The sequence below is a fragment of the Mariprofundus micogutta genome (assembly GCF_001895085.1).
Classification (GTDB): Bacteria; Pseudomonadota; Zetaproteobacteria; order Mariprofundales; family Mariprofundaceae; genus Mariprofundus; species Mariprofundus micogutta.
The window spans coordinates 1-114464 of sequence record NZ_BDFD01000007.1 but is presented as its reverse complement, the minus strand read 5'-3'; the positions used below and the strand labels follow the sequence as shown (position 1 = coordinate 114464).

At 50.1% G+C, this 114464-nt stretch carries 111 protein-coding genes, 1 tRNA gene and 1 pseudogene; 73 read left to right on the top strand and 40 right to left on the bottom strand.

Annotated features, from left to right (window positions below; all coding sequences use genetic code 11):
- Positions 1 to 184 precede the first annotated feature (184 nt).
- The 6 genes from MMIC_RS05560 to MMIC_RS05535 are packed head-to-tail and all read right to left on the bottom strand — an operon-like array spanning position 185 to position 5763.
- Positions 185 to 1336 carry a bifunctional folylpolyglutamate synthase/dihydrofolate synthase gene (locus MMIC_RS05560; protein WP_072659460.1) on the bottom strand — a complete coding sequence of 384 codons (1152 nt, stop codon included), beginning with the start codon at positions 1334 to 1336 and terminating at the stop codon, positions 185 to 187.
- 31 nt (positions 1337 to 1367) lie between these two features.
- The gene (accD, locus tag MMIC_RS05555) at positions 1368 to 2237 is read right to left on the bottom strand and encodes an acetyl-CoA carboxylase, carboxyltransferase subunit beta (RefSeq protein WP_072659459.1); all 870 of its coding nucleotides are present in this window, start codon (positions 2235 to 2237) and stop codon (positions 1368 to 1370) included.
- A 22-nt stretch (positions 2238 to 2259) separates the two neighbouring features.
- Positions 2260 to 3045: a 3',5'-cyclic-nucleotide phosphodiesterase gene (locus tag MMIC_RS05550; protein ID WP_072659458.1), complete on the bottom strand. Its 786-nt coding sequence runs from the start codon at positions 3043 to 3045 to the stop codon at positions 2260 to 2262.
- Positions 3042 to 3854, bottom strand: a complete 813-nt coding sequence (trpA, locus tag MMIC_RS05545) for a tryptophan synthase subunit alpha (protein WP_072659457.1) — start codon at positions 3852 to 3854, stop codon at positions 3042 to 3044. Before trpA ends, MMIC_RS05550 begins: the two co-directional genes overlap by 4 nt.
- Positions 3851 to 5086: a tryptophan synthase subunit beta gene (gene trpB, locus MMIC_RS05540; protein WP_072659479.1), complete on the bottom strand. Its 1236-nt coding sequence runs from the start codon at positions 5084 to 5086 to the stop codon at positions 3851 to 3853. Before trpB ends, trpA begins: the two co-directional genes overlap by 4 nt.
- 32 nt (positions 5087 to 5118) lie before the next feature.
- Positions 5119 to 5763 (bottom strand): phosphoribosylanthranilate isomerase, encoded by a 645-nt coding sequence (locus tag MMIC_RS05535; RefSeq protein ID WP_072659456.1) that lies wholly within the window; start codon positions 5761 to 5763, stop codon positions 5119 to 5121.
- A gap of 168 nt (positions 5764 to 5931) precedes the next feature.
- Here MMIC_RS05535 and MMIC_RS05530 point away from each other — a divergent pair, with 168 nt between their 5' ends.
- The 26 genes from MMIC_RS05530 to MMIC_RS05410 all read left to right on the top strand — a co-directional run bounded on the left by MMIC_RS05530 (position 5932) and on the right by MMIC_RS05410 (position 30102).
- A complete protein-coding gene (locus MMIC_RS05530; RefSeq protein WP_072659455.1) occupies positions 5932 to 7092 on the top strand; it encodes an acetylornithine transaminase in 1161 nt (386 codons plus the stop codon).
- Positions 7089 to 7997 (top strand): ornithine carbamoyltransferase, encoded by a 909-nt coding sequence (argF, locus tag MMIC_RS05525; RefSeq protein WP_072659454.1) that lies wholly within the window; start codon positions 7089 to 7091, stop codon positions 7995 to 7997. The genes MMIC_RS05530 and argF overlap by 4 nt, the downstream gene beginning before the upstream one ends.
- Before the next feature lie 82 nt (positions 7998 to 8079).
- Positions 8080 to 9297, top strand: coding sequence for an argininosuccinate synthase (locus MMIC_RS05520; RefSeq protein WP_072659453.1), 1218 nt, complete (start codon positions 8080 to 8082; stop codon positions 9295 to 9297).
- A gap of 82 nt (positions 9298 to 9379) precedes the next feature.
- The gene (locus tag MMIC_RS05515) at positions 9380 to 9847 is read left to right on the top strand and encodes a universal stress protein (RefSeq protein ID WP_072659452.1); all 468 of its coding nucleotides are present in this window, start codon (positions 9380 to 9382) and stop codon (positions 9845 to 9847) included.
- A gap of 42 nt (positions 9848 to 9889) precedes the next feature.
- Entirely contained in the window at positions 9890 to 10207 is a 318-nt protein-coding gene (locus MMIC_RS05510; protein ID WP_072659451.1) for an ArsR/SmtB family transcription factor, read from the top strand.
- Positions 10208 to 10213: 6 nt separating this feature from the next.
- Positions 10214 to 10435, top strand: coding sequence for a GDCCVxC domain-containing (seleno)protein (locus MMIC_RS12930; protein ID WP_072659450.1), 222 nt, complete (start codon positions 10214 to 10216; stop codon positions 10433 to 10435).
- A 78-nt stretch (positions 10436 to 10513) separates the two neighbouring features.
- Positions 10514 to 11542 carry an ACR3 family arsenite efflux transporter gene (arsB, locus tag MMIC_RS05500; protein WP_072659478.1) on the top strand — a complete coding sequence of 343 codons (1029 nt, stop codon included), beginning with the start codon at positions 10514 to 10516 and terminating at the stop codon, positions 11540 to 11542.
- Positions 11543 to 11551: 9 nt separating this feature from the next.
- The gene (locus MMIC_RS05495; protein ID WP_072659449.1) at positions 11552 to 12550 is read left to right on the top strand and encodes an ArsJ-associated glyceraldehyde-3-phosphate dehydrogenase; all 999 of its coding nucleotides are present in this window, start codon (positions 11552 to 11554) and stop codon (positions 12548 to 12550) included.
- Positions 12550 to 13764: an organoarsenical effux MFS transporter ArsJ gene (gene arsJ / locus MMIC_RS05490; protein ID WP_072659448.1), complete on the top strand. Its 1215-nt coding sequence runs from the start codon at positions 12550 to 12552 to the stop codon at positions 13762 to 13764. Before MMIC_RS05495 ends, arsJ begins: the two co-directional genes overlap by 1 nt.
- A gap of 1 nt (position 13765) precedes the next feature.
- Positions 13766 to 14302: an RNA polymerase sigma factor SigZ gene (sigZ, locus tag MMIC_RS05485; protein ID WP_072659447.1), complete on the top strand. Its 537-nt coding sequence runs from the start codon at positions 13766 to 13768 to the stop codon at positions 14300 to 14302.
- Between the two features lie 70 nt (positions 14303 to 14372).
- Positions 14373 to 15683, top strand: coding sequence for an APC family permease (locus MMIC_RS05480; RefSeq protein ID WP_072659477.1), 1311 nt, complete (start codon positions 14373 to 14375; stop codon positions 15681 to 15683).
- 164 nt (positions 15684 to 15847) lie between these two features.
- Positions 15848 to 16894, top strand: coding sequence for a permease (locus MMIC_RS05475; RefSeq protein WP_072659446.1), 1047 nt, complete (start codon positions 15848 to 15850; stop codon positions 16892 to 16894).
- A gap of 56 nt (positions 16895 to 16950) precedes the next feature.
- Entirely contained in the window at positions 16951 to 17181 is a 231-nt protein-coding gene (locus MMIC_RS05470) for a thioredoxin family protein (RefSeq protein WP_072659445.1), read from the top strand.
- 74 nt (positions 17182 to 17255) lie between these two features.
- The gene (locus tag MMIC_RS05465; protein ID WP_072659476.1) at positions 17256 to 17606 is read left to right on the top strand and encodes a thioredoxin family protein; all 351 of its coding nucleotides are present in this window, start codon (positions 17256 to 17258) and stop codon (positions 17604 to 17606) included.
- Between the two features lie 3 nt (positions 17607 to 17609).
- Complete coding sequence (locus tag MMIC_RS05460; RefSeq protein ID WP_072659444.1) at positions 17610 to 18311, top strand: cytochrome c biogenesis CcdA family protein; 702 nt, start codon at positions 17610 to 17612, stop codon at positions 18309 to 18311.
- Between the two features lie 163 nt (positions 18312 to 18474).
- A complete protein-coding gene (locus MMIC_RS05455; RefSeq protein ID WP_072659443.1) occupies positions 18475 to 19302 on the top strand; it encodes a substrate-binding domain-containing protein in 828 nt (275 codons plus the stop codon).
- 140 nt (positions 19303 to 19442) lie between these two features.
- A complete protein-coding gene (gene arsC / locus MMIC_RS05450) occupies positions 19443 to 19856 on the top strand; it encodes an arsenate reductase (thioredoxin) (RefSeq protein ID WP_171966466.1) in 414 nt (137 codons plus the stop codon).
- Between the two features lie 500 nt (positions 19857 to 20356).
- Positions 20357 to 20818, top strand: a complete 462-nt coding sequence (locus MMIC_RS05445; RefSeq protein WP_072659442.1) for a CBS domain-containing protein — start codon at positions 20357 to 20359, stop codon at positions 20816 to 20818.
- Between the two features lie 66 nt (positions 20819 to 20884).
- Positions 20885 to 22087 (top strand): cation:proton antiporter, encoded by a 1203-nt coding sequence (locus MMIC_RS05440; RefSeq protein ID WP_227819379.1) that lies wholly within the window; start codon positions 20885 to 20887, stop codon positions 22085 to 22087.
- The gene (rquA, locus tag MMIC_RS05435) at positions 22080 to 22832 is read left to right on the top strand and encodes a rhodoquinone biosynthesis methyltransferase RquA (RefSeq protein ID WP_072659440.1); all 753 of its coding nucleotides are present in this window, start codon (positions 22080 to 22082) and stop codon (positions 22830 to 22832) included. The genes MMIC_RS05440 and rquA overlap by 8 nt, the downstream gene beginning before the upstream one ends.
- Positions 22832 to 23260 (top strand): PGPGW domain-containing protein, encoded by a 429-nt coding sequence (locus tag MMIC_RS05430; protein ID WP_072659439.1) that lies wholly within the window; start codon positions 22832 to 22834, stop codon positions 23258 to 23260. The genes rquA and MMIC_RS05430 overlap by 1 nt, the downstream gene beginning before the upstream one ends.
- A gap of 207 nt (positions 23261 to 23467) precedes the next feature.
- The gene (locus MMIC_RS05425; RefSeq protein ID WP_072659438.1) at positions 23468 to 24217 is read left to right on the top strand and encodes a TetR/AcrR family transcriptional regulator; all 750 of its coding nucleotides are present in this window, start codon (positions 23468 to 23470) and stop codon (positions 24215 to 24217) included.
- The gene (locus MMIC_RS05420) at positions 24214 to 25710 is read left to right on the top strand and encodes an efflux transporter outer membrane subunit (RefSeq protein ID WP_083530461.1); all 1497 of its coding nucleotides are present in this window, start codon (positions 24214 to 24216) and stop codon (positions 25708 to 25710) included. Before MMIC_RS05425 ends, MMIC_RS05420 begins: the two co-directional genes overlap by 4 nt.
- Positions 25707 to 26855 (top strand): efflux RND transporter periplasmic adaptor subunit, encoded by a 1149-nt coding sequence (locus MMIC_RS05415; RefSeq protein WP_072659437.1) that lies wholly within the window; start codon positions 25707 to 25709, stop codon positions 26853 to 26855. The genes MMIC_RS05420 and MMIC_RS05415 overlap by 4 nt, the downstream gene beginning before the upstream one ends.
- 2 nt (positions 26856 to 26857) lie before the next feature.
- The gene (locus MMIC_RS12690) at positions 26858 to 27025 is read left to right on the top strand and encodes a hypothetical protein (RefSeq protein WP_171966465.1); all 168 of its coding nucleotides are present in this window, start codon (positions 26858 to 26860) and stop codon (positions 27023 to 27025) included.
- Positions 27022 to 30102, top strand: coding sequence for an efflux RND transporter permease subunit (locus MMIC_RS05410; RefSeq protein ID WP_072659436.1), 3081 nt, complete (start codon positions 27022 to 27024; stop codon positions 30100 to 30102). Before MMIC_RS12690 ends, MMIC_RS05410 begins: the two co-directional genes overlap by 4 nt.
- On the opposite strand, the gene MMIC_RS05405 is transcribed toward MMIC_RS05410, so the two are convergent.
- The 9 genes from MMIC_RS05405 to feoB form a co-directional block, all read right to left on the bottom strand.
- Positions 30099 to 30386, bottom strand: coding sequence for a hypothetical protein (locus tag MMIC_RS05405; RefSeq protein ID WP_072659435.1), 288 nt, complete (start codon positions 30384 to 30386; stop codon positions 30099 to 30101). The genes MMIC_RS05410 and MMIC_RS05405 overlap by 4 nt on opposite strands.
- 208 nt (positions 30387 to 30594) lie before the next feature.
- The gene (locus MMIC_RS05400; protein WP_072659434.1) at positions 30595 to 33333 is read right to left on the bottom strand and encodes a PAS domain S-box protein; all 2739 of its coding nucleotides are present in this window, start codon (positions 33331 to 33333) and stop codon (positions 30595 to 30597) included.
- Positions 33334 to 33574: 241 nt separating this feature from the next.
- The gene (locus MMIC_RS05395; protein WP_171966464.1) at positions 33575 to 35218 is read right to left on the bottom strand and encodes a BatD family protein; all 1644 of its coding nucleotides are present in this window, start codon (positions 35216 to 35218) and stop codon (positions 33575 to 33577) included.
- 32 nt (positions 35219 to 35250) lie between these two features.
- Entirely contained in the window at positions 35251 to 37197 is a 1947-nt protein-coding gene (locus MMIC_RS05390) for a VWA domain-containing protein (protein ID WP_227819378.1), read from the bottom strand.
- Positions 37122 to 38141: a vWA domain-containing protein gene (locus tag MMIC_RS05385; RefSeq protein WP_072659431.1), complete on the bottom strand. Its 1020-nt coding sequence runs from the start codon at positions 38139 to 38141 to the stop codon at positions 37122 to 37124. Before MMIC_RS05385 ends, MMIC_RS05390 begins: the two co-directional genes overlap by 76 nt.
- Positions 38141 to 38671 carry a DUF4381 domain-containing protein gene (locus tag MMIC_RS05380; protein WP_227819377.1) on the bottom strand — a complete coding sequence of 177 codons (531 nt, stop codon included), beginning with the start codon at positions 38669 to 38671 and terminating at the stop codon, positions 38141 to 38143. The genes MMIC_RS05385 and MMIC_RS05380 overlap by 1 nt, the downstream gene beginning before the upstream one ends.
- Positions 38668 to 39603, bottom strand: coding sequence for a DUF58 domain-containing protein (locus MMIC_RS05375; RefSeq protein WP_227819376.1), 936 nt, complete (start codon positions 39601 to 39603; stop codon positions 38668 to 38670). Before MMIC_RS05375 ends, MMIC_RS05380 begins: the two co-directional genes overlap by 4 nt.
- Positions 39604 to 40554 (bottom strand): AAA family ATPase, encoded by a 951-nt coding sequence (locus MMIC_RS05370; protein ID WP_072659430.1) that lies wholly within the window; start codon positions 40552 to 40554, stop codon positions 39604 to 39606. It lies immediately after the preceding gene.
- A gap of 89 nt (positions 40555 to 40643) precedes the next feature.
- The gene (feoB, locus tag MMIC_RS05365) at positions 40644 to 42692 is read right to left on the bottom strand and encodes a ferrous iron transport protein B (RefSeq protein ID WP_083530460.1); all 2049 of its coding nucleotides are present in this window, start codon (positions 42690 to 42692) and stop codon (positions 40644 to 40646) included.
- Positions 42693 to 42810: 118 nt separating this feature from the next.
- Here feoB and MMIC_RS05360 point away from each other — a divergent pair, with 118 nt between their 5' ends.
- Positions 42811 to 44475, top strand: a complete 1665-nt coding sequence (locus MMIC_RS05360) for a cation:proton antiporter (RefSeq protein ID WP_072659429.1) — start codon at positions 42811 to 42813, stop codon at positions 44473 to 44475.
- Between the two features lie 13 nt (positions 44476 to 44488).
- Here the strand turns inward: MMIC_RS05360 and MMIC_RS05355 are convergent, their stop codons facing one another.
- Entirely contained in the window at positions 44489 to 45454 is a 966-nt protein-coding gene (locus MMIC_RS05355; protein WP_072659428.1) for a calcium/sodium antiporter, read from the bottom strand.
- A 108-nt stretch (positions 45455 to 45562) separates the two neighbouring features.
- Positions 45563 to 46444: a phosphoribosylaminoimidazolesuccinocarboxamide synthase gene (locus tag MMIC_RS05350; protein ID WP_072659427.1), complete on the bottom strand. Its 882-nt coding sequence runs from the start codon at positions 46442 to 46444 to the stop codon at positions 45563 to 45565.
- 344 nt (positions 46445 to 46788) lie between these two features.
- On the opposite strand from MMIC_RS05350, the gene MMIC_RS05345 reads away from it, so the two are divergent.
- The 19 genes from MMIC_RS05345 to MMIC_RS05255 all read left to right on the top strand — a co-directional run bounded on the left by MMIC_RS05345 (position 46789) and on the right by MMIC_RS05255 (position 62949).
- Positions 46789 to 47958: a cation:proton antiporter domain-containing protein gene (locus tag MMIC_RS05345; RefSeq protein ID WP_072659426.1), complete on the top strand. Its 1170-nt coding sequence runs from the start codon at positions 46789 to 46791 to the stop codon at positions 47956 to 47958.
- 9 nt (positions 47959 to 47967) lie between these two features.
- Positions 47968 to 48351 (top strand): lactoylglutathione lyase, encoded by a 384-nt coding sequence (gene gloA / locus MMIC_RS05340; RefSeq protein ID WP_072659425.1) that lies wholly within the window; start codon positions 47968 to 47970, stop codon positions 48349 to 48351.
- A gap of 175 nt (positions 48352 to 48526) precedes the next feature.
- The gene (rpmE, locus tag MMIC_RS05335; RefSeq protein WP_072659424.1) at positions 48527 to 48739 is read left to right on the top strand and encodes a 50S ribosomal protein L31; all 213 of its coding nucleotides are present in this window, start codon (positions 48527 to 48529) and stop codon (positions 48737 to 48739) included.
- Positions 48740 to 48754: 15 nt separating this feature from the next.
- A complete protein-coding gene (rplU, locus tag MMIC_RS05330) occupies positions 48755 to 49063 on the top strand; it encodes a 50S ribosomal protein L21 (RefSeq protein ID WP_072659423.1) in 309 nt (102 codons plus the stop codon).
- A gap of 4 nt (positions 49064 to 49067) precedes the next feature.
- Positions 49068 to 49316 carry a 50S ribosomal protein L27 gene (gene rpmA / locus MMIC_RS05325; RefSeq protein WP_072659422.1) on the top strand — a complete coding sequence of 83 codons (249 nt, stop codon included), beginning with the start codon at positions 49068 to 49070 and terminating at the stop codon, positions 49314 to 49316.
- 109 nt (positions 49317 to 49425) lie between these two features.
- The gene (gene obgE, locus MMIC_RS05320; RefSeq protein ID WP_072659421.1) at positions 49426 to 50481 is read left to right on the top strand and encodes a GTPase ObgE; all 1056 of its coding nucleotides are present in this window, start codon (positions 49426 to 49428) and stop codon (positions 50479 to 50481) included.
- Positions 50482 to 50483: 2 nt separating this feature from the next.
- The gene (gene proB, locus MMIC_RS05315; protein ID WP_072659420.1) at positions 50484 to 51617 is read left to right on the top strand and encodes a glutamate 5-kinase; all 1134 of its coding nucleotides are present in this window, start codon (positions 50484 to 50486) and stop codon (positions 51615 to 51617) included.
- 20 nt (positions 51618 to 51637) lie between these two features.
- On the top strand, positions 51638 to 52906 hold the full coding sequence (locus tag MMIC_RS05310; protein ID WP_072659419.1) for a glutamate-5-semialdehyde dehydrogenase: 1269 nt from the start codon (positions 51638 to 51640) through the stop codon (positions 52904 to 52906).
- A gap of 95 nt (positions 52907 to 53001) precedes the next feature.
- Positions 53002 to 53634, top strand: coding sequence for a nicotinate (nicotinamide) nucleotide adenylyltransferase (gene nadD, locus MMIC_RS05305; protein ID WP_072659418.1), 633 nt, complete (start codon positions 53002 to 53004; stop codon positions 53632 to 53634).
- Positions 53631 to 53990 (top strand): ribosome silencing factor, encoded by a 360-nt coding sequence (gene rsfS / locus MMIC_RS05300; protein ID WP_072659417.1) that lies wholly within the window; start codon positions 53631 to 53633, stop codon positions 53988 to 53990. The genes nadD and rsfS overlap by 4 nt, the downstream gene beginning before the upstream one ends.
- Positions 53991 to 53999: 9 nt before the next feature.
- Positions 54000 to 54449 carry a 23S rRNA (pseudouridine(1915)-N(3))-methyltransferase RlmH gene (locus tag MMIC_RS05295; RefSeq protein WP_072659416.1) on the top strand — a complete coding sequence of 150 codons (450 nt, stop codon included), beginning with the start codon at positions 54000 to 54002 and terminating at the stop codon, positions 54447 to 54449.
- Complete coding sequence (locus MMIC_RS05290) at positions 54446 to 55606, top strand: murein hydrolase activator EnvC family protein (protein ID WP_072659415.1); 1161 nt, start codon at positions 54446 to 54448, stop codon at positions 55604 to 55606. The genes MMIC_RS05295 and MMIC_RS05290 overlap by 4 nt, the downstream gene beginning before the upstream one ends.
- A gap of 112 nt (positions 55607 to 55718) precedes the next feature.
- Entirely contained in the window at positions 55719 to 57053 is a 1335-nt protein-coding gene (locus MMIC_RS05285; protein WP_072659414.1) for a S41 family peptidase, read from the top strand.
- A gap of 27 nt (positions 57054 to 57080) precedes the next feature.
- Complete coding sequence (locus MMIC_RS05280; RefSeq protein ID WP_227819375.1) at positions 57081 to 58025, top strand: divergent polysaccharide deacetylase family protein; 945 nt, start codon at positions 57081 to 57083, stop codon at positions 58023 to 58025.
- A 2-nt stretch (positions 58026 to 58027) separates the two neighbouring features.
- Complete coding sequence (locus MMIC_RS05275) at positions 58028 to 58639, top strand: DUF502 domain-containing protein (RefSeq protein WP_072659413.1); 612 nt, start codon at positions 58028 to 58030, stop codon at positions 58637 to 58639.
- 85 nt (positions 58640 to 58724) lie between these two features.
- Positions 58725 to 59681, top strand: a complete 957-nt coding sequence (locus tag MMIC_RS05270) for a tetratricopeptide repeat protein (RefSeq protein WP_171966463.1) — start codon at positions 58725 to 58727, stop codon at positions 59679 to 59681.
- Complete coding sequence (locus MMIC_RS05265; protein WP_072659412.1) at positions 59665 to 60945, top strand: L,D-transpeptidase family protein; 1281 nt, start codon at positions 59665 to 59667, stop codon at positions 60943 to 60945. The genes MMIC_RS05270 and MMIC_RS05265 overlap by 17 nt, the downstream gene beginning before the upstream one ends.
- Positions 60942 to 62063 carry a DUF484 family protein gene (locus MMIC_RS05260; RefSeq protein WP_072659411.1) on the top strand — a complete coding sequence of 374 codons (1122 nt, stop codon included), beginning with the start codon at positions 60942 to 60944 and terminating at the stop codon, positions 62061 to 62063. Before MMIC_RS05265 ends, MMIC_RS05260 begins: the two co-directional genes overlap by 4 nt.
- Positions 62053 to 62949, top strand: coding sequence for a tyrosine recombinase XerC (locus MMIC_RS05255; RefSeq protein ID WP_072659410.1), 897 nt, complete (start codon positions 62053 to 62055; stop codon positions 62947 to 62949). Before MMIC_RS05260 ends, MMIC_RS05255 begins: the two co-directional genes overlap by 11 nt.
- A gap of 108 nt (positions 62950 to 63057) precedes the next feature.
- Here the strand turns inward: MMIC_RS05255 and MMIC_RS05250 are convergent, their stop codons facing one another.
- The 6 genes from MMIC_RS05250 to MMIC_RS12685 form a co-directional block, all read right to left on the bottom strand.
- Positions 63058 to 63522: a response regulator gene (locus tag MMIC_RS05250; RefSeq protein ID WP_072659409.1), complete on the bottom strand. Its 465-nt coding sequence runs from the start codon at positions 63520 to 63522 to the stop codon at positions 63058 to 63060.
- 192 nt (positions 63523 to 63714) lie between these two features.
- A complete protein-coding gene (locus tag MMIC_RS05245) occupies positions 63715 to 64110 on the bottom strand; it encodes an NUDIX domain-containing protein (protein ID WP_072659408.1) in 396 nt (131 codons plus the stop codon).
- Between the two features lie 194 nt (positions 64111 to 64304).
- Positions 64305 to 65510, bottom strand: a complete 1206-nt coding sequence (gene argJ / locus MMIC_RS05240) for a bifunctional glutamate N-acetyltransferase/amino-acid acetyltransferase ArgJ (RefSeq protein ID WP_072659407.1) — start codon at positions 65508 to 65510, stop codon at positions 64305 to 64307.
- A complete protein-coding gene (gene secA, locus MMIC_RS05235; RefSeq protein ID WP_072659406.1) occupies positions 65510 to 68164 on the bottom strand; it encodes a preprotein translocase subunit SecA in 2655 nt (884 codons plus the stop codon). Before secA ends, argJ begins: the two co-directional genes overlap by 1 nt.
- A 178-nt stretch (positions 68165 to 68342) precedes the next feature.
- Entirely contained in the window at positions 68343 to 69491 is a 1149-nt protein-coding gene (locus MMIC_RS05230; protein ID WP_227819374.1) for an aminotransferase class I/II-fold pyridoxal phosphate-dependent enzyme, read from the bottom strand.
- Between the two features lie 75 nt (positions 69492 to 69566).
- Positions 69567 to 69743 (bottom strand): hypothetical protein, encoded by a 177-nt coding sequence (locus tag MMIC_RS12685; RefSeq protein ID WP_171966462.1) that lies wholly within the window; start codon positions 69741 to 69743, stop codon positions 69567 to 69569.
- Between the two features lie 177 nt (positions 69744 to 69920).
- Between MMIC_RS12685 and MMIC_RS05225 the strand changes: the two genes are divergently transcribed.
- Positions 69921 to 71108, top strand: coding sequence for a protoporphyrinogen/coproporphyrinogen oxidase (locus MMIC_RS05225; protein WP_072659404.1), 1188 nt, complete (start codon positions 69921 to 69923; stop codon positions 71106 to 71108).
- Positions 71108 to 71542, top strand: coding sequence for a hypothetical protein (locus MMIC_RS05220; protein WP_072659403.1), 435 nt, complete (start codon positions 71108 to 71110; stop codon positions 71540 to 71542). The genes MMIC_RS05225 and MMIC_RS05220 overlap by 1 nt, the downstream gene beginning before the upstream one ends.
- A 10-nt stretch (positions 71543 to 71552) precedes the next feature.
- On the opposite strand, the gene MMIC_RS05215 is transcribed toward MMIC_RS05220, so the two are convergent.
- The 6 genes from MMIC_RS05215 to folD form a co-directional block, all read right to left on the bottom strand.
- Positions 71553 to 71990, bottom strand: coding sequence for a hypothetical protein (locus MMIC_RS05215; protein WP_072659402.1), 438 nt, complete (start codon positions 71988 to 71990; stop codon positions 71553 to 71555).
- An 88-nt stretch (positions 71991 to 72078) separates the two neighbouring features.
- Positions 72079 to 73584 (bottom strand): aminomethyl-transferring glycine dehydrogenase subunit GcvPB, encoded by a 1506-nt coding sequence (gene gcvPB, locus MMIC_RS05210; RefSeq protein WP_227819373.1) that lies wholly within the window; start codon positions 73582 to 73584, stop codon positions 72079 to 72081.
- Entirely contained in the window at positions 73581 to 74888 is a 1308-nt protein-coding gene (gene gcvPA / locus MMIC_RS05205) for an aminomethyl-transferring glycine dehydrogenase subunit GcvPA (RefSeq protein ID WP_373855345.1), read from the bottom strand. Before gcvPA ends, gcvPB begins: the two co-directional genes overlap by 4 nt.
- A 135-nt stretch (positions 74889 to 75023) precedes the next feature.
- Positions 75024 to 75401 (bottom strand): glycine cleavage system protein GcvH, encoded by a 378-nt coding sequence (gene gcvH, locus MMIC_RS05200; protein WP_072659400.1) that lies wholly within the window; start codon positions 75399 to 75401, stop codon positions 75024 to 75026.
- Between the two features lie 30 nt (positions 75402 to 75431).
- On the bottom strand, positions 75432 to 76523 hold the full coding sequence (gene gcvT, locus MMIC_RS05195; RefSeq protein ID WP_072659399.1) for a glycine cleavage system aminomethyltransferase GcvT: 1092 nt from the start codon (positions 76521 to 76523) through the stop codon (positions 75432 to 75434).
- A 3-nt stretch (positions 76524 to 76526) separates the two neighbouring features.
- On the bottom strand, positions 76527 to 77393 hold the full coding sequence (gene folD / locus MMIC_RS05190; RefSeq protein ID WP_072659467.1) for a bifunctional methylenetetrahydrofolate dehydrogenase/methenyltetrahydrofolate cyclohydrolase FolD: 867 nt from the start codon (positions 77391 to 77393) through the stop codon (positions 76527 to 76529).
- Positions 77394 to 77443: 50 nt separating this feature from the next.
- Between folD and MMIC_RS05185 the strand changes: the two genes are divergently transcribed.
- The 3 genes from MMIC_RS05185 to MMIC_RS05175 all read left to right on the top strand — a co-directional run bounded on the left by MMIC_RS05185 (position 77444) and on the right by MMIC_RS05175 (position 79816).
- Positions 77444 to 78373 (top strand): ROK family protein, encoded by a 930-nt coding sequence (locus tag MMIC_RS05185; RefSeq protein ID WP_072659466.1) that lies wholly within the window; start codon positions 77444 to 77446, stop codon positions 78371 to 78373.
- Positions 78373 to 78729, top strand: coding sequence for a VOC family protein (locus MMIC_RS05180; protein WP_171966461.1), 357 nt, complete (start codon positions 78373 to 78375; stop codon positions 78727 to 78729). Before MMIC_RS05185 ends, MMIC_RS05180 begins: the two co-directional genes overlap by 1 nt.
- 142 nt (positions 78730 to 78871) lie before the next feature.
- Complete coding sequence (locus MMIC_RS05175) at positions 78872 to 79816, top strand: class I SAM-dependent methyltransferase (protein ID WP_072659397.1); 945 nt, start codon at positions 78872 to 78874, stop codon at positions 79814 to 79816.
- A 128-nt stretch (positions 79817 to 79944) separates the two neighbouring features.
- Here MMIC_RS05175 and MMIC_RS05170 read toward each other — a convergent pair whose 3' ends face one another.
- Positions 79945 to 81288 (bottom strand): glutamate--cysteine ligase, encoded by a 1344-nt coding sequence (locus MMIC_RS05170; RefSeq protein ID WP_072659396.1) that lies wholly within the window; start codon positions 81286 to 81288, stop codon positions 79945 to 79947.
- 61 nt (positions 81289 to 81349) lie between these two features.
- Complete coding sequence (locus tag MMIC_RS05165) at positions 81350 to 83053, bottom strand: tetratricopeptide repeat-containing sulfotransferase family protein (protein WP_072659395.1); 1704 nt, start codon at positions 83051 to 83053, stop codon at positions 81350 to 81352.
- A 179-nt stretch (positions 83054 to 83232) separates the two neighbouring features.
- Here MMIC_RS05165 and MMIC_RS05160 point away from each other — a divergent pair, with 179 nt between their 5' ends.
- Positions 83233 to 84186 carry an IS5 family transposase gene (locus MMIC_RS05160; protein ID WP_072659394.1) on the top strand — a complete coding sequence of 318 codons (954 nt, stop codon included), beginning with the start codon at positions 83233 to 83235 and terminating at the stop codon, positions 84184 to 84186.
- A 429-nt stretch (positions 84187 to 84615) separates the two neighbouring features.
- Here MMIC_RS05160 and MMIC_RS12565 read toward each other — a convergent pair.
- Positions 84616 to 85731 (bottom strand): annotated as a pseudogene (locus MMIC_RS12565) (IS3 family transposase).
- A 410-nt stretch (positions 85732 to 86141) separates the two neighbouring features.
- On the opposite strand from MMIC_RS12565, the gene MMIC_RS05145 reads away from it, so the two are divergent.
- From MMIC_RS05145 to MMIC_RS05135, 3 genes are all read left to right on the top strand, one after another.
- Positions 86142 to 87383: a hypothetical protein gene (locus MMIC_RS05145; RefSeq protein WP_072659392.1), complete on the top strand. Its 1242-nt coding sequence runs from the start codon at positions 86142 to 86144 to the stop codon at positions 87381 to 87383.
- 174 nt (positions 87384 to 87557) lie between these two features.
- Positions 87558 to 88271, top strand: coding sequence for a hypothetical protein (locus MMIC_RS05140; RefSeq protein ID WP_072659391.1), 714 nt, complete (start codon positions 87558 to 87560; stop codon positions 88269 to 88271).
- A gap of 71 nt (positions 88272 to 88342) precedes the next feature.
- Positions 88343 to 88930, top strand: coding sequence for a hypothetical protein (locus tag MMIC_RS05135; protein WP_143144885.1), 588 nt, complete (start codon positions 88343 to 88345; stop codon positions 88928 to 88930).
- A gap of 6 nt (positions 88931 to 88936) precedes the next feature.
- Here the strand turns inward: MMIC_RS05135 and trpC are convergent, their stop codons facing one another.
- From trpC to trpE, 5 genes are all read right to left on the bottom strand, one after another.
- Positions 88937 to 89722, bottom strand: a complete 786-nt coding sequence (gene trpC, locus MMIC_RS05130) for an indole-3-glycerol phosphate synthase TrpC (protein WP_072659389.1) — start codon at positions 89720 to 89722, stop codon at positions 88937 to 88939.
- Positions 89723 to 89817: 95 nt separating this feature from the next.
- A complete protein-coding gene (locus MMIC_RS05125; RefSeq protein WP_072659388.1) occupies positions 89818 to 90231 on the bottom strand; it encodes a GxxExxY protein in 414 nt (137 codons plus the stop codon).
- A complete protein-coding gene (gene trpD, locus MMIC_RS05120; protein WP_072659387.1) occupies positions 90228 to 91253 on the bottom strand; it encodes an anthranilate phosphoribosyltransferase in 1026 nt (341 codons plus the stop codon). Before trpD ends, MMIC_RS05125 begins: the two co-directional genes overlap by 4 nt.
- 163 nt (positions 91254 to 91416) lie before the next feature.
- Entirely contained in the window at positions 91417 to 91983 is a 567-nt protein-coding gene (locus tag MMIC_RS05115) for an anthranilate synthase component II (RefSeq protein WP_072659386.1), read from the bottom strand.
- 1 nt (position 91984) lies between these two features.
- Entirely contained in the window at positions 91985 to 93403 is a 1419-nt protein-coding gene (trpE, locus tag MMIC_RS05110) for an anthranilate synthase component I (protein WP_072659465.1), read from the bottom strand.
- 86 nt (positions 93404 to 93489) lie between these two features.
- On the opposite strand from trpE, the gene MMIC_RS05105 reads away from it, so the two are divergent.
- The 3 genes from MMIC_RS05105 to smc all read left to right on the top strand — a co-directional run bounded on the left by MMIC_RS05105 (position 93490) and on the right by smc (position 98067).
- Positions 93490 to 93565, top strand: a tRNA-Ala gene (locus tag MMIC_RS05105).
- Between the two features lie 212 nt (positions 93566 to 93777).
- Complete coding sequence (locus MMIC_RS05100; protein WP_072659385.1) at positions 93778 to 94467, top strand: ABC transporter permease; 690 nt, start codon at positions 93778 to 93780, stop codon at positions 94465 to 94467.
- 129 nt (positions 94468 to 94596) lie between these two features.
- Complete coding sequence (gene smc / locus MMIC_RS05095) at positions 94597 to 98067, top strand: chromosome segregation protein SMC (protein ID WP_072659384.1); 3471 nt, start codon at positions 94597 to 94599, stop codon at positions 98065 to 98067.
- A gap of 49 nt (positions 98068 to 98116) precedes the next feature.
- On the opposite strand, the gene MMIC_RS05090 is transcribed toward smc, so the two are convergent.
- Positions 98117 to 99313: an HDOD domain-containing protein gene (locus MMIC_RS05090; protein ID WP_171966460.1), complete on the bottom strand. Its 1197-nt coding sequence runs from the start codon at positions 99311 to 99313 to the stop codon at positions 98117 to 98119.
- 112 nt (positions 99314 to 99425) lie between these two features.
- On the opposite strand from MMIC_RS05090, the gene miaB reads away from it, so the two are divergent.
- The 13 genes from miaB to trhP all read left to right on the top strand — a co-directional run bounded on the left by miaB (position 99426) and on the right by trhP (position 110885).
- Positions 99426 to 100784: a tRNA (N6-isopentenyl adenosine(37)-C2)-methylthiotransferase MiaB gene (gene miaB / locus MMIC_RS05085; protein WP_072659464.1), complete on the top strand. Its 1359-nt coding sequence runs from the start codon at positions 99426 to 99428 to the stop codon at positions 100782 to 100784.
- An 18-nt stretch (positions 100785 to 100802) separates the two neighbouring features.
- The gene (locus MMIC_RS05080) at positions 100803 to 101756 is read left to right on the top strand and encodes a PhoH family protein (protein ID WP_072659382.1); all 954 of its coding nucleotides are present in this window, start codon (positions 100803 to 100805) and stop codon (positions 101754 to 101756) included.
- Positions 101725 to 102234 (top strand): rRNA maturation RNase YbeY, encoded by a 510-nt coding sequence (gene ybeY, locus MMIC_RS05075; protein WP_072659381.1) that lies wholly within the window; start codon positions 101725 to 101727, stop codon positions 102232 to 102234. Before MMIC_RS05080 ends, ybeY begins: the two co-directional genes overlap by 32 nt.
- The gene (locus tag MMIC_RS05070; RefSeq protein WP_072659380.1) at positions 102231 to 103061 is read left to right on the top strand and encodes a hemolysin family protein; all 831 of its coding nucleotides are present in this window, start codon (positions 102231 to 102233) and stop codon (positions 103059 to 103061) included. Before ybeY ends, MMIC_RS05070 begins: the two co-directional genes overlap by 4 nt.
- Positions 103062 to 104525 (top strand): apolipoprotein N-acyltransferase, encoded by a 1464-nt coding sequence (gene lnt / locus MMIC_RS05065; protein ID WP_227819370.1) that lies wholly within the window; start codon positions 103062 to 103064, stop codon positions 104523 to 104525. It begins immediately after the preceding gene.
- Positions 104518 to 105510, top strand: coding sequence for an NAD(P)H-dependent glycerol-3-phosphate dehydrogenase (locus MMIC_RS05060; RefSeq protein ID WP_072659379.1), 993 nt, complete (start codon positions 104518 to 104520; stop codon positions 105508 to 105510). Before lnt ends, MMIC_RS05060 begins: the two co-directional genes overlap by 8 nt.
- Before the next feature lie 3 nt (positions 105511 to 105513).
- On the top strand, positions 105514 to 106035 hold the full coding sequence (locus MMIC_RS05055) for a Smr/MutS family protein (protein ID WP_227819369.1): 522 nt from the start codon (positions 105514 to 105516) through the stop codon (positions 106033 to 106035).
- Between the two features lie 66 nt (positions 106036 to 106101).
- Positions 106102 to 106512, top strand: a complete 411-nt coding sequence (locus MMIC_RS05050) for a DUF2782 domain-containing protein (RefSeq protein ID WP_171966459.1) — start codon at positions 106102 to 106104, stop codon at positions 106510 to 106512.
- Between the two features lie 3 nt (positions 106513 to 106515).
- The gene (locus tag MMIC_RS05045; RefSeq protein WP_072659377.1) at positions 106516 to 107121 is read left to right on the top strand and encodes a thiamine phosphate synthase; all 606 of its coding nucleotides are present in this window, start codon (positions 106516 to 106518) and stop codon (positions 107119 to 107121) included.
- A 147-nt stretch (positions 107122 to 107268) separates the two neighbouring features.
- On the top strand, positions 107269 to 107670 hold the full coding sequence (locus MMIC_RS05040; RefSeq protein WP_072659376.1) for a hypothetical protein: 402 nt from the start codon (positions 107269 to 107271) through the stop codon (positions 107668 to 107670).
- Between the two features lie 15 nt (positions 107671 to 107685).
- Positions 107686 to 108177, top strand: a complete 492-nt coding sequence (locus MMIC_RS05035; RefSeq protein WP_072659375.1) for a SixA phosphatase family protein — start codon at positions 107686 to 107688, stop codon at positions 108175 to 108177.
- A 91-nt stretch (positions 108178 to 108268) separates the two neighbouring features.
- Positions 108269 to 109537, top strand: a complete 1269-nt coding sequence (locus tag MMIC_RS05030; protein WP_072659374.1) for a TAXI family TRAP transporter solute-binding subunit — start codon at positions 108269 to 108271, stop codon at positions 109535 to 109537.
- Positions 109530 to 110885 carry a prephenate-dependent tRNA uridine(34) hydroxylase TrhP gene (trhP, locus tag MMIC_RS05025; RefSeq protein ID WP_072659461.1) on the top strand — a complete coding sequence of 452 codons (1356 nt, stop codon included), beginning with the start codon at positions 109530 to 109532 and terminating at the stop codon, positions 110883 to 110885. The genes MMIC_RS05030 and trhP overlap by 8 nt, the downstream gene beginning before the upstream one ends.
- Here trhP and MMIC_RS05020 read toward each other — a convergent pair.
- The gene (locus MMIC_RS05020) at positions 110869 to 111435 is read right to left on the bottom strand and encodes a YdbT family protein (protein ID WP_072659373.1); all 567 of its coding nucleotides are present in this window, start codon (positions 111433 to 111435) and stop codon (positions 110869 to 110871) included. The two genes, trhP and MMIC_RS05020, sit on opposite strands and share 17 nt — an antisense overlap.
- A 181-nt stretch (positions 111436 to 111616) precedes the next feature.
- Between MMIC_RS05020 and MMIC_RS05015 the strand changes: the two genes are divergently transcribed.
- Entirely contained in the window at positions 111617 to 112678 is a 1062-nt protein-coding gene (locus MMIC_RS05015) for a 3-deoxy-7-phosphoheptulonate synthase (protein ID WP_072659372.1), read from the top strand.
- A 69-nt stretch (positions 112679 to 112747) separates the two neighbouring features.
- Here MMIC_RS05015 and MMIC_RS05010 read toward each other — a convergent pair whose 3' ends face one another.
- Positions 112748 to 113206, bottom strand: a complete 459-nt coding sequence (locus MMIC_RS05010; protein ID WP_072659371.1) for an RNA recognition motif domain-containing protein — start codon at positions 113204 to 113206, stop codon at positions 112748 to 112750.
- 160 nt (positions 113207 to 113366) lie between these two features.
- On the opposite strand from MMIC_RS05010, the gene lipA reads away from it, so the two are divergent.
- Entirely contained in the window at positions 113367 to 114293 is a 927-nt protein-coding gene (gene lipA / locus MMIC_RS05005; protein WP_072659370.1) for a lipoyl synthase, read from the top strand.
- Positions 114294 to 114464 lie beyond the last annotated feature (171 nt).

Below are 114464 nucleotides of genomic sequence, written 5' to 3'. Positions count from 1 at the left end.
AATGTGCTTCATGGCCTGAGTTCTCCGTTCTGTGAATTTGCTGTCTGGATAACTACAAATTTACCATAATCGTTGGGAATTCAGGCCTGTTTTCTTGCTGCTAATTCCTTAACCGGACAGCAGTGATAGATGGCATTTCTGTTCTTGTCAAAAAACTGGAATGTTTACCTGTGGATCCGGATTGTTATCGGGTTTGACGTTGAGCAAGATCGAGCAGTATTTCTGCAACAGTGATAAATGAGCCGAGAAGTAGAAAAGAACCATTTGGCTGAGCGGCTAGTTGTTGATGTAACAGGCTTATGGACTGCCCTTCACCTGCTGCGCCGCTTTTGTAGATAACTTGTTTGCCATAAGGCTCAAGCAGAGCGATTTCATCAGCCAGTGAACGATCTTCACGTGTGAATACCAGTATGGCATCGAAGGGATCAGCAAGCGATGCTAACGAGGGTAGAATTGCCTCAATAGCATGCCGGTTATGTGCTGCATCCAGCCATACACTGGCCTGGCCTATATTTATCTTTTCCAGTCTTCCGGGGACTTTGCAGTCAGCGATCGCTGCTTTGGCTTTATTCAGGTCACACGATATCAGGCCTGCCTGTCTCAGCGTTTTTACAGCTGCATAAGCCAGTGAGGCATTGATATGCTGGTGTTCGCCGGCTACAGCAAGATACGGCCAGTTCATGGTGTTTGCGGTGACGAGCTGAGGCTTAAATGTATCAAGTACCCGGCTGACTTCCGGCGACTGTTGGGCCGTGATAGAAAAGCGGCATCCCTGCATGACGAATGACTTTTCTTCTGCAATGGCAACTATCGAGTCACCCAACCAGGCCTGATGGTCCAGGCCTATTGGTGTAATCAGTGCCATATCAGCAGGTATGGCAGTGGTGGCATCAAGCCTGGCTCCTACACCAGCCTCAAGAATTTCAACATCTACCTTCTCTAGCGCAAACTGTTCCAGTGCCAGTGCTGTAGCCGTTTCGAAATACGAGGCGCCTGCGGCCAGTGCCTCGGGCATCAGTCTTTGCATGCTTTGCTGTAGTTTCTCTGTCTCTGCAGGAACGCCATTGATGCGGATGCGTTCATTGAACTCGAGAATATGCGGCGATGTGTACAGGCCGACCTTCAGGCCACAGGACTGCAGGGCCGCAGCCAGCATGGTGGATGTGGAACCTTTACCGTTAGTGCCGGCGATGCGTATGCGCAGCCCGGGTTGGTGATTATGGATATGCGATAACAACTGCCGGACACGTTCATGTCCGGGTTTATAGTCGCGGTCAGCAGACGGATTTCCGAGCTCAGTCAGCCATCTCTCAATACTGTGAGGTTTTTCTGTCACGCTGGCTGACTGCCCTGTTCTGTATCTGGCTCTAGGCGTTTTGGCGGTAGGAACGATCAGTCAGGTGATTCAGCAGTGTGCTCAGGTAGTCACGCAAGTCACCCCGACTGACCACATCATCAATCAGACCATGTTCAAGCAGAAAATCAGAGCGCTGGAAACCTTCGGGCAGTTTCTGTCCAACTGTTTCCTGAATCACACGTGGACCGGCAAAGCCGATCAGGGCACCCGGTTCAGCAAGGATAACATCACCCAGCCAGGCATGAGATGCGGATACACCACCCATGGTCGGGTCGGTAAGCAGGCAAATAAATGGTAGTTTGGCAGCATTGAGCTGATTGACTGTGGCAGAGGTTTTGGCCATCTGCATCAGTGAGAGTACGCCTTCCTGCATACGGGCTCCACCGGAAGCGGTGACCAGCAGATAGGGGCAGCCACGTTTCAGTGCATGTTCCATGCCGCGCACAATTTTTTCGCCGGCAACGGCACCCATGCTGCCGCCCATATAGGAAAATTCGAAAATCGATGCAGAAATGGTACGGCCATTGATATCACCGACATAGTTGCGAATGGAGTCTTCCGGACCGGATTTTTTGCCTGCATCCTTGATGCGGTCTTTGTATTTCTTTTTATCTTTGAAATTTAAAGGGTCCTGCGAGCGCAGTTCAGTGTCTTTCTCTTCAAAAGTGTCTGTATCAAACAGTAGTTCCGCCCGTTGCAGGGCAGACATGCGCATATGGTGATTGCACTTGCTGCAAACCATGCCATTGCGCAGAAGCTCCTTGTTATACAAGGCCTCTGAACAGCTCGGGCATTTAACCCATAGTCCTTCAGGTGATCCTGAATCATTTGATTTCAGAATATTTTTCGGTGTCTCAATCAGGCGTGTAAACCAGCTCATAGTGGTGACCTCAACCTCTTCCTTACAATAATAGTTCGTCGACTTGCGTCAGCATGCGCAGATGTGGCACATTCAGTTCTTCCACTTCCGCAGTCATAATATTCAGTGTTTCAGGTTTCATATGATACAGATAGACCGGAACCTTACCAACCGCATTAAACTTTTGCAGTTCCTTCATCACACCATTGGGGGTCAAATGACCACTGATATCGGCCAGATGCTGCATGGCGTTCGGAAATGAGCAATCCAGAATGATGGCTTTCAGGTTGGGCTGTGCATTGGCTATTTCCCATATGCGATCCGTGTTGCCTGTATCGGCTGTATAAATTACCTGCATACCGTTCTGCTCAAGCAGGAAGCCGGTACACGGGACCGGATGATTTACAGCGATAGGCGTGATGCGCACATCATCAATTTCAAATGCAGTTTCAGCCTGCAGATCAATTAATTTCAGGGTCGGGTTTGTGCGGTTTGGAATGGCGGTAAAATCCGGCCACACTTCACCGTTCAAAAAATGCCGGCGCAACGTCTCATTGTTTGCTGCCAGAGAGTGGATGGTAATGGTGGGGTTGTCACTGTTGCCATTCATGCATTTAAGCGAACGGTTATCAGCCAGGAAGGCAATATCCTTGATATGGTCCAGATGCGTATGAGACAGGCATATATGGCGGATATTATGCTGTTCTTCCAGCGACATGGCTTCAGTTGGTGAGCCGGCATCAAGTAGAATCGTATCATTGACCAGAAACGACGTCAGGCGGAAACCGAGAAGCTGGCCGCCATAACAGCCAAGGACCTTGATCCTCAAGTGGCAGCTCCGTGGATAGCCTCTTTCATGGCTGAGGCGGACGCCGAGAGAGCGGCACAAATGGCTTGCTCACCTGAGTTGGATGTAATCTGGGAAACGAAATGGCTGCCCACCACCACACCATCTGCAAACGCACCCACTGCAGCGGCTTGATCGGGTGTTTTGACTCCGAAACCAACACATACCGGCATATCAGTCATCGACTGGATATGAGCGGTTTTAGCCTGGATCTCACTCACATCACCCATATCTGCACCGGTAATGCCAGTGAGTGAGACATAATAGATAAACCCGCTACCGTTATCACAGGCCAGCTTGATACGTTCATCAGTGGATGTCGGGGAAAGCAGAAGAATGCGATCGAGTCCATGTGTGGCCAGAATGTCATCGCAGATGTGTCCCTCTTCAGGTGGTACATCCACAACCAACAGACCATCCGCGCCAACGTTGTTGGCTTGCTCTGCAAAGGTTTCAAAACCCATGGTGTACGGGATATTGGCATAGCCCATCAAAACGATGCCCAGTTCCGGGAATGCCTGGCGGACTGCTTGCGTAATTTCGAATACATCAGTGATTCTGGTGCCGGCTTCAAGGGCGCGTTCACTGGCTGCCTGAATGACGGGTCCATCTGCCATCGGGTCAGAGAAGGGCATACCGATTTCAAGGATATCGCACCGCTCAGCCATAGCGAGCATCAGTTTGAGACTGGTTTCAGGATCGGGGTCTCCAGCCGTCAGGTAACCGACCAGAGCTGCACGTCCTTCCGCTTTGCAGCGTTGAAATACGTTGGCGAGTCGCTGATTACTCATGCCTGATCGCCTCCGGTTTCCTTGTCTATATCATCACCCAATAGTTCGAATACGGTTCCCATATCTTTATCACCACGACCTGAGAGATTAATCAGTACGGTTTGTTCCGGTTTCATGTCGGCTGCAATACGAATACCGGCAGCGACGGCATGGCTCGATTCAAGGGCCGGGATAATACCTTCACAGCGGGTCAGGGTTTTGAATGCATCCAGCGCCTGATCATCTGTAGCGGCATCCAGCTGCAATCGCCCGTCTTCAAGCATGGCCGCCAGCTCAGGCCCTACGCCCGGGTAATCGAGGCCTGCGGAAATGCTGTGAGTGCCGTTGATCTGCCCCTCCGCATCTTCTAGCAGGTAACTGAGGCTGCCATGAATAATTCCGGGTTTTCCGGCGGCCAGAGATGCTGCGTGTTCATTGCCGTCCAGACCATGCCCGCCAGCTTCAACGGCAACCAGACGCACCTCACTATCATCATAAAACGGATGCAGCAGGCCAATTGCATTGGAGCCACCGCCAACGCAGGCAACCGCCACATCAGGCAGTCGACCGGTTTGATCCAGACATTGTGTGCGGGCTTCCTGGCCGATGACGGTATGGAACTGGCGCACCATCAGCGGGAAAGGATGCGGGCCTGCAGCTGTGCCGAAGATGTAATAGGTATCTTCGCAGCTAGCCACCCAGACTCTCAGGGCTTCATTCACCGCATCTTTCAATGTGGCTGTGCCGGAATCGACTGCAATAACGTTGGCACCAAGCAGTTTCATGCGAAATACATTCGGTGCCTGACGGCGGATGTCTTCACGGCCCATGTAGATGTTACATTCCATGTTAAACATGGCGGCAACCGTGGCTGTAGCGACGCCATGCTGACCGGCACCTGTTTCCGCGATGACTTTCTTTTTGCCCATGCGACGGGCAAGTAGCGCCTGACCGATGGTATTATTTACTTTATGTGCGCCTGTATGGTTCAGATCTTCACGTTTCAGATAAATCTGGGCACCGCCGACTTCAGCGGACAGATGTTTGGCGTGATACAGAGGCGTGGCACGCCCGACATAGTTTTTCAGCAGGTCAAGACGCTCCTCGTGAAAGGCCGGATCAGCCCAGGCCTCGTAAAATGCATCTTCAATCTCTTTTAATGGCTGCATCAGGGTTTCGGCGGCAAAGCGTCCGCCAAACTTTCCAAAATGGCCACCGCTATCGGGGCCATGTTTGATCTCCAGATCATACATGGAAGCAAAATCGAGGTTGTGCAGTGGGTGGCTCATGTTCCCTTACCTTTGTTGACCGTGTCGATGAAAACACGCATTTTCTCGGCATCTTTGATACCCGGGGAGATTTCGACGCCGGAGGATACATCCAGCGCAAACCATTGGCGAACTGACATGGCACTAGCAATATTGTCGGCATTCAGGCCGCCAGCCAGTGTCAGGGGGTAATCGTGCTCGAACCCGTCAAGCAGTGACCAGTCGAATGAAGTGCCGGTGCCGCCGTATACGCCGGCTGGAGCTTTGGCATCCAGCAGCAGCGGGCAGTCGAAACGTTTGGCGCGCTGCAGGTCTTCGGCAGTTGATATGGCAACGGCTTTCATGACGCGCCTGCGCTGCGCTTTGCAGAATTCCGGTGTTTCATCACCATGCAGTTGAATTACACCCAATGGTACTGCTTGCAGCACCTCGGCAATGAACTCCTGGGTGGGGTTTACGAACAGGCCGACCGCTGACACAAAGGGTGGCAGTTGACGAATAATGGCAGCGGCTTTTGCAGGCTCAATATAACGCGGTGATTTCTGGTAAAAGACGAAACCGACTGCATCGACGCCCAACTCTGATGCAATCAGCGCATCCTCCAGACGGGTGATGCCGCATACTTTGATGCGGGTGCGCACTGATGATGTCGAAATACTCATCGCGCCACTCTAGCTGGAATGCATGTCGAATTCATCCGCATTGTCATGGGTTTCATCGCACAAAGCTTAATGGTTTTTTCCTGTTGCGACAAAGCTTTGTACCTCTGGATTTGAGTTCTGTGCGAAGAAAGGATGCGTAACTCATAACTCTTCCCTAAACTGCGCATCATGAGCGCTGTAATGAATACATACGCCCGCTTTCCACTAACGCTGGTGAAAGGTAAGGGCACAAGAGTCTGGGATGATGCAGGTCATGCTTATCTCGATTTTATTTCCGGCATAGCCGTCAACACACTTGGGCATGGACATCAGGCTATGGTCGAGGCGTTGTCCGATCAGGCCGAAACGATGTTGCACTGCTCCAATCTGTTTCATATTCCCAAACAACAGCAGTTGGCGGAAAAGCTAGTGGCGCTGTCTGGTTTGGGCTCTGCCTTTTTCTGTAATTCTGGTGCCGAAGCCAATGAAGCGGCCATTAAGCTGGCGCGGAAGTTCCATTATGACCGGGACTCATCACGGCGCACAATTATCACTGCCACACAGTCATTTCACGGGCGCTTGCTTTCAACACTGACAGCTACCGGACAGGACAAAGTGAAAGTGGGTTTTGATCCGCTTCCCCCGGGTTTCACACATGTGCCGCTCAATGATATTCAAGCCCTGAAAGAGGCTGTGACATCGCAGACTGCAGCCATTTTACTGGAACCGCTGCAGGGCGAAGGCGGTGTCAATGTCGCCGATGCAACATACCTGCAGGCTGTGCGTCAGCTGTGTGATGAGCACGGTATCCTGCTCATGCTTGATGAGGTGCAGACCGGTATCGGACGTACAGGATCAATGTTTGCTTTCGAGCAGGCAGGCATCACTCCGGATATCCTTACGCTTGCCAAAGGGTTGGGGAGTGGCGTGCCGATCGGTGCCATGCTGGCCAGTGAAACGGTGGCGGCTTCATTCGGCCCGGGAACACATGGTTCAACCTTTGGTGGCAACCCATTGTCGTGCTCTGCGGCACTGACAGTGCTGGAAGTAATCGAATCGGAAGCACTATTGGATAATGTTGAAAAGCGTGGGGAGCAGCTGAAGTCGGGTTTGCTGGCATTACAGCAGCGCTTTCCGGTGATTCAGGATGTTCGCGGCCAGGGCCTGCTTGTTGGTGCAGAGTTATCTGTTGAGGCAGCTCCCTTTGTTATTGCCGCAAGAGATGAAGGGTTGATGGTTCTGCTTGCCGGGCCCAATGTGTTACGGTTCCTGCCGCCGTTGAACGTGAGTGAAGACGAAATCAATGAAGCTTTGGCGCTGCTTGCCAGTGCGATGGAGACATGCATATGAGACATTTTTTGACTCTGCTTGATGTGTCGGCTGATGAAACACGGCATATCCTCAAACGCGCTAAAAAAATCAAGCACAAGCTGAAAGAGGGCAAAGCTCATAGGCCGCTGGAAGGCAAAACACTGGGTATGATTTTTGACAAGGCGAGTACCCGTACCCGTGTTTCTTTTGAAACGGGTATGTTCCAGCTTGGTGGGCATGCGCTGTTTCTGCATTCCGGAACGACCCAGCTGGGGCGTGGTGAGCCGATAGAAGATTCGGCGCGTGTATTATCGAGTATGGTTGATGGCATCATGATCCGCACCTTTGGCCACGATATCTTGCAAAAATTTGCTGAGTATTCAAAGGTGCCTGTGATCAATGGCCTGACCGACCTTACACATCCATGTCAGATCCTTGCTGACGTCTTTACCTATGAAGAGCACCGCGGTTGTATTGAGGGTAAAACAGTAGCCTGGATTGGTGATGGCAATAATATGGCGCATTCGTGGGTGAATGGCGCGGTCTCTTTAGGTTATAAATTGAAGCTTGCCTGTCCGGAAGGGTACAGGCCGGATGAGAAATTGCTCGCTGCCGCCTGTGATCTGGGAGCAGATGTTTCTATTACTGATGATCCGAATGACGCTGCCGATGCTGCTGATCTGGTGACAACCGATGCCTGGGCATCCATGGGGCAGGAAGAGGAGCAGGCGCAGCGTGAAGTGGCTTTTGCTAATTTTCAGGTTGATGACCGGGTGATGGCCTTTGCCAATGCAGATGCACTGTTTATGCATTGTCTGCCAGCACATCGCGGCGAAGAGGTGTCTGCTTCAGTGATTGACGGGCCGCAGTCGGTTGTCTGGGATGAGGCTGAGAATCGTCTGCATGCCCAGAAAGCGCTGCTCGAATTTTTCTTGCGTGACTGAGTAGCACGCAGTCGCTGCTCGGTGTAGTCTGCGAACCCCTTCCGCCAGAGGGTGGAACTATTTCTGTAAATGAGGGCCTGAGATGTCTCAAACTAAAGTGAACAAAGCAGTATTAGCCTATTCTGGAGGCCTTGATACCTCCATTATCCTGAAGTGGCTGCAGGATACTTATGACTGCGAGGTGGTGACCTTTACCGCTGATCTCGGTCAGGGTGATGAGGTTGAAGATGCACGCAGCAAGGCCATTGCCGGTGGTGTGGAATCAATATATATCGAGGATCTTCGCGAAGAGTTTGTGCGCGACTACGTGTTTCCGATGTTCCGCGCCAATGCAATTTATGAAGGTGAATACCTGCTCGGCACTTCGATTGCACGACCGCTGATTTCCAAGCGCATGATTGAGATTGCCAATGCAGAAGGTGCTGATGCGGTGTCGCATGGTGCGACAGGCAAGGGCAACGACCAGGTGCGTTTCGAATTCGGTTTTTATGCACTTAAACCCGATGTAAAAGTGATTGCGCCATGGCGTGAATGGGATCTTGTGTCGCGTGAAGATATGCTGAACTTTGCCGAGAAACACGACATCCCGGTTGAGCGCAAACGTGAAGGCTCCAAGTCTCCATATTCAATGGATGCCAATCTGCTGCATATCTCTTATGAAGGTTATGATCTGGAAGATCCGTGGTGTGAACCGTCCGAGGAAATGTGGCGCTGGAGTGTTTCTCCCGAGTCAGCTCCGGACAGCCCTGAGTATATCGAACTGACCTATCAGGCTGGTGATATCATTGCCATTAACGGCGAAGCGATGACTCCGGCACAGGTGTTGACCGAACTGAACCGCCTGGGTGGTAAACATGGTATCGGCCGGATTGATATTGTGGAAAACCGTTTTGTTGGCATGAAATCTCGTGGCTGTTACGAAACACCGGGTGGTACCATTATGCTCAAAGCCCATCGTGCGATTGAATCGCTGACCCTGGACCGTGAAGCGGCACACCTGAAAGATGAACTGATGCCTCGTTATGCCAAGATGGTGTACAATGGTTTCTGGTTTGCACCTGAGCGAGTCATGTTGCAGGCAGCGATCGATGCATCGCAGGTCAATGTGAACGGAGATGTGCGCTTGAAGCTGTACAAGGGCAATGTTGATGTGGTTGGTCGTCGTTCCGAGCAGTCCATGTTTGATGAACGTCTATGCACATTTGAAGATGATGAAGGCGCCTATGACCAGAAGGATGCTGGCGGCTTTATCAAGCTGAATGCACTTCGTCTGCGTATGGCAAAGCTGGCAGGTAAATAGGTCGTAACGGGTTGGCAAAGCCGTGTTCTCGCTGCTAGTTTGAGCGTGGATTGGTCTGCAGTGCAGGCGTTGGGGGGAGACTATGATCAGACATAACAAGATTCTGGTTCCATATGATTTTTCCGAGCAGGCCACGGAAGCGGTCAGGCGTGCTGCAGTGCTGGCCGGGAAATTTGATGCCGAATTGCACCTGTTGCATGTATTGGAGCCCTCGGTTTATTTTGAAACAGATATGGTTTCCATTCCACCCATTGATGAGGTGAACCATGCAGCCCACGATGGGGCTGTGCATCGTATGCAGGCCTTGAGCGAGCAGTTTGATTTTGATGTGGAAACACATGTTGAAGAGTCAGCCGGAGATCCCTCCAGGTTTATTTGTGATTTTGCCGCCTCATTGCCTGCCGACCTGATTGTCATTGGTCGCCATGATGAAAAAGGCGTGATTGAACACATGTTGACAGGTTCGACAGCGGAGCGGGTTGTGGCTCATGCGCCCTGTTCGGTACTGGTGACCATGCCGCATGATCTTCTTGAAGATAAGCGGGAATAACGGTTTGTTTTTTTTCGATTCACGCATGGTTGAAACCTGTTGATGCAACTGGCTGAGTTCTTTAAGGCGCTCGGTGAACCCGTGCGCCTGCGCCTGTTTTCGCTGATTGCGACTTCAGGTGAGCAGTGTGTGTGTCATCTGACTGAAGCGCTGGAGCTGCCACAGAGCACAATTTCGCGGCACCTTGGTGTATTGCGTCATGCAGGCCTTGTGTATGCGCGCAGAGATGGAAAATGGATGTATTATCAACTTGCTGATGATGTTTCGCCGGAGCTGATTGCCATCGTACAGCAGTCGTATACAAGCGATGCTCAATTCACCCTTGATACAGAACGCCTGAGCAGTTCCCGCAACTGCTGAATACTGGTGAACAGTCATCCTGTTTTAATTTCTACACTTACCTGTCCGCATTGCCATGCCCAATCAAAAGAGCAAGTGCCAAGCGATGCCTGTCAGTGGTTTTATGAGTGCAGACATTGCCATGTGCTGCTGCGACCCAAGCCTGGCGATTGCTGTGTTTTCTGCTCCTACGGGGATGTGCCATGCCCGCCAATTCAATCGGGAGAGGCTTGCTGCAAGAGCAGCTGAGACTCGTTTAATTTACATATCCGCATAAGCAAATATAATAAGCCTCTTAAGGAGGCTGTTGTGTCTGATGCAAAACCGATGGGCCTGTTCGCTCGTTTTCTGACCCTCTGGGTATTTCTATGTATTGTGACAGGTATCGGCCTGGGTTACCTGTTCCCGTCACTGTTCCATGCTCTGGGCGGCATGGAGGTGGCGCATATCAACCTGCCGGTCGCCCTGCTGATCTGGGCGATGATTTTGCCCATGCTGTTGAAAATAGATTATTCGGCGCTGCACGAAGTCTGGGATCACCGGCGTGGCGTCGCTGTGACTGTGGGCATTAACTGGCTGGTCAAACCGTTTTCGATGGCGCTGCTTGGATTCCTGTTTCTGCGCATTCTGTTTGTCGACTGGCTCGACCCTGCACAAATCGACTCGTACATTGCAGGTCTGATCCTGCTGGCTGCGGCTCCCTGCACAGCAATGGTGTTTGTCTGGTCACGCCTGGTTGAAGGGCATCCGCAGTTCACGCTTTCGCAGGTCGCGCTCAATGATGTGATTATGATTTTCGCCTTCGCCCCGATTGTCGGACTGCTGCTTGGTGTGGCCTCGATTACCGTGCCGTGGGATACCCTGTTTCTATCGGTCATGCTGTACATCGTTATCCCGGTCATTCTTGCTTATTTCGGCCGCAAGATATTGCTCGCCAAAGGCACACTGGATGATGTCCTGCATATGATGGACCCCGTTTCAATGGGCGCTCTGCTGGTCACAGTGGTGTTGCTGTTCGGTTTTCAGGGCGAACAGATTCTCGCCCAGCCACTGGTGATTCTGCTGCTGGCCATTCCGATCACCATTCAGGTCTATTTCAATTCCATGCTGGCTTACTGGCTGAACCGCAAATTGGGCGTGGCACATTCTGTAGCAGGTCCATCAGCACTGATTGGTGCCTCCAATTTTTTTGAGCTGGCAGTGGCTGCGGCCATTGCCCTGTTCGGTTTCGAGTCCGGTGCAGCACTCGCCACCGTGGTTGGCGTGCTGGTTGAAGTGCCGGTGATGTTATCGGTCGTACATATCGTGAATCGCAGTAAGGGCTGGTATGAGCAGCCGAAAACATTAAATGGGTAGGGAAGTGATATGACAATCAAAGTAGGTATTAATGGATTTGGACGCATGGGAAGGCTGGGTTTGAGGGCCGGTTGGCATGCTGAGGCATTTGAAGTCACACAGATCAACGAAGTGGCCTGCGACGCAGCAGGTTCTGCACATCTGCTGAAATTCGATTCCGTACATGGAACCTGGGCCAATGCATGTGAAGCAGAAAATGGAGATATGGTTATTGATGGGCATTCGATCGCCTATTTCTCCAATGAGGCCATTGCTGAAACTGACTGGTCAGGCTGCGATATCGTCATTGAGTCTACCGGAGCATTTCGTAAACCTGAACAGTTGCAAGCCTACTTCGATCAGGGGGTGAAAAAGGTGATTGTGGCTGCTCCTGTCGAAGGTGCACTGAATATTGTGTATGGCATCAATGATCACCTTTATGACTCTGATAAGCACAACCTGTTGACCGCTGCCTCCTGCACCACCAACTGTCTGGCTCCTGTCGTGAAAGTGATGCATGAGGGCATCGGCATCAAACATGGGTGCATGACCACGATTCACGATATCACCAATACCCAGACCATCGTTGATAAAGGACATAAGGATTTACGCCGTGCGCGCGCCTGTGGCCAATCGCTGATTCCGACCTCGACAGGTTCAGCCAAGGCGATCACGAAAATTTTTCCGGAACTGACAGGCAAACTCAATGGTCATGCCGTGAGAGTACCCTTGCTCAATGCTTCGCTGACGGATTTTGTTTTTGAAGCTGAAAGACCAACCAGCGTGGAGGAAATCAACGCCCTGTTTCACGATGCGGCAGACAATGCTCTCAAGGGGATTCTGGGTTATGAAGAACGTCCTCTGGTCAGTGTTGATTATACCAATGACCCTCGTTCCTCGGTGATTGATGCGCCCAGCACCATGGTTGTGAATGGCACACAGGTGAAGTTATATATCTGGTACGATAATGAATGGGGTTATGTGAATCGCATGATGGAGCTCACAGGCAAGGTAGCTCTATCTCTTTAATGGATCAGGGCTTTCGCAACTATTTGACCGTCACCGGTGGTTATTGGGCTTTCACCATTACCGATGGTGCCATCCGCATGCTGGTGGTGCTCTATTTTCACGGGCTGGGATACAGCCCGCTGGAAATCGCCATGCTGTTTCTGTTTTACGAGTTTTTCGGCATTGTCACCAATCTGGTCGGTGGCTGGTTGGGTTCGCGTATAGGTCTGAACTTAACTATGCATATCGGCATGATCATGCAAATAGGCGCCTTGTTAATGCTAACTGTGCCGGACGCATGGTTGTCTGTGCCTTATGTGATGGCGGCACAAGCGTTCTCCGGTATAGCCAAGGACTTGAACAAGATGAGTGCAAAGGCGGGCGTAAAGCTGTTTGTGCCAGATCAGTCGGATGCCAAACTGTTCCGCTGGGTAGCCGTGCTGACCGGCTCCAAGAATGCACTGAAAGGTGCCGGATTCTTTATCGGTGGCGCACTACTGGCCTGGCTGGAGTTTAGAGGTGCCTTGTTTGCACTCTCGACCATGTTGCTTATTGCATTAGTCATTACCTGGATCCTGTTGCCAAATAATTTGGGGAAAACAAAAGCGAAAGCAAAATTCTCACAGGTCTTTTCCAAGGACCCGAAGATCAACTGGTTATCCGGTGCCCGCTTCTTTCTGTTCGGGGCACGGGATATCTGGTTTGTTGTCGGATTACCTGTATTTCTGCAGTCCGTACTGGGTTGGACATTCACGCAGGTGGGTGCATTTCTGGCATTGTGGGTGATTGGTTATGGTTTTATACAGGGGATAGCACCGAAAATAATCAAGCTGACCTCCGGCAATGAGGCTGGCGCAAAAACGCTGGTGATTTGGGCAGGCATACTATCGCTATTGCCTGTTGGAATTGCTGTGGCTTTACAGCAGGGCTGGGATGCCGGAATGGTTCTCATTGTCGGCCTAGCACTGTTTGGAATCGTTTTCGCGATGAACTCTGCAACCCACTCCTATCTGATCGTCTCCTGGTCTGATCATGACAGGGTCTCGATGAATGTCGGCTTTTATTACATGGCTAACGCTGGTGGCCGCTTAGCTGGAACAGTGCTTTCCGGCCTGGTCTATCAACAGCATGGCCTTGAAGGCTGCTTATACTGGTCTGCGGCATTTGTGCTGGCAGCAACGCTGACCTCGATTAAGCTGGAGCGTATGAATAGATCTCTAACAAAGGCTAAGTAAGTTGAGTCAATCAGATCATGGCTGCTTGATACGTGCCTGGCATCAGCATAGTGGCGAATTGCGTAGCTGGTTACTGAAACGGGTTGAGGATACGACTGAAGCAGAAGATCTGCTACAGGAGGTGTTTTTCAAAGCATTGCTACAAAAAGAACGTTTCTGTCGTGTTGAAAATGCGCGAGCATGGTTGTTCCGGGTAACCTCCAATGCTGTGATTGACCGCTACCGTTTACGTAAGGACCACGTTCCTCTGCCTGATGACATTGTTCAGCATGAGGAGGTTGGAGTTGCTGTGGATGATTTGTCACAATGTATACCGCGTGTTCTTTCAGAATTATCACAGCCGGATCGTGAAGCCATTACGCTGTGTGATCTGGATGGCATGAGTCAGCAACGATATGCAGAGATGAAAGGGATTACACTGGCTGCTGCCAAATCACGAGTCCAGCGCGCTCGAAAGAGGCTGCGTCAAACCCTTGAGATAAATTGTAAAGTTCAATTGAATGATGCTGGCAATGTGTGTTGCTTTGTTCCCAGGTGAGCACTTAAATAACAGCCACACTTTGAATATTCTGAAATTGAATCCAGGACTGGAGTCATAGGTGGTATTGATGAACCCCAACAACTCGTGTCACAGAAAGCGAGGCAAGAGTCTCGGTGTGCCCGAGTTAATTGCGATTGCTCTGGGTGGTATGGTTGGCGGTGGTATCTTCACCATACTGGGTATTTCGGTATCTATGATTGGTGTGTTTACGCCTCTGGCGATTATTGTTGGTGGCCTGATTGCAGCACTGGCGGCCTATTCATATATCAAGATGGGTGTTTATTATAAAGATGAAGGCGCGACCTACTCTTTTTATAAACTAACATTTCCAGACTCTCCCTTTGCGGCCTCCCTTGTCGGCTGGTGGGTAATATTCGGTTATATCAGCACGATAGCTCTATATGCCTATACCTTTGCATCGTATGCCATCAGTGGCTTTAGTTTTGCTGATTCCGAGTGGGCGAGAAAAGCGGTTGCCGGTGGCGTCATTCTTGTTTTTACCCTGATTAATATCTGGAGTGTTAAGGGCATGGGGAAAATAGAAGATATCATGGTTTATACCAAGTTGATTATCTTGCTTGTCATCTCAGTGGTCTTGATGAATAACAGCCAAACCAGTATTCCTGTTTTGCTGCACAGCAACAGTGATATAAACATGCTTGCTATCCTGATTGTCGCATCGCTGACCTTTGTAGCATATGAAGGTTTTCAACTTGTGATCAATGCTGTGAATGAAATGGATTGCCCGGAAAGAAATATTCCAAAAGCTATCTATTCAGCCCTGTTTCTTGCCGTGCTCATCTATGTGGTTATCGCATTTGGAGCGATATTAGCGATACCCTTTGAAGATATTATTCAAAACAAGGAATATGCTCTGGCCTCCGGAACCGGCAGTATTCTGGGCCATTGGGGTACTGATTTGGTGATAGCGGGGGCTCTGCTGGCAACCAGTAGTGCCATCAGTGGCACAGTGTTTGGTGCATCAAGACAAATGGCTGTGATTGCTCAGGATGGTTACTTTCCCGATAGCCTTGCCAAACGGATCAATCAGATACCGGTTTATTCTATTATCACTATGTCCGTACTGGCATTTTTCCTTGTGCTTATTGGCAGTCTGGAGCTTATCCTGGAATTTGGCAGCGTTACCTTTTTATTGGTGTCACTGTTAATGGCCTATGCGAATTATACAATCCGTGACGCAACCAACTCATCACCGGTGGTAACGGTGATCTCTATTCTGGGACTCCTGCTTGGAACCGTTCTGATTCTGTATTACGAGTTCGAGAATCAACCCGAACAGTTATATTTTATCTTTGGACTGTATGTCCTGTTAACAGTAGCAGCCTGGTTATATGCACGAGCTAAATCTCAAGTCTGAAGCTGTGTATAAAGACAGTTCGGCAGTAATAAGGACAAAGACTTTGTCACCGGGAGACAGCGACATATATTGATGCATAAATGCATCTTTTTGTGATCACGTTCGTCATACCTAATGAGACGCAGCCTTGAGAGGTTGGTGTTCTATCATTAGGAGGCTGTTTGATGAGACAAAGCATTATTAATTTCTCCAGAAACAACCCATACCTGTTTCTGGGGATAGCCGTGTTGCTTTGGTTTGGCCTGTATCAACAGCTGCTGCCATTTTCTGAAGCTTTGGTTTCAATCATTCCGGTAGAACCTCGCAGCCATTTAGGTGGTGCTCTGCAGTTTTTCTTTTATGACACGCCAAAGGTGCTCATGCTGTTGACGGGTATTGTGTTTGTGATGGGCATTATTCACACCTATGTTTCACCTGAGAAAACGCGAGCCATATTAGCCGGACGCAAGCTTGGTGTGGGCAATACGTTGGCTGCCACATTGGGTGTTTTTACACCGTTTTGCTCATGTTCTGCTGTTCCTTTATTCATCGGTTTTTTACAGGCGGGTGTTCCTCTCGGTATCACCTTCTCCTTTCTGATTGCCGCTCCTATGGTCAATGAAGTGGCTCTGGCGCTGCTGTTTGCCATGTTCGGCTGGAAGGTCGCAGGCTTGTATCTACTGCTGGGGCTTATGGTTGCAATCGTTTCCGGTCTTGTTATCGGCAAACTCGGGATGGAAAAACATCTGGAAGATTGGGTTCTTGCCATGCAGAACACTGCGGTATCTGACGCTATGGAACATCAACATATGAGTTGGGGGACACGCATTGATGAAGGTTTTAAGCATGTATCCGAGATCGTTGGCAAAGTCTGGCCCTACATCATCGGCGGTATTGCTCTGGGTGCAGCCATTCATGGTTACGTGCCGGAAGCGTTCATGGTTTCCATTATGGGTAAGGATGCTCCCTGGTGGTCGGTTCCTGCAGCAGTGGTTCTTGGTATTCCGATGTACACCAATGCTGCGGGTGTTATTCCTGTCATTGAGGCATTAATCGGCAAGGGCGCTGCACTTGGTACTGTGTTGGCCTTTATGATGAGTGTGATCGCACTGTCTGCTCCTGAAATGATTATTTTACGAAAGGTGCTCAAACCCACCCTGATTGCCAGTTTTGTTGGTGTGGTTGCCATTGGCATTGTGTTGGTGGGTTATCTGTTCAATGCACTGGTGTGACAGAGTTGCTTGGTTTTGTTTATTGAAAAGTTTTTTAATGATGAAGGAGAATGAAGATGAAAAATATCAAAGTACTCGGCACTGGATGTGCCAGCTGCAAGACTACCATGAAAATGATTGAAGATGTGGCAGAGGCAAAAGGCGTCGCTATCGCATTAGAAAAAATTGAGGAGCTTCAAGCCATTATGGGCTATGGCGTGATGAGTACTCCCGCTGTTGTGGTGGATGGAAAGCTTGTTCATGCAGGCGGCATTCCTTCGCGCAGTCAGATTGAGGCGTGGATTTAATGAGGACGAGTCGAACTATACTTAGTAGCGGCAGTACTGTGGTTCGTATTGTTGGTGCAGGGTTTATATTGCTGATGTTTTTGCATTCTGCTTTTGCTGGAGCGGAAGAACCCTTGCCAGTACTGCCAGCTAAAGGCCAGGTAACCATGATTGATCTGGGGGCGCATACATGTATTCCGTGTAAAATGATGGCTCCGGTACTGAGTAAGTTGAAACAGGATTATGCCGGGCGAGCGGTTATTGCCTTTATTGATGTACAGGAACAAAAGGGGCAGGCCTCCAAATACGGAGTTCGGGCTATTCCAACACAGATATTTTATAACCCTGATGGCAAAGAAGTTTTCCGACATTCAGGCTTTATGGCGGAAGAGGATATTGTTAAGCAACTGACCGACATGGGTGTTGGTCCCCCTGCTGTCGAATAATCCATGGATGAATTTTTACTGCAGATCAATGCATGGATGGTCAGTGGCACTCTTTTTGCAGCTTTAGGTTGTTTTTTATGGGGTATGGTGTCGGTGTTGATGAGCCCATGTCACCTCGCATCGATACCATTGATCGTTGGATATGTTGGAGGACAGCAGGAGCCGGTAAAAGGGCGTAGAGCTGCTCTTTTTGCAGTGCTGTTCAGTGTCGGTCTGTTCATCACCATTGCTGCTGTTGGCATGGTGTGTGCACTACTTGGCCGTATGCTTGGAGATATAAGTCCTTACTGGATGCTGTTGCCGGGATTGGTTCTGTTATGGGTGGCAGCTGATATGCTGGATATAGTTAAATGCTCTATGCCTAATGGTTCATTGTTATCAAAATTGCAGGTGAAAGGTGCTTCGGGTGCTTTTGTCATTGGCCTGGCGTATGGGGTGGTTTCAGGTTCCTGCACCTTTGGCTTTATTGCACCGATTCTAGCGATTATCACTGTTCAGCAGGAACTGGTTATTGGGGTCATGCTAATCTCGCTTTTTGCGTTGGGGCACTGCCTGCCAATAGCAGTGGCTGGTGGTTCAACCGCAAGAATACAACAGCTTCTAGCCAGCTCATCGTATGAACGTATCCATAAGGCATCAAGAAAGGTAGCAGCCGTGTTGATCGCTGGATTAGGGGGCTATTTTATAGTGACGTCCTTTAATTAGTTCAAATATCTGTCTTCTTGTTTAACTCAAGATGGGTGCTCGACTCGAGTTTCAGTCAGATGTATTACTATTGAATGTGAAATGTTTGTATTACATGATTATATTACTCAATATATGTATTGTGGAGAGACGATGCTTTTTCTATAAAAGGTGAAGGGGAAAAATGAAAACACTGAAGTACATACTGATCTTGACCATGATGTTGTTTGTTGCCCTTCAGTCAGCTTCGGCTGGTAACATTACCCTGGCAGGCTCGACCAGCGTGATGAATTATATTGAAGCCGCAGCTAAATTGTATTCTAAAACTCATCCTGATATCACTTTTTCCATTTCAGGTGGCGGATCACAAGTTGGATACTTGATGGCAAAGAACGGGCGGGTTCATATCGGCATGATGAGTAGAAACCTTAGCACGAAAGAGTTATCAGATATTGAGAAAATAAAGGTTGTTCCCTTTGCTTATGATGCCGTAATTCCAGTCATTTCTGACGCTGTTTTTCTCACTACAGGCCTTTTTAAAATTGATATCCGAGACCTGATAAATATCTATCAGGGAAAGATTACAAATTGGCAAGAGGTTGGTGGCCCCGACCGATTGATTTTGGCGATTCATTTGGGACATGGGCATGGTGGCCGATACATATTTGATCGTCATATTTTAAAGGGTGTCGAGGTTAAAAAAGATTTCAAACCAGTGACAGTAGGAAGTTACAAGCATGTTCAAACATTAATCAAAGCAAGTGATCAGGCTATTGCATATATTGGCTCGAATTATCCTAATGAGCAGGCTCATCGGGTACCATTGATGATCAATGGCAAACTTATCCATCCAACTCGAGAGTCAATTGTTAACGGAACTTATCCATTATCACGCAATCTCAATTTATTGTTAGCAGACGATGCTCCAGCCCATGTGCGGGATTTTGTTAACTTTGTGCTGTCGAACAAAGGTCAGAAATTAGTGGATCGTTTAGGCTATGTTCCTTTGTGATAAACAACTTGATTAGAACACACAATGGTATGATTAAAGATCTCCTGCGGCTTTGTGCTTATTATTGATGGTGTTCAGTAAGAAGTAGTAAGAAATCTTACCCCTTGTCGACCTACTCGCATCATTCATCGGGGGTGATTATGAATCAAAGAGTATTGTTTCTCTGTACAGGAAATTCGTGTCGTTCTCAGATGGCTGAGGGTTGGTTAAAAGCACTCGGTGGTCATGACTTTGAAGTCTATTCCGCCGGCATTGAGGCGCATGGTAAAAATCCGAGGGCGCTTGCCGTAATGCAGGAGGCCGGCGTGGATATTACCAGGCAGGAATCAGAAATACTGGATCCCGGATTGTTTCATCAGCTCGATCTGCTGGTCACTGTTTGTGGTCATGCTGATACGTTTTGCCCTGAACTTCCTGTGACATGCAAAAAAGAGCACTGGCCATTCGATGACCCTGCGCAAGCAGATGGCACAGAAGCAGAGGTTATGGCTGAATTTCGCAGAGTCCGCGACCAGATACGCGTCCGTATAGAAGGTTTTGTGAATCAGGCATGAGTCAGTCAGAACAAAGAAAAACGGCGCCTGGATAAATCCAGACGCCGTACATGGAAGCCCCGGGATGGGGGGGTGAGGGCCTCCAGGATTAGATAGACAGGCTGCGGTGGTAAATCATGACCTGGGCTGCTGAAACCGGCAGCAGCGCTTCAGAAGATGAAGCTGTAACAACATTCGTGCTGGAAACAGTGGTTTCAGAAGTCTCAGTCTGAGCATTAGATACCTGCACAGCTGCTAAAAATGACAAACTCAAAATGGCACACATTGCTATATATCGCATAAATATTCCCTCAATTGTTATTGGGGAATGTGACTTCCCCTCCCTGATGGAGCGAATGTTAAGGTGCCGGTTTTCTGCGTATGTGATGTTGGTCACTAAGTTTAATAGTGCGGCTGCTTTGAGTTGGTATGGCGCTGAAAAACTTGCAGCGTCGCAGGCTTTATGATGTGCTCTACAAGTGTTATAGTCAGTGTAAGCTTGAACAGTACAGGAGATGCCAATGCTTGCTAAAAATGTAATGAGCACCGATTTAGTCAGTCTCCAGTTGGGGGCAACGGTAAGAGATGCGATTGCTCTGTTTCAGGAATCTAGCCTGCATGATTTTCCTGTGATTGATGATCAGGGAAAACCTGTCGGTATCGTTACCTCCCGCTCCATTTTGCACTGTGCAGTGCCCCGCTATGCATCTGATGAACTGCTGGCTGTGATGAAAGCAGGCCCGGATATTGAATCGGTATACAATAATCTGGCTGCCGAGCTGGATCGTCAGGTCAGTGATGTGCTTGAGCGGAATTTCGATGAGGTGAAAGGCGATATGCCGACCAGTGCGGTTGCTGCCATGTTGACTCACTTGAAGGGTGACTCTCGTAATATTCTTGTGGTGGATGAGGCCGGGAGGCTGATCGGTATCATTTCAGCACGTGATATCATCTGCAGGTTGCCGGAAAAAACAGAAGTCTAGTTTATGATACTCATAACAGGCATATAGGGGTTAGCGCTGGAAGCCGGAGCAATATTCCTGTCGCTGGTGCTTATTTTGCTGTTTGCACGAGTTCTGGGCGAGACGGCAGCATGGCTGAAAGTGCCGCCGGTTATGGGCGAAATGCTTGCCGGTATTATTCTGGGTCCGAGCCTGCTTGGTTGGGTTGAACTCAACGATATTATCCAGACGCTGGCCGAAATAGGCCTTATTTTTCTGCTATTTGAAGTTGGACTTGATACGAATCTTTCCAGACTGGTGAAAACTGGTCACAAGGCTTCGCTAGTCGCCATCGGTGGTTTTGTTGCACCATTTGTTGGCGGTTTTGCCTTAAGTTACTGGTTGTTTGATTTGCCGCTGCTGCTGTCGCTGTTTGCCGGTGGGACGCTTACGGCAACCAGTATTGGTGTGACGGTGCGCGTATTGCGTGATCTGAAGCGTCACAAGTCACCCGAAGCACAGGTCGTTCTTGGTGCTGCCGTTCTGGATGATGTGCTTGGTGTAGTTCTGCTAGCCGTACTGTATGAATTCTCAGTGTACGGTGGAATCAGCCTGACCAATATCAGTAAGGTGCTGATCTTTATTGCAATATTTATGATTCTTGCCCCTATAGTCGCCAAGCTGATGGCGGAAACCATTGGTCGCTATGATAAAAAGAGCAAAATTTCCGGACTTATTCCCACGACTATTGTGACGCTGGTGCTATTTTTCGCATGGCTGGCACATCTGGTGGGTGCACCGGCCCTGCTGGGCGGTTTTGCTGCCGGCCTGGCTCTTTCCCGTCGTTTTTTCCTGCCTTTCGGTGCTGCTCTGATGCAATCAGATGGAAAATTTGTACGCAGGATTGGCCACTCGATGCGTCCGATTATTCAACTATTCACGCCGATATTCTTTGTTGTAGTTGGTCTGTCGCTGAACCTTCAGGAGGTGGACTGGAGCTCGGCGTCTATATTGATGATGAGCTTCCTGTTTATCGTCTGGGCCATGCTGAGTAAATTAGCCGGTGCTGCGATGCTTAAAGAGTCGAACCCGTTTCGCTGGGCGGTAGGACTTGCGATGATACCGCGTGCAGAAGTGGGCCTGATCTTTGCCGAACTTGGTCGGGTATCGGGCGTGTTTGACAATGATATGTATGCAGTGATGATCATTACCATTGCCGCTACAACTGTATTGCCGCCATTTATACTGAAGTGGTTTTATGGTCGTTATGGTCATCTTGTGCCGGATAAGGATTCGATCTCGGGTGTTTAAGCTTTATCGTCATTTTATGGATGGCAAACCGCTATATCTGGTGCGCTATTACTGGTGGGCATATCTATGGCCGAGATCGGTCTGGTTTTTTGATCATCAGCCGATTATCAATGCCATTCTCTTCGGGCAGTACAACAGGCTGATGTCTGCGACACTTGAGTGCATGAAGAAAGCGCCACTGCAAAGGGTATTGCAGCTCACCTGTGTGTACGGCTCCCTGACGCCGAATCTGATCAGGCAAGTATTGCCTGCACCGCTTCACATCACGGATGTAGCCGAAGTGCAGCTGGAGTTGGCTGCAAGCAAGGTGGAAGCTGGTCAGAAATTATGTGCAACGCGAATGAATGCCGAACAGTTGGCTTACAGGGAAGACAGTTTTTCCACCATTGTGCTGTTTTTCCTGCTGCATGAAATGCCACACGAGGCTCGCTGCAACACGCTTTCGGAAGTCATGCGCACACTTCAGGTCGGCGGCTCATTGATCCTGACCGAGTACGGCACACTACCCAGCAGACACTGGCTGTATCGTTTTCCTCTGACTCGCTGGATCACCACTAGCCTGGAGCCGTTCCTCTACAGTTTCTGGCATGAAGATATTGAAGCGCTGTTCAATGAGCTGGGCCGGCCCTTTAATAAAAGCGTTGAAATCGTCTCACATCAAAGCATCTTTGCCTCATTCTATCGCGTCACCGAATTCAGGGTGCGCAATTTATCGATGGATGAACAAGGGATAGAAACACAGTGATGGAATCCATCTGGATGTTTATTTCGGAATTTTTCGATGCTTGGGGCTGGTGGGTTGCCGTGGGTTCTGTTGCCATGTTTGTCATCAGCCTTGCTGCCATGCCATTTATTGTTGCACGCATTCCGGTGGACTATTTCACCCATCACGGCCGTCATCGCATGAGTCAGAGTTCCCGGCATCCAATCTTTGAGTTGCTGCTGCTCGTGTTGAAAAACATCCTCGGCGCAGTGTTGCTGCTTGCCGGTATCATTATGTTATTCACACCGGGGCAGGGACTGTTAAGTATTCTGTTCGGTCTGATGATTATGAACTATCCGGGTAAATACAGACTGGAGTGCTGGATTATCCGCAAACCTCTTATTTTCAGCAGCGTAAACAGTATGCGCAAAAAACAGGGGCAGCCTCCGCTGGCTGAGCCGGAAGCTTGAATAGCGGGCACCTGCATAAGCGCTTGTAATTATCCAAGCTGCCTCTGACAACGCGTCCACCTGTGGCGGCAGGTTATCTCCAGAAATTTTTGTCTTCTCAGGCGCCGTGCAATAGTAATTCACTACCTCTGATGTAATGCATAAAAAGATAATGGTTGATTTTTTGAGCATTGTTCGAATATTATTCGTTTTTTTGATGAGGTGAATATGCTGCGACGAGAGAAGCGGGAGTTACGTGAGAAAGAGATTATTGAAAGGACAATCGAGTTGTTGTCTGAGCGTGGTTTTCTTGCGTTGCGCATGGCTGATGTTGCCAAAGAGACCAAGTATTCAATGGGTACCATCTACTCACACTTTGAGAGCAAAGAGGATCTTCTGGTGGCCTGTGCTCAGGCACTGGTTCAGGAGCATCAGGTACTGTTTAACGCCATTGCCACGCAGCCCATACCCGCCATTGAAAAAATCATTACTGTGGCCCAGTGCAGTTGGCAGCTTTCAAGAAATCATCCCGATCTGATCGAGATCGATAACCTCTCACTGATGTCGTCAGTCTGGCGCAGGGCAACCAAGCAGCGCGCACATGAATTGAACGAGTTACACGTTGAGTTGGCGAATATGTTTCTGGATATTGTGCTGGAAGCGATTGAGAAGAGTCTGGATGGATATGAGAAGCTGAATCATGCCCAGACTGAACAGTTAGCGCATCACCTGACCCACGGCATGTGGGGCCTGTGCGTGGGACTGTCCAGTACCGCGCAATCCGGTTATGCCAGCACTCTCTGCCCTGAGAGTGGTGATGAGAGTTATATCCACTTTGCCACCAACTACAGCAATTTTCTTAAAGGTTATGGCTGGCAGGAAGTACATCCGGATGCTGTATTTGAACGCTGCAAAACTGTTGCACAGCAGTGCATCAATCAAACGACATGGTTTGCTAACGGAGAAAAGAGCTTATGAGTATGCCAAAGCGTAATGCGGCCTTGCCATTGTTGTCTGTTCTGATGATCGCCGGCTGTGCGGTAGGCCCCGACTTCCAGTCACCTCAGGCAAGTTCAGTGAAACAGTATTCCAGTGAGCAAGCAGCATTGAAACTCGACGTTGCTCCGGATCAACCGAAACTGGTTCAGAGTGATACTGTTCCTGCATTGTGGTGGCAGTTGTTTGAATCTAAAGATCTGGAGCAGTTAGTGACGCTGGGGCTGCAAGAGAGCCCCACACTGGCAGCAGCCAGGGCCAGATTGAAAGCTGCTGAAGAGTCATTCAGCGCCGACCACTCATCCATTCTTTTTCCTTCTGTAGATGCAAGCCTGAGCAGTTCTAGACAGAAGATATCCGGCGCTGCATTTGGTAACCCGGGCAATGGCAGCCAGTTTGCGGTGCACACTGCTTCAGTGGATATCAGTTACAGCATTGATCTGTTTGGCGGGGGTCAGCGCTATCTGGAAGCAGGTCTGGCACAGGTTGAATTTGAGCGCTTTCAGCTGCAGGCGGCTCAGATCACATTGACCACCAATATCGTGACCACTGCTATCAATGAAGCTTCTTTGCGCGAGCAGATCACTGCTATGCAGGAGATTATCACTGCAGAAGCCGAGAACCTGAAGGTCGCAGAATTGCAGTTCGAGATTGGCGTGATGGCTAAAGCGGATCTATTGAGTCAGCGCACATCTCTGGCGCAAAGACGTACGCAGTTACCTGCACTACAAAAAGCCCTGGCTCAAACCAGACATCAGCTGGCAACACTGGTCGGAAAGATGCCGGGTGACATGAACCTGCCGAAATTTGCATTCGATACATTGAACCAGCCGCAACAAATTCCGGTGACACTTCCTTCAACCCTGACACGTCAGCGGGCTGATGTGAGGGCTGCAGAAGCACTCCTGCATCAGGCCAGTGCACAAGTCGGTATCGCTACCGCAAACCTCTATCCCAATATCGGCCTGTCGGGCAGTTATGGTACAGAAGCGGTGAAGCTTGCCGACCTGTTCAGTGCCGGCACAGCTATATGGGGTTTGGGAGCAGGTATTTTGCAGCCGTTGTTCAGGGCTGGAGAACTGCATGCCAGAAAACGTGCCGCGATAGCCGGATTTGAACAGGTCGCAGCCGAGTACCGGAGCAGTGTTCTGCTCGCCTTTCAGGACGTGGCGGATGCACTGTTAGCACTACAGGTGGATGGGCGGCAGCTGGAACTGGAAAAACAGTCAGAGCAGATGGCATCTGAGACGCTGGAACTGGTGAACCTTCAGCATGAGCAGGGGGCGGTGAGCTTGCTGACACTGCTCAATGCCCAGCAACAGTATCAGGAATCAAAAATCAGCCTGATTAAGGCACGCGCAGCCCTTTATACGGATACCGCTGCACTGATGTATGCGCTTGGTGGTGGCTGGTGGAATCAGGGTGCTGTCCAGACAGTTCAGGATGATGAAACGAATACGGAGAAACAACTATGAAAAAACCTATGCGTAAACGGATGACCATTATGTTGGCCATCGTCGGCTTCGTGTTTGCTGCGATCATCGGCTATCAGATGTTTGTAGCCAGTATGATGAAACAGTTTCTCTCTTCTAATGCTCAGCCACCGGCTACGGTCACAGCCATGCAGGTCACTGAACAAGAGTGGCAACCTCAACTCAGCGCTGTCGGTAGCCTGCGAGCCGTTCAGGGTGTGGAGATCAGTGCTGAAATTGCCGGAATTGTAAAAAAAGTGCATTTCAAATCGGGTGAGGTGGTCAAAAAAGGTGATCTGTTATTAGAACTGAATAGTGCTGAAGAACTGGCGCAGCTGGAATCACTGCGTGCAAGCCGCAAGCTGGCCGAGATCAATTTCAAGCGGGATCAGAGACAGTTTAAAGTGCATGCGATCAGCAAGGCTCAGCTGGATGCCTCTGAAGCGGAATTAACCAGTAAACGGGCACAGCAGGCACAGCAGCAGGCCATTATCGATAAAAAACGGATTCTTGCCCCTTTTGCCGGACGTCTTGGTGTCAGTACATTGAATCCGGGTCAGTATCTCAATCCGGCAGACAAGATTGTGTCGTTGCAGAATATCAGAGCGCTGTACGTAGATTTTAATATGCCGCAGAAGCATGTTGAGAAGCTGAAGCAGGGGCAGAATATCAATATTCTGCTGCAACAGTCCGGGGCAGATCCGGTAGCCGGGAAAATCACCACGATCAACAATATTGTCGATCAGAGCACACGAAATGTAAGGGTTGAAGGGCTCATCGATAATGCTGACGGCATATTGCTGCCGGGCATGTTCGTGAATGTTAAGATTGAAACGGGATCTCCTGAAAAATTACTAACGCTGCCACAGACAGCGATCAGCTTTAATGCCTATGGTTCAACGCTGTTTGTAGCCAGGGAAGTCGAGGCTGCAGCTGATACGGAAGAGAAAGCTTTGCCCGTAGCACAGCAGTTGTTTGTGAAAACCGGGGACAAGCGCGGCGATCAGGTTGCGATTCTTGATGGGCTCAAGCCGGGTGAGTTGGTTGTGACCTCCGGGCAAATGAAATTGAAGAACGGCACGCCTCTGATTATTAATAATGAGGTGCTGCCGGCAAATGATGCAGCACCCAAACCACAGGAACAGTAAAGATGATATTCTTTCAGGAGCAAGCAGTGGTGCTCTCACTTCACGATAGCGGAATTGCCAAAGCTACACGCACTATTGCGCGCTCGCAGAGTGTTGCACAAAAAGGCAGGACTGCCGTTTGGACGGGCAAAGCTCGCAATGATGGTGAGGAGCATGGAGGTGCGGCATGAATAATTATACAGACATCTTTATCCGCAAGCCTGTACTGGCAACTACCATCAGTTTACTGCTGCTGGTGCTGGGGCTTCAGGCGATGATGAATATGCCGATTCGCCAGTATCCTGAAACACAGAATGCCGTGGTGACGGTGAGCACAGTCTATTATGGAGCCGATGCCGAAACGATTTCAGGCTTTATTACCCAGCCGCTGGAGACTGCTATTGCTCAGGCTGAAGGTATCGATTATCTATCCTCGGTCAGCGTTAGCGGTGCTTCTACCATCAGTGCAACATTAAGGCTGAACTACGATTCAAACAGGGCACTTACGGATATCAATGCCAAAGTGAATGCGGTGCTTAACCAGTTGCCGGCAGAAGCGCAGCAGCCTGTGCTCACTGTGCAGGTGGGTGAAACGATTGATTCCATGTATATGGGATTTTTCAGCGATGTACTGGCCAATAACAATGTCACCGATTATCTGTTAAGGGTGGTCAAACCCCAGCTCGATGGTATTGAGGGCGTTCAGCGGGCTGAGATTATCGGTGCACGTCAGTTTGCCTTGCGTGCCTGGCTTGATCCTGCGCGTATGGCTGCCTACGGTATTTCTGCCTCTGAGGTATACTCAGCCCTGGCCGCAAATAACTATCTGGCCGCTCTGGGTAGCAGTAAGGGACAGATGGTCAGTGTTGATCTGAATGCTGCAACCAATCTGCACTCTGTTGATGAGTTCAAACGACTGGCTATTCGGGAAAAAGATGGTGCGATTGTGCGTCTGGAAGACATCGCCAATGTGGTGCTCGGTGCAGAAGATTACAATCTGGCTACGGCGTTTGATGGTGATAAATCTGTATTTATTGGTATCAAAGTGGCTCCGGAGGCTAATGTGCTGGAGGTTGTCCAGCGCGTACGTGATGCCTTTCCTTCAATTCAGGGGCAGATGCCTAACGGCCTGAGTGGCAAAATCGTTTATGACGGCACCAAATTTATCCAGAGCTCGATCGATGAGGTGGTCAAAACACTCTTTGAGGCTTTGCTGATCGTGGCTCTTGTAGTGTTTGTTTTCCTTGGTAACTGGCGGGCGGTTATTGTGCCGCTGGTGGCGATTCCGTTATCACTGATTGGTGCATTTTTCATGATGCAGGCGCTGGGCTATACCATCAACCTGCTCACACTTTTATCACTGGTATTGGCAATCGGCCTGGTGGTCGATGATGCGATTATTGTTGTGGAGAATGTTGACAGGCATATGCATGATGAGGGTAAAAGCCCGTTTGAAGCAGCGCTACTTGCTGCGCGCGAACTGGGCGGTCCGATTATTGCCATGACGGTCGTGCTGATTGCTGCCTATGTGCCGATCGGTTTTCAGGGTGGTTTGACCGGGGCACTGTTTACCGAGTTTGCATTTACGCTGGCCGGAGCAGTAACGATTTCAGGGATAGTGGCGTTAACACTCTCGCCAATGATGACCTCTAAGTTGTTCAAGCCCAAACAGCAGGAATCCGGACTGGTTGAATTTATCAATCGTCAGTTCTCACGCCTGCACGGTGGCTACCAGAGTCGACTCACAGGCACATTGGAAACCTGGCCGGTGATGGTAGTGATGGGGGCGCTGTTGCTGGTTGGTGTGGTTTATCTCTTTGCTACTTCCAAAGCGGAACTGGCACCGGAAGAAGATCAGGGTATTGTGATGGCACATGTGGTGGGAGCACCCAACGCCACTGCTCAGCAGATGGCTGCCTATGCTGATCAGGCATACCAGCTTGCACGTGATCTGCCTGAATATGACCAGATGTTCCAGCTGACCGGTATCCCGACAACGAATCAGGGCATGGGTGGTGTGCTGTTTAAACCCTGGGAAGAGAGGGACCGTAGTGCAGCAGAGATGCAGCAGGAGCTGCAGGCAAAATGGAGCACCATTGCCGGCGCTCGCGTTGCTGCATTCCAGTTTCCGGCCCTGCCGGGTTCCGGTGGTCTGCCACTGCAGTTTGTGATCAAAACGACAGAGTCATTTGAGAACCTGAATGAGATAGTGGGCAAGGTGCTGGGCAAGGCTCAGGCCAGCGGCATGTTCTTTTTCATCGATTCAGATCTTAAGATTGATAAGCCACAAAGTACCCTGGTGGTGGATCGCGATATGGCCACGAGTCTGGGGCTTACCCAGCAGGGGATCGGTGCAGCGCTCGGTGCAGCACTCGGTGGCGGTTATGTGAACTACTTCTCGATAGGCGGTCGCTCTTATCGGGTGATGCCGCAGGTGGCACAGGAGCACAGACTTAATCCTGAGCAGGTGCTGGATTACCAGGTTCGCACACCATCGGGTGAAATGATCAGTGCATCTACGTTTGCCTCCATCACGCATGAAGTGGTGCCGGAGTCGATTAACCGTTTCCAACAACTGAATTCGGCTACGATTTCCGGTGTATATGCACCGGGTGTATCACAGCAGCAGGTGCTGGATTTCATGCAGCAGGCACTGAATGAAGCAGCACCGGCCGGTTATAATCCGGATTATGCTGGCCCGTCACGCCAGTATATGCAGGAATCCGGCGGATTCGTTTTCACTATGCTGTTTGCCATCGTGATTGTTTTCCTGGCATTGTCTATCCAGTTTAACAGTTTTCGTGATCCTCTGGTGATTCTGGTTTCTGTGCCGCTTGCACTATTGGGTGCACTGCTGTTTATCAATGTCGGTCTTGCTTCGATCAATATTTATACGCAGGTGGGACTGGTCACCCTGATGGGGCTGATCAGTAAACATGGCATATTGATGGTGCAGTTTGCCAATGAGTTGCAATTGCAGGGCAGATCAAAGCTGGATGCGATTATTGAGGCTTCATCTGTGCGTCTGCGTCCCATTTTGATGACAACGGCTGCCATGGTGCTGGGCGTATTGCCACTGGTGCTGGCCAGTGGCGCGGGCGCGGCAGGCCGCTACTCGATGGGGCTGGTTATTTTCACAGGCCTGTCGATTGGTACACTGTTTACCTTGTTTGTGGTGCCGGCTGTTTACATCCTGCTGGCCAAAGATCGTGCCAGCGAAGTGGTTAACAGCGAGCAGGAATTGGAATTGGCTGAAAAGTTGGCTTAACTTTTCAGCTCTTCAGCCATTTCACGGGTGGCGTGCCACCCCTGCTGCGCTTTTTCGCCGGTCCACTCGGCTGCTTCACTTGCCGCTTTGCTGGTTGTATGCCATGCCGAGCGGGAGTGTTGCACAGTCCAGTCAGCAGCCTCAGATGCCAATGCCTTCGTGTTTTCCCATGCGGAATGGGCACTGAGCTTGGCTTCCTGCCACAAGTTCTCTTCAGCTGTTGCCAGTTGTGGCGCATTCATCAGGCCAAAGATCATCAAGGAAATGATCATCACTTTTTTCATGGTTCGACCTCCAGGTAGATGGTGAACCCCGATTTCTAGATGGGTGCTGATGTGCTGTCAGTGCCTTTCATCACAAAAACAACGAATCAAATGAAGGCTTGCATTAGGTCGTTGCTGATTTAGACGTTCAACATTGGTAGCCAGAGATACTGTGTAAATCTGCGCATCCTGAATACGCCAATAGTTAGCTCAAACCAGTCATTGAACTTTAATCATCAAGCAATTCGTTTTTGATGATTTCACTCAGCTCGGATATTTTGAATGGTTTACTGACAATGGGACAATTTTTTACTGCGGGCGGAATTTTATTGCCGATCTGTTCAGTCGAATATCCCGAAACAAAGATCACCTTGGTTTCCGGCCTAAGCTTTTTGATTCTTCTGGCCATTTCAATGCCGCCCATTTTAGGCATGACAATATCACTAACCACAAGGGCTATTTCATTTCGATGTTTTTCAAAAGTTTCAAAACCCATGATGCCATCGTCAGCAGTTATTACTTTATAATTCAGAGACTTCAACATGTCTCCAGTTGTCTGTAAGATAACATGCTGATCATCTACAAGTAGTATTAATTCACCATTTCCTCGAAAGAGTTTGCGAATTTTCGCAGGGTGAGTTTCAGTTTTTTCTTCCAGCATTGGTAAATATAAAGAGCATGTGGTTCCCTGATTTACCACTGAATCAATATCAATAAAGCCATGGTGAGACGTTATCATTCCATAAACCATGGATAGCCCCAGGCCGGAACCGCTTCCCTCTGGTTTGGTGGTGTAAAATGGGTCAAATACAAAGGGCATATCTCTTTCTTCAATGCCATTACCATTATCAGATACCGATATTTTTATATAAAAGCGTTCTGTTGCCTCTTGTTGCCTTAAAAAGCGTTCACTTTTATCCACTATACAAGCGTTGATCGTCACTCTGGGTTCACTATCGCTGGCATGAGCAGCTGCATATACCGCATTGTTTACGACATTATTTAAAGCCTGCTGGAAAAGGTTTACATCGACCATAGCTTGTTCTTCATCAAGGTTGAAACTGAGTGAGAGCGATATGTTTTCAGGTAATAAAGTTTCATAGAATTTTTCGAATTCTTTCAGAAAGGGCAAAATAGAGGTTTCTGAACTTTCACCCATCCCTTTACGAGAAAATGAAAGTAATTGACGGATGATGGATGCTGAGTGATCTACAGACTGTTGAATGACATCCAACCGTGAGTGTACAGCCTCATGATCGTGCAGAATTTGCTGTGCCAGAAATACATTACCACTAATTGCTGCCAATGAGTTATTAAAATCATGAGCAATTCCACCAACAAGGGTACCAAGGGCCTCCATTTTTTGTGCCTGATGAAACTGTTCTTCCAGTTTTTCCTGTTGGCTCATATCCTGCTGGATACCGATATAGTTCACTGTATCCCCTGACTTGTTTTTCACTGCCGCAATAGTCAGTAGTGCTGGGTAAAATGAACCATCTTTTTTACGGTTTGTAATTCGCCCCTGCCACTTGGAGTTTAGCAGAAGGTCTTCCCACATCTTTTCATAGTAATCATCCCCCTGATTGCCGCTTTTTAGAATTCGCGGGTTTTGCCCTATGGCCTCATCACTGGAATAACCCGTAATTTCAGTAAATGCATGATTAATAAATTCAATGCTTCCATTCGGGGAGGTGATCACAATCGCCTCAGCCGATTTATCGATCGCAGTTAAAAGTTTGTTGCGTTCACGTTCTGCAGCTTTTGCAACCGTGACATCCTGAATAGAGCAATGCACTTCATTTTGTGAACGATGCAGGACTCTCCCATCAATAATCACATCCAGAATCTTCTCGCTTTTGGTGATGAGTGTACAAGGGCAGTGTTTGATTTGTTTCTCGCGTATAAATTTATCGAATTTTGATGTAAACGCGTCAAGCTCAAACTCTGGAATCAGGTCCTTGAAATATAACCCAACAATTTGATTTTCTGGCCATTCCAGAAGATCTAGCCAGGCTTTATTAACCAGCAGAATCTTCCCATGCATATCCATGGTGCAAAACGGGATTGGCGAATCGTTATAGAGGGAGCGGTATCTTTTGTTAGTGATTGCGAGCTGACGGGTTCTTTTTGATAGCAGTTGTTTCAGAATGATGACTATGATGAGTACACATATAAGGATGCTCAAAAAGAAAATAATGCTTGGCTTGTGATCATGCCAGATGGATGGTTTCTCCATCAACCATTTTTGTTTTAAAACGTCGATAGCGCTTGATTGCTCCAGAAGTATCAATCCTCGGTTTATTTCAGATATAAGCTTGCTGCGCCCCTTTTTGGCAGCAAAGGCAAAAGGCTGTTCGAATAGCCCCCCAGCCGATTTTTCGATCAGAAAGTGATTAAAACCATGTTCTGTAATGTGAGTTGATCCTGCTTTATCTGCTGCGAAAAAACCGGCAATTACTCCTTTTTGTAAAAGTGTAAAACCTTCTTCCTTGCTGGAGACAATGACTTTCTCTATGTCATTACGATGACGGAAATGTAACAGGGAAATATCATTTTTCTGAAATGCGATTTTGTGACCAGCAAGGTCCTCAAGGCCGGTCAGGGAAGAAACCCTGTTGATGAATAATGCCTGATAAATTTTGCTGTGAGGATTTGAAAATTCGTAAAGATGTTTTCTTTCAGGCGCAGCAATCATGCTCACCAGATCAACGCTACCTGATTCAAGTGATTTGACAGCACTTGGCCATGCCATTGGCATGAATTGGAATGTCACATGCAGTATTGGCTCAAGTGCTAACAGGACATCATGATTATAACCGTGCACTTGCCCGTTCTCTGAAATAAATTCATAGGGAGGGTATTCTGCATCGATGGCCACTTTTAATATTTTTCCAGCTCCGACTGCAGCAAGGGCAGGGCTGGAACATGCCATTATGATGAACAGAAAAAGCCATGATCTGAGCTTCATCAATACTCCCTAGCACAATATGATGTGTGAAACAGCTGCATCACTTTGCTTCAAACAAAGCCATAGATATATATCGGTGATTTATCCTGATCCTTTAATCGATGTTCACTCGCACCGGCGATTATCCTTGTCCGGATTCACGTAGATGTTTGCTGCAATGTGCAGGATCAGGTGTTTGAGTGTGCCTGTTTCCACAGCCTTGAAGAAGCCAGGCAGTGGCTATGAGTGAGGCTGCTGTCGGTTAATCCGGATAGAGTCCCGGCAGCGCTTTCTGCTTATCCCCGTTTATTTCAGGCTCTTTAATAAAACGTCCTTCTTTTATGGTCTGCAACAGGGTTTTGCCATCCCAGTCTGTTTGGATGTTTGCATAGATTGCTTTTTCAAGCGCCAGCACGTCTTGAGCTGCCTCGCTGTGACACTGTTTAACCAGTGATGAGAGTGATTTCGGTGGCGAGGAAGAGTTCTGCGCTTCAGCAAGCTGTAATAAAGCCATTTCACAAGCTTTGAGATCATGACTTTGAACGGCTTGTTCAACTGCCTTGAGGGCCTCATTCCTGCTCAAAGTGCGGTTCTTCTCTGCATCAGGCGTTGTGCCTGCATGCTTTCTTCGGGAACGCCACAGCCAGGCCAGTGTTAACAGCCAGCCTGTGCTGGAAAATGTTGCCAGCCACCGCCACCAGGATGAGTCATGCTGACCATTCTGAGCAGGAGGAAGTGGCGGGTTCGTTTCAGTGCTGTTTGATGATTCAGGAGCTTTCGGGGTGACTGCAGGCATATTGGCCGCTTTATCTGCAATAACCTTGAAGCTGCGTGCCGGGATAATCACTTCTTCAACCTGGTCTGTTTCACTATTCCACCAGTGCAGGCCTATTTCGGGCAGAATATAAGTGCCGGGTCTGGTTGGCATGATGGCAATTTTCTCCTGTCGCACGCCCGTAATGCCGTTTTTCTGTTTATCATCGCTCAGCGCAGGTTTGTCAGGATATGCTTTTAGATGATCAGGCAACTCACTGGCAAGAGCCGGTAGCTGGCTGGATGTCACGCCATCAGCAGATATACGCAAAGTTCGGGTGATCGGTTCTCCTACAATGTATTCAGAAGATTGTGGCCATGATTCTTCCAGCTTGAGCTGTTTAGCCGGTAACCATTCACGATGGGCCCAGGCATCAGGTATCCCTTCCACATTCAGGCTCAGGGAATTTGAGCGAATGCGTATGGGTTTGGTCGACTGGTAGAAGCCGGAGCCAATCAATATGGAACCATCAAGCTGCAGCGGTTCAATTTCCATTAAGCCGCTTTGCTGAGGAAACAGGGCATAACTGCGCTCAGTGACATGCCAGTTGCGACTGTTTTTTGTGACCTGATAGGTGGCGTCTTCACCGAGCCTCTCAATAATGGCATGTGTGGGTTTCGGCTCGCTCAGCTGCCCTTGATTCAACGATACAGCCTGATAAATACGAACCGTGATGATAGCCTGCTGCTGCACTTTCACCTGCTTCGGCTCTATCTCCATATCCATCCAGATATCGCCGCTTGGCTGCTCTCCGGTAGCGCTGCGCGTTTTTTCTTTGCTGACCTGAATGGAAATCGTGCGGGTAGTGGCAGATCCGACTTTCATGGCTGGAATGATCAATGTGCCGTTTCGTTTGGGGCGTAATACAATATTCCAGCTTGCTTTCCTGTTCATTGAACCATTGATCAGGCTGTATGAGGTGCTCTGATTATTTGCAAGGATGTCGAAATCTTTCTGCAGCACATCTGTCTGCGGTTCACCACTGTCATCACTACTGATTTCAATGCTCAGGTTCACCGTTTCATTTTCGCTGATGTTGAAGCGATCTACTTGCACCGTGACAGCAGCCACGGCCTGGCCGCACCACATCATAAGCACCAATAAACAACATTTGTACGCCATCTTCACCATGTCTGTGTCCCCTTATTTCCGGACTGTTCTCCCTGCTGCCTGTACTGATACTGAAATTTACGTTTCAGCAATCCCCCCGGATCATCCGGGATTCGCCTTAACCATTGCTGGCTGGCTTTCATCTCTTCGCTTTGCTGCTCATCAGCTTGCTCTGTCTGTGCCGCCTGTTCGGACTGCTCTTCTTCCTTATCACCAGACTCTGCCTGCGACTGCTGGCTGGATTGCTCTTTCTGTTCATCACCGGCCTGGTTCTGCTCAGGTTGCGGCTTGTCATCTTGCTGGTTGTTTTCCTGTTGCTCATTGTTATCCGCAGCACTCTGCTCCGGCTGAGCATCCTGTTCAGACTGATTGCCGGATTTATCTTGCCGATCGCCACTATCCGATTGACTGGATGATTGCTCCTGCTTTTCATTGCTCTGCTGCTGATCACCTTGTTCATCAGACGGTTGCCCGTCACCCGACTGATTCTGATCAGACTGCTGTTGTTCAGATTTCTGTTGGGCTTTTTTCACCAGTTCAAGATTAAACTGCGCATCTTCATGCGCTGCATCTTTCGCCAGAGCCTGTTCATAGGCCTTTGCAGCACCCTTCAAATCACCTGCTTTTGCCAAAGCATTACCGCGATTATACCAGCCATCCGCATGTTCGGTGCTTGTTAGCGTATCAGCGGACTCCTTGTATTTGCCTGCACGGTACTGGGCGGCGGCTTTCCAGTCCGGGTTTTCAAAGCGGCTGGCGGCGTCGTCGGCATCCTGTTGTATCAGAGCCTGTCCCTGCTGGTCTCTTGTCTGCCACCAGTCCTGCCACGCCATGGCATAAGCACTGTCGGAAAAACCGAATGGCAGCACCAGTAAAAGCAACAGCAGGCCACGCCTGAAGGCCAGACTCAATAAAGGCAGTAGCAATACCAGCAGTAACCACGGCCCTTCCTCACGCCAGCGGTCGGTCTGCATGCTCTCTTTCCTGCTTTCGGCGGCCTGTGAAGGAATCAGATCCGGCAGGCTGTTTATATCCGAATCATCAAAACGGATGGCGCGATAGATACCACCTCCAGTATCTGCCAGTAAGGATAATTCCGCCTGATTCAAGCGCGGGATGATGATGTTTCCGGCACCATCCTTGAGAAAGCCACCTTGCTCGTTGCTGCCTGAGACAGGTATCGGTGCCCCGTCTTCTGTACCCACGCCGAACACACTGACCCGGTGTCCGGCTTGTTGCAGGCGCTCTGCGCTTGCACTGGCGGCTGCATCCACACCATCGGTCAGCAGCAATACATGGCCATTTGAGATTGCTCCACGCTTGAACATCGCATAGGCATGTTCAAGGGCTGCTGACGCCTTGCTACCCTGAGCGGGCATCATCGAGGGATGAAGGGAATCCAGCATGGCAAGAATCGCCCGGTTATCCGTGGTCAACGGCACCACATCAAAAGCTGAACCGGCAAATACGATCAGTCCCGTCTGTCCCTCTCTGCGCAGAGCCAGGATATCCTGTAACTTCTGTTTGGCGCGAGCGAGCCTGTTGGGTTTCAAATCCTCAGCCAGCATGGAGCGGGACAAATCCAGCCCGATCACCATGGCAGACTGGCTCTGGAACAACGGCTGTGGCAATTGCTGAAATACAGGGCCTGCCAGCGCAGTACAAGCCAGTACCCCTCCAGTCATCAGAGCAATCAGGACTGCTTTTGGGCGCTGTTGTGAGACAGTTTCCCCAACCAGATACTTCAGCATCACCGGATCACACAGTGCCGCCCAGCCGTTGTTACTGCTGCAGGTGCGCCAGACATACGCAGCCAGCCACAGCCACAATGGAATAAGCAGCAACCACCATGGGCGCAGAAAATGGAAATCAGCCAGCAATTCCATCAACGCCGCCTCACTACGGGTGTCATCGAAAGCAGCAATCCGGCTGTCAGCATTAGCGCCAATCCAAGCGGCCACATGAACAGGGCATGACGGGGTCGGAACATCTGCGCATCTTTTTCCACCGGCTCAAGTTTATCAATGATGCGATAGATCTGTTGCAATGCTTCGGTATCACGAGCTCTGAAATATTTGCCGCCGGTCAGTTCGGCAATTTGAGTCAGTGTTTTTTCATCCAGTTGAGCTGAGGGGTTCACTTGCCGGTTACCGAAAAAGGAGCGTACGATCATGGCATCTGCACCAATACCGATGGTGTAGATGGTCAGACCTGCTTTGACGGCCAACTCCGCCGCCTGATCGGGAGAGACTACACCGGCGGTATTCACCCCGTCGGTTAACAGGATCAATACCTGATCGGTACTCGCAGCTGTTTCCCCCTGCTTTAATCGTTTTACAGCCAGACCAATGGCATCACCAATAGCCGTTTCCTCACCCGCCAGACCGATCACGGCTTCATTCATCAGTATGCTCACGGTATCACGGTCAAACGTCAGTGGCGTCTGCACATAGGCTTTGGAGCCGAACAGAATCAGGCCGATACGATCACCCTCTCTTCTTTTGATAAAGGCATTGGCAACGGCTTTGGTGGCAGTCAGCCGGTCGGTCTGGCGTCCGGATAACACGAAATCCTGTGTCTGCATGGAACCGGAAATATCCACAGCTAGTAACAGGTCCCGGCCGCTGACTGGCAATTCCACCGCATCGCCTTGCCATTCAGGGCGCGCTGCCGCCAGCACCAGTAATAACCAGGTGATCACTGCTAAAGCCAGCCGCAAACTGCTGCCAGATGTTGGTTTCGTGCCGTCTCCTGCTTCCAGTTCACTCGCAAACGGTACCCATGCCACATTGCCGGACTGTGATACAGGGGGCATCCAGAAGCGCACCAGCAACGGCAATGGCAGCAGCAACAGGGCCCAGAGAAATTCCAGAGAAATCGATGTCAGAGATAGGGAGGTGGCCATCAGCGTTGCGCCTCCAGCCACTGGCGGGTGATATCGTACAGTCTCCGGCTATCCTGCATTGAATATGGCCGGTAAGGCGCATCGAGAAGTAATCGTCCTTCACCAAGACAGAAACTATCCTGCTGCCATTGTGAATCCAGCCAGTTTAACCAGGCCTCTCCGCTTAATCCTGCTACAAGCTGCTGCTCTTTCTCGTCAGCCAGCTGCATGGCAATACGGCGCAACAGGGCCGAAAGATCAGCAACAACAGTGTTGTCATCGACGCCCGTTGCGGGTTCAAGTCTGTTTAACTCCTGCATGGCAGCCGCTAAAACCTGATCCCGTGAATAGCTCACTATCAGCGGTTGATTGCGGGCAGCATCATGCTTGCGCCACCACCAGATCACTAGCCCTGTAAGCAATATCGTACAAATGAACAGCAGCCACCAGCCGGGAGCGGGAGGCCACCACGATACGGGATCAGGCATGTGAATATCACGCAGTTCGGCAAGCGGATCAGTTGCGTTGTTCGTAACGGGCATGCCATTCATCGGCTAATCCCCAGTCTGGTCTGCAGAGCAGTGTACGGATCATCCGTAGTGGCACATTCGATCAGGAAAAAACCGGGCAGCATATCCAGTCTTTGCAGGGCATCGCGCCGTTCGGCAAAGCGCTCACTATGCTTATTGCGTACAGCACGGCTCGCGGTATCAGCCTGTTTTACTGTATATCCATCGGAAGCCTGCAAGAGACCGACATCGGTCATCTCCGCCTCAAACTGATCGTACACCAGTACAAACACAATATTGTGATGCTTCAGCAACTGCCTGAGTAATATGACACAGGCCTCATCAATGCCTCTGCCATCACTGACTATCATCAGCATGCTGCCGGTTAGCGCTGCATGCGAAGCTTTCTGTAATGCGGAAAACAGTGATGCACCTTGCCCATTCGTTCGCTGTTGCCACTGGGGATGATTGACGATATTGCCAAGCAGACGCATCACGGATCGCTTGCCACGGCCAGGCCGAATCAGAGCGGATGTTTTTGCAGCACTTGCATCGAATAACATGCTGCCGACCCGATCCCCATGATGCATGATACTCCATGCCAGCAGAGTGGCGCATTCGGCAGCAATCACAGCCTTCAATGCGCCTCGCGTGGCAAAAAACATGGCCGGTCGCATATCCAGCAATAATAGCGCCGGTCGTTCGCGCTCTTCCCTGAACAGCTTGGTGTGCGGTTTGCCGGTTCGTGCGGTGACCCGCCAGTCCATGCTACGAATATCATCTCCCGGCTGATATGGGCGTACTTCATCAAATTCGATGCCGCGCCCCTGAAAGCGGGAGAGGTGACCTCCTGCCATCAGGGCGCGTGGATAACCTTCCCGAAGCTGCAGCGTTGCGGCGGGGCGTTGCAGGCGAATCAGATATTCCAGTTCGGGCTGCAGCGGGTTTGGCCGCTGCATGGTCAATGGTTTCATTTACGGGACAGCGACACGTCCGAGCAGTTCGGTTATCACATCATCGCTGCTGATGCCGGCTGCTTCCGCTTCGAAACTCAGCAGCAGACGGTGGCGTAACACATCCGGAGCAATGGCCTGGATATCTTCCGGACTTACATAATCGCGACCGCTTAACCATGCATGTGCACGTGAGCAGCGATCCAGTGCAATCGTGGCCCGCGGACTGGCGGCATATTGAATCCAGTCGGCCAACTGCTTGCTGTATTTTTCCGGTTGGCGCGTCGCCATGACCAGGTGGACAATATAATCCTCCAGCGATTCAGCCATATGCATACCTATGACCTCTTTTCGCGCAGCAAATAGATCGGCCTGAGTGACACACTGCTCAATCACAACCTGCTGATTAAACTCACCTCTGGCCAGTCGCAGAATCGCCTTCTCGGTTTCAGCGTCCGGATAGTCGATAGTGACATGCATAAGGAAACGGTCCAGCTGCGCTTCCGGCAGTGGATAGGTGCCTTCCTGTTCAATCGGGTTCTGTGTCGCCATAACCAGAAACAGTTCTGGCAGAGTATGGGTGACTTTGCCGACTGTAATCTGGCGCTCGGCCATCGCTTCGAGCAGAGCTGCCTGTACCTTGGCCGGTGAACGGTTAATCTCATCAGCCAGAATCAGGTTGTGAAACAGAGGGCCTGCCTGGAAATGAAAAGAGGCATCCTGTGGCCGGTACACTTCTGTGCCGGTCAGATCCGATGGCAGCAGATCGGGGGTGAACTGGACACGATGGAAATCGCCTTCGATACCATCAGATAACACCTTGATCGCTTTTGTTTTGGCCAGGCCGGGAGCACCTTCAACCAGCAGATGTCCGTCAGCCAGCAGGGCGATCAGCATGCGATTGATCAGCTTCTCTTGTCCCAGAATACGCTGGCCGATCTGTTCATTCAATTGATGAATGGGATTTGACATGTGCTTCTCCTCTGAGCCTTTCTCCAGGCTGGCGGAATCTTAACAAATGGACTGGTTTCTTTTCCAGTTGTAGTTGCTGTGAACAGGCCCTAGGTCAGTCCATGCATGCCGGTCAGGAAAAAGCGGGTGATCAGGGCAACAATCAACGCCACGCCGATGGAGAGGGCAATAGAGAAGAATGCCTCCTTGCGGCCGATCACTTTCAGCATCACGGCAAAGGTGGAGACGCAGGGAATGTAGAAGAGCAGGAAAACGAGGAAAGTGGTGATCTGAATACTGTCCAGTACCTGCCCGACTTCAAAGGTCCCCAGTGCCTGATATATCATCACCAAAGACAGCTCTTTCCTTAATACACCGAACAGAATAGGTACACCGAGCACAGCTGGCAGACCCAGCGCCCAGACAGTAACCGGGGCCAGAGCGGTATTGATGATCTGATCGGCGCCTGCAAATTGCAGCAGGGCAAGAATCACACTGCCGCCTACCAGCAGTGGCGTAACAATCGTGAGAATGTCACGGGTACGGCTCCAGGTGGATGACAGTAGCGGCTGCATCTTCGGCCAACCGTAAGCCGGGATTTCCTGAATCATGCCAGGGCTTATTTCCGGATAGCGGTGTGATAACAGGCGGCCAAGAATCGCAATGACCAGCAAACTCAGTGTGAACAGCAGGAATACACCCATGACACCGAGATATTTGGCCCCCAGCGCTAATACAATGGCTGAGCGGGCCGAGCAGGGCACAAAGGTAATCAAGAGTGATGACACCACACGGTCACGGCCGCTGGATAATCCTTTTGTTGCAGCAATGGCGGGCACGTTGCAGCCAAGCCCCAGCAGGAACGGCACTGCCACCTTGCCGTGCAGGCCAATGGCATGGAAAAAACGGTCTACGACAAAAGCGATGCGGTGCATGATGCCACTCTCTTCCAGAGCCACCAGCATCAGTACCAGCGGTAGCATATAAGGTACGACAATGCCGATCAGGCCAATCAGGCCATCAACTACAGCGCGACCAATCACACCGGTCGCGGTATCCGGCTGCCAGCCTGAAACCATATCTGCTAGCCGGGCTGCAGACATGGCATCCAGCGCTGTACTGACCTCAAAGACCATGAACAGCACAGCCGCAAAAACACTGAGTGAGCCGATCAGTCCCCAGCTTGGATGCAGGAATAACATGTCGAGGCGATCTTCCCAGCTTATTTTTGGTTTATGAACCAGTCTGGCTACGTCTTCAAACAGGACGACAGAGCGGTGGTGGCGATCAGCATGGACCTCATCGGTCAACGGTCGCGGCAGGGTTTTATCGGCTTCGCTATGCAGCGCCCTGATGGCAGGCAAGGTTTCCGGGAAGTGACTTTCAAACTCTGAGAGAAAATAGGCATCTTTTTCCAGCAGGTTCATCGTCAGCATACTGCCGGGCATGGCGAAGGCTTCATTGATTTCAGGCTGGTCAATCGCCTCATGAAGCTTTTTTGCCCATGCCTGGATATGCGGGCTGGCAGGCTGTGGTAGCGGGCAGACCGGTTTCCTGCCGGTTTTTAAAATCTGCTGAAACAGCTCGGTCAGGCCGTGCCCTTTCAGGGCAACCGTTGGGATGACCGGCACTCCCAGCTTTTCAGAAAGCAGATCTTTATCAATCTCCACACCTTTCCGGTGAGCTTCATCCATCATGTTTAAGGCAATTACGACAGGCAGACCCAGCTCAGGCAGTTCAAGGGCCAGTTCGAGGCTCTGCTGCAGGGAACTTGCATCAATCACATAAACAAGCACATCGGGGCGTGAAAATGGTGCGGGAGGTTCAGAGCGCTCATGGCGTGAGATCAGCGGACGTGCATCTCCCCAGAGCAGATATTTCAATGCTTCCAGATCATCACCCTGCAGATCGCGCAGTGATTGCAGGTCGGGAAGATCAACCAGGTGTACTTCATCCGCGCCGATCTGAACCGGGCATTCCGCATATGGTTTGTGCGTACCTGTCAGTTTACCTGTGCGATAACTGGTACTTGCGACGGCGTGAAAGATGGTGCTTTTGCCGCTGTTATGCTGGCCAACCAGTGCCACGCGCAGACGATTTTCGCCGCGGTAGATGTGTTCATGCCATGTCAGCGGCTGAATTGTGTCGGATTCCTGCATAAGCGCGGCAGAATTTACTCTGATTCCGGGCCGCGGCAAGTCGACACCTGTCGCATCGATACAATTTCTGCAATACTTGAGTGAAACGCTTTATCAGGCTATGGCTCCAGGAGGTGTGATGGAAATCAGCTATTTAAACGACGCACTGGTTATTCTTGTTGCAACCGTGACTGTCGTTGTGCTGTTTCTGCGCATGGGGCTGCCGCCTATTCTGGGTTATCTGGCTGTTGGTGTGGCCATCGGTCCTTACGCCTTGGGCTGGGTGTACGATGTTGAACACATTCGAACATTTGCGGAATTCGGTGTTGTATTTCTGCTGTTCACCATCGGTCTGGAGTTCTCTACCTCTGTGTTGATGCGCATGAAAGCATCCGTGTTGGGGCTTGGCAGTGCGCAGGTATTACTGACTGCGGGACTGACGAGTGCCGTGGCGATTGTTTTAGGTTTGAGTCTGGAGAGTGCACTGGTGATTGGTGGCGTGGTGGCGATGTCATCGACTGCACTGGTCACCAAGCAGTTGGCTGATCAGGTTGAACTGCATACGCGGCATGGTCGCAACAGTATTGGCATCCTGCTGTTTCAGGATCTGATGGTGGTGCCATTTCTGATTCTGGTTGCAAGCCTGAGTGATACAGCAAAGCAGGCATCCACACTCACTGTGCTCACCGCATTGCTGCAAGGTATATTGGCACTGCTGCTTATCTTTGCCTTCGGGCGCTGGGTACTCAGGCCCTTGTTCAAAGAAGTGGCCCGCTTCCGCTCCGCCGAGCTGTTTACCCTGACAGTATTGTTAGTGGTGCTCTGTTCAGCATGGTTAACCGGATATATCGGACTTACGTTTGCATTGGGTGCTTTCCTTGCCGGAGTCATGCTCAGCGAAACAGAATACCGGCATCAGGTTGAGTCTGAAATCCGCCCGTTCAGGGATGTGTTGCTGGGTCTGTTTTTTATTACCGTGGGTATGATGCTGGATATTTCGGTGTTGCCGGAAACATGGCCTCTGGTGCTGGCTCTGTTTGCAGCTCTGTTACTGTGTAAATTACTGCTGATTGCAGGCTTTTGTCGCATGGGGGGCTGGAATGGGGCTGTGTCCATGCGTACCGGGCTTATTTTGGCACATGGCGGCGAATTCGGTTTTGCCATTCTGATTCTGGCTATGGATGGCGAAGTCCTTCGTCCGGATGAAGGACAGATTCTGCTGGCAGCCATGCTGTTCAGTATGGCGCTGGCACCAATCATTATTCGCTACAATGGCGAAATTACATCCCGGTTATTACCCCGCTCTGTCGAAAAAAGCCGACAGGAGATCAAGGATCAAATAGAGGGCAGATCTCATTCGCTGAACCATCACGTGATTGTTTGTGGTTTTGGCAGGGTAGGCCAGCACTCTGTGGATTATTTATCCGAGCATCATATTCCATGTATGGCCATAGATCTGGATTCGGAACTGGTGCAAAAAGGCATGGCTGAGAAACAGCCTGTATCTTATGGTGATGCAGGTTCTCTGGAGCTGTTACATGCCTGTGGTCTGGGGCGTGCGTCGGCGCTGGTGGTCAGCATGATTGATTTCAATACGGTCACGAAAATTATTTCACGTGTGCGCGCTGTTTACCCTGAAATACCGATATTTGTCAGGACACGCAAAGAGATTCACCTGTATCAACTCTATCAGGCAGGCGCAACGGAAGTGGTGGCCGACACTTTTGGCAGCGACCAGATGCTTAACTCTGATATGCTGAAAAGATATCATCTGGGTAGCCCGGCAGGGGAGTATTCGATTTAGGGCCTGTTATAATTCAGACGGATTGCAGATAGAGCAGGTACAAATAACCGGCAAAGCCGGAGACAAGCAGACCACCTTCAAAGCGGTTGATGACGCCACCCTCCTTGCGCAGTCCGAAGGAGACAACAAACAGCGCAATGGTAAAGCCCAGCATGATGGGAAAATCGCGCATCAAGGCATCCTGAGCGAATGCGCCCGGATGAATCAGTGCAGGCATGGCAAGTACGGCCAGCAGATTGAACATATTGGATCCGATGACATTACCGATTGCCAGATCCGCTTCATCTTTCAATGCCCCGGCAATGGATGCCACCAGTTCCGGCAGGCTCGTGCCAATGGCGACAATGGTCAGGCCTATGATCAGATCGCTGACACCGAAATATTGGGCAATTTCAACCGCACCCCAAACTACCATGCGTGAACTGATAATGAGCAGGACAAGGCCTACGATAAACCACATCACCGACTGCCCCATAGTCATGGCCTCCGGCAGTGATTCGGTGAACTCCTCAACCAGCGGGTCATGCCTGTCTTTCAGGCCAATGCTGGTAATCCAGATGAGCAGTAGAATCAGACTGATTGCCAGAATGATGCCATCCATAAAATTCAGCTCGCCATCGGACATCAGGGCAAAGGCAAGGAAGGTGATCATAAACAATACCGGCATTTCACGGCGTAATGTCATGGATTTTACAGCGAGCGGAATGATCAGGGCCGTGATGCCCAGTACCAGGGCGATGTTGGCGATATTGGAGCCGATCACATTGCCGATGCCGAGGTTTCTGTTGCCATCCAGTGCAGCCATGGCTGCGACAATCATTTCAGGTAGGCTGGTGCCGAGGCTTACAATGGTCAGGCCGATCACCAGAGGTGGCACGCGCAGGTTTCTGGCTACTGAAGCGGCCCCGTCTACGAAACGGTCAGCACCCCATACCAATAAAGCGACACCAACGATAACTGCGGCGATTGCCAGTAACATAGTCGATTTTCTCCCTGTCCTGTTTCAAGATATATCTTATCCCTTTATGGCCTGCACTGCACTCACATGATGCGCATTGCCGGGGTTAGCCAGCCCCTATCTATCGGGTTAACACGTCAGTGTCTTTAATGCTTCAAGGTATTTTTCAGAGGTTTTATTTTTAATCTCATCCGGGATCATCGGACCCGGGGCCGTTTTGTCCCAGTCCAGTGTTTCCAGCCAGTCACGTACAATCTGCTTGTCAAAGCTCGGCGGGCTCATGCCCGGTTTATATTCGGACACTGGCCAGAAACGGGATGAGTCCGGTGTCAGAACCTCATCGATCAGTGCCAGATTGCCATGCTGATCAAGACCGAATTCGAACTTCGTATCGGCAATGATAATGCCTTTTTCAAGCGCAAAGATGGCTGCTTCTTTATACAGTTGCAGGCTGATATCGCGCACCTGTGTGGCCAGATCCTGGCCGATAATCCCGCACATGCTTTCAAAGTCGATGTTTTCATCATGATCGCCAACCGCAGCTTTGGTGGAAGGGGTAAAGATGGGTTCAGGTAGCTGGTCGGCCAGAATCAGTCCCTCAGGCAGCTCAATGCCGCAAACCGAACCCTGTTTCTGGTACTCTTTCCAGCCGGAACCAATCAGGTAACCACGCACAATGGCTTCAATCGGCAGGGGCTTCAGACGTTTTACCACAATGGCATGGTTTTTCACGCGCTCACGTTCTTCGGCATCGGGAATCGCCTGTTCAAGACTCATATCGGAAACATGATTGGGCACAATGTGTGACAGTTTGTTGAACCAGAAGTCTGATACGGCATTAAGCACGTGGCCCTTGCCCGGGATCGGGGTAGGCATAATCACATCGAAAGCTGACAGACGATCAGTTGTGACAATAAGGAGATGATTGTCATCAATCTCATACATATCACGCACTTTGCCGCTGTGCAGCAGTTTCAGGCTTTTAATATCGGCATTTAACAAGGCATCCATTGGGCACTCCGAAAAGAGATGATAATTTGTGCAAGCGGCGAAAATTGCCTGAAGCCAGCGTTTCTCTCAAGTGATATCTGCGTTGCCGCTTCTGGATTGTCATGTTCAGGCCTGCTTTATCGTCAATAATGACCGATGCTTAGCCCCTTCATGTCTGACGGATTGGATGTGGTTCGTTGATGGGTGAAAGGGATTAATTATGAGAGGGTTTCTTAAAAGATTCACTCGGCTATTATATAAAACTGTGTTTCTCCACGATTAGCATGAAACTTGCTTATAGGAGCAGACATGGATGTGAATGGGCTGCAATGAACGGCAGCAACTAACAAACAAGGAAAGAATATATGCATTTGGACCCTATGATGATGAACATCACGATTGTCCTGTCGCTGGCTCTGGCAATCGCTTACCTCGCTGTGCGCTTGGGGCTACCCATTGTCGTCGCCTATATTCTGACCGGCATTATGATGGGGCCGTCTGTTCTGGGTATTATTGATGACCAGCAAACGGTTACCCGTGTCGGCGAAATTGGCGTGGTGATGCTGCTTTTCTTTGTTGGTATGGAAGTGTCCATTCCCAAGTTGATGGAGCGCTGGCGCATTGCAGTGATTGGCACTGCGGTACAGATCGCAGTCAGTGTCGGGGCCTGCGTTGCATTGGTGTGGGCTTTTGAGATGCCGGTCAGTCTGGGCATTTTGTTCGGTTTTGTGATTTCCCTGTCCAGCACAGCCGTGGTGTTAAAAGAGCTACAGGATTCCGGAGAGATGGAAGAGCCCTTTGGGCAGAACGCGATAGGTGTTCTGCTGGTGCAGGACATGGCGATTGTGCCGATGATGATTGTACTGAGTTTGATGGGGGATGCTGAAATGCATGCCTCCGATCTGATCAAACAGATCGTGGGCGGGATTGGCATTCTGATTCTTGTGGTTTATCTGATGAAGACTGGTGTGTTACATATCCCTGCTTTTCTCAAGGGTAGTTTGGAGAAACGTGTGCTGCTGGGGCTGCTGTTATGTCTGGGTGCAGCTACGTTCACTTCCTGGCTGGGCCTTTCGCCGGGTCTGGGAGCATTTCTGGCTGGTATGGTTCTGGCATCGAGTGATCAGTCGGACTGGGTGCATGAGCATCTGGAATCGGTATACGTGATCTTTGTTATGATCTTTTTCCTTTCTGTTGGCATGATGGTGAATGTCGATTATCTACAGCAGCATCTGTGGCTGGTTATTGGCGCAACCATGCTGGTGTTCCTGTTTAACTCAGGTGTGAATGTGTTTGTGATGCGGGCTTTGGGAGAGGATTGGGAGCAGGCCCTGATTACCGGTGGTTTACTCAGCCAGATCGGAGAGTTCTCTTTCCTGCTGGCGGCAGTGGGTGCATTTGCAGGTATTCTTTCAGATGACTTGCATGAGTTAACTGTGATCGTGATTGCCATGACACTTCTGTTTAGTCCGATATGGATGATGATGACCAAACGCATAGCCAGACGCGATGGTGTGTTGCCAGGTCATGAATAGGGAGGCTGGATGCGTTTGTTGCATACTATGATTCGCGTTGCAGATCTGAACCGTTCCATTGATTTCTATACTCAGGTACTGGGTATGCAGCTGCTGCGCCGCAAGGATTATCCGGAGGGTAAGTTCACGCTCGCTTTTGTCGGTTACGGTGATGAGGCCGATTCGACAGTGGTTGAGCTGACCCACAATTGGGAAACGGGCAGCTATGATATAGGCAATGGTTTTGGCCACCTGGCAATTGGTGTGGATGATATATATAAAGTATGTGATGAGATTCGCGGCTCCGGGTGTGATATCGTTCGTCAACCGGGGCCGATGAAACATGGCAGTACAGTCATCGCCTTTGTAAAAGATCCTGATGGTTATGCGATTGAGCTGATAGAGGGCCGGTAAGGGCATTTCAGCAGCTCTTGGCCATACGAATTCAGATGAAATTTGCCGACATGAAGAAAAACTGCGTATTAGTGCTTGATTAACTGGCATGAGGACGCTAGAAATCGCGCCCCTTTAACGGGCCTGACTTTTTGGCTCATTGAAGTATGGTTTAATTATTAGACGGAGAGATGACGTGAAAGCAGACATTCATCCAGAATATCTCGCATCCAAGGTAACTTGTTCTTGCGGAAACACATTTGAGACGCGTTCAACCAAAGGCGATATCCACGTGGAAATCTGTTCTTCTTGTCACCCGTTTTACACAGGCAAGCAGAAAGTCATGGATACAGAAGGCCGTGTTGAGCGCTTCTATAAGAAATACGGCAAGCCTGCGAAAGCTGCGTAAGGCTCGGAGATTTATATGTACGCTGTAATCAAAACTGGTGGTAAACAGTATCGAGTTCAGGAAGGTGATGTCCTGCGCGTTGAGAAACTGGATGCTGAGACCGGCAAAGAAATTAAATTTGACGATGTTCTGATGGTTGGCGAAGGCGATTCCATCAAAGCTGGTGCTGATGCTGCTAAAGCATCTGTAACCGGCGTAGTAACTGAGTCTGGCCGTGGACAGAAGATTGTTGTCTTCAAGAAGCGTCGCCGTAAAAACTATCGTTTGACCCAGGGTCATCGCCAGAGCTTCACCTCTGTGCGTATCGAAAAGATCAAGGAGTAAACCAATGGCACATAAAAAAGCTGGTGGTTCGAGTCGTAACGGACGCGATTCCAATTCCAAACGCCTAGGCGTGAAAAAATATGGCGGCGAAGCTGTCATCGCTGGTAATATCATTGTACGTCAGCGCGGTACTAAAATCCGCCCGGGTGACAACGTAGGCTGTGGTCGCGACTACACCCTGTTCGCACTCACTGATGGCAAAGTTGAATATTACAAGAGTGCCGGTCGTACAACTGTTCGCATTACTGAATAACAGTTGAGACTCGAGTCAGAATCATGGGGGTGCGCTTGTCGCACCCCTTTTTTGTTTGTGCAAACAGACTCAGGCTTTCAGCCGGAAAGAATAGATGGTGTAATACAGCATGCGTTTTATTGATGAAGTAAAAATTGAAGTCCGTGCAGGAAATGGTGGCGGCGGTTGCACATCCTTCCGGCGAGAGAAATATATTCCCAAGGGTGGTCCGGATGGTGGCGATGGCGGCCGTGGCGGGCACGTCATTTTTGAGGCATCAAGGGACAAAAACACCCTGCAGGAACTCTATTTGCGCAAGCGTCTGATTGCCAAAAATGGTGAGTCCGGCAAAGGCTCGGATTGCCATGGAAAAAATGGTGAAGATATCATCATTCAGGTACCGATCGGTACGATTGTGAAAGATGAAGATGGCCACACCCTGGTAGACATGTCGGTTGAGGGTGGACGCTATTATGTTGCACGTGGCGGTGAAGGCGGCATGGGTAATGCACGTTTTGCCACCAGTACCAACCGTGCGCCACGTTATTCTCAGCCAGGCATTGAAGGCGAGCAGGGCATACGTTTTCTAGAGTTGAAACTGATGGCCGATGTTGGTCTGGTTGGCTTGCCCAATGCCGGGAAATCCACACTGCTTTCACATATTTCCAATGCGCGTCCTAAGATCGCCGATTACCCGTTTACCACCATCAAACCGATGTTGGGTCAGGTGTTTATGGATGATGGCGATGGCTTTGTTGTGGCAGATATTCCGGGTCTGATTGAAGGTGCTCACGAAGGGCGGGGGCTTGGACACCGTTTTCTCAAACATATTGAGCGCACCGCTGTCTTGCTGCATCTGGTTGATGCAGCTTGTGAAGATGGCAAGCCGGTACCGGAACAGATCGAAGAGATTAACGGCGAACTCGAAGGTTATGGTGACACGTTGCTTGAAAAGCCGCGTGTGCTGGTGTTCAATAAATCTGATGCGCTGCTCGATGAAGAGCGCGAAGCGATTGAAGAGGCGATAGCCGGCACAGCGTTCAAGGTATTCTTTATTTCAGCAGTTACAGGTGAAGGTATCAAACCGTTGTTATGGGATATCTATGATCAGGTGCTGAAAATGCGCAAAAAAGCAGCCGCGGCTGCAAGACAGGATGATACTGAAGAGAGGTCTTTCGGAGACTAACGATGATTCGGTCCAGAACTGATTTGAGCCGCGCAAAGCGGGTAGTGGTAAAAATCGGCAGCTCTTTGCTGGCTGATGAGAGTGCGGGTATCTGCCAGGATGTGATTGATCGTCTGGTGGATGAGATGGCCGGTTTCATGGCTGAAGGGCTGGAAGTGGTGGTGGTTACTTCCGGTTCTGTGGCACTGGGTCGTGTTGATCAGGGGTGGCTGGACCGCGAGTTGTCTGTGCACGAGAAACAGGCCGCTGCAGCTATCGGTCAGCCCAAGTTGATGAGTGCTTATGCCGATGCATTTGCCCGCCATGATCGCAGTGTCGCCCAGATGTTGCTGACCAAGGATGATCTGCGTCACCGCCGCCGCTACCTCAATGCCAGCAATACCAGCGAAACCCTGTTTTCTGCCGGTGTGGTTCCTATCGTCAATGAGAATGACACGGTTGTGGTGGCTGAGATTAAATTTGGTGATAACGACTCACTTGGCGCGCTGGTCAGTCTGGTTGTTGATGCTGATCTGCTGGTTATGCTGACGGATGTGGAAGGTCTATTTGACAAAAACCCGGCCAGGCATAGCGATGCAAGCCGGATTGGCATTATTGAACATATCAACGAAGCACACATCGCTATGGCCGGAGATGCCGGATCTTCATTTGGCACTGGCGGCATGGCAAGCAAACTGATGGCAGCACGTGTAGCGACCAAAAGCGGTGTTGCAGCAGCAATTATCAGTGGCAGTAAAGTCGGAGCATTGCGCAAGCTTCTGGCCGGCCAGGACGAGGGTACGCTGTTTTTATGCGGTATAGACCGACAGACAAAACGTAAGCACTGGATTACTGAAGTATTGCATCCTGCGGGTGAGATTCGTGTGGATGCTGGTGCTGCGAAAGCTCTGCTGAAGCAGGGCAGCAGTCTTCTGCCGGTAGGTGTGATTGCAGTTGATGGCGTGTTCGATAAGGGTGATTGTATCGAGATTGTCGGGCCGAATGGCATCATTGCGCGCGGCTTGTGCAATTATACTGCTGAAGAAATGCGCCGCATTATGGGCCATGCCAGTGGAGATATTGAATCGATACTTGGTTTTCACGATTTCACTTCGGTGATTCATCGCGATAACCTTGTACTGACTTCAGATAATTAGTCAGAGCGCGGAGAGATAAGATGGAAACAGATGCAGTAACGATTATGAAGGCGCTTGGAGAGCATGCGAAGGATGCGGCCAAAGCGATGCGTATGGCAGATACTCAAGCCAAGAATGAGGCCTTGGTTCTTGCTGCAGCAGTGATTCGCAGAGAGAGCAGCGAGATTATTTCAGCCAATGCTCTGGATATGAAAGCCGCTGATGAGAATGGTCTGGATGATGCGATGAAAGATCGCTTGCTGCTCAATGCTGATCGCATTGAAGCAATGGCTGAAGGACTTGAGCAGATTGCTGTTCTGCCTGATCCGGTCGGGGCGATAGATCATTTGCGTTACCGTCCGTCCGGCATTCAGGTCGGACATATGCGTGTGCCACTCGGCGTGATTGGTATTATTTATGAGTCGCGTCCGAATGTGACTGCTGATGCGGCCGGTCTCTGCCTGAAATCCGGCAATGCTGCAATTCTGCGAGGTGGTTCTGAAGCGATTCACTCCAATCGGGCTGTCGCAGCATGCCTGCGTCGTGCGCTGGTGGATTCCGGCTTGCCACAGAATGCTGTACAGCTGGTGGATTCAACTGATCGTGCGCTGGTTGGTGCGCTACTGAAAAGTGAGCACTACGTTGATGTAATCATTCCGCGTGGGGGTAAATCGCTGATTGAACGCGTGTCTGCGGAATCACGCGTGCCGGTGATCAAACATCTCGATGGTATCTGTCACGTGTATATCGATGCCTCAGCAAAGGCGGCTATGGCACTGAATATTGCCGTGAATGCCAAAACGCATCGCTATGGCGTTTGCAATGCCATGGAAACACTGCTGATTCATCAGGATGTAAATGCTGATGTGTGCTCAGCCATTATTCAGGCGATGATCGATAAAGGTGTTGAGGTGCGTGGTTGTGAAAAAACACGCATGCTTTGTGAAGACTTGGATGTAAAAGTAGCGACGGATGAAGACTGGGCAACGGAATATCTGTCGCCAGTTCTATCGGTGCGTATTGTGGAGAGTCTGGATACGGCAGTTGAGCATATTGCACAATTCGGATCCGGCCACACCGAAAGCATCGTCACGGAAGATTATGAGGCAGGTCAGCGTTTCTTGCGGGAAGTGGATTCATCATCTGTGATGTGGAATGCCAGCACTCGTTTTGCCGATGGGTTTGAATATGGCCTGGGTGCCGAGATCGGCATTTCTACAGATCGCCTGCATGTGCGTGGTCCGGTCGGCCTGGAAGGGCTGACAACCCAGAAATGGATTGTGCTGGGTAGTGGCCAGATTCGTCAGTGATTCATGAATTGACCACAGAGGGTGCAGAGGACTCAGGGATTCAGTATGGACTCTCTTTAGCTTCTGCATCGCCTGTGGTGAGTCGGTGACCGGATTTGAAACAGATCGGACTATTCGGCGGCTCATTTGATCCACCGCATTTAGGCCATCTGGCTCTGGTTCAGGCCGGGCTGGATTCGGGGCTGGATGAGGTTTGGGTGATTCCGGCATACCCTGTTCACCGAGAGCTTTCAGGCCTTGCTGATGGTGGCGTGCGTTTGATGTGGTTAGAGAAGATTTTTGCGGGTCATAGTCGCGTGAAAGTGCTCGATTGGGAAGTCAGTCAGCAGCAGCCAACCCCGGCAGTAGATACATTGCGCCGGTTCAGTGCAGAGTATCCGGGTATTACACCATGGCTGATGCTGGGCGCGGATGCCTGGGCAGGATTTGAATCCTGGCGTGAATACCCTGCTCACCGGCTATTGTGTAATGTTGCAGTCTTTGCCCGGCAGGGTATAGATAAACAGGCAGTGCTCAGTCATAGCGGCTGGCAGAAAATGGATCCGGAACAGCTGTCTGAATGTGATAAACCGGGACATTGGTGTTTTGTAGAGCTTGAACTGCCGGATATTTCGGCAACATTGATACGTGAGTATGCAGCGCAGGGCAGATCGCTGGCCGACCTGGTTCCGGCGGCGGTTTGCGCAGATATTGAAAAAAACTATACAGTCATGAAGGAGAATATGTGACACAGGTAGTCGTAAGAAACGAAAATTTTGAAAAAATCACGGATGAGATCATTGAGGCGCTGGAAGATAAGAAGGCGCAGGATGTACTGGTCATTGATGTGCGTGGACGCTGTGATTTTACAGACCGCTTTATCATTGCCAGCGGCCGCTCTGACAGGCAGCTGAAAGCATTGTCGCAATCGGTATCTGAAGTAGCTCATCGCTATGATCTGGTGGCAAAAGTTGAAGGGCTTGAAGCCATGGAATGGCTTATTGTTGATTTGGGAGATGTTGTTGTGCACCTGTTCCTGCCGGAGGCTCGAGAAAGCTTTCAGCTCGAAAGGCTATGGAGTGCTCCCCGGGCATCAGAAGATTAAGGGCCTGATTTGAAACTACGCTTACTGGTTGTCGGGCGTGGCTCAAAAGAGCTGGCCGATTTTGAAGCCCGATTTATCGAGCGGCTCAAGCCATTCGCGCAATGTTCGGTGATTGAATTGCCGGAGGGACGCGGCAAGCAGGTTTCCCAACGTAAACAGGAAGAGGCCAAGACTATTTTCAAGCAGGCGGTAAAAGGCTTTGTCATATTTGATGAGCGTGGCTCTTTGCATGATAGCAAGAAATGGGCGGCATATATCGAACGAATGCCGGCTGATGCACAGCTCGATTTTGTCATCGGTGGGGCAGACGGGCTGCATGATGATGTGCGTGCTGCAGCTGCAGCCTGCTGGAGCCTGTCAAAGCTCACACTGCCACATCAGCTGGTTCGTGCTGTGGTTCTGGAACAGTTTTACCGTGCATTCACCATTATTCAGGGTCACCCGTACCACCGCGTATGAAAGCCCTGTTTCGCATTCTGAGTGTTTTTCTCATGCTCGCGTGGATACCATGCACGGCAGATCTCGCGGCCGCGGCTGGTCTTTCGACTGAGCAGAAAATCGAACGCATTAAACAGGAACGAAAAAAGCTGGCGAAAGTGAAGCGAAAGCTGGAAAACCAGCTGGGAAGTGTCGGCAAAGAAATGCGTACACTTGATGCGGCTCTCATCAAAGCCCGCAAATCCAGTCGCGCAGCACGAGACAAAGTGCGGGCGACGGATAAAAAGCTGGCCGGTTTAAAACATAAGTCCAAACAGCTGCAGAAGCGCATTGTTGAGTTGAAGCAGGCGATGTTGAATCAGGCTGTGGCGGCATGGAAACGCAGCTCGCGAACTTCTGAATGGATGGGGCTCTTTACCGGCGTATCAGTTAGTGACATTCCGCACAGGCGGTATCTGCTCAATGGCGTGATGTCTTCCCAGGCAGATGATCGGCGCCTGTACACAGAATCGATAGCTGAACTTGCGACTGTTAAAGCAGAGTTGCAACAACAGCGCGTCGCCCTTGATAAGCTTCGCATAGAGAAGAAAAAAGCAGCCTTCGAACTCTCCAAACGTGTTGATGATAAACGCAAGGTACTCAATCGTGTGCGCAAAGAGATGTCTGCCAAAAAGAGCAAAGACAAACATCTGGCACGAGAAGAGAAGGCCCTGCTGCGACTGCTCGATGGCATGAGTCAGGAACTGTTGAGCATGGATAAGCAGGACGGACTTGTGAAAAAGGTGCGTAAACGTAAAGGCAGACTTGCATGGCCATTGCCGGGGCGGATCGTGGCCAGTTTCCACTCGCGTCCGAAATCCACCATGCCGCGCTTGCAGGGCGTACAACTCAAGCCCAAAAGCAGAGTGAAAGCAGTCAAGGCTATGGCATCAGGACAGGTGCGCTATGCAGACTGGTTTGGTGGTTATGGTCTGATGACCATCGTTGATTATGGAGAAGGTGTGCTGGGCGTTTATGCGCATAATGATGTGTTGTATAAACAGCTTGGAGACTGGGTTGAAGAAGGTGAAATGATTGCTGATGCCGGCAGTACAGGCTGGGTGAACAAAGTAACGGTTTACTTTGAAATTCGGGACCGTGGCAAAGCGGTGAACCCAAAACGCTGGTGTAGGCGTTAACAGGCTGGCATCCTGCATGCTGAAAATCGAAAAGCTACAGCATGCTTGTGCGGTCAAATAATTTTTTGAGCAGTGTAGTCCGCTGTATGTTCAGTTTTTAAATGGAGAAATTATGTCTTTGAAGTTACGTCGAGCGCTATTGGCCATAGCTGCAGTCGCAGTGCTTACAGCAGGTGTGCTGGTCTGGCAGCCGGGGAACGGCTACAGGCAGGCGAATGCCGCGACCGATTATCAGCAGCTACAGAAGTTTTCACATGTGATGGACATCGTCAGGCGTGCCTATGTTGAAAAAGTGAGTGATGAGAAGCTGATTGAAGGTGCCTTGTCAGGCATGCTCTCAAGTCTTGATCCGCATTCGACCTATCTGAATAAAGAGATGTACAAGCAGATGACAGTAGATACTAAAGGCGAGTTTGGTGGTCTGGGTATAGAAATTTCAGCGGCAGAAGGTGGTATTCGCATTGTTTCTCCTATCGAAGATACACCTGCTGATCGGGCCGGTGTAAAAGCCGGTGATCTGATTATTAAAATTGATGATCAGCTGGCCCGCGATATCTCTTTGGCAGAAGGGGTGAAGTTGATGCGCGGCAAACCGGGCACAAGTATTGTGCTGACTATTTTCCGTGAAGGCGAAAATCAGCCGCTGGAAGTGAAAATTGTTCGGGCGATCATTAAAGTAAAATCTGTGAAAAGTGACATATTGGCACCGGGATACGCCTACCTGCGTGTGACCCAGTTTCAGGAGCGTACTGGCAAGCTGTTAAAGGGTCAGATTAGTGATTTGAAGAAACGTTCAGGTGGCTCGCTTGCGGGTGCTGTGCTTGATCTGCGAAATAATCCCGGCGGCTTGTTGAATCAGGCTGTTGAGGTCTCAGATCTGTTTCTTGAAAAGGGTAACATTGTCAGCACCAAGTCGCGGGCAGGCAAAAGTCTGACATTTGACGCACGTGCGGGTGATGCGCTCAGTGGCCTGCCTCTGATTGTGTTGATTAATAATGGTTCTGCATCGGCATCTGAAATTGTAGCCGGAGCATTGCAGGATCATCACCGCGCAGTACTGCTTGGTACCAAGAGTTTTGGTAAAGGTTCTGTGCAGTCAGTGATTCCGCTTCAGGGCGGTACCGCCATTAAAGTGACTACGGCGCTGTATTATACACCTAGCGGACGTTCAATTCAGGCCACTGGCATTGACCCTGACATTCAGGTTGAACAGGTGATCAACAAACCTGCGGAACAGGCGAAGAGTAAAATCCCATCGGTTTCAGAACGGGATCTGAAAGGCCACCTATCCAATGGCAATAAAAAGACCAGGCTGAAAAAGGCCAAAAAGGTCGAAATAAAGGGTGCTGGTGCCAGTGCGGCCATGCAGGAGCGTTTGCAGATGGATACCCAGCTGCAGCGTGCTCTGGATCTTCTGCGAGGCTTGCATGCCCTTCACGCGGGGTGATTAACTCCGGTCTGTTGAGGGCTGTTCATGTCGCGTAAAAGGAAGCTGCCTTTGTGGCTGGTTATCTTATTGTCGCTGCTGCTTGCAGTATTGCTGGCCGTGTTTGTCCTGGGGCCCGGCAATGAGAGCAGAAAAGATGTCCAACATATTGCGATACCCGATGAACAGGAACCTGTTGCAGAAGAGATTGAGAAAGTCATCGCGGAAGACCAAACATCGATAGAACCTCAGTCGTTGCAGCTTGTGCCACCTGCCGAGCGAGGTATTGCCCTGATTCTTGATGATGTTGGTTATGATGTGCCAGCGTTGAAGCGAATGTTGAGGCTGTCGGTTCCCGTAGCCATATCAGTGATTCCGGATGCTCCTTATGCCGGTAAATCAGCTGAACTGGCACATGAGGCAGGCCAGGTGGTCATGCTGCATCTGCCGATGGAACCGAGCACACAGAAATACCGTGACAGGATGAGCGCCGCATTTCTGCATGAGAAGATGAGCCGGGATGCACTGCGTCAGACATTTCTCAACGACCTGGCTATGGTCCCGCATGTTGAAGGTGTAAACAATCATATGGGGTCGCACCTAACCCAGTTTGAGGAGCCGATGCGTGGTGTTATGCAATTGTGCCATGAGCGGGGGCTGTTTTTTGTAGATTCAAAAACCAGTTCGAAAAGCGTTGCTGCGAAAATAGCGGAAGAGGTTGGTATATCCTGGGCCTCGAGGCAGATTTTTCTCGATCATGATATTAATGAGCAGGCAATGCTGGGGGCATGGCAGCGGGCACGCCGCTGTGTGGAGAAAAATATGCGTTGTGTGGTGATTGCGCATCCACATGCTGAAACCGTAAATTTTCTGGAAAAACATTTGAGCCCTGATGATGCGAGTAATATGGTCTCGGTAAAACGTGTGCTTGCTCCTGCGCTTACAGCACAGCGGCAGCTCAAGCAGTCTGAAGCCAGTAAGGAAAAACTGTAGCCATGGCCGCACTGCGTAAATATCTGCTGGCAGGCATCGTTGCGCTAACACCGATTCTGGTCACGGTGGCATTAATTGACTGGCTGATCGGAATTTCAGATCAGGCCGTGGCGCTGTTGCCAAAGCAGTATCAACCCGAAGTACTGCTTGGCATCAATGTTCCGGGCCTGGGTATCATTCTCGCACTGCTTGCCATCATCGTGATTGGTGCGGTAACCACCCATTTTATCGGCAACTGGGTGATTCGACTGATTGATCGTATCATGGGCCGCATTCCACTGGTTCGAACTGTATACAATGCCACAAGGCAGCTGCTGGAATCCATATTCAGTGATCATGCTGCCGCATTTAGGGATGTTGTGATGGTGCCATTCCCCAATCCTGAGAGCATGGTCATTGGCTTTGTCACTGGAGAGGGGCCTATGCCGGTGCAGGGAGACGATGAGTCCCGCTTGTCTGTGTTTATTCCATCCACGCCGATTCCGACCACTGGCTGGTTGCTATTTGTTAAAGCATCGGATGTACAATTTCTGGATATGAGTGTTGAGGAAGGCATGAAGCTGGTGCTTTCCGGTGGCATGCTGCCCGCGAGTACTGGAGGTAAAGATGAATAGTGAATCAAAGCTGAGGTCTTGTTCCTTTTTTCAGGGCCGCTACGATAGTTCCATGCTAAGAAATATATTATGCCTGTTATTCATTATGAGTTTCTCCACAGCTGTTGCACATGCCAACAGTCAGGCCAACTCGCTTGCTGCTGCAGAAACCCTGATTGCCAAGGGTGATGATCAGGGAGCAATCGCAGCCTTGAGCAAGGTGGTCAAAAACAGTCCCGATGATTATCAGGCCTGGTTTGTACTCGGTGTGACACAGGCCAGGAGCCGTCAGTTTGATGATGCGATCAGCTCTTTTCATCAGGTGATAAAATTACAGCCGGAACTCGCCGAACCACATAATAATCTGGCCGTTATTTATAATGAAAAGGGAGAGTTGCGTGCGGCCATTAAAGAGCTGGAAGCATCGCTAGAATTGAATCCGTCCTATGTGACAGCGCATGAAAATATTGGTGATCTGTATGTGAAACTTGCAGCTGAGTCCTATAAAAAAGCGCTGGCAGGCAATGATAATGCGGCTTTGAGCCAGCGCTATGAGAGATTGTTGAATATCCGCAGTAGCGAAACGCCTGCGCGTGCAACAGCCAGTCAGGGTCAGCCAGCCATGCCTGCAGCAGATAAGAAGCCAGCGAGGATGGAAATCGATGCCAGTGCCACTGCAGCGGAAACCGGAAGTTATGCCTCAAGCTCTGATCGCTTAAGTCAGAAACGGGAAGCCCTGGCTGCCGTTGAGAACTGGCGTGCGGCATGGAGTGCGAGAGATACCGAAGCTTATTTTGCCGCCTATGATGAAAGTTTTGGCCCCGGTGCCCGCTTCAAGAGCCGTAAATCCTGGAAGAAATACAAAACGGGTGCGATAAGGAATAAGAAGTTCATTACAGTTGAGCTGGAAAACATCGTGGTATCAGCGCAGTCGAACGGAAATATGAAAGTTACCATGATGCAGCATTTCAGATCCAACAGTTATAAAAGTGATGATCTCAAAGAGTTGATTCTGACACCTGCAGGTGCCGGTTGGAAAATTATTCATGAAAAAGCCCTGTAACATCATGCGCGCATCTTTTGTCGTTCTGCTCCTGCTGCTTATGTCAGCGCAGGCCTTTGCCGATGAGCAGATGAACTATGTTTCGCAGGTATTGAAAGATGGCAACCATGAGGTAGTGCGCAGTATGCACGCACAGGAGCGCACGATTTTGCGTGCAACAGCGGCATTGAAATCTGACCGGCCGGGACAGGCTCTGGCCCTGCTGGCATCGGCTAAGGAACAGGACCCTCTGGTCGCATTGTTGCAGGCAGAAGCGCACCGGATTCAGGCAGTCGATGCCATGAAACAGGCCGGATCATATAGTGATGATACGAACAAGCAGGGGCAGCTGCTTGCCTCAGCCGATCTTGGTTTGGGCGAGGCCAATGCCAGACTCTATTCATTCATTGATAAGCTGAATCAGGATGCGGGAGATCCGGTGGACATTCTTCTGCCCGGTACAGGTGTCGCCAACGTATTCATGTTTGATAAGGCGCGTAATCGCATGTTTCTTTATGAATCCGATGGCAATGGCGGCTTGAGAAAGATCGCCGATGAATATGTGGTGACCGGTTCGGAGCAGGGCGACAAGAAGGTGCAGGGCGATGGTAAAACACCCAATGGTATTTACCGCTTTATCAGCAAGCTGGATGGCCATGAACTGGCTCCGCGTTACGGTCCGGTAGCATTTCCGATCGATTATCCCAATGAGCTGGATCAGCTGCATAACAAGACCGGCAATGGCATCTGGTTACATGGTTATCCGCTCGATGTATTGCGTCGTCCCCCGCAGGATACGCGAGGTTGTTTCTCTATCTCGAATAATCGTCTGGTTGAGGTGGCGAATCATGTGAAGTTGAAGCGCAGTTGGGTGATCGTCGGTGAAAATTTTGAATTTGATCAGCAGGATAAAAAGCGTGCACTGCTTGAATCCGTACGTAAAGCGATTGAAACGTGGCGCTCGGACTGGACCTCATTGAACAGCACATCATACCTGTCTCATTATCATGCTAAATTCCGTTCAGGTGAGCGTGATCTGGCAGCATGGAAGCATTACAAACGCCGCGTGAATGCCAATAAATCTTTCATAGAAGTCAGGTTTGATAATATGACAGTGATGCATGATCCGAATCGCTGGTCAGAGGGTGAAATGGTAGTGGCTGAATTTGATCAACAATATCGATCCAGCAACTATGCCGATCAGGGGCGTAAGCGCCTGTATCTGGCACGAGATTCTGAAAGCCAGCCATGGAAAATTCTTCTTGAAGAGACATTGAACCAGTGAGTGAAAAAAAAGAAGTAAGCAACATCGAAGGTTTTTCATCGCGCCGTTTTCAGAAGCTGACCGAAGAAAATCGTGAATTGAAAGCCTATGTGGCTGAGGTGATGCAGCGTCTTCGCCAGAATGAACGTCTGTTCTCTCGCATGTTCGAGCTCGAATCCCAGGTGCTCAAATCAACCGATCCGGAAGATCTCTGCTTTACGCTGTTGCGGGGTCTGCGTTCCGGCTTTGAACTTGATTTTGTACGTTTCTGGCTGGATCGCTCCAGCTTCATGGGCGGACATAAACTCGATGCGCTTTCTGAACGGGATCTGGTTTGGGTAGAGAAAGGTGAGATCAAGCAGATGGGGCTGTCGCGCAAGCGTGCATGGCTGGTTCAGCTATCTGCTGAATCGTCATTTGAATGGCTTGATGCACAGGATCAGCATCTGGGATCTATTGCTCTGCTGACATTGGGTGATCTGGATAAACCTTTCGGTGTGCTCGGTGTCGGTTCAGTAGACCGGGATCGTTTCGCACCTGATCAGAGCAGTGATTTTCTTCAGCATCTGTCACAGGTCGTTGGTATGACCCTGGAACATGCGGTTGCGCGTGAACATCTGGCCAGGCTTTCCGTCACGGACACTTTAACCGGCAGTCACAATCGTCGTTTTCTGCAGCCGCACAGTCATCAGCCTTTGTCGCAGTGGTTTGGTAAAACCAAAGTTGCTTGCCTGTATGCCGATGTGGATCAGTTCAAGTTGCTGAATGACAGGCTGGGCCATGAAGCAGGGGATGAGATACTGGCTGCAGTCAGTAAAGCATTGCGCGCACATGTGCGTTCCAATGATCCCCTGATTCGTATGGGTGGAGATGAGTTTGTTCTGCTCTTGCCCGGCTGTTCCGAAGAGAAGGCAAGAGAGATTGCGGAACAGACAGTGCAGGCAGTTGCCGGTGAAGAGCTGAAAGATGGAGAAAAAACCAGTATCAGCGTCGGTGTGGCATTCTCAGCAGTCGATAAAGATATGGCAGTCAAAGCATTGATTGCGGTGGCCGATCAGGCGATGTATGTCGCCAAGGCACTGGGTGGCAATCGTTTTGAGATTGCCGAATCAGATTCCGGCAGTGGAGATGAAAGCTGATCCCTGCCTCAAAGAGGCCGTAACATCCTTCCTGCATGAGTTGGCCGATGTGCGCTTGGCAAGCAAACATACTGTAAGTGCATATCGCCGTGATCTTTCCCGTTTTACCGAACATTGTGGTGAGGAACGTGTCCTGAAGACAATCACCCGCATGCAGGTTCAGGACTGGCTGGTGCATTGCCACGCATCCGGCCTTGCTGCCTCTACACTGGCTCGTCGTTTGTCTGCAGTGTCCAGTTTCTTCGATGCGGCAGTGCATGCAGGCTGGTGCGAAACCAATGTCGCAGCAGGTGTGCGTCCTCCCAAGCAGCCAAAACGGTTGCCGCGAACCCTGCCGCCTGAACAGACGCAGGCTTTGATGCACCAAACGGACCGGGCCAGTGATTGTCGGGACCTTGCTTTGCTTGCAGTTATGTATGGTTGCGGGCTGCGTGTATCGGAAGTGGTTGGCCTGAATCTTCATGATATCGATATGCATCAGTTTGAATTGCGTGTGTTTGGTAAGGGGCGAAAGGAACGCATCGTGCCGCTACCACAGGGGGCTATTCAATATTTACAGGCTTATCTTGCTGAACGTATTGCACCCGCAGAAGAGCAGGCTGTTTTTCTCAACAAATACAGCAAGCGATTATCTGTGCGTAGCGTGCAACGCATGCTTAAAGACCGGGCTTTGACTACCGGCGCGGATATATCTGTCACCCCGCACCGCCTGCGTCATTCTTTTGCCACCCACCTGTTGGCCGGAGGTGTAGATCTGCGCGCTATTCAGGAGCTTCTCGGTCACGCATCGCTGGCGACCACTGAACGATACACCCACCTCGACATCACTAAACTCACCGAGGTTTATGACCAGACACACCCAAGAGCTAAAAAGAGAACCGGTTGACTATCGGAAAGCTGAAAACTCTGACGATTCGTTGCTTACGTTTGAGTCGACAGATCCGGCATACATGCCGCTAAGTTTGGAATGGGAGAAAAGCTATAAAGAAAGTTGTTAGTGCTTTGACTTCATGCAGGCTAGTTTTGGACACACGCAATCCAATACACCAAACTCTTCTCTGTCTCCAAATGAAGCACACCCTATTTCGGTAGATGCTCCTTCAACTTTACAGCGACTGAATTTATTTAACATCTCTTGAATTGCCTCAGGATGAAATGGCTTTGCCAAGTACATGCATGCCAAACCTTTGTTTCGACTTGATATCGTCGGTTCTCCACTGATAACAGCAAAATTAATGTCAGGGAAACGCTCCAATACTATGCCCATCATTTCATATCCGCTCATGTTTGGCATGTGAACGTCAGTAATTACAGCAGTTGGTTTAATGTATGCGCCGGAATCAATATAATTGAGATAATCGACCGGAGATGCAAACTCCATCGTTTCACTTCCGCAATCTTGAATTATCGCAGCTAAAAATTCCCTTATATACGTATTATCTTCAATCAGGTGGAACATAATCCCCCCAGAGCATCCCTAACGTACAGAAGCCAGCGCTATCATTATACTCCTGAAGATAAATTCCTCAATACATATTATGACTGTCGGTCGGCTGTATTATTGAGAGCCTCAACTGCCTTTCTGGTTACCTTTGGCCACGACTGGACAAAACAGTGGTAATGGGTCAACAGTCATCGCGTAAATATTTCGTTAGTTGTTGGACTCTGTGTAGAGCATATTGAGAAGTTCCACATTGGCTTCAGGCATGGGGAGCTCGAGCAGGTTATCAAGCGTGAGCCAAGCATGTTCGGATTCGCAGGCTAGCGAATCGAGTTTATCACAGGAACAGGTAAAGAGCAGGAAGCTTAGCTTGCGATCCGGGTATTCAAAGTCGTGCATGCCGAGCAGTTTCCAGTCGGAACCGGTCAGTCCGGTCTCTTCCATTAGTTCGCGCTTGGCAGCTGATTTCGGGGTTTCACCGCTTTCAATCTTGCCGCCGGGGAAAGACCACAGGCCACCGCAATGTTGGTTGGAATCCCTTTTCAAAAGCAGCACATTCCCTTTGTCATCAAAGGGGGCAATCAGTGCAATGGTACGTGTGCGCATTAGTACATTCCGCCATGGATGGCGGTCAAATCCGCAGGAACTTGTGAGCAGAAGCAAGTCCGCGCACTTGTTTCTGCGCTAATGAGCAAAAGATAAGACAAAAAGGTAGGATATCCGTTTGGACGGCGAATAGCCGCCCGCAAGGCGAAGGCCATGGATGGCCTGAGGCAATGCCTTTTGCGGTTTAAGCAAAATCAGGTCCGATACTCTGCATTGATGGTGATGTATTCATGCGTCAGATCACCTGTCCAGATGGTGGCAGATGCCTCTCCCATACCCAGATTCAGTGTGATAGAAAATTCAGGCTGGGCAAAGACAAGCATGCCTGCTTCATCAGAATAATCCGGATGAAGGCTGCCATCTTCCATCATCACAACATCATCACAGCACAGGGAAATTTTATCGGGATCAAAGTTTATGCCTGCATTGCCGGCAGCAGCAACAATACGCCCCCAGTTGGCATCAGAACCGGCAAAGGCGGTTTTTACCAGCGGGGAGATGGCAATCGTACGTCCGACATGGCGTGCCTCTTCTTCAGATGCGGCGCCTTCAATGTTGATCGTTACAAATTTGCTCACGCCTTCTCCATCGCGCACGATCATCTGGGCAAGCTCGATGCATAGTTCAGTTAATGCGGCTTCAAAAGCGTCCGTATCTGCCAGTTGCCCATGACCCAAAGCCAAGCCGCTGGAGAGCAGATAAACGGTATCATTGGTGGAGGTGTCGCCATCCACGGAGATAGAGTTGAAGGATTTGCCGATAGCCCGTTTCAATATGGGCTGCAGCTGTTTTTGAGAAAGTGGTGCATCGGTAGCAATGAACCCGAGCATGGTAGCCATATTCGGATGAATCATGCCGCTGCCTTTACAGATACCCGTAATCGTGAAATCGCCAACACGTTTGGAGCCCCACTTGGCATAGGTATCAGTGGTGCGAATCGCATGTGCAGCTTCCTGCCAGCCTGACGCACAGGCGGAGGCCTCACCGATGCCTTCAACAATACGTTCAATGGGGAAGGGTGTGCCGATAACGCCGGTTGAAGCGGAAAGTACGCTATTGCTGTTGATGCCGAGGGAATCAGCAGCAGTCGCAATCATCATTTGTGCCCATTCTTCTTCACGGATACCGGTTCCGGCATTGGCATTGCCACTATTGGCTACGATGGCTCGAATGTTTGAACCATTGTCAGTGATGGCTTGTTCCCCGAGATCAACACAGGCTGCACGCAGGCGATTCTGCGTGAACGTGCCTGCGGCATGGCAGTTTACATCGGCAGCAATGATAGTGAGATCGGTACGTTTACCCTTTAAGTCCGCAGACTTTACACCGCAGGATGCTGTGCCGACTTTGAAACCGGGAACATCCAGCGCAGGTAACAGCTCAGGCTGGTTTACAGGCATTAAGCGTGTTTACCGTGACACTGTTTGTATTTTTTGCCTGAACCACATGGGCATGGTTCATTGCGGCCAACTTTCGGGTGTTCACGTTTGTAGGTGTGCGACTCTTCTTCCGGCGCGTCATCGCCATGACTATAGTTTACAGGACCAACATCTTGTTGTTCAGCTGTCTGTTCTACAATCGGAGCTTCCTGCTCGACCTGCACACGATGAAGGGCGGTCATGGTCTCTTCACGTACCTTGTCGAGCATGCCTTCAAACAGCTCAAATGATTCACGTTTATATTCTTGAATCGGCTGTTTCTGCGCATAACCGCGCAGGCCAACACTCTGGCGCAGGTGATCCATCGCCAGTAGATGTTCTTTCCAGTGGTGATCGAGAATCTGCAGTACGAGATATTTCTCGAAGCCGCGCATCTGTTCAGCCCCGGTGATTTCTTCCTTGGCCGCCATGTGTGCCTTCAGGCACTCAGCCAGTTTGATGGTCATATCACCGGCAGTTTCCACCTCATCACTTTCCAGCCAGGATTTCGGGTCGGATTCGACAGAAAGACGCTCTTTCAACGCTTCCTGCAGTTCGTCCAGGCGCCATTCTTCAATGTGACCATCAAGGAACTCGTCTTCCAGGCGGCCTGCATAATCAGCCTGCATATCTTCGATGACATCATGCACATCATCCACTTGCAGCAGTTCGCGGCGCTGGGAGTAGGTCACATCACGCTGCTGATTCATCACATCGTCATATTCCAGCAGGTTTTTACGTACATCAAAGTTACGCCCTTCAACTTTCTTCTGAGAATTCTCAATCGCTTTGGTTACCCATGGGTGTTCAATCGCTTCACCCTTTTCAAAGCCCATCTTGGTCAGCATGGACTGCATCTTTTCGCCACCGAAGATGCGCATCAGATCATCTTCAAGCGACAGGTAGAAGCGGGTTGTACCCGGGTCACCCTGACGGCCGGAACGACCACGCAGCTGATTATCGATACGGCGTGACTCATGGCGTTCGGTGCCTAGAATATGCAGTCCACCGAGTTCTACTACTTCGATATGTTCAGCAGCACATGCAGTGCGGATCTCTTCAGCTTTGGCTTCACGGTCAGCTTCGGAGAGTTTGGCCGGAAGTTGGGCAATCAGCATGTCCGGGTTACCACCGAGCATGATATCGGTACCACGACCGGCCATATTGGTAGCGATGGTGACTGCACCCTTTCGGCCTGCCTGTGAAACGATCTCCGCTTCGCGCTCATGATGTTTGGCATTGAGAACTTCATGTTTGATGCCTTTCTTCTTCAGCATCTCGGAAAGCAGTTCAGACTTGTCAATAGAGGTGGTGCCAACCAGCAGCGGTGCGCCCTCTTGATGTACAACTTCGATATCACTCACAATGGCTTCAAATTTATCTGCTGCATCGCGGTAGATAACATCGGCGACATCGTTACGGATCATATCCCTGTTGGTTGGTACGATCACAACTTCCAGTTTGTAGATTTTCTGGAACTCTTCGGCTTCGGTATCGGCTGTACCGGTCATACCTGCCAGTTTGTCATACATGCGGAAGAAGTTCTGGAAGGTGATTGAGGCCAGTGTCTGGTTTTCAGGCTGAACCGTTACGCCTTCTTTGGCTTCCAGTGCCTGATGCAGACCATCGGAATAACGGCGACCCGGCATCATGCGGCCGGTAAACTCATCAATGATGATTACTTCATCATTACGAACGATATAATCACTTTCACGCGCAAACAGCGTGTTGGCACGCAGTGCCTGAGTCGCAGCATGCATCAGATTAACATTTTCAGGGTCATACAGGCTGCCGTTGGTCAGCAGACCTGCATCACGGAATAGTTTTTCTACGTTATCGTTACCGGTTTCGGTGTAGGAGACAGCACGATCCTTCTCATCCTTCTCATAATCCGATTCAGCAAGTTGCTTGATCAGGCCATCTGCCTGTACATATAACTCGGTGGCCTGTTCGGCAGGGCCGGAAATGATCAACGGCGTGCGGGATTCATCAATCAGGATTGAATCCACCTCATCGACGATGGCAAAGTGGTGACCGCGCTGGACAAGTTCATCGGATGAGAAGGCCATATTATCGCGCAGATAATCAAAACCGAATTCATTGTTGGTGCCGTAAGTGATATCGCTGGCATATGCATCGCGACGTTCATCATTGGTGATGCCATGCACGATCACGCCGGTGGAGAGGCCGAGGAAACCGTATAGTTTGCCCATTTGTTCAGCATCACGACTGGCCAGGTAATCATTGACGGTGACAACATGCGAGCCTTTGCCTGACAGCGCATTGAGGTAGACGGCCAGGGTTGCAGTCAGGGTTTTACCTTCACCTGTTTTCATTTCGGCAATTTTACCCTGATGCAGGATGATGCCGCCGATGATCTGAGCATCGAAATGACGCATGCCAAGTACACGGTGTGATGCTTCGCGTACGACAGCAAAGGCTTCAGGCAGCAGTTCATCGGTTGTCGCCCCATCACTCAGGCGTTGGCGGAACTCAACAGTTTTAGCGGCCAGTTCTTCATCAGAAAGGTCCTGCACATCGGCTTCCAGTGCGGAGACCTGCTTGGCGATGGGCCATAGTTCTTTGAGAAGGCGATCATTTCGGCTACCGAACAGCTTGGTGAGGATGTTTAACATGATGGTGGCTCCACTAGGGTATTCTGAAAATCAAACGGTCTGACTTTCTATTTTTGGCATTTATGCCGTTGCCGCCAAGGCTCGGACAGCTAAAGGCTGCGCAGGTTACCACTGAAGGAGGCAAAGGCGAAGCTTGTAAGTGGGGTTGTTTTTTCGGTTTTTCAACCCCTGAACGCATTTAACGGCAATCGCCTACTGTATTTTTCAGGCGCTGAATGCCTTCGCGGATATTTTCGAGACTCGTGGCATAGGAGAAACGCACATGCCGGTCTGACTGGAATTGTCCGAAATCTTCTCCAGGCGTGATGGCTACTCCTGTTTTTTCAAGTATATCCCAGCAGAATACTTTTGAATCATCGGTGATGTTTTCTACATTGGCATAGATGTAAAATGCCCCCTGTGGTTGCACGACAATATCGAAGCCCAGCTTTGCCAGCTCGGCAAGCAGATATTGTCTGCGTTCATCATAAGCCGTGCGCATGGCCTCGCAGGTTTCTTGCTCTTTCAATGCCGCAATGGCCGCATATTGGGAGAGGGTGGGGGCGGCGATAAAAATATTCTGCATTACACGCCTGCAGGCATCGATCAGCTCTTCAGGCACAATAATCCAGCCCACACGCCAGCCTGTCATAGCCCAGCGTTTCGAGAAGCCGTTTACGACAATGGCATGCTCATCAAATTCGAGCGCACAGCGAGCTTTGATGCCATAAGTCAGGCCGTGGTAAATCTCATCTGAAATCAGATAACCACCTGACTTCCTGCATGTTTGTGCAATATGTTGTAGCTCATCAGCGTCAATCAGAGTGCCGGTAGGATTGGATGGATTGATCACCACGGCAGCGCGCGTGCCGGTTTTCCAGTGTTGTTTTACCAGTTCTGCAGAGAGGTGGTATCGTGTATCAGGACCAACCGGGATATTGATTGGCTCGGCGCCTGCCAGGCGGATAAAATTACGCTGGCATGGGTAACCCGGATCAGGGAGGAGGATCGATTCCCCGGCCTCAAGCAGGGCTGCGTAAATCAGACTGAAAGCACCCGAAGTTCCCGGTGTGATCAGAATGCGTTCAGGTGATACATCAACGTTATATTCATCTTTATACCAGTTGGAGAGAGCCTGTTGCAGGGCTGGGTTTCCGGTTGATGGGGTATAAAACAAATCGCCGCTATCGAGCGCCATTTTAGCGGCATCGATGATTGAAGTAGGTGTGGAGAAGTCAGGCTCGCCGATTTCCATATGGATGATTTTACGCCCTTCGGCTTCAAGTTCTTTGGCACGTTCCAGCAGTTGCATGACCCGGAAAGGCTCAATCTGATCGATTCTTCGCATGCAGATAGTTTAACTGTGCCCGTCCATGAACACCATGAGGTCGATTGAACAGGCCCTGGTCTGCTGGCAGGTATATTATGGGATCATCAGGCTGACCAGCGTACATATTCCAATAGATGCGCTAATAGATGTTAAAATCGCAGCATCACTTACCTCTGAGATATTGCCCAACTCAGTGTATTCATCATAGATCGGATCAATCTTATAGCCATATACTGATTTATATTCTGATTCTGGTAACGCTGAAGCCATGTTTTATCCTCCATGGTATCTGATTTAACCCTTTCCCTCCGTGGAGGTTGGAATCATGGCAGGGATAACCTGTCCGGGTATCCGGAGTAATACGGTAATGGTGAGTCGGTGATTGACATACAGTGGAAGAGGTCGTGATCTGTTTGCGGGATATGGAAATTGACCTAGAGTCGTCGCATGAGTAAACGATACGATATGATTGTCATTGGAGCCGGTATATCCGGCCTGGCCATGGCATTTGAAGCAAAACAGGCAGGCTTGAATGTGCTGGTGCTGGAAAAAGAAGGCAGAGCTGGCGGTTGCTTTGATTCAGTCGTAGCAGAGCAGGATAAGTCGTTCTGGCTGGAGATGGGCACGCACACCTGCTTTAACTCTTATGGACGCTTGCTGAAAATACTTGATCAGTTGGGTTTGATGGATCAGCTGACGGCGCGTGAAAAACTGCGCTATCGCATGTATGCAGACAACAAGCTGTGCTCGATCCCTGCCAGACTCTCTTTTGTGGAGCTGATGTTGAATGCATGGCGCATTTTCAGGCTGAAGAAAGATGGTTTATCTATTGCCACTTACTACCGCGCTATTGTCGGGCCGAAAAATTATGCGAATGTGTTCCGGCATGCTTTCAGTGCTGTGATTTGCCAGCAGGCGGATGATGCGCCTGCCGATATGCTGTTTCGTAAACGGCCGCGTGATAAATCGGTGATGAGAAGTTTCACCTTTCCCGAAGGTCTTGCCCGCATTATCACTGAACTGGAGCAGCAGTTAGAGGTCAGGAAAGGGCAGCTCATTGATGACATCCGCTATGATGAGGATGGTTTTGAAGTCGATGTTGAAGGTGCCACTTATGCGGCTGAAAAGCTTGTTTGTGCCACCCAGGTTATGGCGGCATCGCGTTTGCTGAAAGAATCTTTTCCGGATATTTCCGAACAACTGTCCCGGGTCAATGAAGTCGAGATTGAATCGCTGGGCATCGTAGTCAAAAAGGGTGACCTGCCACTGGAGCCTGTAGCAGGTATTATCGCAGCAGACGGCGACTTTTATTCTGCTGTCGCAAGAGATTATGTGGATCACCCCCAGCTGCGCGGCTTCGCCTTCCATTTCAAACCCGGCCTGCTAGATGAAGATCAGAAGATAAATCACGTGTGTGAACTCTTGAAGGTCGAGAAATCAAAGTTTGTGCAGTGCTTCCACAAAACCAACCGTTTGCCGGCTCCCGATATGGGGCATCATCAGCTTATAGCAGGAGTGGATAATCTGCTTGCAAATAAACCTTTAAGCCTGATCGGCAACTATTTTGCCGGTGTCGCAGTTGAAGATTGTCTGGAGCGCGTTGAACAAGAGTTTTCAAGGTTATCTTCACAGTGATGAGAAAGCTTTGGCTCTGTGGAATATTGCTGATCAGCGGTTGCGGCAGCAGTGAAAAAGTGGATGTGATGTTTGAATGCGTATCACCATCGGGCAGCAATATCGCGACCCTTTACCGGGTATCCACAGGTAGCCGGACTGGAGATCAGGAGATGAAAATCAACGTGCGCCCTGCGAGCAGCGGATTTGATGATTCCATGCACAGTTTTTCGTTCAGGCATGGTTATGATGCAATTGTTCAGTGGAAGTCAGATGATGATATGCGCATTGAGTATCCGATGGATTCAGAAATCACCCATCAGGAGATGGTGATTTTCGGAACCAGCCAGACCTTCAGTTCAACAGATCAGATCAGGGTGGACTATCAGGAGAGGTCATCCACTCATGGCTATTTTGTCGTCGAAAAAAGGTGTTTTACAAGGCATTCTTTATGAGCTGTGAGGCTTACTGGAGATGTTCCAGTTGTTCGATTTTGGACCTGATTTCATCTGAATAAGCGTTGATTCCGAGCCATTCTATGGCGTGATCCAGATCGTCTTCACGTAGCACACGGGTTTCATCCAATCCATCAAGTTCAGTGGCGACACAGTAGACTTTTGCCAGTCCGTAACCGACTCGGTTTTTGGCAAGAATGGCCAATTTCCCATCCTTGCGGAATTTGGCCTGTCGCATTTTCCTTCCTTCCGAAAAGATAGTCTTGTATGACAGGCCGGAAGCAGAGGCATGTTTACAGATTACGGATAGCCCCCGCTTACCGGGGCTGCTGTGCTCATCCTTTAGTGCCTCGAGCGTATGGGCTTTTAAATCCTCATCAATGACCGCACCATAAAAAATGGTCAGCATGAAATTACTGTCAGGAAAGCTTTCGAAATAAATACCCATGTGTCACCTATGCCATGATTAGTGAGATTCACTATTAATAGCAGGAAATGAAGGCTTTGCTATAAGTTTGATATTAGCTTGCGCCTTTTTACTCCGGCCAGACCAGCACGGGTTTGCGAGCGGCCTGTGTTTCATCAAGTCTGCGACGGAACGGCTTGAGTGGAGCCTCATGCAAGGCTTCAGTATCACCAGCTTCGCAGGCATCGGCGATCTCCAGCATGGCATCACAGAAAGCATCCAGTGTTTCACGAGACTCAGTTTCAGTCGGTTCGATTAACATTGCACCATGCACAATCAGAGGGAAATAGACTGTCATCGGATGGAAGCCGAGATCGATCAGGCGTTTGGCAATATCGAGTGTTTTCACACCATGCTTATTCTGAATTTCATCGGTAAGCAGGCACTCATGTTTACACAGGCCTTCAAACGGCACGTGATAACGGTCTTTCAGACGATGCAATACATAGTTGGCATTGAGTACTGCATCTTCAGCAATTTTGTGCAGATGCTGGCGTCCGAAGGCCGAAATATAGGCGTTGGCCCGTATATAGACACCAATCTGCCCGGGTGTTCCGAGCACCGGCCCGACTGATGTGTCACAGGCATTGACCAGCGTGAGCGTATCGCCATGTTTTTCGATGCGCGGTACTGGCAGATAGGGTGCCAGCGTATCATTCACCGCTACCGGGCCACCACCCGGGCCACCGCCACCATGCGGGGTGGAGAAGGTTTTATGCACATTGATATGCAGGCAGTCGATACCCATATCCCCTGGCCGTGCAACGCCCACCAGGGCATTGAGATTCGCGCCATCACCGTAAACCAGTCCGCCGGCATCATGTACCAGCTGACAGATTTCCTTGATGTCGGATTCGAAGGCACCGGCCGTATTCGGGTTGGTCATCATCAGGGCTGCTGTTTCATCATCAAGATGTGCTTTCAACTCGTCCAGATCAATGCGTCCATCCGCACCGGATTTCAATTCAACCGTATGCATGCCACACAGAGCGGCAGAGGCCGGATTGGTTCCATGTGCCGAGTCAGGAACCAACACTTTACGGCGCTGTGATTGACCGCGTGCATCGAGCGCGGCTTTAATCATCATCAGGCCAGCCAGTTCACCATGCGCACCGGCTGCAGGCTGCAGTGTTACATGCGGCAGGCCCGAGACTTCTCCGAGCCAATCCTGCAATTCATACATGAGCTCCAGCACACCCTGGGCTGTATCTTCAGGCTGATCCGGATGAATATGTGCGAGTCCCGGCAGTCGTACCACCTGTTCATTCACCCGCGGGTTATATTTCATGGTGCATGAACCCAGCGGATAAAAACCGGTTTCAATGCCGTGGTTCCACTGTGACAGGCGTACAAAGTGACGTACCGTTTCAGGCTCGGACAGTCCCGGAATGTTAGCAGCCTGTTTGCGAGAGAAAGCACTTAACTCAGCTGAGATTTCTCCGTCTACACCAGGCAGATTGATCGATTCGGGTGCTTCATGTGCATGCTCAAACAGCAGTGGTTCTTCGTGCTGCATGCCTACGGTGCCTGAATATTTGAAAGTGGTATCTGCTCTGTTCATATCAGACATGCTCATTTCGCCACCTCCAATATTGCCAGATAGTCGTTGATGTCTGCTTCCTCAACCATTTCAGTCGTCGCGACCAGAAGGTGTCTGCCATCAGCGGCAGTTTCAATCTGTTCCAGCGGAATGCCGGCAAATATATCAGACTCCTGTGCAGCCTTAAGGAAACGGTCTCGAGCCTGCTGGTCTGCAAAGCTCAGTACTGTCTCGTTGTAATGTGCGCCATGCGCGGCTGTGACATGACCCGGCAGTTGCGATACAAGCGAGTGCAGAGCTGCCGCTGAGTGGCGGGCAACCGTACCAAGGCCTGCATCACCCATCTGCGTCATATAGGTAGCAGCTGCTGTACACATCAGACCTTGATTGGAGCAGATGTTGGAGGTGGCTTTTTCACGGCGGATATGTTGCTCACGGGTAGAGAGGGTGAGTACAAAACCGCGTTTACCATCGGCATCGGAGGTCAGGCCACACACGCGCCCCGGCATTTGACGCAGGTATTTTTGCTTGCAGGTAAACAGACCCAGATGCGGGCCGCCGAAACCCATTGGAATACCGAGCGACTGGCCTGAGCCAACAGCAATATCGGCACCCATGGCTCCGGGTGATTCAATCAGGGCAAAGGCGGAAATGTCGGAGAAGGCGACAACCATCAGACAACGAGCGGCATCACAGGCTGCGCGCAGTGGTGCCAGATCATAAACTGAACCATAAAAATCGGGATACTGTACAATGACGCAGGCGGTCTTTTCATCAATGGCTGCAATGACCTTGTCCAGATCAGTGCCGTGCCGGCCCATATCTACTTCGGCATATTCGCCATCCAGCCGTGAAAGATAATTGGCGGTTACACTGCGATAACGCGGATTCACTGAACCAGCCATCACAACACGGCTTTTGCGCGTGACGCGGCGGGCCATCAGGGCAGCTTCAGCCGTTGCTGTTGCAGCTTCATACATTGATGCATTGGATACATCCATACCGGTCAGGCGGGCAATCATGGTCTGAAATTCGAACAGTGCCTGCAGAGTACCCTGTGATATTTCCGGCTGGTAAGGGGTATAAGCTGTGAGAAATTCACCGCGCGAAATAATATAATCGACGACTGCCGGAACAAAGTGGTGATAGGTGCCGCCACCTAGAAAATAACGGCTGTTGGTAGCATTGCGGTTTTTTTCCGAAGCCTTGGTGAATTTGCGAACGATTCCGGCTTCTGACAGTGCATCAGCGATTTCGAGCGAGCCTTTTTCAATATGGAATTCGCCAGGAATGTCGGAAAACAGCTCTGCCATGTTCGAGACGCCTATCGTCTCAAGCATGGCTGTTCTGTCTGTGTCAGTGTGGGGAAGAAACCGCATGTATGTGTCCTTTTAACCGCAAAGGACGCAAAGTTTCGCTAAGAAATTCTACAGAAAAAACTTTGCGAAACTTTGCGCCCTCAGCGGTGAATATTTTTACTCTTCGAGAAAGGTGGTGTACTCGTCGTCGCTCATCAGCTCGACAGCTTCATCACTGGTGATTTTCACTTTGGCAATCCAGCCAGCACCGTATGCATCGGTATTGACCTTTTCCGGTTCGCCTTCCAGCTCTTCATTGATCTCAATGACCTCACCGGCAACAGGTGCATACACATCGGATACGGCCTTTACCGATTCAACAACAGCATAAGCTTCACCCGCATTCACTTCACGACCGATCTCCGGCAGTTCAACGAATACGATGTCGCCAAGCGCTTCCTGCGCATGATCAGAAATACCGAATGTGGCGATATCGCCTTCAATGCGTACCCATTCGTGATCTTTGGTATATTTTAATTCAGCAGGAATTGTCATGGTGTCTCCTCACTTTTTGGTGCCCTAAATTTAGCGTCGCACGTTGCTGCGCACAAACGGTAAAGTGGTGCGCTCAGCAGCAACAGCCTTGCCGCGGATTTCAACACTCAATTCGCCAGAAGTGGCATGATCCGGTTTCACGTAGGCCAGTGCTACTCCGCCAGCCATAGGGCTGTGCATGCCTGATGTCACTTCTCCGGTTTCTGCACCGTCAGCAAATACCTTATAGTGCTCACGTGGAATGCCGCGTCCGGTCAGTTTCAGTGCAATCAATCGCTGCCTGGGCCCTTCAGCCTTGCGCGCTTCAACCGCTGCTTTGCCGATAAAATCACCTTTATCGAGCTTGGTGATCCACATCAGTTTGGCTTCAACCGGTGTCACTGCATCGGAAATTTCATGGCCGTACAGTGCATAACCCATTTCAGTCCGCAGCATATCACGTGCAGCAAGACCGATTGGCACAGCACCGTTGCCGAGTAGTTGTTGCCATACTTCAACGGCAATACTGTTGGGGACGTAAATTTCAAAACCGTCTTCGCCGGTGTAACCTGTACGGGATACAATGCCATCGGCACCGGCCACTTTCACTTGTGCAAACTTATAGTATCCAATGGATTCAAGATCTCTATCCACCAGAGGCTGAAGAGCGGCCTGCGCTGCAGCGCCCTGCAGCGCCAGCAGTGTCGTATCATCGGATTCATCCATTACACTGACGTCATAGTTTGTAGCTTGTTGCTGAAGATGAGCCACATCCTTGTGGCGGTTGGCGGCATTGATGCACAGGTAGTATTCAGACCCGGATATTTTGTAGGTAGTGATATCGTCGATAAAGGTGCCTGCATCATTGAGCAGGGCGGAATAGTGGACCTGTCCGTCTGCCAGCTTTGATACATCATTGGTTGTCACATACTGCAGGAATGCCAGAGCATCCGGGCCGCTCACTCGCACCTGTCCCATATGGGTGATATCAAAAATGCCGGCAGCACCTTCACGTACGGCACTATACTCTTTCAGAGCGCCCTGTTTGTACTGAACCGGCATTTCAAAGCCGGCAAAAGGTACAATTTTACCACCTTGTTCTACATGTTGTTCAAACAGCGGCGTTCTTGCTAAATCCGTCATGGATTAATCTCCCACGTGTGTTTTAAATGCCTGCACTGTGTTGGCCAGTAACATCGTGATGGTCATAGGCCCCACGCCACCCGGTACTGGTGTAATCCAGCCTGCATTTTTGCTGGCTTCTTCAAATTCCACGTCACCAGTCAAGCTGCCATCTTCGCGTCGATGAATACCTACATCAACCACAATCGCTCCGGGTTTAATCCATTCACCCTGAATCAGTCCCTGTTTTCCAGCTGCTGCAATGATAATTTCAGCACGTTCGATATGTGATCGCAGGTTTTTGCTGAATCGATGTGTGACAGTGACGGTTGCGCCTACCAGCAGCAGTTCCAGCGCCATTGGTCGCCCTACGATATTGGATGCGCCGACAATAACGCACTCTTTGCCGTGCAGATCAATGCCTGTCTCTTCCAGCAACTTCATGCAACCGTATGGAGTGCAGGAGCGCAAAGCCGGTTTGCGAGAAGCCAGACGTCCGACGTTATAGGGATGAAAGCCATCCACATCTTTACCCGGGTCAATGGCTTCGAGAATGACTTCAGAATTGATATGATCGGGAACCGGCAGTTGAACCAGAATACCATCTACTTTGGGATCATTGTTCAGTTCAGTGATCAGACCGAGCAGGTGCTGCTGACTGGTGTCGGCTGAAAGTTCATGTGAAAAAGAGTGAATGCCAGCCTTTTCACAACCGATTTTCTTGTTTTTGACATAGACATGCGAAGCCGGGTCATTGCCGACAATAATGACCGCCAGCCCCGGTTTACGTCCGTGTTTACTGGCAAGCTGGTCGGCTTCAAGGCGAATCTCTTCGCGCATGCGGGCGGCCAGTGCTTTGCCATCGAGTATCTTTGCAGTTGATGAGTTCATATGGCTGCGCATTGTTGCAGCAAGCGCCAGTTCAGACAATGATAAGCTGCATGAGAGAAGAGAATACGAATCGCACGCGTATTGGCATTGATCTGGGCGGCACAAAAATCGAACTGATTGCGCTGGATGCCGATGGGTCTGAGCTGTTGCGCTTTCGCCAGCGCACACCTGCCGGCGACTACCTGCAAACCATCAAAACTGTAGTTGATATGGTTAGGGGTGCGGAAAGCCGGCTATGCATGAATAGAGAGAATTCTACGGTTGGTATTGGCACACCGGGAGCCACTTCATTCAAGAGCGGTCTGATGAAGAACTGCAATTCCACTTGTCTGAATGGTCAGTCTTTGCAGCAGGATCTTGAGCTGGCTTTGGCAAGGCCGGTGCGTATGAGTAATGATGCCAACTGTTTTGCGCTGTCGGAGGCCGTTGATGGTGCAGGCAAAGCTTACGATGTGCTGTTCGGTGTCATTATCGGCACCGGAGTGGGCGGGGGCCTTGTTGTACACGGCTCCGTGTTGGATGGTGCCAATCATATTGCCGGTGAGTGGGGGCATAATCCATTGCTCTATCCTGAGACGTGTGAATTGCCGGGGCCGGACTGTTACTGCGGCAGGGCAGGCTGCATTGAAACCTGGCTCTCCGGGCCGGGTATGGCTGCGGATCATCTGCGAGTATCCGGTTGCAATATCACTGCCGAGCAGATCGTGAAACAGGCCGAAGCAGGTGATCTGGATTGCAGCCAAACGATAGATAGATATTGTGACAGGTTGGCCAGATCGCTGGCGGGCGTTGTGAATATCCTTGATCCGGATGTGATTGTATTGGGTGGTGGATTGTCGAATATAGCGCAGCTGTATGAACAAGTGCCTGAGATATGGCAGCAATATATATTTTCGGATGAGGTGCGCACACAATTATTGCCGCCTGCATTTGGCGATTCGTCCGGGGTGCGTGGTGCAGCCTGGCTGTGGGGGAGATGATGCAGATTAAACATGTAGGCTTGATTGTGTCCGATTTGGAGCAGGCCGCAGAATTTTATGAGGGTATTCTGGGGCTACAGCGCATCAAACGCCCCGAGCTTGGTTTTGCAGGATTGTGGTATGGACTGGAAGAGGGTCAGCAGATTCACCTGATGCAACTGGATGACCCATATGCTGATTGTAACAGGCCGGCTCATGGCGGGCGGGATCATCATGTCGCTTTGATGACAGATCATTTTGATGCCATCAGGGCTCAGCTGGAATCAGCCGGTATAGATTACACCATGAGTAAATCCGGCCGCGATGCGCTTTTCTGTCGCGATCCGGATAATAATACGATAGAGCTTTTCAGTTAATCGGGCCTGCTGCTTTAAGCATGAGCATTGGGTTAAAGCCTGAAAACAGAATTGATCCGTAAATGGCGCAGGCAGGCAGAGTCAAATGCAGCAATTCTATATTCGGTAGCCATGCAGCAAGCGGTTGACTAGAGTTTTCGCTATGACAAATCATTCAGTACAATGTGACCTCTGTGGCGGTGACAAGTTCGAGATTGTTTCCCGCTCTGACAGACACAAGCAAGCACTTGATACCGGCCTCTGTCTGGGGTGCGGGCTGGTCATGCATCTGCCTGTGCCGAACGAAGCGGAAGTGGCCGAGTATTATGCCACGCGCTACAGACAGGATTATCACGGTGAACGCCAGCCTTCGGAGCGGCGTGTGATGCGCGCCTGGAAGAATGCCGGACGCATCTACAATCAGATCGGCTCCAGCATATCAGCTGTGGAAACTGTTTTTGAAATCGGTGCAGGCATAGGTTGTACTGTGAAATATTTTGAAGATCAGGGTTTGAAGGCATCCGGCATTGAACCCAACCACGACTTTAATGCATTCACCCACAGTAAATTATTTGCCGATGTGGAAAATGTGAATCTGTATGATCTGGAGCCAACGCCAAGAACGGATCTGGTGCTGCTGATTCACGTGATCGAACATTTCTCTTCACCGAAGAAAGCATTGAAACATATTCACGGCCTGATTAACGATGGTGGTATGTTTTATGTCGAGTGTCCGAACCTTACAGGTCCGTTCGCCACGCAGAGCCGGATGTTCCATTATGCTCATATTTATAACTTTTCACCGGAAACATTGAAGTCCATGGCTGAACAGTGCGGTTTTGAGTTGATTGAAAGCTTTAGCGGCGATGATGATGCAGATATCCAGATGTTGTTCAGAAAAGTAGGCATGCAGGATCAGCCGGTACAGTTGTCAGGTAACGCTGATCGTGTGCGTGCGCGTATTAATAAATACAATGCCCTGAGTTATCATGCTCGTCCGGCTTATTTGAGCAAGCGGGCACGCAAGGTTTCTTCGTACCTCATGGAATATATGAAAGCTCGCGAGTTTGTTTCAAGCCTGCTCAGCCGTTTGGAAAAACAGCGCTGATAACCTTTATAAACCGCAAAGACCTGCAGGCGAAAACCAGGCTATGATTTCAGCAATCAATCGCTAGCACGATATACACGGCAAAGCCTTTCGATAAGAGTATGGGTGTACTCAGCAGTGGGACTGTCTTATGCGTGCATGGCCTCGAAAAAGACGCGGTCAATATTTTCATGCCACTGATCATGGTACAGGTTTAACCAGTGCTCAGCCTGTGTCTGGCCTGACTCTACAGCGCGTTCAAGCGGTGCAAGGAATATGCTTTCATTTTGCCCTGCCGTGTTTCGGATATCCAGATTTTCAAGGCCACTGCGTGCGATGTCGAGCATGGTCTCACAAAGTTTTAATACGGAGGTGTCCCGGAACTGAGTAGCCATGGCCGTTTCAGGCACTTGTTGCCTGAGCTGACTTACTTCGGCATGGCTCCAGTCAGCAATAAAGTCCCGGGCTGTAGTCAGGGCCTGTTCATCATATAGCAGGCCTTTCCACAGGGCAGGCAGGGAGCAGATCCATGGCCATGGCCCGGCATCAGCGCCGCGCATTTCCAGGTACTGTTTCAACCGCACATCCGGGAAGAGAGTAGAGATATGCAATTCCCAATCATCCATGCTCGGGAATTGACCCGCCAACTGCGGCAGTTTGCCAGCCAGAAAGTCTCTGAAGCTGCCTCCGGCACAATCTATATATAGTCCGTTGCGAATCACAAAGTACATCGGCGCATCAAGTGCCCACTCTGTATATGCGGCAAAACCGAAATTATCTTCAAATGTGCAGGCAGGAATGCCGGTGCGCTGTTTATCAGTATCCAGCCAGCATGCACCCCGTCGCGACAGCAGGCCTGCAGGTTTACCGTTCTCAAACGGGCTTGCCGCATACAGGGCGGTTATCAGTGGCTGCAGGCAGAGAGATACTCTCATTTTTCTGGCCATATCAGATTCAGAGCTGAAATCCAGATTGGCCTGAACAGTGGCAGTGCGCAGCATCATATCTAGCCCGCCACTGCCGACTTCAGGCATATATGCGCGCATCACGCCATAACGCGCCTTTGGCATCAGCGGTATGTCGCGCTGCTGCCATTTGGGCTGAAAGCCCATGCCGAGAAATCCGATGCGCAGCTCATCCGAAATGCCTTTAAGTATTTTGTGATAACTGGTGGCCTCTTCGCATGTCTGATGAATGGTTGCCAGCGGTGCGCCTGAAAGCTCGAGTTGTCCGCCCGGTTCCAGCGTTATGGATGCCATGCCGTTTTTTAGCGCTATGATTTTCCCCGACTCTTCCACACGCTGCCAGCCGGTGTTGGCAAGCATTTCCAGAAGCTGTCGAATACTGCGCTCTCCCTCATAGGGTATGGGATTGAGGGTATCCATGCAGAAGCCAATCTTTTCATGTTCGGTGCCGATGCACCATTGGTCGCGTGGTTTATTGCCTTCGGCAAACCAGCCGGCCAGATCATCTGGAGTCAGGTGTGAAGTCATGGCGACAGGTTATCCTATTATATATAGATAGAGTAGGTGCTTAGTATGTTTGCTGATTATTTTACTCGGGCAGAAGGTATTGCTTGATTGGCTCCAATTGCTTTTCATAGTGTTTCCATCGGGCTACTGATTTTTGATGAATCGGCTTGCGAACCTGAATTAGGCTCGCTGTGGAGACTGCTCCGGTAGTCTTGTGAGAACTCAGGCAGTCGGGATGCCATTCTAGATCGCACCCTTCCAGTAACCTGCGCAGCTCTATCTCTGGATTGGAGACAAGATCTTCATAACTGACTTCCAGCATTACGCCTTTAGGCAGTACTTTACGCCAGTGTTGCATCAGCTTCTGGTAGCGTGCGTACTGGCGGCCTAATGCATTCAAGTCGCATGAATAGTTCATTTTTCCATCGGAAAAGTTTTCCTGGAACATGGAGAGACATGAAGCCATGGGTTCACGGTTGATATGAATAATGCGAGCCAGTGGAAGGGCTTTGGCGATTACGCCGGCAAGCAGGTAATTGTTCAACATCTTATCAGTTACTCGCCCATCTAAACAATATTCCTGAGCAATGATTCGTGAATATTCATGGCCAATAGTTAGCAGGCTGTTATCATCCAATAAAGGTAGCTTTTCTATTTCTCTAGAGAGTAGCGCTTTGCGCTTTCTACCATTTACTGCCTGATGTAGGGCTGCAATTTCACCTGCGGGCTGTAGCCCTGGATGTCTAGCTAGCGCCTGCTCAAGCAGTGTAGAGCCGCACCTAGGCATGCCGATAATGAATATGGGAGCAGCTTCGCTCGCGTCTTTACAGCTGATGTCTGTAAACCTTGAAGCTGGAAATGCAGATGCTGCGATTTGATGGATAGACTCTTGGTCGCATTCGTCGTTGTCGGATGACTGGCTTCTTATAAGGTTGGCCTCTGCCCAATAATCGAAAGCTTCTTTGTAGTGGCTTTCCTTATCGGCTTCATTGCCAAGAATGAAGGCACAGTAGATGCGTAAGTCAGCGTCTACATCGGCTTCATCGTAGAGTTTTCGCATGGTCTTTAAGTCCGCACCTCTATCTGCATAGTTTCCGCTTTTAATAAGAAACCCCAGCACTGTGGCTTCGTGAAGACCTATGTCTTGAGCTTTACGAAAGCGAGATCTAGCCTCTTCAAACTCTCCCTGCTGGAACAGGTGCGATACCATGTCGCATATAACATTTGCATTATCAGGTTCTGCACTATGCGCTTTTTCGAGCAAGTCCATAGCTATTGATGTTTCGCCTAATTTGCTATGCAGCTTGGCTGCTTTGCTTAGTAATTCAACATTAAACTTCTCTTTCTGCAGGCCTTGCTTATATGTCTGCAGAGCCTGGCGAAACTCTCCTAGGGCCTCTAGGGCGGAACCTAAGCCGCTATAGCCGTTGGCTTCACTAAATAGCTTTGGTGATTTTTTTAATATTTCCGGGTAAATCTGAGCAGCTTCTTCTTGTTGGTCATTTAACAGCAGACAGCTTGCATAGTTAATTTGAAAGTGCAGGCGGTTTGGTGCTTTCCTGTAGGCTTGGCCAAGCCAGTCGAGAGCTGTGTGGTAGTCATTCTGCATGGATGCAATCAGGCCGCGCACATAGGTTATCTCAAGAAATCCTTTGTACTGTCCATCCGCTTTATCACAGATGCGAAGGGCTGTTTGAAACTGACCTTTGCGGGCAAAACTTGCTGCTTGCTCAGCCAGTGTCATTAAAAGTCTTTTCTTTTTATTGGAAAGTTTGATCACAGCCATCAGCCACCTCTTGTCGAAATTCTTACTGTTTGTGTCGAACGTATCAATTAAAACCTGTTGTGCATGGGGCTGGTGGCAGTCGTTGCATCATACGTTTCGTCTATGGGTGTACATAAGGAGTTCAGGACAGTCTGAAAAACTCTCTAATTATGGTAGTCTAAACGCACGGGAGGACTACCATGGATCAGGTTAGTTTTGCAGAAGCGGAATATGAGAACAAACGTCGTAAGACGCGTCGTGAGCTTTTTCTGGATGAGATGGAACAGCTTCTTCCGTGGAAAAGATTGGAATCAAAGATCAAACGGCATTATGCGAAGGGAAAAACCGGCAGGCCTCCCTATCCATTGACTGTGATGCTACGGATTCATTGCCTTCAGTTGTTTTACAATCTTTCTGATCCCATGATGGAAGACTCCCTGTATGAGATTGAGTCGATGCGCCGTTTTGCGAAGTTGCGGCTGAGTGATCGCATTCCTGATGAGACAACGATATTGAACTTTCGTCATCTGCTTGAGTCCCATGGCCTGGGCCAGAAATTACTGTTGGAAATCAATAAACATCTGGCCTCGAAAGGTTGCAGTCTGCGTGAAGGCACAATCGTGGATGCCACGCTGATCTCTGCGCCGACATCGACAAAGAATAAAGAGAAACAACGCGATCCTGAAATGCACCAGACGAAGAAAGGCAACCAGTGGTACTTTGGCATGAAGCTGCATATCGGCGTAGATGCTGACACTGGGCTGGTACACAGTGCTGTTGGGACATCAGCCAACGAACACGACATTACGAAGGCTGCTGACCTTCTGCATGGTGATGAGAAACGGGTGCATGGAGATGCCGGATATTTGGGGATTCACAAACGCGATGAACATGAAGGCCGTGAAGTGGAATGGCATATCGCTGTTCGACCAGGTAAACGCAAAACAATGGCTGCCGACAGTGATGAGTTGAAGGCGGAGCAGGCCAAAGCATCTGTCAGGGCCAAAGTGGAGCATCCGTTCCGTTGGGTCAAAGGAATATTTGGTTATGACAAAGTTCGTTATCGTGGATTGGATAAGAATATGAACAGACTCTGTTTACTGCTTGGGTTTACCAACCTGCTACGCAGTCGGAGTCTTGGCTATACAGGATAGGTCTGCCTAGGATACGGGAAAACCACCCGGTCAGAGCCAATCAGGCAATGATCGGGGAGTAAAAAAGTAAGTTTTCCAAAATTTACGCTCAAAATTTGGGCGATAGAAAATATTCAGAGGATCCATAGGTATGTAAAGATGGATTAATACATGATTAGCTTTCAGTCATATTTGCGCGGTAGACCTAGCCTGAATTATTCATAAACCCGGCATTAGTCTGGGTTGTGAGCAGATGCTAGCACCACCTGTGGTGGGCTTGGTCCTGTTCTGGAATCTGGTCGGATTACATTTACATGCGCTTGTTTTTTTTATGACTTCAGACCTGCGCACGTGCTTGTTTCAGCTTTTTTCTGTTTGATCGTGCGAACTCCACTATCCCGATTGACCTGCCCCCAAGCGTAGTGCCAATTCCCAGTTAGTAGATCCGCCTCATTTCATTTCTTCTTTCTCTATATTTCGCACCGTAGTGCGATGCTGTGCAGCCACCTCAGCCGGGGTCATGTAACCCAACGAGCTGTGTGGCCGACGTTCGTTATAGTCCTGCCGCCAGGCTGCAATAATAGCTCTGGCTTCTGCCATGTTGTTGAACCAATGATCGTTCAAACACTCATCCCGGAACTTGCCATTGAATGATTCAATGTATGCGTTCTGGGTTGGTTTTCCAGGCTGAATCAGCTTGAGCTTAACACCATGGCGATACGCCCATGCGTCCAATGCCCTGCTGGTAAATTCCGGCCCCTGATCAGTCCGAATGGCTTTCGGTAAACCTCTGAATCTGCCGATCTTGTCCAGAATATCGGTCAAATCATCACCTGTAATGGATCTTCCGGCAACCAGATCAACACTCTCCTTGGTAAAGTCATCCACGATGGTCAGTAGCTTCAGCCGGTTACCGATTGGCCAATCGGTCCATTACAAAGTCCATTGACCACACTTCATTCGGAGCATCCGGTAGCACCAGAGGCTCGCGCTCAACTGCAATACCTTTCTTGCGCCTCCTGCGCCTCACAGAAAGGTTTTCTTCAGTGTACAAGCGGTACACGCGCTTGGAGTTCACCATAATGCCTTCACGCCTCAACATGGCATGGATACGGCGATAGCCAAACCGTTTCCTGACCTGGGCAAGGTCAACAATCTTATTTCTCAGTTCAGCATCTCCATCTGGCTTCGGCTCATGGTTCATCACTGTTCTGGATATGCCTGCCAGCCCACAAGCTCTGCGCTCTGATATGCCTGTTGCTTCCCGCATGGCAACAACAGCATCACGCCTGTCTTGTGGGCTTACTGCTTTCGGGAAAGAGCTACCTGCAAGGCATCTTTGTCCAGCATGGCCTCGGCCAGCATTCGCTTGAGCTTGGCATTCTCCGACTCAAGTTGTTTAAGACGCTTGGCATCAGATACATCCATGCCACCGTATTTAGCCCGCCACTTGTAAAAGGATGCATCCGAGAACCCATGCTTCCGACACAGCTCCTTAACAGGTGTGCCTGATGATGCCTCATTCAAAAATCCGATGATCTGTTCTTCACTATATCGCTTCTTCATCCGCCTCTCCTGGGCGGAAATACTAACTACAATCTGGCACTATTTAAGGGGAGCAGGTCACGATAACTGGATCAGGACTTATGGCGATAGATGGGTTGATTCAGACCCTTTTTGTGGCGGTATGCAATAGAGTATTCGGTGACTTGAACCATTATATACAATGGGTCGCGCTATACTTACTTCTTTTTATGCAACATTCAGGCTGGATATAGAAAATACTCAAACTTAAGGAGTGTGTCAAAATAGCACACGAAAGATGAGTCATGTTGACTCAGTGATCTGAATCACGTTAAAGTTCGCCACGTCATCCCAGAGAACTAGTGACGCTGCAAAGAAGAACATGGTCGAAGGGATGAAGATTTTTGCACTGGCTCCACGGAGTCAAATCTAACATAATAGGATATCACAACATGAAGAAAATGATTCTTTCTGCTGCTGCTTTCGCTGTTGTTGCTGTTTCTGCTGTTGCAGTTGCACCAACTACTTCTGAAGCAATCCCGGCGTTCGCACGCCAGACAGGCGCTGCTTGTCTTTCTTGTCATCACCTGAGCTTCCCAGCGCTGAGCGCTTTCGGTCGCTCATTTAAAGCTGGTTCTTTCACCGACGTTGGTGAACAGGCATTAATTGAAGACGATCACCTGTCAATTACATCTTCAGTCAACCTGACTCTGGTACTGCGTCCAAACTTCGTAAGTACTACTACTACTGCTGCTGGCGTATCTACTACTTCTAAAACTGCTGACATTCCAACTGACCCAGCAATCATCTTCGGTGGCCGTGTAGGCACTAACACTGGTGTGTTCGTCGAGTTCTTTGCAAACGATACAACTGGTGGCGGTAACGCATTCGCTAACTTCAAGCTGACTCACTCTATGGACGTTGGTGGCGGTAAAGCTGGTATTTCTATCTTTAGCTCCGGTTTCGGCGAATCTTATGGTTATGAAACAGGTTCTACTTATGGTCAGCATGGCGGCATGTTGGGTGGTAAGGGTCTGACTGCTGGTGCGGCTACTAAATCTTCAACTGGTGGTGTTGCACTCTTCTACGGAAATGAACTGGTAAATGCTTCTCTTTCTTTTGTAACTTCTGGTCTTGTATCTGGTCGTGACACATTCGGTTCTGGTATTGATACTGGTTGGAAACTGGCTCCATCCGCACGTGTTTTCGTGACTCCTGAAATTGCTGGTATGTCTGCTGGCCTGGGTATTCTGGTTACTTCCGGTAACACTGGTAACGCTAACACTACCTTAGCTCTGGGTTTGCCAGGTACTTCAGTTAAAATGAAACGTTGGGTAATTGATGGACAGCTGCAGGGCGAAATCGGCGATGTTGGCATCGGCTTCTACGCTGACTACGCTAACGCTGCTGCTTCTACTCTGACTCAGACCAATCTGTTTAATGGTCTTCTGGTAGCTAACAAAGGTTATTCTGCACGTGTGGAAGTTAAACCTACTCATAACATCATCGTTGGTGGTGGTATTGGCAACATGAAAGCTGGCACTACTAAGACTACTCAGTGGCAGGTTGGTGCAGAGTATGAAGTTTATCAGAACTTCGTATTGGCTCTGATCTACAATAACACAAAGGTTGATACTGCTGGTGTAGCGACTACAACCAAAACAACTACTATCGATATCGAAGCACTGCTGTAATAGCTGCTTTAATAGTGTAGTAATTAAGAGGGAGGCTTCGGCCTCCCTCTTTTCATTTGAGGGGATGGCTTTTGCCACCCCTTTTTGTTGGGGCTGTGAACTTCCTGTATGGGATTTGCTCAGGCAGTAAAGCAGAGCTTGACCCGGAGGGTCCCAGCAGATGGAATTGCCACTATGAATCATATTGCCCGATACTTCCTCATTAGCTCATTACTTTTTCTTCTTTCAGCATGTAGCGGCATGCCCAAATTATTCTGGGATACGCAAGAAGGTCAGAATGATGGCCCTGTTTATGCCAAGGGTGCAGCAAGCTATGACGGAGCTGGTGATAAGCCGCGTGCGCCACTGGAGGTGCCGCCGGAGCTTCGGGCGGAGCTAGAGATACCTGAAACTGATCAGGTTGAGATGGCTCCAAATTCAGTTCCAGTACCAGTTCAATACCGCAAGGCTGTAGCTGGTAAGGCAGTGTCACTGGAGGCTCGACAATATAACATCGAATCCATGAATCTATTCTCAGCGGCGGCGGATGCGATGACAGCATTGAGTATGCCGGTGAATTCTGTTGATTCACCCAGCGGGATCCTCACGACGGACTGGATTCGAAAACAGGTGGGCACTAATAGCATGTTAAATTTGGAGAGCTTATTAGGTGGAGCAGGAAAACCTAAAGCCTACCGGCATCGCTTCGTGCTGCGTATTTTTAAAACCGATGGCGATATTGCCCCGCAAAGTAGGCTTGAAGTGCGCATGATCAGTCAAGTGTTTTTGAATAATCACTGGGTGAACAAACAATTTAGCAACAAACCACGTGCTGAATTGTTTGCTGCAGTAGAGAATCAGCTTGCCCTCATGCAGCAGACCCCTGCTTCAGAAAGATCTCCTGAATAAAAACGATGTATTTAATTCTCCGTTATTTATTCGCTTCCGCTTTACTGATGTTGCTTTCAGCATGCGCTGATATGCCGCAGCTATTTTGGGACACAGGATCATCCTCACGAGAGGTGGTTGCTGATGCCCAGGGTTCTCAGGGAGTTAAACCGATCAGTGAAGAAATTCGGTCTGATACCTCAATTACACGCAGACTTCCTATGGGTGGTTATGTTGGAATAGCTAGCAACAGGGATACTTGGCCAGATAAATATGAAAAAGTACTGGTTGATCGCCAAGCCACTGTGATGGAGCGTGTTTTCAATGTGTCGCCACCAATTCTGTTTTCCGCAGTGATTGATGCGATGATAAGTCTGAATATGCCGGTTGAAACTGTTGACTCACCCAATGCAGTGATTACATCTGACTGGATTCGAAAGGGTGAAAATGATGTGAATATCCAGAGTGTCTTGGGTTTTACGCGACATCGATTTTTTGTGCGAATGATTATGACTGAAGCTTCTGAAACCAGACTTGAAGTGCATGTGGCCGGCCAGCATTATAAAGATAATGCTTGGGTTGATAAGGCATTGACTATAAATAAGTCTGAAGAGCTGTTTGTGGCAGTTGAAGAGCAGTTGGCCAAAATGCCCCGTCGTGGCAGTGCTTCCGGACAATAAAGACCTTTAACTCATCAGTTTCTGAAGCGCTTCGCCCGGATCAGTTTGACGCATCAGGGATTCACCAATCAAAAAGCCATAGACGTCATTCTCGTTCATCAGTTTGATATCAGTCGCTGTGAAGATACCTGATTCGGTAATTACGCTACGCTTGCTGTCAATCTGATTTAACAGGGAAATAGTTGTATCCAGTGCCGTCTCAAAGCTATGCAGGTTGCGGTTATTGATGCCCATAAGCTGCGTGTCCAGTTTCATGGCTCGTTCAAGTTCTTCTGCATTGTGTACTTCCGGCAATACGGACAGGTTCAACTCATGAGCACACGCAGTCAGATCGGCAGCCAACACATCATCCACCATGGCCAGGATCACCAGGACTGCATCCGCGCCCATGGCTTTGGCTTCAATGATCTGATACGGGTCGAGCATGAAGTCCTTGCGCAGGATTGGCAGATTTACAGCTTCGCGTATTGCCGTGACATACTCATCTTTACCCTGAAAATATTTCACATCGGTCAGTACGGATAGGCAGCTAGCACCGCCGGATTCATAGGAGCGTGCAATGCTTACAGGATCAAAGTCAGGACGGATGATACCTTTGGAAGGACTGGCTTTTTTTACTTCGGCAATGACTGCATTTTGCTTGCCTGCGACTTTGTTTTGTAGCGCCCCGGCAAAATCGAGTGGTGATTTCGTTCTGGCTAGTTCTACAAGCTCAGTTTCGCTTACTCGTTGTTTGCACTCGGCAACCCAGCCGCGTTTGTATTCAGCGATTTCATTCAGTATTGAACTCATATTATTTTACCACAGAGGACGCAGCGTTGCGCAGAGTAAAGCTAGATAAAAACAGCATTTCAGGTGCTCCAGTTGTTGAATTGTTCATGTGAAAATCACAGGTCATGAACCATGCGTTTGATGCCATGTTTCAGGGATCGAACGTTGAAGTTAATCAATAGACCCAACTGCTTGTTGGCCAACTTTAGGTAAATCAGAAGTTGGGCCTCATGAATGGGTAACAGGCTTTCGGTAGCTTTAACTTCAACAATAATTTTATCTTCAATCAATAAATCGATTCGGTAGCCAGCATCAATTTTAGTTCCATCATAGACCACTGGAAGCTGCACCTGCCGAGTGGCGCTGATATTTTTTTTTGTCAACTCGTAGCACAGGCAGTGTTCATACGTTGATTCAAGTAGTCCAGGGTCAAGCGCTGAGTGCACTCGAAATGCAGCATCAAGAGTCTTTTGGCTTAATTGATTTAGCTCTGCGGAACTCTGCGTCCTCTGCGGTGAAAAATCAGTCATGCCTTTTGAGTGAAATCAATCAGTGCATTCAGGGTTTCGGTGACTTTGCCTGAATCGATTGCTTGTGCGGCCATTGCGATGCCTTCACCAATACCATTCACTTTGCCGGCGACCCAAAGAGCGGCACCGGCATTGAGCAATACGATATCACGACCAGCACCGGCCTGACCTGCAAAGATATGTTGAAGTATGGCTGCATTGGTTGCGGCATCATCACCAGCCAACGCTTCAGGAGCGGCATAGGGCATGCCAAAGGCTTCAGGGTCGATTTCAAATGTGATCGGTTCCTGGCCCTGTTGGATCAGAATGGCATCGGTGATGGTGGTCGTGGTAATTTCATCAAGGCCGTCACGACCATGTACCACGAGTGCACGTTTGCATCCTAATTGCTGGAGTGCCCCGGCAACCAGTTCGAGCTTGTCTTTGGCAAAAACACCCAATACCTGATATTCAGCATTGGCCGGATTGGTCAAAGGCCCTAAAAGATTGAAAACCGTGCGAATGCCAAGTTCACGCCGTACCGGGCCTGCATGTTTCATCGCTGGATGCAGATGTTGGGCAAACAGGAAACCGATGCCGGTATTATCAATGCAATCAGCCACCTGTTCCGGTGAGATGTTGAGGTTCACACCAAGGGCTTCCAGAACATCAGCTGCTCCGGACTTGGATGACATGGCGCGGTTGCCGTGTTTGGCCACAGGCACACCGCAGGCAGCAACAACCAAAGAAACGGCTGTGGAGATATTAAATGTTTTCGCACCATCGCCACCGGTACCGCATGTATCAATCAATCCGCTAGCCTGTGGTGAAATCTTTGTCGATGCAGCACGCATGGCTTTGGCTGCACCAGCTACAACCTCTGCAGACTCACCACGAATAGAGAGGCCTGTAAGAATGGCAGAGATCTGAGCGGGACTGGCTTCGCCATTCATGATGGCAGTGAAGACAGCTTCAGTATTCTCACCAAAAATTGTATCGCCCGCTTGCAAATCCTTTATCATCTGAATGATAGCATCGCTCATCGCATACCTCTTTTTTGAACCACAGAGGACGCAGAGTTCCGCAGAGTTAAATCAAGAACGCTTGGCAGCAAGGCGTGGAGGTTGTTTAACAGGGTCTGTCTATAATAACCTTGATTGCTTTGTCTTTCCTCTGCGTAACTCTGCGTACTCTGCGGTGAATTCATCACGCTGTGGCCTGAAGAAAGTTTTTCAGCATCGCATGACCATGTTCGGTCAGAATGGATTCCGGATGGAATTGAACGCCAAAGGTGGGATGTTCGCGGTGTCGCAGTCCCATCAGCTCACCTTCCCCGGTCCAGGCGGTTTTAACAAGGCAGTCGGGCAGCGGTTCCGGTACAATCAGTGAGTGATAGCGGGTGGCGGTGAAGGGGGATGGCAGTCCTTTGAAGACGCCCTCGCCATTATGTTCGATCAGACTTGTCTTGCCATGCATCAGGCGAGGTGCACGAATCACCTGTCCTCCGAATACAGCTGAAATCGACTGGTGACCAAGGCAGACGCCGAGGATGGGAATTTCACCTGAGAATCGACGAATGACCTCAGTTGAGATGCCTGCCTCATGCGGTGTGCATGGGCCAGGGGAGACCAGCAGATGATCCGGTTTCAGATCGGCGATTTCATCGAGTGTGATTTTGTCATTGCGATAAACCAGTGGTGTTTCGCCCAGTTCGCCCAGATATTGCACCAGATTGAAGGTGAATGAATCGTAGTTATCGATAACGAGAATCATCTTAAACTTCCTTTCCTTGAGCTTCTGCCAGTGCCACAGCACGGAACATGGCGGTGGCCTTGTTTACGCATTCTGTATGTTCACGCTCGGGTACTGAATCTGCAACTATTCCGGCGCCTGCTTGAATATGAACCTCACCGCCGTGGATGACGGCGGTTCGAATAGCAATGGCCGTATCCATACGTTGACCGCCAAAGCCGATATAACCGACAGTGCCTGCATAGGGGCCGCGAGCGACCGGCTCCAGTTCGTGAATGATCTCCATGGCTCGTACTTTCGGTGCACCCGAAACAGTGCCGGCGGGGAACGTGGCTGCCAGCAGATCAAGGCTGTCGGCATCATCTCTCAAGTCGCCTTCAACCTGTGAAACGATATGCATCACGTGCGAGTAGCGTTCAATAGTCATGGATTCAGTTAAAGAGACCGAACCATATTCACACACGCGACCAAGGTCGTTGCGGCCCAGATCAACAAGCATTACATGTTCAGCCAGCTCCTTGGCATCCTGTAAAAGATCCTTTTCGAGTGCTTTATCTTCTTCCGCAGTTTTCCCACGCGGACGTGTACCTGCAATGGGGCGAACCACGGCTTTATCCATCTCTCTGCGCACAAGGATTTCAGGCGAGGAACCAACCAGAACCGTGTCTCCGATATGCAGGTAAAACAGGTAGGGCGACGGATTAATGTGGCGCACGGCACGATATACATCGAATGGGTGGCAGCTGAGTTTTTTGGAGAAACGCTGACTTAATACGACCTGAAAAATATCACCGGCATGAATATATTCGCGCGCTTTGGAAACGGCGGCTTCAAAATCAGTCTGTGTAGTCTGGGCAACAGGTGCATCTGTCAGCGTTGTATCCGCATCGAGTTTCAGGACCTGAGCCATTTCTCCTTCATAGATACTGGATTCCATACGGTTTAAGACATTTTCAGCTTCTTCGCTTTCATCTTCGGGCAGGCGCACACAGCAGGTTAGTGTGCCTTTGAGGTTGTCGAAAACCATAAACCGGTCAACCAGCAAGTACGCTGATTCAGGCGCACCAACCGGATCGGGCAGGTCAGCCGGAATATCTTCAAACTGGGAAACAATTTGATAGCCAAAGTAGCCGACAGCTCCGCCGGCAAATGGCAGGTCATCTTCAGCAATGAACTCCTGATTCAGCACACAATCCCGCAACCAGTCGAGAATGCCGCCATCGAATGAATCTTCGCGGCCATCGCGATATAATAGATGCGTTGAGCCCCCGTTTGATGTGGCTCTGCATGCGGGGCTGATGCCCAGAATGCTGTAACGCCCCCATTGCTCGCCGCCTTCGGCAGATTCAAACATAAAGCAGTCGCCCCTGTTCACAAGGCGAGAAAACAGGCCCGGAGGCGTTAAGCAGTCGGCGGATAGAGTGCGGCGGAAAAGTTTCATGGATGTGCTCATGTTGACAAGATTACCCTGCTGTGGCGAAATGCGCCGCCTTCGCAACAGGAGAGATAACCTGTTTTTGAAGATTCGGGGCCATAGCTCAGCTGGGAGAGCGCCACACTGGCAGTGTGGAGGTCAGCGGTTCGATCCCGCTTGGCTCCACCATATTGAAAACCGGGCATTTGATGCCCGGTTTTTTTATGCCCTGATGTAAGATAAATATTCATTACTGCGAAGGTTATATATTCCGGGCCTGCCGGGCTATCCCGAATTCGCCGATGTATTAAGTAAAGCTGCAGAACAATTCCCGTTGCACATTGTAGGTATATGGATTGAAATCGGATGCATGCAGAAAATGAAAGCCGGTTTCTATACAGATGATTGATGAGAACCTTACCGATACGCTGATTAAGCTGCTGGCGGCTTGGTTGCTGCTGGCCGGTGTGGCCTATTGGGCACATCGGGAAAATCTGGGTTTGTCGAAGAAGATGCTTATCGCGTCTGCTCGCGGACTTTTGCAGCTGCTGGCGCTGGCGCTGGTGTTGCACTGGATTTTCGATATACAGTCGCATCTGGCTCAGGCTTTATTGATAGCAGGTTTTTGTCTGCTGGCCGGTCATAACAGTGCCAGCCATTACGATGGTGAAATCAGAACATGGATAGCTTCATCCGTCGGTCTGGCCTGCGGCTGTCTGCTGACCCTGCCCTGGCTTGCTTTCACAGGCTCCATTGATGATGCCACCCGTACACTGGTGCCACTGGGTAGTATGATTGCAGCCAATGGCATGAATGCAGTTTCGATCATGTATGCGCAATTGAAGTCAGGCGGCCTGGTTGGCGAAGGTATTAAAACAGCGATGATTCCAACGATTGATACGCTTCGCGTGGTAGGGCTGGTGCATATGCCGGGTATTTTTGTGGGCATGGTGTTGGCTGGAGCCACTGCCCTTAATGCTGCTGTGGCACAGCTCATCGTACTCTATATGGTCACAGCCTCGGGATTTACCGCATGCATGGTCAGTTTCCTGCTGCTGAACCACCTGAAAAAGGATGCAATCGATTCATAAAAACAGCTGAATCAGCTTGATTCTACTATCGCTGCTTTTGCTTGAATTAGCGTTCTATTCCTGCGAATCTTGCATAATGACAAGGGAGAGGATGATAACCTCGGCTGAACACATTCGGCAGGTTCGCAGATGCGGCTGAAGCGTATTGAGCTGGCTGGTTTTAAATCCTTTGTGGATCCGACAAGGATCGACCTTGATCGGGGTATTACTGCAATTGTAGGCCCGAACGGCTGCGGCAAATCCAATATTATTGATGCGCTGCGTTGGGTGCTGGGCGAACACTCTGCCAAGCATTTGCGTGGTGGTGTGATGGATGACCTGATTTTTCAGGGCTCCGATACCAGACCGCCGGTGGCTATCTGTGATGTTGAACTGACCTTTGCCATTGAGAAAGGTTCGCTGGCCACTCCTTACCATGAACTCGATGAGATCAGGGTTCGCCGTCGACTGATGCGGGAAGGCGGATCGGATGCCTTTATCAATGGTAAAATGGTTCGCCTGAAAGATGTGGTGGACCTGTTTCTGGATACCGGCATTTCCACGCGTGCTTATGCGATTGTTGAGCAGGGTTCGATTGCCCGCATGGTGACAGCCAAACCGGAAGAGCGCCGGGTGATCTTTGAGGAGGCGGCAGGCGTGATGAAATATCGCTCTCGCCGTCGTGAAGCTGAGCGACGTATGAAAGATACTCAGCAGAACCTGGACCGTATTCTTGATCTGCTTGAAGAAGTTCGTACCCAATGCCGGAGTCTGAAACAGCAGGCTGGTCGCGCAGAACGTTTCAAAAAAATGCAGGATGAATTCAGGCATCTGCAGTCGCTTAGTCTGGGGCTGCGATATCAGTCGTTACAATTGAAGTGCAGGGAAACAGAGCAGAAGCTGGCAGCATCAAAGTCTGCTGAGGCGGAGGCTTCCCGACAGTTGAGTGCAGCGGAGAGGGTTGTGACACTGGCCCGCTCTCAGGTTGTCAGTCATGAAGAAGATGCGCAGTCGGTTCAGGATCGTTTGCGCCAGGCTGAACGCAAACGTGCAGACCTGCAGCAGCAATCAGAGCGTCTGGCCGGTGAACGACGCCTGCTGACGGAGAGAAAAGCAGCGCTGAAAAGCCGTATTGATGATGCGCAGTTGCATCAACAGCGTATCAGCAGTGAACTCGCTCAGCTTGCTCAGCGCATGACAGAGCAGGATGACTCCGAATTGCAGGCCTTGCGTCTGGATGCGCAGCATACACTTGAATCGGCACAGCTGTTTTATCAACAGCAGGGATTGAATCGGGATACTTCCCTCGCCGAATTTGAACGTCTGCGCCATAGTGGTGATCAGGCCAGGGTGCAGAAAGAAAAGGCTGAAGTTGCACTTGCACGTTTGCAGGAGCGGGCAGCGAGACTTGCCCAGCAGTTAGAGGGTATTAAAGACCAGCATGCAGCTGGAAAGCGTACACTTGCAGAGGCAAAAGAGTCGAGAAAGCTCAATGAGCAGGTGTTCCGACAGGCAGAACAGGAACTTGCAGCCGCTCAGGAACAACTGGATCTGTGCAGGCGTGGACGAGAAGCATCTGCCAGCGACCTGTCCGGTGCCGAATCCGATGTCCGGGCCTTAAAAGGGACAGTTCAGGAGCTGCGTGGTCGTACAGGCAATCAGGATGTGTCTGATGACCTGCGTCATGAGCTCAGGGCCAGGGGGGCGGTATGGATCGATGAGTCTCTGCATGTGCCTGAAGGGCTTGAGGCTGCAGTGGCAGCCGCTTTACGGGGACGGTCTGCTGATGCGCATATGCCTGTGAACCCAGACTCATCCGCCTGGAAAGAGACGCTGAAACAAGTAGTTGATGCACCCGTGGCACTGTTTGCCGGAGCTGTTGCTTCAGAACCGGCTAGCGGAGAATCACTGGCTGATGCGATGGGTTTGAAGGCAGACCATCCACTGCATGATCTGTTTGCCCCGATCTCTCTGGTGGATGATATCACTCAGGGCTTTGATCAGAGCGGATATTCTGTCAGTCGGGATGGCTGGCGTTTTGAGCCCAGTGGCTGGCTGGTGCCGCCATCAGGAAATCGAACGGCAAGACGATTGGCGACGCAGAGGAAGTTGCGTGAGAGCGAAGAAAAGCTGGAGCAAGCAGAATTGCGCTTAAGTCAGGTTTCCGAACGCTTTAAACAGGCAGAATCAGAGTTGGAGTCCGGGCAAAAGGCATGGCAACAGGCTCACTTGGCGGCCACGCGTGCAGAAGGTGAGTGGCATGCTGCGCAGTCCAGAGTAACGCAATTACAGACCGAGGCGGACTCTTTGCAGGAACGTCAGCAGCGCATGGCGGCTGATTTGAAAGAGACCGATGAGGAGAAGACTCACTGGCAGCTTCAGTTGCAGCAGGCAGGTCACGTGGATCAGGCTGAACTGCAAGCAGCACAGCAGAGACTGGCTGAGCGGGATGTCCAGGTGGGCAGTGCGGAAAAAGCATTGAATCAGGCCCGGACAGCTCTGGCACAGGTGGATCAGTCCCTGGCTCTGTTTGCTCAGGCCAGAGACAATTTACAGCGAGAGTCCGCACGATTGGAACAGGATACTTTGCGACTGCGTGAGCAGGTGAAGGCAGATTCGGGTCGCTTGCAACAGGTTGAAGTCGAGTTGCAGGCTGCAAGCAATCAGAGTCAGCTGGATCAGCAACTGAGCCAGGCTGCCGAGCATGTGGAATCGATGCATAGTTCAATGAACGAAGTGCGTCAGAAAGGCCATGAATTGCAGCAGGCTCAGCATGAGGCAGAACGTGCTGAACGCCAGGCCCGTCAGCTTCTGCAGCAACTCTCACAACAGCGTCAGACAGATGAAGTGAGCGAAGCGCAGGGAGCTACACGCCTGCAGGATCTGGCTGGAGAAATAATGCATCGATGTCAGGTTTCGGCAGATGAATTGCTGATATCTATTGCTGACCTGCAGGATCTGGGTGAAGTTGAAGTCATTATGAGTCGGGCTACGGAACTGGAAGAGAGACTTGGCCGTTTTGGCCCGGTCAATCTTCTGGCAATTGAAGAGTTTGAGCAAGCTAGTGAACGCGAACTGTTTCTCTCAGAGCAGGCAACAGACCTGGAGGCGAGCCTGAGTACGTTAGGTGATACGATTTCCCGTATTGACCGAACCACGCGGCAGCGTTTCCGTGAAGTGTTTGAACAGACCAATGCCATTTTCCAGAAAACATTTCCACAGTTGTTCGGAGGCGGGCGGGCCGAACTCAGGCTGGATTCGGATGATATCCTGACTGCAGGCGTTGAAGTGATTGCCCAGCCGCCGGGCAAACGCTTACAGGATGTGACACTGCTTTCCGGAGGGGAGAAAGCACTGACTGCAGTGGCCCTGGTCTTCTCGATATTCAAAATCAAACCGGCACCGTTCTGTGTGCTGGATGAGGTAGATGCACCACTCGATGATGCCAATGTCGGTCGTTTTGGTGAGATGGTCCGCGAATTGGCAGGTCAGGTGCAGTTTCTCTCTATTTCACATAACAAGATCACCATGCAACAGGCGGACCGGCTTATCGGTGTTTCGATGCCAGAGCCGGGGGTGTCGAAGATTGTTGCAGTGGATATGGGTGACGTGCCCGAATAAGGCTGATGCGGTTGCTCAGGGGGTATCCTGAGTATTGTTGAAATCGTACTCACTCATTTGTTGTTGGATAAAGATCCGGAAACTGCGGTTTAATGCGTTCAACCTGTAATTGCAGTTGCTGATACAGTGTTTGACTATCCAGCGGCAGACTCAGCTCCAGTTTTACAAACGGCTCTGGCCGCTCTGCGAACTGACGCTGATAACTTTGCCAGATGGCGCCATTTCCATTTTCTACATCAATGGATAGCGAGTGCCGGGCAATGATGTGTGCCAGATTGAGCATCATCATGGCATGTTGAAGATGTGAAGGGATCTGTTTTGCCGGCAGATGTGCGGCATGGTGGTGAAATGAGATGAAGTGTTGCACATATTTTGGCAGCTGCCAGTGCAGGGCCAGCATCATGCCCGAATCAATATGCGTATAACCCAGGTGATGGTATTCGGCCTCGAGTGTGGATAGTCCACCATCAATGGAGGCCTTCAGATCGGCCAGTTTTTGTTGATCTTCGATATGCAGGATAACCAGCTTACCGATATCATGTAACATACCTGTAAGACTGGCATCGTTGCGGGAAACCTGTGTGCAGGATTCGGACAGCAGACGCATCAATGTTGAAATGGTCTGACTGTGCATCCAGATGTGTCGAGCTTGCAAACGCTTTTCAGGGCTTTCACCAAGCTTGGGGGCCAGAGTCTGGAAAATGATATTACTTGTTTCATCGAGGCCCAGTCTGGCAATGGCCAGAGGGATATTGTTAATTTCAGAGCTACCTGCAGTAGCGTAGGCTGATGAATTGCAGGTCGTAAGAATTCTGGCTGTCAGTACAGGGTCGTTGGCAACAACTGCTCCCAAATCTGAAGCTGATGCATCGGGCTGCTGCAAGGCTCTCTGAATCTGGCGCCAGCTTTCCGGCATGGGGGGGATCTCATGGATGCTAGTACGTAAGCGCCCCAGTACGCCGGGGTGAATGCTGTGAGGTTTGCTGACGTCATATGCCATATATGATGTGATGTCAGGGTTCTGCTTTAACAGCCAGCCCAGCGTATTCTCCGGACAGGAAGAGAGGGCTTGGCTGTCATGTGCGGCTGTTTTGCTGGCCCTGTTGAGGCGTTTGTTTACTTTGGCTTGACCACCGGTGAATATGGAAAACAGTTTACTCAACCAGGACATGCCGGCCTCCAGGGCTGAGTGGGTAACGCGAGACAAACTATCACTGTTACCCGCAAACACATGTGTAGTTGTCACATGGCAGCCGAATTAGCATGGAGCAAATTCAATGCCACTTCACCCTGTCATGATTACCCGGTTCAGCTTGCGATTGCCTGATTCACAGGCGGGCTTTAGCGTGCGTCGTCCGATGAAACAAGCAAATGAACTCATAAAGTCTCTGGATACGCTGTTTATTAAAACTTACGGCTGCCAGATGAATGAATACGACTCTGCCCGTATGGCGGATATGATGAAGCAGGCATACGGGCTGCGCTTGGTTGCAGCAGCCGAAGATGCTGATGTTATTCTGATGAATACCTGCTCAATTCGTGAAAAGGCTGAAGATAAAGTCTATTCCGAGCTTGGCCGATACAAAAAGCTGAAAGATAAACGCCCTGATATGATTATTGGTGTTGGTGGCTGTGTCGGGCAGCAGGAGGGGGAACGGATTCAGAAGCGTGCCCCTTATGTGGATATCGTATTTGGTCCTCAGAGCTACCATAGGCTGCCTGAAATGGTGAAAGAAATTCGCCGTGATCGTGTCCATGTGAGTCAGACTGATATGCCTGAGATTGAAAAGTTCGATCATCTTCCCAAGGCTGAAAGTCACGGGGTTTCAGGTTGTGTGACGATTATGGAAGGCTGCGATAAATTCTGCACTTTCTGTGTCGTGCCCTATACACGCGGAGCTGAGATTTCACGTTCGGTTGAGGATATTCTGGATGAATGCCGTGATCAGCTGGCCGGTGGCACTGTGGAAATCAGTCTGCTGGGTCAGAATGTGAATGCCTATCGTGGCCCCGGCCCGGATGAAGAGGAGTGGGATTTTACCATGCTGCTCTACGCTGTCGCGGAGTTGCCGGGCTTAAAACGTTTGCGGTTTTCCACCAGTCATCCGATGGAGATGACAAGTGAATTGTGTCAGGCCTTTGCAGAAATCCCGCAATTGATGCCTTATCTGCATCTGCCGGTTCAGAGTGGCTCTGATCGGGTCTTGAAACTGATGCATCGTGGCCATGATCGTGAAACTTATTTCCGTATCATTAACGAATTACGTGAGCACTGTCCCGATATTGCGCTCTCCTCTGATTTCATTGTCGGTTATCCGGGCGAAACGGATGAGGATTTTGCAGCAACGATGGATCTGGTTGAACGCGTCGGTTTTGACTCCGCCTACTGTTTTAAATACAGCCCGCGTCCGGGAACGCCGGCATCAAAGTCGGAAGACAACGTGCCGGAAGATGTGAAAGATGAACGTCTGCAGCGTTTGCTGACATTGACACGTGAACAGGCACGTCTTGCCATGCAGGCACAGCAGGGCAAAACGATTGATGTGCTGGTAGAGAAAGACGGGCGCAGAGCGGGCGACATGGAAGGGCGCTCACCCGATTACAAAATCGTTCATTTCAGAGGTCAGCATCGTCAGATTGGACAGGTGATGGCGATGTCGATTGTCGAGGCCTACGGCCAGTCATTGCGTGGCGAGTTGATTCTTGCCGACAGTTGAGGGCATGATCTGACTATCATGACAGTCTCTTTGAACCTTAAAGCATCAGATTCGTACGCGTTGCAGGATTTATGTGGTGCCGATAACTGGGTGCTGAAACGGATTGAGCAGCAGTATCAGGTTCGCTTTCTGGGTCTGCCCGGAGATTGGAAAATCGAAGGTGCTCAGGCTGAGCTGGCAAGAGAAACCATGTATAAACTAATCAGGCTGATTTCCAATCGTTCGGATGAATTGACTCATGTGGATATTGAAGGCGCGTTAAAGGACCATAGTGTGGATGAGAAAAAAGAAAAGAATGTGAGCGAGGCCATCATTATTGCCGGTCGGCGTCGCATCGGTGGCAAAACACCGAATCAACGGGATTATCTGAAAACGATTCAGGGTAAGACGTTAACGCTGGCTGTAGGCCCTGCCGGTTCGGGCAAAACTTATCTGGCGGTTGCAGCAGCAGTGGCCGCCATAAACAGTAATCAGGTAGAGCGTATCATTCTTACGCGTCCGGCTGTGGAAGCAGGCGAGCGCCTCGGTTTCCTGCCGGGAGACTTGCAGCAGAAAGTAGACCCCTATTTGCGTCCATTATTTGATGCGCTCACCGATATGCTGGGCGTGGAGAAGATGAATGCTATGCTCGAGCAGAACCTCATCGAGGTGGCGCCACTTGCCTATATGCGCGGACGCACCCTCAACGATGCCTTTGTGATTCTTGATGAGGCGCAGAACACCACACGTGAACAGATGAAAATGTTTCTGACCCGTTTGGGCTTTGGCTCGAAAATGGTGGTTACCGGTGATGTGACACAGGTTGACCTGCCACGCCATCAACATAGTGGTTTGCTGCATGCGCTGCAGGTGCTCGAACATGTCAGTGATATCGGTGTCTGCCGTTTGAGCGGGCGGGATGTGGTGCGTCATCAGCTGGTTGAACATATCGTCAATGCCTATGAAGGGATGGAGAAAAAAACCGGTGATTGAGGTGGTTTTAGATGAGGGGCTGGAAGAGTGTTTCAGCCTGCCCGATGATATAGACCGGGCTGTTTTGTCTGCCTGCAGGGTTGCGGGTTTAACAGCCGGGAGCACGCCCGATCTCTGTATACGTTTTGCTCCTGATTCAGCTGTGCAGGAGCTCAATCATCAATGGCGTGGTAAAGACAAGGTGACTGATGTACTCAGCTTCCCGATGCAGGAAGGTCCATCGTATGATCTTGATCAACCTCTCGGGGATATTGCACTTGCCGTGCCGTTTATTCAGCATGAAGCCATGCGTTTGAACCTGCCGCAATCGGCACATGCCCTTCACCTGATTATCCATGCAACACTACATTTGCTCGGTTATGATCATATCGATGATGAGGATGCGGACCGCATGCAGTCGCTGGAAAAAAAGGCCATGGCAACACTCGGTCTGCACGAACCTTATCCCCTTGATGTGTCCGACACGGAGATGACATGACAAACCTGATCCAGAAATGGATGTTGTTGGGACGTAAGTCACTGATCGAACATATGCGGCCGGGCAGGGATGAAGCTGAATTACTGGCTGTGCTTGGCAGAGCCGAGGCAGTTCAGTCCGACGAGCAGAGAACCATGCTTGAGCAGATGATAGTTTTTAACGATACCCGCGTACGCGAAGTCATGGTGCCACGCTCGGACATACATGCTGTCACCGTGGACACGCCATTGGCAGACGTGGAGCGCATGCTGATTGACAAGGGTGTCAGTCGCTTGCCTGTCATCGAAGATGATATCGACCACGTTCTTGGCGTGGTACATGCACAGGATGTTGTGGCTGCTCGAATCACAGGTGACAAGAGCACACTAACCAATCTGGTACGTCCTTGCCTGCGTGTATTGGAGCTGGAGCAGGTTTCAGGTCTGCTGTCTGAAATGAAAGAGGCTTCCTGTCATATTGCCATGGTGCTGGATGAATATGGAGGTACTGCCGGTTTGATAACCCTGCCTGATCTGCTTAAAGAGATTGTGGGTGAAATCAATGAGGCCGGTGAAGCTGATGATATTGAGTTTCATCCTTTGCACGATGATAGTTATATGGTTCAGGCGCGCATGCATATTGAAGAGCTGAGCGAAGCTCTGGGCGTGACATTGCCTCAGGGCGACTATGACACTGTTGCGGGTTGGATTACGGCACGCCTGGGACGGATTCCCAAGCAGGGTGAAACCGTGAAACTGGACGGGATCCAGATTCATGTGCTGGAAGCAGATCCCCGCCGTATCAGCAAAGTGCGTTTGCAGCGCCAGCAAGATCATAAGAAAGTATAAGTGACACGCAGCCCCAATCAATTACATGTATTGATAGCACTCGCGCTGGGTGCGGTGATGCCATTCACTTTTTCACCTTACGACTTTGCATGGCTGGCTATTCCGGTTTTGATTGGCTGGTTGTGGCTGATCTGTCAGGGCTCAGCATTTCGTATGGGATATGCATTCGGCTTTGGCTGGTTCGGATTTGGAGCCTGGTGGCTTGCCCCAACCCTGCATACATTCGGGCATCTGCCCTGGGTTATGGCTGCATTTTGTGTGATGCTGGTGGGTGCAGTGATGGCTCTGCTTCCCGCACTCTGGGCCTGGCTAACAGTAAAATCGGCAGGCAATACGCGCTGGGTTCTGGTTTCGTTTCCACTGGCTGCAGTGGCATCTGAATGGCTGCGCGGCCATATCTTTACCGGACTTCCCTGGACCGCTCTGGGTAATCTGATGCTTGATACGCCAGCCATCGGTTGGGCTTCCTGGTTTGGCGTGTATGGCATGGCGCTGTTGCCAGCCTTGATTGCCGCAGCCTTGTTGCTGCTTCTCACGCATGAGGCAAAAAAATGGGGGAGCCTTGGCCTTGTGCTTGCAACGGCACTGGTTGTACTGGCTCCCCAGCCGAATACGGGTGAAGGTCCGGTGTATCAGGCGGCTTTGGTACAAGCGAATATTCCGCAGGACAAGAAGTGGGACTCTGCCTTTTTGAATGAGACGATGTTCAGGTATGCAGGTCTATCCGATAACGTCGCACAAACGAGTGATATCATCATCTGGCCGGAAGCTGCCGTGCCATTTTTCCTTTCCCGCTCACCGAGGTGGAATGCCTGGCTTGGTGATCAGATTACATCCTGGGAAACGCCTCTGTTATTCGGAGGTTTAAAACTGACGGGTGATTCTACGGCAAACAATGGCCTGTTTGCGCATGATCCCCTGCAGGCAGAACGTCAGTTTGCAGGCAAGCAGCATCTGGTTCCGTTTGGCGAATATGTACCTTCGTGGATTCCTTTCCTGCATGCGCTGGTACCGGAAATTGCCGATTTCAGGCCGGCTGAAGATACAGGTGTGGTAGAGGCTCGCGGGATTCAGTATGGGGCACTGATTTGTTATGAATCGCTGTTTCCTGAACAGGCACGTTTTCGTGTGGAGAATGGCGCACAGGTACTGGTGAATGTTACCAATGATGCCTGGTATGGCACGACTCCGGCTGCCTGGCAACATTTTCAGGCGGCCCGCATGCGTGCCGTTGAAACCGGACGTTATGTGTTGCGTGCAGCCAATACCGGGGTAAGTGCAGTCATTAGTCCGGACGGCAAGGTGCTGGCAAGTCTGCCATGGTGGACCAAAGCAGCTTTGCAAGGAGAGTTCCAGTTATCTGATGCACGCACCCCATTTGTCCGGTGGGGTGATGGACCTTTGCTGATTACGCTACTATTGTTATTTATTCCTCTGGTCAGAGGCAGGAGAAAGGATGACTAGAATGCAGCAGGTATGTGTATTGGGGGCCGGTTCATGGGGAACAGCACTGGCGCTGGTATTGGCACGCTCCGGTCACAGGGAGGTGCGTCTGGTTGCCAGTAGCGATGCGCAGGCAGCCGAGATCAATGAGACGGGTGAAAACCTGCGTTATTTGCCAGGCATTGCCTTGCCGGGAAATATCGAAATCACTGCAGATGTGCAGATGGCGATTAAAGATATTGATATATGTGTTTATGCGCTGCCCTGCGTGGCAGTAAGTGATTTTTTACCGCTGCTGGCGGATGGGGCTTACCCCGTGGTTGCAGCATGTAAGGGTTTACATCCGGAAACGCTACAGCGAACCGATGAGATGCTGGCTGAATATATTGATAGAAGTCGCATTGCCTTGCTCTCAGGCCCAAGCTTTGCAAAAGAAGTTGCCGAAGGGCAGCCGACAGCTATTACCATGGCTGCTGAAAATATCAGCATGGCAGAAAAGGCCGCATCTTATTTTGATGATACCAATTTCAGGATCTACCTCAGCGACGATATTGTCGGCGTGGCTATGGGTGGCGCTTTGAAAAATGTGATTGCGATTGCTGCAGGCATGGCCGATGGGCTGGGGCTGGGCCATAATTCAATTGCTGCAGTTGTGACACGTGGTTTGGCAGAAATTTCCCGACTGGCTCAAGCCTGTGGTGGCAGGCCTGAAACACTGATGGGTCTCTCAGGCCTGGGTGATCTGGTATTAACTTGTACGGGCTCGCTGTCGCGAAATCGTCAGTTCGGCATGGCTATTGCACAGGGTAAGGATCTGACAGCGGCCATAGAAGCGATCGGTCAGGTGGTAGAAGGTGTGCGTACTGCAGAAGCAGTGCATCAGATGGCAGGGCAGATTCAGCTTGAGTTGCCGCTGATGCAGTCTATTCATCTGGTTCTCTCAGGAGAGCTGGCCATTGCAGAAGGATTAAAGCAACTGATGTCTCGTCCGGAGAAGGCAGAATAAACAGTGGACGAGGATAAGCTGTTTGCTGATGCGATGACCCTGGTGAAGCCTATCGGACCTACATCGAAGAAACAGCCGCCGCAAAAACAACAGCCCAAAAGAGTCCCGCGCTATGCTGTTAAACACCCTCGTTTGGTAAATGAGAGAGATCAATCGCCTCAGGCTTCAGCACACGTAACTGACGACCCCTGGGTGTTGAGGGCTGATGGCATTTCTCGTGAACGCTTGAAACAGCTGGCAGCAGGCAATCCGGCAGTGTCTCTGACGCTGGATCTGCATGGTTTAACCCGCAATGAGGCGCTGGATCTTCTGGATAATGAGTTTCTGCAGGCAATAAGCCGCAAGCAGCGCGTCATCGCGATTATTCATGGCAGAGGGTTGCATTCACAGGGTAAACCGGTGCTGAAAGATGCTGTTTACCAATGGTTGCGGGATGGCTCTATGGCCAGATTTGTTCTGGCGGTCATGCCTCAGCCGGGCAGTGGTGGTGGTGCATGTCTGGTGCTGTTGCGACGTAAGGTCTGAGACTCAATGAGCCTGAACCGTCTGAAAAGGATGGTCGATGCCTCACTACTCCGTTATACTGGTTGCATGAATTTGATGAAATATATCCTGCCTATGATTTGTTTAAACCTGCTGGCCTGTCAGGCTTTTGCTGAAGAAGATGAAGTTTTGCCGCCTCCTGTCGTGGCGGAAAGCAGAGCTGATTCAGCAGATCAGGATACGCAGAGTGAGCCGGAAAGTGCACCGAATCTGCACGAAGAGTTCAGTGCTCCGGACACAGGGCAAGCCGTAGATATTCGCTCTTATCAGCGTAATGATGGCGCAAAAATCACCGAATATGCGATCAGGGGGCGTGTCTTTAAAATCAAGGTTCAGCCTGCCGGTGGTCTTCCTGCTTATTACCTGCAAGACAGGGATGGTGATGGTGTATTTGAACAGCGACTTCCCGGTGGCGGCAAGCGTATTTCACCACCATCATGGGTATTGAAAGAATTTTGAGTCATGCCGGTTAAAGTTCCGGCCCTGACTGTTATTACTGATAACTCCCGTTTTTCGGGAGAGCCGTTTTTCGACACTGTTGATTCTGCTTTAAAAGGCGGCGTGGATGCTGTGCTGGTGCGTGAGAAGGATATGGACTCGGCCCGCTTGCTCGCTTTTGCCTCGAGGCTTCGCCAATTGACGCATCAGCACGGAGCAAAATTAATCATTCATAGTCAGGCGGATATTGCCTCTGCGGTGGGCGCAGATGGTGTGCATGTGGCAGCTGAGGGCATCGATCATATTCCATCGATCAGGCTCTGGTTGAATGATGCTGAAAAAACAGTCTCGGCATCATGTCATAATCTTGATGAAATAAAACAGGCTGAAGCTGCGGGTGCAGATTATATTTTTTTGTCACCGGTATTCCCGACGGATAGTCATCCGGGAGCGCCGTGCCTGGGGCCTGAAAAATTCCAGCAACTTGTCGAGCTGACAAAACTGCCGGTGGTCGCACTGGGAGGCATATGCCGCGAAAACCGTGGGCAGTTACATGTGAATGGTTGCGCAGTGATCGGGGCCATTCTGTCCGCTTCTCAACCGGCAGCGATGGCAAAGGAGTTACTATAACAGGAGTCTTAAGCTGTATTAGTTGTCCCCCATATGGGGGACTATTCAGCTGGAGCTACGTTGTTATAATTACGAATTGTTCAGTTCGGGGGGCATTAGGGGTGTGGGATTCCTGGTGGCTATCACAGGGACGTGGGGATTCTTAGCATGCATCAAAACCGATCTATTAACCGTTCAGGCGCAATATCGTACCGTCTTCTGATTAATCAGGAGGATGATGTGTTGCGGGTGAAATTAAGCGGTCAGTGGGCTTATCGTGATTCAAAGGCTTTTTGGGCCATGGTTGTACGCAAGTCTCAGGCAAGAGGCTTAAATAAGGTGTTAGTGATGTTTCAGCTTGTTGATTCGATTTCGATACAGCAGGCATGTGAACTGGCCAGAAGCGCCAGTATTGCTTTCCGTGATCAGAATATTCGTCTGGCGGTTGCGGACTGCAACAAGCGTTCATTTCCCAATATCTCATTCTGGCAGATGGCTGCAGATGGCTCAAACAGCTCACAGCTGTTTGAGCAGATGAATGATGCCGAGCAGTGGCTTGAGAACAATTAAACCGGTCACAGTCAGATGAAAAAATTAATGTTAATGCGGCATGCAAAATCCAGCTGGAGTGATTTTGGCACCAGCGATTTTGATCGCGAATTAAATGCACGCGGCATGCAGGATGCGCCTGAGATGGGTCGCAGGCTTGTAGCTAAAGCAATGGTTCCTGATGCTTTTCTGGTCAGCACAGCCAGACGTGCCCGAGCCACGGCCAATCTGATGGTGCCTGAGCTTGGTTTTTCCGTAGAAAACATACAGTTCAAAGATGAACTCTATCTGGCCAGCCCTGCTGAAATGCTAAAGCTGATTCGCCAGACCTCCGATCATGTTCAGACACTGGCACTGTTGGCACACAATCCGGGTATTACCGAGCTGACCAATCGTCTGGCCAAAACCTGGATCAATAATATCCCCACCTGTGGTGTTGCGGTGTTACAGTTCCAGATTGAGCAGTGGCAGAATATCGATAATCATGCCGAACTGCTCGATTTTGATTATCCTAAGCGAGTGAGCTGACTTTTTACCAGATTGCATGTGTATGACTTTGGCGTAAGCAACATTAAGCCTATGGATGCTTTTTTTCAGTGCAGGCATAGAGTTCCATTCCATGATCGGCGACAAACTTAAAACAATTCTGCCTGCCCTGCTGCTGACACTGCTGGGTTTTGCTGTGGCCTATCAGTTTGTTGATCCGGCTCCGCCCAGTGAGCTGACTTTTTCTGCCGGTTCAAAGCAGGGGGCCTATTATGCGCATGCACTGGCCTATCGGGATTATTTGAAACAACGCGGTATTACCGTGAATATTCTCGAGTCTGCCGGTTCTCTGGAGAATGTTGAGAGACTGAAAAGTGCCGGAGCCGATGTGGCCTTTGTACAGAGCGGTATTGCCGATCCTGAAGATGTGGAGCTGATGTCGCTTGGCAGCATGTACTATGAGCCGCTCTGGGTGTTTGTGCGTGCAAACTCACCCTTCAAGTCACTGAACGCGTTGAAGGGCGCTAGCGTTGCTGTGGGTGCAGAAGGCAGTGGAACCCGTGTACTCAGCCTTCAGTTATTGAAGGAAAATGGAGTCGATGCAAGTAACAGCAGCTTGTTGCCTGAGTCAGGTAGTGACGCGATTGCCTCACTGCTGACCGGTCGTGTAGATGCAGTATTCCTGGTGGCTTCAGCACGTGCAGAGACGGTATATCAGTTAAATCGTAATGCTAAAGTCCGACTGCTCGATTTTGATCGTGCCGATGCCTATACACGCCGTATCCCTACATTGTCTGCATTAACCCTGCCGCAGGGTGCTCTTGATCTGGGGCGTGATGAGCCCAGACAGGATATGCAACTGCTTGCAGCTACGGCAACGCTAATGGTGAATGCCAACCTGCATCCGGCTCTGCAGGACCTGCTGATGCAGGCTGCAGCACATGTGCATGGTGGCAGGAGTCTGTTTTCTACCGCAGGTGAATTTCCAACCGCGCTGTATACCGCATTACCGCTGAGCAAAGAGGCCGAACGCTATTACAAGTCCGGGCCATCATTTTTACAGCGCTATTTGCCATTCTGGGCAGCGACACTGGTAGATCGGCTGAAAGTGATGCTGCTGCCCTTTATAGCACTGTTGATTCCGCTGTTTAAAGTCATGCCACCATTGTATCGATGGCGTGTGCGTTCACGCATCTATCGTTGGTACGAAGAGTTGAGCCGTATCGATGAGGCTTTGGCAGATGGTTTTGATCAAACACTGTTGGATGAGTTGGATCGTATTGAGACAGATATCAGACAGGTCCACGTACCGCTCTCGTATGCTGATGAATTGTATAACCTGCGCATGCATCTTTCGCTGATTCGTGATTCAGCTGAAAAGGAAAGGAATGAATATGAATAAAAGACCCATTGAACTGCTGGCTCCGGCAGGAACCATCCGCAATATGCGCTATGCCTTCGCCTTTGGTGCGGACGCCGTATATGCCGGCCAGCCACGTTATTCATTACGTGTACGCAATAACGATTTTCAACTGGAAAACCTGAAGACAGGCATTGATGAGGCGCATGCACTGGGTAAAAAGTTTTTTGTGGCCAGCAATCTTTTACCGCATAACAATAAGCTGAAACGCTATCTTGAGCATATGCAGCCGGTCATTGATATGAAACCGGATGCACTGATTATGGCTGATCCGGGCCTCATCATGCTGGTGCGTGAGCGCTGGCCTGAAATGCCGATCCATCTTTCTGTACAGGCGAACACAATGAACTGGGCAGCGGTGAAATTCTGGCAGTCGATGGGTGTGTCTCGCATTATCCTGTCACGCGAACTGTCACTGGATGAGGTTGAGGAAATTCGCCAGCAGTGCCCGGACATCGAACTGGAAGTGTTTGTACATGGTGCACTGTGCATGGCTTATTCCGGCCGCTGTCTGCTTTCCGGTTATTTCAATCATCGGGATGCCAATCAGGGCAGCTGCACCAATGCCTGTCGTTGGGAATACGGTATGGAAAAGGCTGCCGAGGATATCTCCGGTGACATTATTCCGATTCAGGTGCTCGATGGCTTGAATGCCCAGCCGTTTGCCGATACAGGTAACGTCGAGCGTCATCCTTTAGCGGATCAGGTTTATACGCTTACTGAACCGAATCGCCCGGATGAGCAGATTCCTGTGTTTGAGGATGAGCATGGTACTTATATTATGAACTCGAAAGATCTGTGTGCTGTGGAGCATGTTGAGCGTCTGGTAGAAATCGGAGTTGATTCCCTGAAAATCGAAGGTCGTACCAAATCACATTATTATGTGGCGCGTACCTCACAGGTTTATCGCAAGGCCATTGATGATGCGCGTGCCGGAAGGCCCTTTGATGAGTCCCTGATGTTTCAGCTTGATGGATTGGCCAGTCGCGGGTACACCGATGGTTTCTACACGCGTAAGCGCTCATCCAGTACCCAGAGCTATGAAACCGGTAACTCACAATGGCTGACCCAGCGATTTGTCGGAGAAGTGGTTGCATATGATGATGAGACGAAATTGGCTGAAGTGATTGTAAAAAATAAATTTTCAATTGGCGACTCTATTGAACTGATTAATCCGGATGGCAATCACACCTTTATAGTCGAATCAATTAATGATGCCCGTTACGGCAATCCTATGGAGGCTGCGCCTGGCAGTGGCCATCAGGTGAAGATTCCAGTGCCTGTGAAGCCGGCTGAGAATGCTCTACTGGCGGTTAATCTGGCCGCGTAGGTAGATTTTTGCGCAGTTGCTGAATCAGTGCGTAAGGCCTGTGTACATCCAACAGGTGATTCAGACGGGGGACTGACTCTGTCTGGCCGGGCAACATCAGGTCACTCTGATAGAGGTTGGAGATTGCTTCCGGGGCGAGCGCGATAATGCCGGAGCCGTTCGGACCTTCGTACACATGCATGTCGGTGATCTCTTCAATCGCAACAGATCGTACAGCTTTGGTTCTTATGCCGTTTAAAATAATAACCCGTTTATCGGTGATGCCATAAAAGGTTTTCTCCCGCATCTTGGCATCGTAAAAGAAGCGGCCGATAATCAGGTAAAGGCCTATGAAAACAAAGGGTAGTCCCAACAACATGAAAAATAGCGGAGCATCACCGGTGATGACCTGGAATTCCCAGTAAATGGCGAAGCCACCCCAGAGCATACTGAACGGGATCATCATGGAATCGGATGGACGCAGGAACATGCCCTGGCGGGGCTGGGCGCTCCATAACAGGGTCTCAGATGCATCCAGTTCAGCGCTAACGACTGCTTTATGATCATACATGCTGCAAATATCCAACTATTTGAGACTATTCTCAATAGCCGGTGATAGCAGGCTGTCATGCAAGATTGATCTGCGGCGCAGTTGAAAAAGCTCAGGGGCTAACAGTTTAGGTGATTTTCTGCGATACTGCGGCGCGCGCCCGCGGCAGCCGGCGCAATCACGGTTTTATAGAGGCTTAATCATGGCGATGAAATACAATACTGACGATCTTCGTATCAGTGGCATGAGTGAAATTGCAGCACCCGAACAGGTGCATGCTGAATATGAAATTTCAGAAACTGCTGCCCGAACTACCCATGATGCCCGTGTTGCTATCCATGATATTCTGCATGGTGAAGATGATCGTCTGCTGGTGATTGTTGGACCGTGCTCAATCCATAACCCGGATGCTGCGCTTGAGTATGCCCGGCATATCCAGCGCATGCGTGAAGAACTGGGTAAAGATCTTCTGATAGTTATGCGCGTTTACTTCGAAAAGCCGCGCACGACTGTCGGCTGGAAAGGTTTGATCAATGATCCGAATCTGGATGGCACATTCGAAATTAATAAAGGTATCCGTCTCGCCCGCAAATTATTACTGGATGTGAATGAGATGGAGGTGCCTGCAGGTACAGAATTCCTTGATCTGATTACCCCGCAGTATGTTGCTGATCTGGTCAGCTGGGGTGCGATCGGTGCTCGTACGACTGAATCACAAGGGCATCGTGAACTGGCCAGTGGCCTGTCATGCCCGGTTGGTTTCAAGAATGGCACATACGGTGGTTTCCAGATTGCTATTGATGCAATTCATGCCGCCAAACACCCGCATGTATTTATCTCCCTGACCAAAGAGGGTAAATCAGCTATTTTCTCCACCTCCGGTAATGATGATTGTCATATTATTCTGCGTGGTGGTAAGGAGCCGAACTACGATGCAGCCAGCATCGCCGGAGCAGTCAGCGAACTTCAAAGTGCGAAACTATCCTGTAGCTTGATGGTGGACTGTAGTCATGCCAACAGCAGCAAGCAGTTCAAACGTCAGATTGATGTTGGCGAAGATCTGGCGAATCAGATCGCAGATGGCAACCGCTGTATTACGGGTGTGATGATTGAATCGCATTTACATGAAGGTCGCCAGAATGTTGTGGCTGGTGAAGAACCTGCATTCGGTATCAGCGTAACCGATGCCTGTCTGGGTTGGGATGATACTGAAGCTTTACTACATCGCCTGGCCGAATCGGTTCGCCAGCGCCGCGAATCGTAAACTCACGACTTCAAGAGCATTAAAAAGGCGCAGTTTTCACTGCGCCTTTTTTGATTGTTCGGGATTTTATCAGCCTTGCTCTTTCTTTCTCGATTCGTTTACACGCAGGGTGCGGCCAGCATAATCGGTATCGTTAAGACTACCTATGGCTGCCTTGGCGCCGGCACTGTTCATTTCTACAAAAGCGTAACCTTTGAAACGTTTGCTGCGGCGATCTTTGACCATGCGGATATCAACCACATCACCGAAAGGTGAGAACAGGTTTTTGATATCATCGCGACCGGCATTGAAAGGCAGGTTGCCGACATAAATACTGCTGGTGCCACCGTTATCCGTATCGCTGGCACTGTCTGAAGCAGGATATAAAGCCACCAGCAGGCCACCGAAAATGGTGCCAATGGTGATACCTGTAGCGAACAGTGATGCAACAGGTATGCTGGCAGGATCGATGGCAGAAACGGCAAAGAACCCAAGCAGCGACGCTACAATGGCAGCGATGAAAAGCTTAATAAAACAGGAAAAACTCATGAATACTCCATGCCTGCGGAACCCGGCAGGCCAATTTCAGAAAAGTTCGGGAACGGGAACTTCTCTCGCTGGCAAGACTGCCAAAAAAATCGATAAAAGACACGTTTATCCACAAAATATGGTGGATTTACGTTCTGTATCTATGCGATAGCATGGGCCGATGAGTAGAAAAGTTATTCCTATCCAGGTTGAAAATCAGGGCGAGCCGATGGCAGGCAAGCCCAAGTGGCTGAAAGTGCGTGCGCCGATGTCGCGTGAATACAAAGATATTGCTGAAATGATGCGTGAGTTGAAGCTCAATACCGTATGTGAAGAGGCCTCCTGCCCGAATATCGGCGGTTGCTGGAAGCAGGGTTCGGCTACATTTATGATTCTGGGGCGGGTATGCACGCGTACCTGTGCATTCTGTGATGTGGAGACCGGCAGGCCTGATCCGGTTGATATGGACGAGCCGGTAAATCTGGCAACAGCTGTAGCCAAGATCGGTTTGAAACATGTGGTTATTACATCTGTGGATCGTGATGACCTCAAAGATGGCGGTGCCGGCCACTACGCCTCGGTTATTACGGAACTCAAAAAACGTCAGCCGGATGTCACAGTCGAAATTCTGACGCCGGACTTTCAACGCAAACCTGCGAGTTGTCTGGAAACGGTCATCGCGGCAAAACCGGATATTTTTAACCATAATCTTGAAACAGTACCTCGCCTGTATCGATCTGTGCGGCCGGGAGCCCGTTATTATACCTCTCTGCGACTGCTGCAGCGGGCAAAAGAGCTGGATCCGAATGTGGTAACCAAGTCGGGTATCATGCTTGGCCTGGGCGAGGAGCGGGATGAAGTATTACAAGTGCTTGATGATATGCGTGAAGCGAATATCGATATCCTTACCATGGGCCAGTATCTGAGGCCGAGCGCCAAACATCATCCGGTGATGAAATACTGGAGCCCGGAAGAGTTTGATGAGTTGAAATACCTTGCCGAGAAAAAAGGTTTCGGCATGGTGGCTTCCGGTCCGCTGGTGCGGTCATCATTCCATGCTGACGAAGTATTTCAGGCGCTAAAGTTAAAGTCTGAAAAACAACGCTAATTTGTACTGAGCACAGCTATTCTGTACTGGCACATCGCTAATATGTGTCAATCAGCACCCAAAATTGACCCCCCATCAGCGTCCAATTTTGACCCCCTAAAGTCTGTTTAAATCATGCTCTATTTTTGAATCTCCAGCTCTCATTTCCGGTCTCTATAATGTCACAATGAT

Coding starts and splice junctions, on each gene's coding strand:
- MMIC_RS05160 (WP_072659394.1), top strand. CDS start 83,233: ATGGATCAGGTTAGTTTTGCAGAAGCGGAATATGAGAACAAACGTCGT.
- smc (WP_072659384.1), top strand. CDS start 94,597: ATGCGGCTGAAGCGTATTGAGCTGGCTGGTTTTAAATCCTTTGTGGAT.
- MMIC_RS05455 (WP_072659443.1), top strand. CDS start 18,475: ATGAAAACACTGAAGTACATACTGATCTTGACCATGATGTTGTTTGTT.
- MMIC_RS05520 (WP_072659453.1), top strand. CDS start 8,080: ATGTCTCAAACTAAAGTGAACAAAGCAGTATTAGCCTATTCTGGAGGC.
- gcvT (WP_072659399.1), bottom strand. CDS start 76,523: ATGACGGATTTAGCAAGAACGCCGCTGTTTGAACAACATGTAGAACAA.
- MMIC_RS05275 (WP_072659413.1), top strand. CDS start 58,028: ATGGCCGCACTGCGTAAATATCTGCTGGCAGGCATCGTTGCGCTAACA.
- MMIC_RS05470 (WP_072659445.1), top strand. CDS start 16,951: ATGAAAAATATCAAAGTACTCGGCACTGGATGTGCCAGCTGCAAGACT.
- MMIC_RS05460 (WP_072659444.1), top strand. CDS start 17,610: ATGGATGAATTTTTACTGCAGATCAATGCATGGATGGTCAGTGGCACT.
- MMIC_RS05125 (WP_072659388.1), bottom strand. CDS start 90,231: ATGACTGATTTTTCACCGCAGAGGACGCAGAGTTCCGCAGAGCTAAAT.
- MMIC_RS05255 (WP_072659410.1), top strand. CDS start 62,053: ATGAAAGCTGATCCCTGCCTCAAAGAGGCCGTAACATCCTTCCTGCAT.
- MMIC_RS05145 (WP_072659392.1), top strand. CDS start 86,142: ATGAAGAAAATGATTCTTTCTGCTGCTGCTTTCGCTGTTGTTGCTGTT.
- rplU (WP_072659423.1), top strand. CDS start 48,755: ATGTACGCTGTAATCAAAACTGGTGGTAAACAGTATCGAGTTCAGGAA.
- arsJ (WP_072659448.1), top strand. CDS start 12,550: ATGGATCAGGGCTTTCGCAACTATTTGACCGTCACCGGTGGTTATTGG.
- MMIC_RS05080 (WP_072659382.1), top strand. CDS start 100,803: ATGACAGTCTCTTTGAACCTTAAAGCATCAGATTCGTACGCGTTGCAG.
- MMIC_RS05170 (WP_072659396.1), bottom strand. CDS start 81,288: ATGACTTCACACCTGACTCCAGATGATCTGGCCGGCTGGTTTGCCGAA.
- MMIC_RS05425 (WP_072659438.1), top strand. CDS start 23,468: ATGCTGCGACGAGAGAAGCGGGAGTTACGTGAGAAAGAGATTATTGAA.
- MMIC_RS05345 (WP_072659426.1), top strand. CDS start 46,789: ATGCATTTGGACCCTATGATGATGAACATCACGATTGTCCTGTCGCTG.
- MMIC_RS05375 (WP_227819376.1), bottom strand. CDS start 39,603: ATGAAACCATTGACCATGCAGCGGCCAAACCCGCTGCAGCCCGAACTG.
- MMIC_RS05395 (WP_171966464.1), bottom strand. CDS start 35,218: ATGATGTGGTGCGGCCAGGCCGTGGCTGCTGTCACGGTGCAAGTAGAT.
- MMIC_RS05480 (WP_072659477.1), top strand. CDS start 14,373: ATGAACCCCAACAACTCGTGTCACAGAAAGCGAGGCAAGAGTCTCGGT.
- MMIC_RS05250 (WP_072659409.1), bottom strand. CDS start 63,522: ATGTTCCACCTGATTGAAGATAATACGTATATAAGGGAATTTTTAGCT.
- MMIC_RS05495 (WP_072659449.1), top strand. CDS start 11,552: ATGACAATCAAAGTAGGTATTAATGGATTTGGACGCATGGGAAGGCTG.
- MMIC_RS05035 (WP_072659375.1), top strand. CDS start 107,686: ATGAAAAAATTAATGTTAATGCGGCATGCAAAATCCAGCTGGAGTGAT.
- MMIC_RS05060 (WP_072659379.1), top strand. CDS start 104,518: ATGACTAGAATGCAGCAGGTATGTGTATTGGGGGCCGGTTCATGGGGA.
- MMIC_RS05510 (WP_072659451.1), top strand. CDS start 9,890: ATGCAACTGGCTGAGTTCTTTAAGGCGCTCGGTGAACCCGTGCGCCTG.
- MMIC_RS05385 (WP_072659431.1), bottom strand. CDS start 38,141: ATGGCCACCTCCCTATCTCTGACATCGATTTCTCTGGAATTTCTCTGG.
- MMIC_RS05230 (WP_227819374.1), bottom strand. CDS start 69,491: ATGCGAAGAATCGATCAGATTGAGCCTTTCCGGGTCATGCAACTGCTG.
- MMIC_RS05010 (WP_072659371.1), bottom strand. CDS start 113,206: ATGAGTTTTTCCTGTTTTATTAAGCTTTTCATCGCTGCCATTGTAGCG.
- MMIC_RS05245 (WP_072659408.1), bottom strand. CDS start 64,110: ATGCGCACACGTACCATTGCACTGATTGCCCCCTTTGATGACAAAGGG.
- gcvPB (WP_227819373.1), bottom strand. CDS start 73,584: ATGAGCATGTCTGATATGAACAGAGCAGATACCACTTTCAAATATTCA.
- trpD (WP_072659387.1), bottom strand. CDS start 91,253: ATGAGCGATGCTATCATTCAGATGATAAAGGATTTGCAAGCGGGCGAT.
- MMIC_RS05420 (WP_083530461.1), top strand. CDS start 24,214: ATGAGTATGCCAAAGCGTAATGCGGCCTTGCCATTGTTGTCTGTTCTG.
- MMIC_RS05180 (WP_171966461.1), top strand. CDS start 78,373: ATGCAGATTAAACATGTAGGCTTGATTGTGTCCGATTTGGAGCAGGCC.
- gloA (WP_072659425.1), top strand. CDS start 47,968: ATGCGTTTGTTGCATACTATGATTCGCGTTGCAGATCTGAACCGTTCC.
- trpE (WP_072659465.1), bottom strand. CDS start 93,403: ATGAAACTTTTCCGCCGCACTCTATCCGCCGACTGCTTAACGCCTCCG.
- MMIC_RS05415 (WP_072659437.1), top strand. CDS start 25,707: ATGAAAAAACCTATGCGTAAACGGATGACCATTATGTTGGCCATCGTC.
- MMIC_RS05355 (WP_072659428.1), bottom strand. CDS start 45,454: ATGTTACTGGCAATCGCCGCAGTTATCGTTGGTGTCGCTTTATTGGTA.
- MMIC_RS05015 (WP_072659372.1), top strand. CDS start 111,617: ATGGCGATGAAATACAATACTGACGATCTTCGTATCAGTGGCATGAGT.
- arsB (WP_072659478.1), top strand. CDS start 10,514: ATGGGCCTGTTCGCTCGTTTTCTGACCCTCTGGGTATTTCTATGTATT.
- miaB (WP_072659464.1), top strand. CDS start 99,426: ATGAAACAAGCAAATGAACTCATAAAGTCTCTGGATACGCTGTTTATT.
- MMIC_RS05265 (WP_072659412.1), top strand. CDS start 59,665: ATGAAAAAGCCCTGTAACATCATGCGCGCATCTTTTGTCGTTCTGCTC.
- MMIC_RS05410 (WP_072659436.1), top strand. CDS start 27,022: ATGAATAATTATACAGACATCTTTATCCGCAAGCCTGTACTGGCAACT.
- MMIC_RS05465 (WP_072659476.1), top strand. CDS start 17,256: ATGTTTTTGCATTCTGCTTTTGCTGGAGCGGAAGAACCCTTGCCAGTA.
- MMIC_RS05530 (WP_072659455.1), top strand. CDS start 5,932: ATGAGCGCTGTAATGAATACATACGCCCGCTTTCCACTAACGCTGGTG.
- MMIC_RS05405 (WP_072659435.1), bottom strand. CDS start 30,386: ATGAAAAAAGTGATGATCATTTCCTTGATGATCTTTGGCCTGATGAAT.
- MMIC_RS05115 (WP_072659386.1), bottom strand. CDS start 91,983: ATGATTCTCGTTATCGATAACTACGATTCATTCACCTTCAATCTGGTG.
- MMIC_RS05310 (WP_072659419.1), top strand. CDS start 51,638: ATGGAAACAGATGCAGTAACGATTATGAAGGCGCTTGGAGAGCATGCG.
- MMIC_RS05045 (WP_072659377.1), top strand. CDS start 106,516: ATGCCGGTTAAAGTTCCGGCCCTGACTGTTATTACTGATAACTCCCGT.
- argJ (WP_072659407.1), bottom strand. CDS start 65,510: ATGCCTGTAAACCAGCCTGAGCTGTTACCTGCGCTGGATGTTCCCGGT.
- argF (WP_072659454.1), top strand. CDS start 7,089: ATGAGACATTTTTTGACTCTGCTTGATGTGTCGGCTGATGAAACACGG.
- gcvH (WP_072659400.1), bottom strand. CDS start 75,401: ATGACAATTCCTGCTGAATTAAAATATACCAAAGATCACGAATGGGTA.
- MMIC_RS05380 (WP_227819377.1), bottom strand. CDS start 38,671: ATGAATGGCATGCCCGTTACGAACAACGCAACTGATCCGCTTGCCGAA.
- MMIC_RS05430 (WP_072659439.1), top strand. CDS start 22,832: ATGGAATCCATCTGGATGTTTATTTCGGAATTTTTCGATGCTTGGGGC.
- MMIC_RS05350 (WP_072659427.1), bottom strand. CDS start 46,444: ATGGATGCCTTGTTAAATGCCGATATTAAAAGCCTGAAACTGCTGCAC.
- MMIC_RS12685 (WP_171966462.1), bottom strand. CDS start 69,743: ATGGCTTCAGCGTTACCAGAATCAGAATATAAATCAGTATATGGCTAT.
- ybeY (WP_072659381.1), top strand. CDS start 101,725: ATGAAGGGATGGAGAAAAAAACCGGTGATTGAGGTGGTTTTAGATGAG.
- MMIC_RS05070 (WP_072659380.1), top strand. CDS start 102,231: ATGACAAACCTGATCCAGAAATGGATGTTGTTGGGACGTAAGTCACTG.
- MMIC_RS05515 (WP_072659452.1), top strand. CDS start 9,380: ATGATCAGACATAACAAGATTCTGGTTCCATATGATTTTTCCGAGCAG.
- MMIC_RS05290 (WP_072659415.1), top strand. CDS start 54,446: ATGAAAGCCCTGTTTCGCATTCTGAGTGTTTTTCTCATGCTCGCGTGG.
- proB (WP_072659420.1), top strand. CDS start 50,484: ATGATTCGGTCCAGAACTGATTTGAGCCGCGCAAAGCGGGTAGTGGTA.
- arsC (WP_171966466.1), top strand. CDS start 19,443: ATGAATCAAAGAGTATTGTTTCTCTGTACAGGAAATTCGTGTCGTTCT.
- MMIC_RS05535 (WP_072659456.1), bottom strand. CDS start 5,763: ATGAGTATTTCGACATCATCAGTGCGCACCCGCATCAAAGTATGCGGC.
- MMIC_RS12690 (WP_171966465.1), top strand. CDS start 26,858: ATGATATTCTTTCAGGAGCAAGCAGTGGTGCTCTCACTTCACGATAGC.
- MMIC_RS05030 (WP_072659374.1), top strand. CDS start 108,269: ATGATCGGCGACAAACTTAAAACAATTCTGCCTGCCCTGCTGCTGACA.
- trpC (WP_072659389.1), bottom strand. CDS start 89,722: ATGAGTTCAATACTGAATGAAATCGCTGAATACAAACGCGGCTGGGTT.
- MMIC_RS05400 (WP_072659434.1), bottom strand. CDS start 33,333: ATGAAGCTCAGATCATGGCTTTTTCTGTTCATCATAATGGCATGTTCC.
- MMIC_RS05165 (WP_072659395.1), bottom strand. CDS start 83,053: ATGGCTGTGATCAAACTTTCCAATAAAAAGAAAAGACTTTTAATGACA.
- MMIC_RS05285 (WP_072659414.1), top strand. CDS start 55,719: ATGTCTTTGAAGTTACGTCGAGCGCTATTGGCCATAGCTGCAGTCGCA.
- MMIC_RS05050 (WP_171966459.1), top strand. CDS start 106,102: ATGAATTTGATGAAATATATCCTGCCTATGATTTGTTTAAACCTGCTG.
- MMIC_RS05475 (WP_072659446.1), top strand. CDS start 15,848: ATGAGACAAAGCATTATTAATTTCTCCAGAAACAACCCATACCTGTTT.
- MMIC_RS05040 (WP_072659376.1), top strand. CDS start 107,269: ATGCATCAAAACCGATCTATTAACCGTTCAGGCGCAATATCGTACCGT.
- MMIC_RS05140 (WP_072659391.1), top strand. CDS start 87,558: ATGAATCATATTGCCCGATACTTCCTCATTAGCTCATTACTTTTTCTT.
- MMIC_RS05185 (WP_072659466.1), top strand. CDS start 77,444: ATGAGAGAAGAGAATACGAATCGCACGCGTATTGGCATTGATCTGGGC.
- MMIC_RS05175 (WP_072659397.1), top strand. CDS start 78,872: ATGACAAATCATTCAGTACAATGTGACCTCTGTGGCGGTGACAAGTTC.
- folD (WP_072659467.1), bottom strand. CDS start 77,393: ATGAACTCATCAACTGCAAAGATACTCGATGGCAAAGCACTGGCCGCC.
- obgE (WP_072659421.1), top strand. CDS start 49,426: ATGCGTTTTATTGATGAAGTAAAAATTGAAGTCCGTGCAGGAAATGGT.
- MMIC_RS05360 (WP_072659429.1), top strand. CDS start 42,811: ATGGAAATCAGCTATTTAAACGACGCACTGGTTATTCTTGTTGCAACC.
- secA (WP_072659406.1), bottom strand. CDS start 68,164: ATGTTAAACATCCTCACCAAGCTGTTCGGTAGCCGAAATGATCGCCTT.
- gcvPA (WP_373855345.1), bottom strand. CDS start 74,888: ATGCTTGAGACGATAGGCGTCTCGAACATGGCAGAGCTGTTTTCCGAC.
- MMIC_RS05445 (WP_072659442.1), top strand. CDS start 20,357: ATGCTTGCTAAAAATGTAATGAGCACCGATTTAGTCAGTCTCCAGTTG.
- MMIC_RS05270 (WP_171966463.1), top strand. CDS start 58,725: ATGAGTTTCTCCACAGCTGTTGCACATGCCAACAGTCAGGCCAACTCG.
- feoB (WP_083530460.1), bottom strand. CDS start 42,692: ATGCAGGAATCCGACACAATTCAGCCGCTGACATGGCATGAACACATC.
- trhP (WP_072659461.1), top strand. CDS start 109,530: ATGAATAAAAGACCCATTGAACTGCTGGCTCCGGCAGGAACCATCCGC.
- accD (WP_072659459.1), bottom strand. CDS start 2,237: ATGAGCTGGTTTACACGCCTGATTGAGACACCGAAAAATATTCTGAAA.
- trpB (WP_072659479.1), bottom strand. CDS start 5,086: ATGTATGATCTGGAGATCAAACATGGCCCCGATAGCGGTGGCCATTTT.
- MMIC_RS05220 (WP_072659403.1), top strand. CDS start 71,108: ATGAGAAAGCTTTGGCTCTGTGGAATATTGCTGATCAGCGGTTGCGGC.
- rpmA (WP_072659422.1), top strand. CDS start 49,068: ATGGCACATAAAAAAGCTGGTGGTTCGAGTCGTAACGGACGCGATTCC.
- MMIC_RS05370 (WP_072659430.1), bottom strand. CDS start 40,554: ATGTCAAATCCCATTCATCAATTGAATGAACAGATCGGCCAGCGTATT.
- lipA (WP_072659370.1), top strand. CDS start 113,367: ATGAGTAGAAAAGTTATTCCTATCCAGGTTGAAAATCAGGGCGAGCCG.
- MMIC_RS05225 (WP_072659404.1), top strand. CDS start 69,921: ATGAGTAAACGATACGATATGATTGTCATTGGAGCCGGTATATCCGGC.
- MMIC_RS05280 (WP_227819375.1), top strand. CDS start 57,081: ATGTCGCGTAAAAGGAAGCTGCCTTTGTGGCTGGTTATCTTATTGTCG.
- trpA (WP_072659457.1), bottom strand. CDS start 3,854: ATGAGTAATCAGCGACTCGCCAACGTATTTCAACGCTGCAAAGCGGAA.
- MMIC_RS05215 (WP_072659402.1), bottom strand. CDS start 71,990: ATGGGTATTTATTTCGAAAGCTTTCCTGACAGTAATTTCATGCTGACC.
- MMIC_RS05020 (WP_072659373.1), bottom strand. CDS start 111,435: ATGTATGATCATAAAGCAGTCGTTAGCGCTGAACTGGATGCATCTGAG.
- MMIC_RS05100 (WP_072659385.1), top strand. CDS start 93,778: ATGATTGATGAGAACCTTACCGATACGCTGATTAAGCTGCTGGCGGCT.
- MMIC_RS05135 (WP_143144885.1), top strand. CDS start 88,343: ATGCCGCAGCTATTTTGGGACACAGGATCATCCTCACGAGAGGTGGTT.